Source organism: Desulfarculaceae bacterium (genome assembly GCA_020444545.1).
In the GTDB taxonomy this organism is placed as follows: Bacteria; Desulfobacterota; Desulfarculia; order Desulfarculales; family Desulfarculaceae; genus Desulfoferula.
Map to the genome: position 1 here is coordinate 624107 of JAHLKT010000004.1, position 90229 is coordinate 714335.

The 90229-nt window shown below is 66.4% G+C and carries 73 protein-coding genes and 1 riboswitch (1 of these 74 only partly in view); of the genes, 26 read left to right on the forward strand and 47 right to left on the reverse strand.

Translation table 11 applies throughout. The annotated features are described in order from the left end of the window. The 7 genes from KQH53_14695 to KQH53_14725 form a co-directional block, all read right to left on the reverse strand. Window positions 1–949 carry the 5' portion of a sigma 54-interacting transcriptional regulator gene (locus KQH53_14695; GenBank protein MCB2227925.1) on the reverse strand. It extends 599 nt beyond the left edge of the window, so 949 of the gene's 1548 nt are visible here — the first part of the coding sequence; the start codon lies at window positions 947–949; its stop codon lies beyond the left edge, outside the window. Window positions 950–1096: 147 nt separating this feature from the next. Then, a complete protein-coding gene (locus KQH53_14700) occupies window positions 1097–2020 on the reverse strand; it encodes a hypothetical protein (GenBank protein MCB2227926.1) in 924 nt (307 codons plus the stop codon). Between the two features lie 274 nt (window positions 2021–2294). After that, window positions 2295–5411: an efflux RND transporter permease subunit gene (locus KQH53_14705; GenBank protein MCB2227927.1), complete on the reverse strand. Its 3117-nt coding sequence runs from the start codon at window positions 5409–5411 to the stop codon at window positions 2295–2297. Window positions 5412–5418: 7 nt separating this feature from the next. Next, a complete protein-coding gene (locus tag KQH53_14710) occupies window positions 5419–6546 on the reverse strand; it encodes an efflux RND transporter periplasmic adaptor subunit (GenBank protein ID MCB2227928.1) in 1128 nt (375 codons plus the stop codon). Next, complete coding sequence (locus KQH53_14715) at window positions 6536–8125, reverse strand: TolC family protein (GenBank protein ID MCB2227929.1); 1590 nt, start codon at window positions 8123–8125, stop codon at window positions 6536–6538. Before KQH53_14715 ends, KQH53_14710 begins: the two co-directional genes overlap by 11 nt. Before the next feature lie 25 nt (window positions 8126–8150). After that, the gene (locus tag KQH53_14720) at window positions 8151–8729 is read right to left on the reverse strand and encodes a TetR/AcrR family transcriptional regulator (protein MCB2227930.1); all 579 of its coding nucleotides are present in this window, start codon (window positions 8727–8729) and stop codon (window positions 8151–8153) included. 197 nt (window positions 8730–8926) lie between these two features. After that, a complete protein-coding gene (locus KQH53_14725) occupies window positions 8927–9898 on the reverse strand; it encodes an MBL fold metallo-hydrolase (protein ID MCB2227931.1) in 972 nt (323 codons plus the stop codon). Window positions 9899–10090: 192 nt separating this feature from the next. On the opposite strand from KQH53_14725, the gene KQH53_14730 reads away from it, so the two are divergent. From KQH53_14730 to cydB, 7 genes are all read left to right on the forward strand, one after another. Further along, a complete protein-coding gene (locus KQH53_14730) occupies window positions 10091–10756 on the forward strand; it encodes a CPBP family intramembrane metalloprotease (protein MCB2227932.1) in 666 nt (221 codons plus the stop codon). A 197-nt stretch (window positions 10757–10953) separates the two neighbouring features. Next, window positions 10954–12021, forward strand: coding sequence for a hypothetical protein (locus KQH53_14735; protein ID MCB2227933.1), 1068 nt, complete (start codon window positions 10954–10956; stop codon window positions 12019–12021). A gap of 39 nt (window positions 12022–12060) precedes the next feature. After that, on the forward strand, window positions 12061–13011 hold the full coding sequence (locus tag KQH53_14740; GenBank protein ID MCB2227934.1) for an ABC transporter substrate-binding protein: 951 nt from the start codon (window positions 12061–12063) through the stop codon (window positions 13009–13011). A 2-nt stretch (window positions 13012–13013) separates the two neighbouring features. Continuing rightward, window positions 13014–13832 carry an ABC transporter permease gene (locus KQH53_14745; protein MCB2227935.1) on the forward strand — a complete coding sequence of 273 codons (819 nt, stop codon included), beginning with the start codon at window positions 13014–13016 and terminating at the stop codon, window positions 13830–13832. Next, on the forward strand, window positions 13829–14602 hold the full coding sequence (locus KQH53_14750) for an ABC transporter ATP-binding protein (GenBank protein MCB2227936.1): 774 nt from the start codon (window positions 13829–13831) through the stop codon (window positions 14600–14602). The genes KQH53_14745 and KQH53_14750 overlap by 4 nt, the downstream gene beginning before the upstream one ends. Before the next feature lie 155 nt (window positions 14603–14757). Next, on the forward strand, window positions 14758–16134 hold the full coding sequence (locus KQH53_14755; GenBank protein MCB2227937.1) for a cytochrome ubiquinol oxidase subunit I: 1377 nt from the start codon (window positions 14758–14760) through the stop codon (window positions 16132–16134). Then, entirely contained in the window at window positions 16131–17141 is a 1011-nt protein-coding gene (gene cydB, locus KQH53_14760; protein ID MCB2227938.1) for a cytochrome d ubiquinol oxidase subunit II, read from the forward strand. The genes KQH53_14755 and cydB overlap by 4 nt, the downstream gene beginning before the upstream one ends. A 25-nt stretch (window positions 17142–17166) precedes the next feature. Here the strand turns inward: cydB and KQH53_14765 are convergent, their stop codons facing one another. From KQH53_14765 to KQH53_14820, 12 genes are read right to left on the reverse strand one after another with little or no spacing between them, the layout of a single operon-like run. Then, on the reverse strand, window positions 17167–18597 hold the full coding sequence (locus tag KQH53_14765) for an NADH-quinone oxidoreductase subunit N (protein ID MCB2227939.1): 1431 nt from the start codon (window positions 18595–18597) through the stop codon (window positions 17167–17169). Window positions 18598–18633: 36 nt separating this feature from the next. Continuing rightward, window positions 18634–20130, reverse strand: coding sequence for an NADH-quinone oxidoreductase subunit M (locus KQH53_14770; GenBank protein ID MCB2227940.1), 1497 nt, complete (start codon window positions 20128–20130; stop codon window positions 18634–18636). A gap of 10 nt (window positions 20131–20140) precedes the next feature. Next, window positions 20141–22018: an NADH-quinone oxidoreductase subunit L gene (gene nuoL, locus KQH53_14775; protein MCB2227941.1), complete on the reverse strand. Its 1878-nt coding sequence runs from the start codon at window positions 22016–22018 to the stop codon at window positions 20141–20143. A gap of 1 nt (window position 22019) precedes the next feature. Continuing rightward, a complete protein-coding gene (gene nuoK / locus KQH53_14780) occupies window positions 22020–22325 on the reverse strand; it encodes an NADH-quinone oxidoreductase subunit NuoK (protein ID MCB2227942.1) in 306 nt (101 codons plus the stop codon). Beyond that, complete coding sequence (locus KQH53_14785) at window positions 22322–22843, reverse strand: NADH-quinone oxidoreductase subunit J (GenBank protein MCB2227943.1); 522 nt, start codon at window positions 22841–22843, stop codon at window positions 22322–22324. The genes nuoK and KQH53_14785 overlap by 4 nt, the downstream gene beginning before the upstream one ends. A 7-nt stretch (window positions 22844–22850) precedes the next feature. Further along, window positions 22851–23429, reverse strand: coding sequence for an NADH-quinone oxidoreductase subunit NuoI (gene nuoI / locus KQH53_14790; protein MCB2227944.1), 579 nt, complete (start codon window positions 23427–23429; stop codon window positions 22851–22853). Then, window positions 23426–24424: an NADH-quinone oxidoreductase subunit NuoH gene (gene nuoH, locus KQH53_14795; GenBank protein ID MCB2227945.1), complete on the reverse strand. Its 999-nt coding sequence runs from the start codon at window positions 24422–24424 to the stop codon at window positions 23426–23428. Before nuoH ends, nuoI begins: the two co-directional genes overlap by 4 nt. Further along, window positions 24421–26919, reverse strand: coding sequence for an NADH-quinone oxidoreductase subunit NuoG (gene nuoG, locus KQH53_14800; GenBank protein MCB2227946.1), 2499 nt, complete (start codon window positions 26917–26919; stop codon window positions 24421–24423). Before nuoG ends, nuoH begins: the two co-directional genes overlap by 4 nt. Before the next feature lie 4 nt (window positions 26920–26923). Beyond that, a complete protein-coding gene (locus KQH53_14805; protein ID MCB2227947.1) occupies window positions 26924–28189 on the reverse strand; it encodes an SLBB domain-containing protein in 1266 nt (421 codons plus the stop codon). A gap of 2 nt (window positions 28190–28191) precedes the next feature. After that, complete coding sequence (gene nuoE / locus KQH53_14810; GenBank protein ID MCB2227948.1) at window positions 28192–28713, reverse strand: NADH-quinone oxidoreductase subunit NuoE; 522 nt, start codon at window positions 28711–28713, stop codon at window positions 28192–28194. A gap of 8 nt (window positions 28714–28721) precedes the next feature. Then, window positions 28722–31115, reverse strand: a complete 2394-nt coding sequence (locus KQH53_14815) for an NADH-quinone oxidoreductase subunit B/C/D (GenBank protein ID MCB2227949.1) — start codon at window positions 31113–31115, stop codon at window positions 28722–28724. After that, window positions 31079–31486: an NADH-quinone oxidoreductase subunit A gene (locus KQH53_14820; GenBank protein ID MCB2227950.1), complete on the reverse strand. Its 408-nt coding sequence runs from the start codon at window positions 31484–31486 to the stop codon at window positions 31079–31081. The genes KQH53_14815 and KQH53_14820 overlap by 37 nt, the downstream gene beginning before the upstream one ends. 329 nt (window positions 31487–31815) lie before the next feature. On the opposite strand from KQH53_14820, the gene KQH53_14825 reads away from it, so the two are divergent. From KQH53_14825 to zwf, 5 genes are read left to right on the forward strand one after another with little or no spacing between them, the layout of a single operon-like run. Continuing rightward, window positions 31816–32769, forward strand: a complete 954-nt coding sequence (locus KQH53_14825; GenBank protein ID MCB2227951.1) for a UbiA family prenyltransferase — start codon at window positions 31816–31818, stop codon at window positions 32767–32769. A gap of 36 nt (window positions 32770–32805) precedes the next feature. Further along, window positions 32806–34860, forward strand: coding sequence for a transketolase (gene tkt, locus KQH53_14830; protein ID MCB2227952.1), 2055 nt, complete (start codon window positions 32806–32808; stop codon window positions 34858–34860). 12 nt (window positions 34861–34872) lie between these two features. Beyond that, window positions 34873–35490 (forward strand): HAD family phosphatase, encoded by a 618-nt coding sequence (locus KQH53_14835; protein ID MCB2227953.1) that lies wholly within the window; start codon window positions 34873–34875, stop codon window positions 35488–35490. 12 nt (window positions 35491–35502) lie between these two features. Next, window positions 35503–36915, forward strand: coding sequence for an NADP-dependent phosphogluconate dehydrogenase (gene gndA, locus KQH53_14840; GenBank protein ID MCB2227954.1), 1413 nt, complete (start codon window positions 35503–35505; stop codon window positions 36913–36915). A gap of 11 nt (window positions 36916–36926) precedes the next feature. Continuing rightward, the gene (gene zwf, locus KQH53_14845; protein ID MCB2227955.1) at window positions 36927–38480 is read left to right on the forward strand and encodes a glucose-6-phosphate dehydrogenase; all 1554 of its coding nucleotides are present in this window, start codon (window positions 36927–36929) and stop codon (window positions 38478–38480) included. Here zwf and KQH53_14850 read toward each other — a convergent pair. Genes KQH53_14850 through KQH53_14860 form a run of 3 tightly spaced genes read right to left on the reverse strand, consistent with a single transcriptional unit; the run spans window position 38477 to window position 41976 of the window. Next, a complete protein-coding gene (locus KQH53_14850; GenBank protein ID MCB2227956.1) occupies window positions 38477–39049 on the reverse strand; it encodes a methyltransferase domain-containing protein in 573 nt (190 codons plus the stop codon). The two genes, zwf and KQH53_14850, sit on opposite strands and share 4 nt — an antisense overlap. Further along, entirely contained in the window at window positions 39046–39798 is a 753-nt protein-coding gene (locus tag KQH53_14855) for a ubiquinone/menaquinone biosynthesis methyltransferase (GenBank protein MCB2227957.1), read from the reverse strand. Before KQH53_14855 ends, KQH53_14850 begins: the two co-directional genes overlap by 4 nt. A gap of 3 nt (window positions 39799–39801) precedes the next feature. Beyond that, complete coding sequence (locus KQH53_14860; GenBank protein ID MCB2227958.1) at window positions 39802–41976, reverse strand: DUF547 domain-containing protein; 2175 nt, start codon at window positions 41974–41976, stop codon at window positions 39802–39804. Between the two features lie 439 nt (window positions 41977–42415). Here KQH53_14860 and KQH53_14865 point away from each other — a divergent pair, with 439 nt between their 5' ends. After that, window positions 42416–42793 carry a hypothetical protein gene (locus KQH53_14865; protein MCB2227959.1) on the forward strand — a complete coding sequence of 126 codons (378 nt, stop codon included), beginning with the start codon at window positions 42416–42418 and terminating at the stop codon, window positions 42791–42793. Window positions 42794–42987: 194 nt separating this feature from the next. Here the strand turns inward: KQH53_14865 and KQH53_14870 are convergent, their stop codons facing one another. The 14 genes from KQH53_14870 to KQH53_14935 form a co-directional block, all read right to left on the reverse strand. Next, entirely contained in the window at window positions 42988–44253 is a 1266-nt protein-coding gene (locus tag KQH53_14870) for a Glu/Leu/Phe/Val dehydrogenase (protein ID MCB2227960.1), read from the reverse strand. A gap of 126 nt (window positions 44254–44379) precedes the next feature. Then, a complete protein-coding gene (gabT, locus tag KQH53_14875; GenBank protein MCB2227961.1) occupies window positions 44380–45684 on the reverse strand; it encodes a 4-aminobutyrate--2-oxoglutarate transaminase in 1305 nt (434 codons plus the stop codon). Window positions 45685–45952: 268 nt separating this feature from the next. After that, window positions 45953–47692, reverse strand: a complete 1740-nt coding sequence (locus KQH53_14880) for a sigma 54-interacting transcriptional regulator (GenBank protein ID MCB2227962.1) — start codon at window positions 47690–47692, stop codon at window positions 45953–45955. A gap of 93 nt (window positions 47693–47785) precedes the next feature. Beyond that, complete coding sequence (locus KQH53_14885) at window positions 47786–48709, reverse strand: MBL fold metallo-hydrolase (protein MCB2227963.1); 924 nt, start codon at window positions 48707–48709, stop codon at window positions 47786–47788. A 64-nt stretch (window positions 48710–48773) separates the two neighbouring features. After that, window positions 48774–49745, reverse strand: coding sequence for a TAXI family TRAP transporter solute-binding subunit (locus KQH53_14890; protein MCB2227964.1), 972 nt, complete (start codon window positions 49743–49745; stop codon window positions 48774–48776). 24 nt (window positions 49746–49769) lie between these two features. After that, a complete protein-coding gene (locus KQH53_14895) occupies window positions 49770–51665 on the reverse strand; it encodes a TRAP transporter fused permease subunit (protein ID MCB2227965.1) in 1896 nt (631 codons plus the stop codon). Beyond that, window positions 51662–53908, reverse strand: a complete 2247-nt coding sequence (locus KQH53_14900) for a xanthine dehydrogenase family protein molybdopterin-binding subunit (GenBank protein MCB2227966.1) — start codon at window positions 53906–53908, stop codon at window positions 51662–51664. Before KQH53_14900 ends, KQH53_14895 begins: the two co-directional genes overlap by 4 nt. Beyond that, window positions 53908–54135 (reverse strand): hypothetical protein, encoded by a 228-nt coding sequence (locus tag KQH53_14905; protein ID MCB2227967.1) that lies wholly within the window; start codon window positions 54133–54135, stop codon window positions 53908–53910. Before KQH53_14905 ends, KQH53_14900 begins: the two co-directional genes overlap by 1 nt. Before the next feature lie 3 nt (window positions 54136–54138). After that, window positions 54139–55518, reverse strand: coding sequence for a UbiD family decarboxylase (locus KQH53_14910; protein ID MCB2227968.1), 1380 nt, complete (start codon window positions 55516–55518; stop codon window positions 54139–54141). Between the two features lie 30 nt (window positions 55519–55548). Further along, window positions 55549–56244, reverse strand: coding sequence for a FadR family transcriptional regulator (locus KQH53_14915; protein MCB2227969.1), 696 nt, complete (start codon window positions 56242–56244; stop codon window positions 55549–55551). 341 nt (window positions 56245–56585) lie between these two features. Next, window positions 56586–58079: an AMP-binding protein gene (locus KQH53_14920; GenBank protein ID MCB2227970.1), complete on the reverse strand. Its 1494-nt coding sequence runs from the start codon at window positions 58077–58079 to the stop codon at window positions 56586–56588. Window positions 58080–58121: 42 nt separating this feature from the next. Next, window positions 58122–59429: a TRAP transporter large permease gene (locus tag KQH53_14925; protein ID MCB2227971.1), complete on the reverse strand. Its 1308-nt coding sequence runs from the start codon at window positions 59427–59429 to the stop codon at window positions 58122–58124. Beyond that, window positions 59426–59917, reverse strand: coding sequence for a TRAP transporter small permease (locus KQH53_14930; GenBank protein ID MCB2227972.1), 492 nt, complete (start codon window positions 59915–59917; stop codon window positions 59426–59428). Before KQH53_14930 ends, KQH53_14925 begins: the two co-directional genes overlap by 4 nt. A 33-nt stretch (window positions 59918–59950) precedes the next feature. After that, complete coding sequence (locus KQH53_14935) at window positions 59951–60961, reverse strand: TRAP transporter substrate-binding protein (protein ID MCB2227973.1); 1011 nt, start codon at window positions 60959–60961, stop codon at window positions 59951–59953. Window positions 60962–61287: 326 nt separating this feature from the next. On the opposite strand from KQH53_14935, the gene KQH53_14940 reads away from it, so the two are divergent. Continuing rightward, the gene (locus tag KQH53_14940) at window positions 61288–62022 is read left to right on the forward strand and encodes a FadR family transcriptional regulator (protein ID MCB2227974.1); all 735 of its coding nucleotides are present in this window, start codon (window positions 61288–61290) and stop codon (window positions 62020–62022) included. A gap of 79 nt (window positions 62023–62101) precedes the next feature. On the opposite strand, the gene KQH53_14945 is transcribed toward KQH53_14940, so the two are convergent. The 11 genes from KQH53_14945 to KQH53_14995 all read right to left on the reverse strand — a co-directional run bounded on the left by KQH53_14945 (window position 62102) and on the right by KQH53_14995 (window position 74718). Next, window positions 62102–63538 (reverse strand): aryl-sulfate sulfotransferase, encoded by a 1437-nt coding sequence (locus KQH53_14945; protein MCB2227975.1) that lies wholly within the window; start codon window positions 63536–63538, stop codon window positions 62102–62104. Further along, on the reverse strand, window positions 63535–64287 hold the full coding sequence (locus KQH53_14950) for a FadR family transcriptional regulator (protein MCB2227976.1): 753 nt from the start codon (window positions 64285–64287) through the stop codon (window positions 63535–63537). The genes KQH53_14945 and KQH53_14950 overlap by 4 nt, the downstream gene beginning before the upstream one ends. Before the next feature lie 107 nt (window positions 64288–64394). Further along, complete coding sequence (locus KQH53_14955) at window positions 64395–65411, reverse strand: TAXI family TRAP transporter solute-binding subunit (protein ID MCB2227977.1); 1017 nt, start codon at window positions 65409–65411, stop codon at window positions 64395–64397. Between the two features lie 17 nt (window positions 65412–65428). Further along, window positions 65429–67294, reverse strand: coding sequence for a TRAP transporter fused permease subunit (locus KQH53_14960; protein MCB2227978.1), 1866 nt, complete (start codon window positions 67292–67294; stop codon window positions 65429–65431). A 300-nt stretch (window positions 67295–67594) separates the two neighbouring features. Next, on the reverse strand, window positions 67595–68488 hold the full coding sequence (lipA, locus tag KQH53_14965; protein MCB2227979.1) for a lipoyl synthase: 894 nt from the start codon (window positions 68486–68488) through the stop codon (window positions 67595–67597). 87 nt (window positions 68489–68575) lie between these two features. Continuing rightward, complete coding sequence (gene gcvPB, locus KQH53_14970; GenBank protein MCB2227980.1) at window positions 68576–70039, reverse strand: aminomethyl-transferring glycine dehydrogenase subunit GcvPB; 1464 nt, start codon at window positions 70037–70039, stop codon at window positions 68576–68578. Next, the gene (gene gcvPA, locus KQH53_14975; GenBank protein MCB2227981.1) at window positions 70036–71355 is read right to left on the reverse strand and encodes an aminomethyl-transferring glycine dehydrogenase subunit GcvPA; all 1320 of its coding nucleotides are present in this window, start codon (window positions 71353–71355) and stop codon (window positions 70036–70038) included. The genes gcvPB and gcvPA overlap by 4 nt, the downstream gene beginning before the upstream one ends. A gap of 3 nt (window positions 71356–71358) precedes the next feature. After that, a complete protein-coding gene (gcvH, locus tag KQH53_14980; protein MCB2227982.1) occupies window positions 71359–71757 on the reverse strand; it encodes a glycine cleavage system protein GcvH in 399 nt (132 codons plus the stop codon). Next, window positions 71754–72923, reverse strand: a complete 1170-nt coding sequence (gcvT, locus tag KQH53_14985; protein MCB2227983.1) for a glycine cleavage system aminomethyltransferase GcvT — start codon at window positions 72921–72923, stop codon at window positions 71754–71756. Before gcvT ends, gcvH begins: the two co-directional genes overlap by 4 nt. Before the next feature lie 41 nt (window positions 72924–72964). Next, window positions 72965–73057, reverse strand: a riboswitch (glycine riboswitch). Between the two features lie 126 nt (window positions 73058–73183). Beyond that, entirely contained in the window at window positions 73184–73621 is a 438-nt protein-coding gene (locus tag KQH53_14990; GenBank protein ID MCB2227984.1) for an Lrp/AsnC family transcriptional regulator, read from the reverse strand. A 269-nt stretch (window positions 73622–73890) separates the two neighbouring features. Further along, window positions 73891–74718 (reverse strand): hypothetical protein, encoded by an 828-nt coding sequence (locus tag KQH53_14995; protein MCB2227985.1) that lies wholly within the window; start codon window positions 74716–74718, stop codon window positions 73891–73893. A 609-nt stretch (window positions 74719–75327) separates the two neighbouring features. Here KQH53_14995 and KQH53_15000 point away from each other — a divergent pair. From KQH53_15000 to KQH53_15055, 12 genes are all read left to right on the forward strand, one after another. After that, window positions 75328–76332 carry a haloacid dehalogenase-like hydrolase gene (locus KQH53_15000; GenBank protein ID MCB2227986.1) on the forward strand — a complete coding sequence of 335 codons (1005 nt, stop codon included), beginning with the start codon at window positions 75328–75330 and terminating at the stop codon, window positions 76330–76332. Window positions 76333–76404: 72 nt separating this feature from the next. Then, a complete protein-coding gene (locus KQH53_15005; protein MCB2227987.1) occupies window positions 76405–78732 on the forward strand; it encodes a tetratricopeptide repeat protein in 2328 nt (775 codons plus the stop codon). A gap of 306 nt (window positions 78733–79038) precedes the next feature. Next, entirely contained in the window at window positions 79039–80199 is a 1161-nt protein-coding gene (locus KQH53_15010) for a branched-chain amino acid ABC transporter substrate-binding protein (GenBank protein MCB2227988.1), read from the forward strand. A gap of 93 nt (window positions 80200–80292) precedes the next feature. Beyond that, window positions 80293–81213, forward strand: a complete 921-nt coding sequence (locus tag KQH53_15015; GenBank protein ID MCB2227989.1) for a branched-chain amino acid ABC transporter permease — start codon at window positions 80293–80295, stop codon at window positions 81211–81213. A gap of 4 nt (window positions 81214–81217) precedes the next feature. Next, window positions 81218–82378: a branched-chain amino acid ABC transporter permease gene (locus KQH53_15020; GenBank protein MCB2227990.1), complete on the forward strand. Its 1161-nt coding sequence runs from the start codon at window positions 81218–81220 to the stop codon at window positions 82376–82378. Window positions 82379–82382: 4 nt separating this feature from the next. Beyond that, complete coding sequence (locus KQH53_15025; protein ID MCB2227991.1) at window positions 82383–83165, forward strand: ABC transporter ATP-binding protein; 783 nt, start codon at window positions 82383–82385, stop codon at window positions 83163–83165. Then, on the forward strand, window positions 83165–83884 hold the full coding sequence (locus tag KQH53_15030; protein ID MCB2227992.1) for an ABC transporter ATP-binding protein: 720 nt from the start codon (window positions 83165–83167) through the stop codon (window positions 83882–83884). The genes KQH53_15025 and KQH53_15030 overlap by 1 nt, the downstream gene beginning before the upstream one ends. Window positions 83885–83904: 20 nt before the next feature. After that, complete coding sequence (locus tag KQH53_15035; protein ID MCB2227993.1) at window positions 83905–85035, forward strand: M20 family metallopeptidase; 1131 nt, start codon at window positions 83905–83907, stop codon at window positions 85033–85035. A 3-nt stretch (window positions 85036–85038) separates the two neighbouring features. After that, window positions 85039–85806, forward strand: coding sequence for an alpha/beta hydrolase (locus KQH53_15040; GenBank protein ID MCB2227994.1), 768 nt, complete (start codon window positions 85039–85041; stop codon window positions 85804–85806). Window positions 85807–86153: 347 nt separating this feature from the next. Continuing rightward, the gene (locus KQH53_15045; protein ID MCB2227995.1) at window positions 86154–87260 is read left to right on the forward strand and encodes a TRAP transporter substrate-binding protein; all 1107 of its coding nucleotides are present in this window, start codon (window positions 86154–86156) and stop codon (window positions 87258–87260) included. A gap of 202 nt (window positions 87261–87462) precedes the next feature. Next, window positions 87463–88029 carry an XRE family transcriptional regulator gene (locus tag KQH53_15050; protein MCB2227996.1) on the forward strand — a complete coding sequence of 189 codons (567 nt, stop codon included), beginning with the start codon at window positions 87463–87465 and terminating at the stop codon, window positions 88027–88029. A gap of 70 nt (window positions 88030–88099) precedes the next feature. Next, window positions 88100–90079, forward strand: coding sequence for an acetoacetate--CoA ligase (locus KQH53_15055; GenBank protein ID MCB2227997.1), 1980 nt, complete (start codon window positions 88100–88102; stop codon window positions 90077–90079). The last annotated feature ends 150 nt before the right edge of the window (window positions 90080–90229 follow it).

A 90229-nucleotide genomic window follows, 5' to 3' on the forward strand; every position in this document is an offset into this window, starting at 1 on the left:
CCTTGTCCTGCAAGAAGCGCAAGAGCTTGGCCTGGAGGCTGATGGGCATCTCCGCGATCTCGTCCAAAAAGATGGTGCCCCCGTCCGCTTCCTCGAAGCGCCCCGGCTTTTCCTCGGTGGCCCCGGTGAAGGCGCCCTTGGAGTGACCAAAAAGCTCGCTTTCCAAAAGATTCTCGGGCAGGGCCGCGCAGTTGATCTTCACGAAAGGCCCGTCCGCCCGGGCGCTCATCTCGTGGATGATGCGGGCCACCAGGGTCTTGCCCGTGCCGGACTCGCCCAACAGCAGCACCGAGGCCTTGGCCGGGGCCACCTTGGCCAGGGTGCCCTGAAGCTCGCGCATGGCCGGGCTCTTGCCCACGATGAAGAAATTGTTGTACCGGTTGCTGACCTCGTCCTTGAGTAGCTTGTTCTGGCGTCTGAGCAACTCCTCGCGGCGCTCCACCTGGCGGTTGAGCTGCACGAACTGGCCGATGAGCTGGGCCACGATGGTCAGGAAGCGGATGTCCTCCGAGGCCGAGACCTCCTCGCCGAAGAGCCGGTCCACGTTGAGCACCCCGATGGGCTCGCCCGAGAGCAGGATGGGCACGCCCACAAAAGCCATCTTGCCCTTGTCCAGGTCGCGGGACTGGGTTTTGTTGAGGAACAGGGGCTCACGGCTCACGTCGGGCACGTAAAAGGGCTGGGCGGTCTGGAAGATGCGGCCGGTCACGCCCTCGCCCTGGGCGTAGACCCCCCGGCTCATCTCCTGGGGCGAGAGGCCGTAGGAGGCGTAGATGGCCAGCTTGCCGTCACTGCCCCGCAGGGTGACCGTGGCCCGCTTCATGGCCAGGGTGTCCGAGATGATAGCCAAGACCCGCTCCAGGGTCTGGGAGAGGTTCAGCGCCTCGCCGATTACCCGGCTGATCTCGAACAGAACCCGAAGTTCCAGCTCTGTGACCTGGGTTGCCATGCAGTTACAGAATGCAAGGATGGTGCCGCCAAATGCTATGATGGCAAAAGGCCGATATTACACACTATTTTAATGCCGGTTGCCAGAAGGGTCGGATAGCCCCGCCTATAAACATACTTACGTGAAGCGTTAAAGCGCTATTCATACCTAATTGTATGCTTGATCTGTCTTAAACACCTTTCCGTAGGACAATAGGGTGATTAGTCCGCCCCCGGCGGCGGCCAGTTTGGCCGGGTCCAATTTGGGCCCCAGGCCCCGCTGGGCCAGGAACTCCCCGGCCTGGCGCAGGCTCAGGTTATTTGGCGGCTGGCCGGGCAGGAAGGGGCAGCCGCCCCGCCCGCCCAAGGTGGCGTCCAGCCAGGCGGCCCCGCCCTGGGCCGCGGCCTCCAACACCGGCTCCAGCCGCTCCGGCTGGCCGTGCAGATGTAGGCCCAGCTCCGCGCCGGGCATCTGTTCGCGCAAATACTCCAAGGTATCGCCCACGCCCTGGGGAGTGGCCCGTCCGGCGGTGTCGGCCAGGGCCAAACGCCTCACCCCCAGGGCATGGAACGGGGCCAGATGGCGGGCCAAATCCTTTGGCGTAGGGGGCTTGAGCATGGGGCCGCCAAAGGCGCATTGCAAGCCCATGCGCACCCGGAGGCCGGCGTCCAGAGCCTCGCGGGCCAATGATTCCGCCCTCTTGAGGCCATCCCTCACCCCCCGGCCCAGGTTGCGCAAGCTGTGGCGCTCCGAGAGCGAGGCCGACAAGGCCACGCCGGTGAGGCCGCAGGCCAGGGCCCGCTCCAGGCCCCGGCGGTTGAGCACCAGGGCCCAAAGCTCCACGCCCGGCCGGGGGCCGATGGCCCGGATCAGCTCGTCGGTGCCCTGCATTTGGGGCATACGGTCGGGCCGCACCAAGGAGCCCACTTGGAAGCGGCGCAGGCCTGCTTTGAGTAATTGCTCGAAAAGTTGCAACCGGGCCTGCCAGGGGGTGAGGCGCGGGTACATCTGCAAGGCCTCGCGCAGGGTCTGGTCCTCTAGCCCCATCTTTCGGCGCGGGCCCTGCCCGGGTTGTGTGTGGTGCGGGTTCATGCTTGCGCCTCCCTGGCGGTTTCGCTGCGGCCGGGCGGATGGCCCATCCTGCGGACCCGGCCCTCGCCTTGTAACAATGCAAAGGCCGGACCAGCCCGCCGCCACGCAGGATCAACAGCAAGGTTGTCTTTTAAAACAGACTGTTATGGCAAACAAGACAAGGCGAGCCGGCCGAGGGGCCAGAGGAGGCCTTTCCCTGGGGGTAGGAAAATCTTCCCAAAAGGAAAGGCGGGCCTTGCCGAAGCAGGGCCCGCCTTGTTGGGGTTGGTCGGTTTTACTTGGGCTCGATCTTGCCCTGGCTGGTGTAGCCCTCCTCGGGCGCGGCCATGAAGCGGCCCTTCACCTTGCGCAGCAGGCGCCAGTTGGCCAGCTGGTCCAGGTAAGAGTAGATCACCGGCACCACCACCAGAGTAAGCACCGTAGAGGAGATCATGCCGCCGGCGATGGCCACCGCGATGGGCTGGCGGCTCTCGCTGCCCACGCCGAAGGCCAGCACCACCGGGATCACGCCGCCGATGGTGGACACCGCAGTCATCAGGATGGGCCGGAGGCGGGTGGCCCCGGCCTCGATGAGCGCGTCATGGGCGTCCATGCCCTCAAGCCTGAGCTGCCTAGTGTAGTCGATGAGCAGGATGCCGTTCTTGGTGGCCAGGCCCACCAGGAGAATCAGGCCGATCATGGAGAACAGGTTGAAGGTGTTGCCCAGCAGATAGAGCAGGCCGAAGGCCCCGATGAAGGACAAAGGCAAGCCCATCATGATGGCGAAGGGGTGCACGAAGCTCTCGAACTGGGCGGCCAGCACCATGTAGGTCAGCAGGATGGCCAGCACGAAGGCGAAGAAGATGTAGCCCACCGTCTCCTGCATGGCCTCGGCCCGGCCCGCGAACTTGGTGGTGTAGCCCTCGGGCAGCATCTGGTCGGCCATGGCCTGCACCTCGTCCATGGCCTCGCCCATGAGCTTGCCGTCCAGGCTGCTGTAGACGGTGGCCGAGCGGCTGCGGTCCAGACGGTTGATCACGCTGGGCCCCACCCCCTGCTCCAGGGTCACGAAGCTCGACACGTCCAGCAGGCGGCCGTCGGCGGCGCGCAGCCAGATGCGCTGGATGTCCTGGGGCAGGTTGCGCTGCTCCTCTGCCAGGCGCACCCGCACGTCGTAGCTCTTGCCGCCCTCCTTGAATTCCACGGTCTTCACGCCGCCCAGGAGGGCGCCCACCGCCGTGGCCACCTCGCGCACGCTGATGCCCGCGTCGGCCGCCCGGTTGCGGTCGATCTTCACGCGCACCTCGGGCTTGCCGATCTCCAGGTCGCGGGTGATGCCCACGAAGCCCGGCGTGGCCCGGAGCTTCTGCATGAGCTCCTCGGAATACTTGTCGATGCCCTCGATGCTGGGGCCCTGGATGACGAACTGGATGTCCTCGTTGCGCGCGGCGCCACCCAGGGGCGAGATGGCCACCGCGCCGCCGCGCACGTCGGGCATTTTGCTCAGCAGGCCGCGCACTTGGTTCTGCACCTCGATCTGGCCGCGGGTGCGCTTATCCTTCTCCATGAGGTTGACGAAGGCCAAGGCCTTGTTGGATCCCTCGTATCCCGAGACCGAGAAAAAGCTCTTGACCTCGGGGATCTTGATGAGCTGGTCCTCCAGGCGCATGAGCACCGAGTCGGTTTTTTCTAGGGAGTAGGACAGAGGCATCTCCAAGCTCACCATGAAGCGGCCCTGGTCGTCCTCGGTGATGAACTCCTTGCCCAGCAGGGTGAAGACCCAGCCGCCGGCCACCAGCATGGCCATGGCCAGGGCGATCACCGAAAGCCGGTGCTTGAGGCACCAGTCCATGAGCCCGCGATAGAAACGGCTGGTGGCGTCCATGGCCCGGTTGAACAGGTTGAAGACGCCGCCGCCGCCTTCGCTCACGGTGAGGAAGCGGGCCGAGAGCATGGGCACCACGGTGAGGGCCACGAAAGTGGAGCAGGCCACGGCAAAGGCCAGGGTGATGGCGAACTCGTAGAAGAAGCGCCCCACCATGCCGCCCATGAAGGCCACGGGCAAGAACACCCCGCCCAGGGCCACGGTGGTGGCCACCACCGCGAAGGCGATCTCCGAGCTGCCCTCCAGGGCCGCCTGCATGGGCCCCTTGTGCAGGGCGGTGCGGTGCCGGAAGATGTTCTCCACCATGACGATGGCGTCGTCGATGACCAAACCCACCGCTGTGACCAGGGCCAGCATGGACATGTTGTTCATGGTGAAGTCCAGCCAATACATGCAGGCAAAGGTGGACACGATGCTGGTGGGGATGGCCACCGCGCTGATCAGGGTGGTGCGGATGTTTTGCAGGAACAGGAAGATGACCAGGGCGGCGATGATGGCGCCCAACAGCAGCTGGAAGCGCACCTCCTCGATAGAGTCCTCGATGAACACGGTGGAGTCGGTGGCGATCTGCACCAGCACGCCCTCGGGGGCGATGCGTTGCAGCTCGGGCAGGATGGCCTTCACTTTCTGGGCGATGGCCACCTGGTTGGCCCCGGACTGGGGCGAGACGCCCAGCCCCACGGTGCGCTCCCCGCCGTTCTTGGTGGTGAAGCGGGCCACGCCCACGCTTTCCTCGCGGGCGCTCTTGGCGTAGCCCAGATCCTTCAGGCGCACCGGGGCGCCCTTGTGATAGGCCACGATCATGTCGTTGAAGGCCTCGGGAGTGGCGAACTCACCCACGGTGCGGATGAGGAACTCCTTCACCTTGGAGTCGATCTTGCCGCCGGGCACCTCCACGTGCTGGGCCTTCACCGCCCGGATCACGTCGTTGACCCCCAGGCCGTAGGCGGCCAGGCGCTCCCGGTATAGCCACAGGTGCACCTCTTTCTTGCGGGCCCCTCCCACGCGCACCTCTCCCACGCCCTGGATCTTCTGCACCAGGGGCCGAAGCTGCTCGTCGGCGATCTTGGTGAGCTGTTCGATGGCCTGAGGCCCGCTGATGGATATCCAGATGATGGGCTGGGCGTTGATGTCCAGCTTGTCGATCACCGGGGCCTCGGCTTCGTCGGGCAGCTCCCGGAGCTTCACCGAGACCTTGTCGCGCACCTCCTGGGCCGCGACGTCCACGTTCTTGTCCAGGTCGAACTCCACCACGATGCGGCTGACGCCCTGCATGCTCTTGGAGGTGATGTGCTTGATGCCGCTCACCCCGCTGATGGCGTCCTCCAGCTTGTCGGTGATGTCGTTGTCCACCTCTTCTGGCCGCGCGTTCTCCCACACCGTGGTCACGGTGACCATGGGGAAGTCCACGTTGGGATAGAGCGCCACCCCCAGGCGGAAGAAGCCGATGATCCCGAAGACCACCAGCGCGGCGACCATCATGGTGGAGGCCACCGGCCTCTTGATGGAAAAGTCGGTTAAAAACATGGCCGCCCTACTTCTTGTCCGCCGGAGCCTTGGGGGCCTCCTGCTTTGTGCTGACCTCGCTGCCCGGCTTCACCTGGAACTTGCCCTCCAGGATCACCTCCTGGCCGGGCTTGATCTCCGCGCCGATCACCTCGGCCCACTGGCTGGTGATCTTGCCCAGCTTCACCGGCACCTTCTTGGCCTTGCCGTTTTCCAGCACGTAAATGTAGGTCTCGGTCTCGGTCTGGATGACCGCGGCCCAGGGCACGGTCATGGCCGCGTCCTTCACCTGGGTGATCACGTGCACCCGCGCGAACATGCCCGGGTTTAACAGGCCCTGGCTATTGTCCACCCGGGCCTTCACCCGGAAACTGCGGGTGGCCACGTCCACCACCGGGGAGATGAAGTAGATCCGGGCCTTGAAGTCGCGCCCGGGGTAGGCCGCCATCATGAGTTGGACCTCCTGGCCCACGCTGATGCCCGCCTTGTAGCGCTCGGGAATCGTGAAGCCCATCTCCAGGGGATTCAGGCTCACCACGGTCACCACCTTGTCGCCCACCTTGAGGTAGTCGCCCACCGAGATGTCCTTGGACCCGGCCACCCCGTCAAAGGGCGCGCGGATGTCGGCGTCCTCCATGAGGTCCTTGTGCCGGGTCAGGTCGGCCTGGGCCTGGCTCAGGGTGGCCTCGGTCAGCTTGATCTCGGTCTCCAGGTCGTCGTACTTGAGCTTGGAGACCAGGTTGTCCTTCACCAGGGGCTTGTTGCGCTCCAGGATGCGGTTCTGGTGGGCCATGCGGATCTTCAGCTGATGGATGCGCTGCTCAAGGTTCTGGGCCGTGGCCTTCAGCTTGGCCGTGTCCTGCTTCACCAGGATCTGGCCTTCTTTCACCGGCTTGCCCTCATGGAAGAGTATCGCGGTGATGGGCGCGGCGGTCTCGGCCCGGAGCGTCACCATCTTGGGCGACTCCAGGGTGCCCACCTGGTCCAGGGTGTAGACCACCTTGCGCACGCTGGCCTTGCCCAGGGTCACCGGAGTGGCGGTCTTGGCCTTGGCCGTGGCCTTCTTGTCCTTCTGGCCGCAGCCCGCGGCGCCCAGGGTGAGCGCCGCCACCGCCATGAGCAGCGCGCCGGTCAGCAGCAGTTTTCTAGCGGGCATCGGCCTTCTCCTTGGGCCCCATTTCGGGCACGATGTTATAGCGCGAGAGATTGTCCCCAATGGCCCGGTGCAGATCGGCCAGGCCGGAGTTGAAGTCGGCCACCGCCGCGGCCTTGCGAATGCGGGCGTTGATGACCGAGTTCTGGAAGTCCAGAATTCTGAAGGAGTCGCTGAGCCCCTCGTCCAGGCGGCGGTTCTCCTGCTTCAGGGTGGTCTCGGCCAGGCGCACGAAGCGCTCGGCCACCTGCACCCGCTCCCAGGAGCGCCTGAGGGTGACCAGGGCGTTTTTCAGCTCGGTCTCGGCGTTGGTCTCCAGGCGGCTGAGGCGGTAGATGCCGCGCTTCTTTTCCCAGGCCGCCTGTTGGTAGCGGGCCTTGGCCGCCCGGTTGCCGATGGGATAGTCCATGTCCAGGCCGATGTACCAGGAGTAGCCGTCCGCTCCGGCCATGGAGCCCCAGGAGTCGCCGTAATCGCCGGCAAAGGGGCTGTTCACCCGGGTGCCGTTGTAGGCGTACTCGCGCTCGGTGCCCGCGAGGCCATTGGCCGCGATGGAGCCCAGCGCGTCCAGGCGGGGCAGCTTCTGGTTATCGAAGTACACCAGCCGGATGTCCAGGTTCTTCAGCTCCAGGTGCTGGCGCAGCAGATCGGGCCGGCGCTTGAGGGCGATGGCCATGGCCTTGGCGAAGCTGGGATAGGCGGTGTGCACGTCGCTCAGCGGCTGGGGGATGATGGTCACCTCGTAGAGCGGATCACCGGGGCGAATCTCCAATAGATTCTTGAGGTGGTTGGAGACTGTCTCCATCTGCTGCTTGGCGTAGACGATCTGCTCGTCGCGGGAAGCCACCGCGGTCTCGGCCTCCTGCACCTCGGTGATGGGCACCACCCCGGCCTCGAACTTGCGCCGGTTGCCGTCCAGCAGTCCCCGGGCCAGGTTGCGCGACTCCACCCGGTGCTGCAAGACCTGATAGGCCAGGGCCAGGAGGTAATAGGTGTTCTCCACCTGTTGGGCCACGCCCTGGGCCCGATTGAGGTAGTCGTAACGCGACTGCATCACCCGGTTCTGGGCGATCCTGAGGTTAGCCGTGTTCACCTCGGTGCCCATGCCCTTGAGCAGGGGCTGGGTCAGGTCCAGGCGAAGGGCGGTGCGGTAGCTGGGGTTGAGCCCCACGACGGTGGAATTGCTGTCCGTGCCCAGGGTTTCCACCCCCACCCGGGAGCGCAGGCCGGTCTGGAAGCGCTTGGACACCCCCACCGTGCCGCCGGTGGTGCCCAGGTCCTCATGATCGCCGCCGGCCAGGGCCGAGGCGCTGGGCAGGTGGTCCTGGGCGTTGTACACCGAGGCGTCCAACACCGGGTCGAACTGGGCGTCCTCCACCGTCCGCTGCTCCTGGCTGACCGGGATGTTCACCTCGGTCATCTTGAGCTCCAGGTTGTGCTCGATGCCCCTCACCAGGGCGTCGCGCAGGGGCAGCCGCACCCCGGGAGGCTGGCCCTGGTCCTCGGCGGCCCGGGCGGGCGCCGTGGGCGCGGCCGCCATGGCCAGCACGGCTAAAGCGATGATGATACGCAAGATTGGCATGCCGAATCTCTCCTCGGAGGCTTGATTACGGGGTTGGAGCCAAGGCGCGGTGCACGAAATCCAGGGTTTCCGTCAACAGGTCGCCCTCGGGGGTAAGGTTAAAAATGTCGAAACGGGGGATGCTGCTGAGCAGGCCGATGAGCATGCAGGCCGTCTCCCCCAGGGGGCAGGGCCGCAGGCTGCCGTCTTTGGCGCCCCGTTCCAGGGCCTCTTTCACCAGCTTTACCAACCGGAAGTGATAGGCGCGGATGTCCTCCCGGTGCTGCGAACCCGGGTTGGTTATCCCGATGGGGAAATCCCGCACCAGGCAGGCTATCTCCGTGGAGCGCTCCATCCGCAACTTAAAGTGGACCTCCACAAAGGCCTTGATGGCCTCCCAACCGGTGTCCACCCTCTCCATGGCCTCGTAAATAGCGACCAGGTATGCCTCGAAAATATCTTCGAGGATGCCCATCAAGATGTGGTCTTTGGTCTTGAAGTAGTAGAAGATGATGCCTTCGGAGAGCTCGGCCCTTTCCGCGATCTCGTGGGTGCTGGTGACGTGGTAGCCCTTGGCGGCGAACAGCTCGGCCGCTGCCTTGAGAATGTCTGGTTTGCGCGACATGCGGGCCTCCCGTCCGGCCAAACATGGCAGGCGGGCCGCTTTGTGCCCGCCTGATCCACCGAATTTGGGTCACTCGATAAAACTGAGTGAGTACTCAATTAATATCATTGCCAGGGTTTTTGTCAAGACCCGGGCGGGGCGGGTGTCGGCATTTTTTACGGCAATTAGGAGACAACCCCGGAATCGGGGCCGCATGGTCAGGCGGCCGGGTGGTAGACCCGCCGCCCGTTCTCTTCCACCACCCGGGCCCGGCCCTGGTTTTCCAGGTAGCGCAGATGGGCCATGGCCTCGCCGGTGGCGAACCACTTCTGAGGCACCGGAAACTCCTCCCAGGAGCGGCACTTGAGGTCCCAGCTCATGCGCATGGCGGTCTGGTAAGCGTCGCGGGGCTTTTGGGCCAGGATGTCCTCCACCTCGGCCAGGCGCTGTTGGTGGTGGCCCTTCAGCTGGGCGATGCGCCCCGGGCAGTCGGTGATGATCCTCCGGTGGCCGGGCAGCACCAGGCGGGCCCCCAGGGTGGCGGTCTGGTCCAGGCTGTCCAGATACATGGCCAGAGGGTCGAAGCCGTCTTTCCAACATTGGATATTGGGGGTGATGTCGCCCAGGATATGGTCCCCGGCGATGAGGATGCGGTGCTTGGCCTCCCAGAGGCAGGTGTGGCCCAGGGTGTGGCCCGGGGTGAGCAGGCTGGTGAAGCGGTAGGGGCCCACCTCCAGGGGCTGGCCCGGCTCTATCAGGTTGAAGCGGGGCACCCAGGAGGAGCCGTGCTTGTAGCCCGGATGGTTGCGCAGGGCGTCCCCCAGCGCGTCGGCCGGGAAGCCGTTGAGCCCGCCGAAGGCGAAGATCAGCTTCCAGTCAAAGCCCGCCTCGATGATCTCGGCCTCGGGACGGTTGAAGAAAATCCGGTTTTGCGGCCCGCTGATCTCGGAGATCAGGGCGAAATGGTCCGCGTGCAGATGGGTGATGAAGAAATCGGTGCGCTCCAGGTCCACCTCCAGCTCATTGATGCCTTGGCGCATGGCCTCCAGGCACTCGGGCATGTTCAGGCCCGTGTCCACGATGAGGTTGCGCTCCTCGCCCAGGACAAAATAGCTGTTCAGATACTTCAGGGGGCTATTCGGCAGGGGGATCTGCACCCGGTACAGGGACGGCGCGACTTTCTCGATCATGTTGAGCAACCTTTGCGCGGATCAACGGCTCCCACCGGGGGCGCCTGAACAATGTACAAGGGCCCATGCCGGGCCCTCGCTATGTGACAAATTAACCTTTTACACCTTTTGGGCCCGGAAAACCTTCCCATCCTTAGGCGCTTTGATAAACTAGTTTTTATTACAAACAAGTTAAGTTTCGGTGTCCGCAAGATGACCACCAGCGCCGCGCGCAAACAACCTGCTCCCCTCCTCCTTTGGGCGGAATGCCTGGGCCTGTTCTTCGCGGCCCCGCTGGGGCTCTATTTCCTGCGCCACCAGCTGGCCCACAAGGTCATCCCCCTGGTGCTCGTCCTGGCCGCGGCCTGCGCCTGGCATCTTTGGCGCTTGCGCGACTTTGACCGCCGCTCCCTGTGGCGGGTGGAGGGCCTGGGCCGACACCTCAAGGAGATGCTAGTGGCCCTGGCCCTGCCCGCCCTGCCCATCGCCCTGGCCACCTACCTGTTCATGCAGGACCAGTTTTTGGCCATGCCCAGCGGCCAGACCGGGGCCTGGCTGCTCCTGTTGGTGCTCTATCCCCTGCTCTCGGCCTATCCCCAGGAGGTGGTGTTCCGGGGGTTCTTCTTCCAGCGCTACCGCCGCCTGTTCCCCGACCCCCGGGTCATGGTCCTGGCCAGCGGGGTCAGCTTCGGCCTGGCCCACATCTTTTACGGCAACTGGGTGGCCCCCTTGGTGGCCGGCCTGGGCGGGGTGCTCTTCGGCTACCGCTACCTGGCCTCGCGCTCCCTGGTGGCGGTGGGTGTGGAGCACGGCCTGTGGGGCAACCTGCTCTACACCATCGGCCTGGGCTGGTTTTTCCTCAGCGGCTCCATCTCCTGAGGGCCGCTTCCCGGCCCGGCCCCGCCCGCTCAAGCGCCCATGAATACTGCCAATACGGCGCAAGGGTTTCATTTTTCCCTTGGTGCGTTATTATAGTCATTCAGTAATGGTCACTGATTGGTAATCCCAATGCAAAACCCGGCCGCCCCTGTCCGGCCTTTCACCAGCCACCGCCACAGCTTTTAGGAGAGCCCCGATTGAACCCGGCCAAGCCCTTTGATCCCAAGGTAACGGAGATACTGAACAAAGCGGAAGACATGGCCGGAATAAGCCATGACGAGGCGGTGTACTTGCTGCGTTTGGAGCTTTGCTCGGCCGAATCCTACGCGCTCATGGCCGCGGCCAACCGCATGAGCCGCGTCAGCTTCGGAGGCAAGGCGGAGCGCCACTTCCACATCGGCCTCAACGTGGAGGGCTGCGTCTTCAACTGCAAGTTCTGCTCGCTCACCAAACAGGCGGGCATCTTCCAGGGCAGCGAGGAGTTCAGCCGGGAGCAGCTTTTGGCCTGGGCCAAGGAGGGCGAGGCCCAGGGGGCCGACGGCCTGAACCTCATGACCACGGGCCGCTATCCCTTTGCAAAGCTCTTGGAGCTGGGGGCCTGGCTCAGCCAAGAGGTGAGCGTGCCCCTGGTGGCCAATACCCGCGACATCAACCACCAGGAAGGCGAGGCGCTCCTGGCCCACGGCTTCCAGGGCTTCTACCACGCGGTGCGCCTGCGCGAGGGCGTGGACACCCCCTTCCCGGTGGAGAACCGCATCAACACCATCAAGGTGATCACCGACGTGGGCCTCATGTGGGCCAACTGCATCGAGCCGGTGGGGCCGGAGCACACCCCCGAGGAGATCGCCACCTTGATGATCCTGTCCCGGGAGCTGGGGGCCACCTACTCCGGGGTGATGCGCCGCATCAACTTCCCGGGCTCGCCCCTGGGCCATCACGGCATGATCAACGAGCTGGAGATGGCCCGCATGGTGGCGGTGAGCCGCCTGGTCATGGGCGACGTGGCCAAGGCCCACTGCACCCACGAGCCCAACACCGCCGCGCTCATGGCCGGGGCCAACCTGTTCTTCCCGGAGGTGGGCTCCAGCCCCCGCGACGCCGAGGCCGACACCGGCAAGGGCCGGGGCAAGGACCTGGAGGCCTGCGCCCGCATGATGCGCGAGATGGGCCTGGACCCGGCCCTGCCCTCCAACTGTTTCGGAGCGCCCCTCCCGGAGGGGGAGCCCGCCCCGCTCTGCCCCTCGTCCTTTCACGGCCTGCCCTGAGCCGCGCCGCCCGCCAACCGGCGGCCGAGAGGAGACACCATGCGCAAGTTCTTCGGCCCGGCCACGCTCTTGGCCCTGATCCTCGCCCTGCTCCTGGCCTGGGGCGGCCCGGCCACGGCCCGGGAGCCCTGGAAGGTGGGCACCTGGAAGACCGCCCAGACCATCCAACCCTTTTTCTATCAGCAGTTCCTTACCCATCAGCCGGTGAAAGTCTTCCCCTTCACCAACCCGGCGGACCAGAAGATGGCCTTGTTGGCCGGCAGCCTGGACCTATGCGGCACCACCCTGGCCCACGCCATCCACGCCGCCTCGCGGGGAGAGCCGGTTGTGGTGGTGGCCGCCCTGTGCAACAAGTGCTCGGCCTTGGTGGTTCGTAAAGACGGCCCCATCCAGAGCATCAAGGACCTGGCGGGCAAGAAGATCGGCTACGTGCCCGGCACCATGCACGAGATCCTCCTGCGCGAGGCGCTCACCAAAAACGGCCTCAACCCCAATAAGGACGTAAAGCTGGTCCGGGTGGACTTCTTCGACATGGGCCTGGCCCTGGCCCGGGGCTCCATCGACGCCTTCCTCTCGGGCGAGCCCTTCCCCACCCTGGCGGTGCTGGAGGGCTATGGCCGCATCCTGGCCTATCCCTATTACGGCCAAGGCATTGGGACCATCAACGCGGGCATGCTGGTCAAGCGCGAGACCATAGAGAAATCGCCCGCCAAGGTCGCGGCCCTGGTGAAGGCTCACGCCCAGGCCACCCAGTGGCTGCAAGCCCATACCCAAGAGTGGCTGGCAAAGGCCGCCACCTTCGGCACCCCGCTCCCGGTGCTGGAGAAAGCCGCTCCCAACATGGAGCTGGCCTGGGACATGGACGCGGAGTTCGTCCGGCGGGTGGCCACCTTGGGCGGGCGCATGAAGGCCCTGGGCATCATCAAGCGCGAGCCGGACTATAATAAGCTCATCGACCTGAGCTTCGTGGAGCGGATCAAAAGCAAGTAGGCATGAACAGCACCAGCCCAGAGACCGGCCAGGCCCGGCGCAGAACCCCGGCGGCGATGCTGCTGCCCTGGGTGCTGCCCGCCTGCGCCCTAGGCCTGTGGGCCTTGCTCAGCCTGGGGGGCTTGGTGCCGCCTTACCTCCTGCCCTCGCCGGCCCAGGTCTGGGACACCGCCCGGGAATACATCTTCGCGCCTCCGGGCAGCGCGCCCCATGCCGGGCGTTTTGTGGGCGATGCCCTGGCCAGCCTGGGGCGGGTGGGCGGCGGTTTCGCCTATGCCGTGGCCCTGGGGCTCCCCCTGGGCCTCATCTCCGGCCGCCTGCGCTTCATGCGCCTGTTTTTGGACACCTTCATCAACGGGGTGCGGGCCGTGCCGGGCATCGCCTGGCTGCCCCTGGCCCTGGTGTGGTTCGGTATCGGCTATCAGACCACCGTGTTCCTGGTGGCCCTGGCCGCCTTTTTCCCCATCTACCTGGGCGCGGCCGCCGGGGCCATGTCCATCAACCCGCTCTACCTCCAGGCCGGGGCCATGATGGGCCTGGGCCGGGGCCAGCTCATCTTCTCGGTGCTCATCCCCGCGGCCATGCCCCACGTGGTCACCGGCTTGCGTTTGGGCCTGGGCATCGCCTTTGCCTATCTGGTCCTGGGCGAGCTCACCGGAGTGCCCGACGGCCTGGGCGCGATAATCATGGACGCGCGCATGTTGGGCCGGGTGGACATCATCATCATGGGCATATTGCTCATCGCGGTGATCGGCCGCCTCTGCGACCTGGCCATGGTGGGCGGGCTCAAGCTCTTCAAGAGCGTGCGGAGGCTCTCATGAGCCGCGCCGGGGAAGCTTGCCTAACCCTGGAAGGCGTGACCAAGAGCTTCGGGCTCAACGGCACCCGGGTGCGCGCCCTGGAGGGCATCAGCTTCGCGGTGCGCCCCGGCGAAGTGCTGGGCATCCTGGGGCCCAGCGGCTGCGGCAAGACCACGCTGTTGAACATCATCGCCGGCTTCTTGCCCCAAGACGCGGGCCGGGTGCTCATGCACGGCCAGCCGGTGAGCCGCCCCGGCCCGGAGCGCGGGGTGGTGTTCCAGGAAGACGCCCTGTTCCCCTGGCTCACCGTGGCCGAGAACGTGGGCTTCGGCCTGCGCAACGGCGACGGCAAGGCGGGCCGCCGGGCCAAGGTGGCGCGCATGTTGGAGCTGGTGGGCCTGGAGGGCTTTGAGCGCTATTTGCCCCGGACCATCTCCGGGGGCATGAAGCAGCGGGTGGCCCTGGCCCGGGTGCTGGTGCTGGAGCCCGCCGCCTTGCTCATGGACGAGCCCTTCGCCGCCCTGGACGCCCAGACCCGGGCGGACATGCATGGCCTGCTCATTTCCTTGCAACAGCAGCTGAGGCAGACCGTGGTCTTCGTGACCCACGACCTGGAAGAGGCGGTGAAGCTGGCCGACCGGGTGCTGGTCATGGGCAAGTCGCCGGGCCGTTTGCGCCAAGAGTTCGCGGTGGAGCTGCCCCGTCCCCGCCGTTTGGACTCGCCCGAGTTCCTGGCGCTCAAGCGGGCCATGCTGGCCAGCCTGAGCGGCGAAACTCCCGAGCCTGCCTGAGCCGCCCCGTCACCCCTCGCGCACCCAAAAATCCGCCCCGGAAACTTGTAGCGCCCCAGGGAACTGGCTCATACTAGGAGCACAAGGCGGCGTCCGCCCCGGAGCAACCGGGGCGCTTTTCTTCCTCCGCTGCCGGGGATGGGGATCGTAGCCACATGGACCTGGTCTTTGACAGCACCTTGCTCTCGCGATTGCAATTCGCCCTGACCACCATGTTCCACATTATCTGGCCGCTTTTGTCCATCGGCCTGAGCATCTTCCTGGTGGTGCTGGAAGTGCTGTGGATGCGCAGCAAAGACCCGCTCTACTACCGCCACTACCGCTTCTGGAGCAAGCTGTTTGTGCTCAACTTCGCGGTGGGGGTGGTCTCGGGCATCCCCCTGGAGTTCCAGTTCGGGGCCAACTGGGAGCGCTTCTCCGTGGCCACCGGCGGCTTCTTCGGCTCCATCCTGGGCTTCGAGGCCACCATGGCCTTCATGCTGGAGGCGGCCTTTCTCTATCTCATGCTCTTCGGCTGGAAGCGCCTGCCCCCAAAGGCCCATTTGTTCTCCACCTGCATGGTGGCCCTGGGCGCTTCGCTCAGCGCCTTCTGGATCATGGTGGCCAACTCCTGGATGCAGACCCCGGCGGGCGGCCATTTCGCGGGCGGCAAGTTCGTCACCACCAGCTACTGGCAGGCCATCTTCAACCCGGACCTGCCCTGGGGCTTTTCCCATATGTGGGTGGCCTGCCTGGAAACCACCCTGTTCGTGGTGGGCGGGGTCAGCGCCTGGTATCTCCTGCGCGGGCGTCACCGCGAGTTCTTTTTGAAGAGCTTCAAGCTGGCGGTGCTGGCGGCGGTGTTCATCGCGCCCTTCCAGGTATGGCTGGGCGACGGCTCGGGCCGGGCGGTGGCCGAGTATCAGCCCACCAAGCTGGGGGCCATCGAGAGCCATTGGGTCACCAACCCGCCGGGAGAAGGCGCGCCTTGGCACGCCCTGGCCTGGCCCCAGCCCGAGCTGCAACGCAACGCCTGGTCCATCGACATCCCTTACGGCCTCAGCCTGCTCATCACCCGCAGCTTCACCGGCCAGGTGAAGGGGCTCAAGGACTTCCCCCGCCAGGACCAGCCGCCGGTGATCATCCCCTACTTCGCCTTCCGGGTGATGCTGGGGGCTGGCTTCGGAATGCTCTTCCTGATGCTCTGGACCCTGTGGCTTTGGCGAAAGGGCCGTCTGGCCCTCGATGAGATAGGCAACCAGAAATGGCTGCTACGCGCCTGGCTCCTGGCCATCCCGGCCGCCTACGCGGCGGTGGAGACCGGCTGGATCATCCGGGAGATGGGCCGCCAGCCCTGGGTTATCTTCGGCCATTTGCGCACCGCCGACGCCTCCAGCCTCCTGGCCACCGGGCAGGTGGCCTCCACCCTGGTCATGTATCTGCTCATCTACGGAGCGCTCCTGGGCGTGTTCCTGTTCTTCGCCTGGCGGCTGATCAAGAAAGGCCCGGACCTGGAGGCCGTACCACCCTATTACCAGGAGGCCGCGTCATGAGCCCAGCGCACGCCGACCTGGCCCTGGTGTGGTATCTGCTGCTGGCCCTGGTGCTGGCTCTCACCCTGCTCCTGGACGGCCTGGACCTGGGGGTGGGCATCCTATCCCTGTTCGTGGGGCGCGAGGAGCAGCGCGGCCAGATGATGGCCAGCGTGGCCGGGGTGTGGCACGCCAACCAGACCTGGCTGGTGGTGCTGGGCGCGCTGTTGTTCGGGGCCTTTCCCCTGGTCTACGGTCTGGCCCTGTCGGCCCTGTACCTGCCCGTGGCCCTGATGCTCCTGGGATTCATCCTGCGCGGGGTTTCCATCGAATATTACGAGCACGCCGACCGGCCGCGCCGCTGGAGCCTGGCCTTCGGCCTGGGCAGCCTGCTGGCCGCCGTGGCCCAGGGGCTGGGCCTGGGCGCGCTCCTGGCCGGGCTGCCTCTATCGGCGGGGCGCTACCTTGGCGGAGCCTGGGCCTGGCTCAGCCCCTTTGCCGTGGCCGTCTGCCTGGGCCTCTTGGGCTCCTACCTTCTCCTGGGCGCGGCCTGGCTGGTGCTCAAGACCGGCGGCGAGCTGCAAGCCAAGGCCCGCCGCGCCGCCCGGGCCGTGGCCTTTTTCCTGCTCATCGCCGCCCCGCTGCTCATCCTCTGGTCGCGGGGCCTGCATCCCTTCCTGAGCGCCCGCTGGCTGGCCTGGCCCGGCCTGCTGGTCAGCTCCCTGCCCCTGGCCCTGGCCGCGCCCTGCTTCGTGGCCCTGGTGGTCTGCCTGGCCCGCAGCTGGGACGCGGGCTGCTTCTGGTTCGCCCTGCTCCTTAACCTGCTGCTCCTGCTCTCCCTGGCGGGCAGCATCTACCCGGTGGTGGTGCCGCCCGGCCTCACCGTGTTCCAGGCGGCAGCCGGAGCCATCAACCTCAAGTTCATGCTCAGCGGAGTGGCCGTGGTGCTGCCCTTGATGCTGGCCTACAACGCCTACCAATATTGGGTTTTCCGGGGGAAGGTGGAGCCGGGCGCGGGCTACGAGTAGGCCGCCCCGCTCTCCGGGAAAAGGCTCAGCCGCCCAGGGTGGCCACCGCCGCGCGCGCCAGGCCGTGGAGCCAGCCCGGGAAGATGCCCAGCCACAACAGCCCCGCCGCGATGATGCCCAAGGCTAGCACCTCGGCGGGCCCGGCCGTTGGGGGCTCCTCCGCGCCGGGGGGCGGCTCCTGCAAGTACATGGCCGCCACCACCTTGAAGTAGTAGTAAAAGGCCGCTGCCGCGCCCAGCGCGCCCAGCAAGGCCAGCCCCAGGTAGCCGGCCTTGATGGCGGCGGTGAACAGGAACAGCTTGCCCACGAAGCCGCCGGTGGGCGGCATCCCCGCCAGGGACAGCACGCACAGCACCAGGAATCCCGCCCGCCAAGGATGGCGACGGGCCAGGCCCGCCAACTCGCCCAGGCGGCCCAGGTCGCGCCTCACCGGGGAAAGCACCCCCAGCATGCCGAACACGCCCAGGTCCATGAGCGCGTAGGCCACCAGGAAGAACAGGGCCGCGGACAGGCCGCCGGAGCGCGCCCCTACCAGGGCCATGACCAGATAGCCCATCTGGGCTGCGCTGGAATAGGCCAGCAGGCGCTTGGCCTTTTCTTCGCGCAGGGCGCTTAGGTTGGCCGCCAGCATAGTCAGGGCGGCCAGGCCCCAGAGCGCCAGCACCCAATAGGGCCACAGCCCGTTGGGCAGCAAGGCGCAAAGACGGATCAGCGCGGCCATGACCGCCGCCTTGGACCCGGCGGCCAAAAAGGCGGTTATGGGCGCGGGCGCTCCCTCGTACACATCCGGGGCCCACACGTGCAGGGGGGCCAGGGAGAGCTTGAAGGCCAGGCCGGTGAGCACCAGGCCCAGGCCCAAAAGGGTCAGGCCGCCCGGCGCCTGCCCGGCCGGGGTCAGGCTGGGGCCCATGAGCAGGCTGCCGCCCGCCGCGTAGATCAGGGCGATGCCGAACACCACCAGCGAGGAGGCCACCGCGCCCAGGATGAAATACTTGAGGCCCGCCTCCATTGACTGGTCCGCGCCCTTGCGCATGGCCAGCAGGATATACAGGCAGATGGAGAGCATCTCCAGGCCCAGGAAGAAAGCCAACCAGTGCATTGCCCCGGCGGTGAGGGCCATGCCCAACGCGGCCAGGAGCATCAGGCCGTAAAGCTCCTCGCCCGCGAAACCCCGGGCCAGGGCGTAGCGCCGCACCAGCAAGAGAGCCAGCAAACACACCAGGGCCAGGAGCCCGGTGAACAAGCGGCCGTAGAGCCCCACGTCCAGCAGGCCCTGGTACACGCCGGTGGCCGGGCCGCTTAGGGCAAAGAGCCCGGCGGCCAGCGAGGCCAGTACGGCCAGCCACCACAACAAGCCCGAGGGCCGCCCGGCCCAGAAGGCGCCCAGGCAGAAGATGAGCCCGCCGCCCAGGGCCAGGATGGCCAAAGGCGCTATGACCGGCCAGCCGTCAAGCATTTGTGTCTCGCTTGCCCGTCATGATCATGCCTATGCCTAAAACACCGCCAGGGCCACGCGGGGCCCGGGCGCCAAGAGAGCCCGCACCGGGCCCTCGATAAGCTCCAGCACCGGGCCGGGATGCAGCCCGATGTACAACACCGCCGCGGCCAGCACGCCCAGCACCAGCATCTCGCGGGAGTTCAAATCCGGCGCGGCCAGATCCTCCCGCGCGGGGCCGAAGATGGTGGCCTGCACCATCCTCAGCACGTACATCACCCCCACCGCCAGGCCGATGAACCCGGCCACCGCCGCCACGGGCGAGGCCCGGTAGGTGCCCAGGAGGACCAAGAGCTCGCCCACGAAGTTGTTCAGGCCGGGCAGGCCCAGGGAGGCCATGGCGAAGAACAGGAAAAAAGCGCTGAAGCGGGGTAGAGCCCCCCACAGCCCGCCGAAGTCGGCCAGGCGGCGGGTGCCCAGGCGCGCTTGCAGCAGCCCGGCCAGGATGAACAGGGCCGAGGTGGACAGGCCGTGGTTGATCATCTGCAACACCGCCCCGCTCACGCTCATCAGGTCCCAGGCGGCCAGGCCCAGCACCACCAGGCCCAAATGGGTGATGCTGGAGTAGGCCACCAGCCGCTTCAGGTCTTCCTGGGCCCGCGCGATCCATCCGGCATAGAAGATGCCCGCCAAGGCCAGCACCATGAGCACCGGCGCGGCCGGGACGGCAGCCCAGGGCAGCAGGGGCAAGGCCACCCGGAAGATGGCGTAGGCCCCGGTCTTTAGGAGCACGCCGGCCAACAGCACGCTGCCCGCAGTGGGGGCCTGGGTGTGGGCCTCGGGCAGCCAGGTGTGCAGGGGCACCAGGGGCACCTTCACCGCGAAGCCGATGAGCATGGCCGCCAGGATCCAGCCCTGCACTCCCGCCGCAGGTGGCGTGCCCGCCAGGGCGGCCAGGGAGAAGGTGTAGCTGCCGGTGGCCGCGCCGTGAGAGGCGTAGAGCCCCAGGATGCCCAGGAGCAGAAGCAGGCTGCCCGCCAGGGTGAACAGCACCAGCTTGAAAGAGGCGCGCACCCGGTCCTCATGCCCCCACATGCCCACTAGGAAGAACATGGGGATGAGCTGCAACTCCCAGAACAAATAGAAGAGGAACAGGTCCTGGGCCAGGAACAGCCCGTTGACCCCGCCCTGTATGACCAGCAAGAGGAAGTAGTACAAGCCGGGCCGGTCGTCGATCTGCCGCCAGGAGACCAGCACGCAAAGCACCTGCAAGAGCGCGGTCAGGAGCACCAGGAGCAGGCTCACCCCGTCCAGGCCCAGGCTGTAGGAGATGCCCAGGGCGGGTAGCCAGGGGGCGCTCTCGGTCAGAAGCCAGGGGCCTTGCGCCGCGCCGCCGGTCAGGGTGAGCAGCCCACTGGCCAGGGCCAGCTCCACCAGGGCCGTGATCAGGGCGGCGCCCCGGGCCAGCCGCAGCCGCCCGCCGCAGGCCAGCGCCAACAGGCCTCCCGCCAGGGGAAGCAGGATCAGCAGGCTGAGCAGCGGCACGCTTAACACGGCATCATCCTCACCAGGCGAACCAGGACCAGGCCAGGACCACCAGGATCAAGGCCAGGGCCAAAAGAATCATGAGCAAATACACCGACAGCCGCCCTCCGGCCCAGGCGGCCAGACCCCGCGAGAAGATGCCCAGCCCCTGCCCCAGGGTGGTGAAGCCCAGGTCCAGGCCGCCATCGTCGAACTGCTTCCACAGGAAATCGGCCGTGGCCCGGTAAGGCCGCACCAGCACGCGCTCATAGAGGCGGTCCACATAGAACGCGTGGAACAAGGCCTCCCGCCAGACGGCGGGCTTGGGCTCGGTGCCCACTCCCCGGTAGAGCCAGACCGCCAGACCGATGGCGGACAGCACCCCGGCCGCGCTGGCCAGGGCCATGCCCAACTCCAGGCCGCCCGAGGCGGGCAGCTCCATGCGCGCGCCGGGCACCGAGGCCATGAAAGAGGACAGCCAGCGCTTGCCCGGCCCGAAAGGCAGGTTCAACAGGCCGTCGCCCAGGGCCAGCACCGCCAGGGGCCACAGCACCCAGGTCAGCAGACGGGCGGGCTGCCGCACTTGGCTGGCGGTGCGCCCGTTGTCCCGCTTGCCAAAGGCGATGAAGTACAAGCGGAAGGTATAGAGCGGGGTGAGCAAGGCGGCCAAGAAGCCCGCCGCCCAGAAGAACTTGTAGGACGCGCCCGGGGCGATGAAGGCGGCCAGCAAAATGCGGTCCTTGCTGAAGTAGCCGCCAAGCAAGGGGAAGGCGCTCAGGCACAGCGCGCCGATGAAGAACAAGGCCCCCACACTCGGCAGCAAGCGCCGCAGGTTGCCCATCTTGAAGATGTCGTGCTCCTCGTCCAGGGCCTTGATCACGCAGCCCGCCGCCAAGAACAGCAGCGACTTGAAAAAGGCGTGGGAGAGCAGGTGGAACATGCCGGAGACAATGTCCGCCGCGCCCACGGCCAGGAACATGTAGCCCACCTGGCTGATGGTGGAATAGGCCAGCACCCGCTTTATGTCCCGCTGGGCCAGGGCGGCCAGGGCGGCCCACAGGGCGGTGAGAGCCCCCACGGCCGCGATGAGCTCCAGCACCGGCGGCGAGGCGGCCAGCACCGGGAACAGGCGCATGAGCAGGTAGACCCCGGCGGTGACCATGGTGGCGGCGTGGATCAGGGCCGATACCGGCGATGGGCCGGCCATGGCGTCGGGCAGCCACACGCTGAGCGGCAGCTGGGCCGACTTGCCCGCCGCCGCCCAAAAGAGCAGCAGCCCCAGCACCAAGGCCGCGCCCGGAGCCAGGGAGGCCGCCTTGGCGTTGACCCCGGTGATGGACACATCGCCTAACCACGCCAGGCACAGGGCCAGGAGCACCCCAAAGGCGATGTCGCCCAGGCGGGTGAAGAGAAAGGCCTTGCGACCGGCCGAGGCGTTGGCGCTCTTGCCGTACCAAAAGCCGATGAGGGCGTAGGAGCAGAAACCCACCCCCTCCCAGCCCAAATACATGAACACCAGGCTGTCTGACAGAGTGACCACCAGCATGGCGAAGACGAACAGGTTCAGATACACGAAGTAGCGCACCAGGCCGGCGTCGTCCTTCATGAAGCTGGTGGAGTACACGTGGATGATGCTGGCCACGAAGGTGACCATCAGGGCCATGAGCGCGGCCAGGGCGTCGTAGTGCACGTCCATGGCCGTGTTGAGCGGCCCCAGCTTGATCCAGGCGAAGAGCGCGAAGTCGTGCGCCCCGCCGCCGCGCAGGGCCAGGGCGATGACCGCCATGACCAGCGAGACCAGCACCGCCGCGCAGGCGGCCACGCTTACCCCGCGCCGCCCCAGGGCCCGCCCGGCCAGGGCATTGAGCGCGGCCCCGGCCAGGGGCGCTAGCAGCATTATGAGGATCAGCCCCTTCATGCTAATCCCCCAGCCCACGGTAGTCGTCCGGGTCCAGGCTGCCCCGCCGTGACCAGGCGTACACCGCCAGGGCCAGGCCCACCGAGACCTCGGCCGCGGCCACCGCGAAGATGAACAGCACCAGGGACTGGCCGTCCAGGTTGTGCCACCGCAGGGACCCGGCAACCAAGGCCAGCCCGGCCGCGTTGAGCATCACCTCCACGCCGATGATGATCATGAACAGATTGCGCCGGGCCACCACGCAGGCCGCGCCCAGGATGAACAGCAATGCGGCCAAGACCAGCACATGCGACAAGGGAGCGATCATGCGTCGCCCCCTTTGCGCCGCCCAAAGGCGTGGCGGCCCAGATAGAGCGCGCCCACCAGGGCCACGAACAGCAGGAAGGAGACGATCTCCACGGCCAGCCAGTACCTGGAGAACACGAACTTGCCGAAGGCCCGGGGCGACACCGAGGCCAGGGGCAGCATAGGCCGCCCGGCCGGGTCGCTTAGGATCATCGCGGCCATGGCCGCCAGCAGCACCAGGCCCAGCAACGCGGCCGGGGCCCATTGCCGCAGATAGCGCCACTTTTCCCCGCCGCTTACCGGCACGGCCAGAGTGACCACGATGAACACGAAGAGCACCATGATGGCCCCGGCGTAGATGATCACCTCCAGCGCGGCCAACAGCGGCGCGCCCAGGAGATAGACCAGCATGGCCGTGCCCACGAAGGAGATCACCAAGTGCACCACCGCGTGCATGAGGTTGCGGCTGGTCACCGCCAGCAGGGTGGCCAACAGCACCACCAGAGCCAGCAGATAGAATATGGCGCCCGGTACGGTCATAACCTTCCTAGATATGGTTGCTGAGCACGTCCACCGGCTCGTCTTCGCCGATGTGCTCGCCCTTGCCGCCCGCCACGCTCACCCCGGCGTGACGGTAGAAATCGTAGTCCGGATGCTTGCCCCCACCCTCGACGAGCAAGTCTTCCTTTTCGGCCACCAGAGTAAGCAGGTCGTAGGAGCACAGCTCGAAATCAGGCGTCAGCTGGATGGCCAGGGTGGGGCAGGCCTCCTCGCAGAGCCCGCAGAAAATACAGCGCGAGAAGTTGACCCGGAACCAAGCGGCCCAGCGCCGCCCGTCCTCGCGCTGTTCGCTCTGCATGGATATGCAGTCCACCGGGCAGGCGGCCGCGCAGAGATAGCAGGCCACGCAGCGCTCCTGGCCGTCCGGATCGCGGGTCAGCACGATGCGCGCCCGGGTGCGCTCGGGCAGGGTGCGCTTTTCTTCGGGGTACTGGAAGGTGATGGGCTTGCGGAACAAATGGCGCAGGGTCATGGCGAAGCCCTGCACCAAGCCCCAGGCCTGGCGCAGCCCGGAGGCCACCTCGCGGCGGATGTGCCCGCCGCTATTGTTTGGCGCGTCGTTCATGGCCACAGCACCATCACCCCGGCGGTGATCACGATGTTGATCAGGGCCAGGGGGGTAAGCACCTTCCAGCAAAAGCCCATGAGCTGGTCCCAGCGCAAACGGGGCAGCGTCCCCCGCGACCAGATCATGAAAAACACCAGGGCCAGGACCTTGATGAGGAACCACAGCAAGGGCGGCAGCAAGGGGCCGTGCCACCCGCCCAGGAAAAACACGGTGACCAGCGAGCCCAGCACGACCATGTTCACGTACTCGCCCAGGAAATACAGGCCGAAACGCATGCCGCTGTACTCGGTGTGGAAGCCAGCCATAAGCTCGTTCTCGGCCTCGGGCAGGTCGAAGGGAATGCGCTTGGCCTCGGCAAAGGCGGCGATCAGGAAGATTACGAACCCCACCGGCTGCACCAGCACAAAGGGCAGCCGCGCCTGGGCCTCCACGATGTCCACCAGACGCAGCGACCCGGCCAGCATCACCACCGGCACCAGGGACAGGGCCAAGGGCAGCTCGTAGGAGATCATCTGGGCCGCGGCCCGCACCGCGCCCAGGAGGCTGTACTTGGAGTTGCTGGCCCAGCCGCCCAGGGTCACGCCGTACACCCCCAGGGAGGAAAAGGCCAAGGCGTAGAGCACTCCCACGTTGAGGTCGATGACCATGGGCTCGATGCGATAGCCCAAGAGGGTGAAGCCCGGGCCGAAGGGCACCACCGCCGCGATCATGAAGGCGGTGCAGGCGGTGACCGCCGGAGCAAAGAGGTATAGGAACAGATCCACACCGCGCGGGTGCACGTCCTCCTTGGTGATCATCTTGATCACGTCGGCGATGGGTTGCAGCGAGCCGTGGAAACCCGCCCGGTTGGGCCCCAAGCGTATCTGCAAACGGCCCAGCAGCTTGCGCTCGGCCAGCACCAGATAGGCCGCGATCATCAACAGCGCCACCAGGGACACGGCCAGCTTGATGAACAGCAGGAGCAGCTCTATGACCCAGGCGGGGATGATCATGACCCGCCTCCGACCCGCAGGTTGGCCACGGGCAACACCTGGCGGCGGCCCCGGAGCATTTGCCAGGCGTGGCCCGGACCGGGCACCAGCCAGGCCATGCGCGGGTGCAGGCCCTCGGCCAGGCGCAGGGGAAGCTCCAGCTCGCCTTGCTCCAGGCGCAGGCGCACCCTTCCCGGCGCGGCCAGGCCCAGGCCTTCGGCCGTGGCCGGGTGTAAATACAGCACCGCCTCCTCGGCCACCTTGGCCAGCACCGGCGAATAGGAGGCCAGCTCCTCGCCGGGCATGAACCCCGGACTCACCAGAATCTCCAGGGCGTCCTCGCCGGGCATGGCGGCCAGGGGCTCGTCCTCGGCCTCGTGCGGCCCCAAGCTCAGGGGCAGCAAACGTTGGCCATAGGGCGGCCGCCCATGCTCGAACAAATGTGCGAAGCCGGGATGGCGCTCGGCCAGCCATTCCCATCCGCTTTGGCGGGGCAGCTTTTCGCTGTGCGTGGATAACTCCCGGGCCATTTGCTCCAGCAGCGCAGCCGAAGAAAGCAGGCCGCCGCCGGGCGCGTCCAGGGAATAGACCCGGGGCGGGTGTCCGCCGCCGGACACCTGATCCAAAGGCGTGCCCACCTCGCCGGCCGAGAGGGCCCGTTGCAAACGGCCCTCCTGGTTGACCAGGCTGGCGCCCTGGCCTTCGAAGAGGTTGGCCACCGGGAGAAAGACCCCGGCCTTGGCCTCGCAGGGATTGGGCAGGTGGTCCAGCACCACCAACAGCTCCAGACCCTCCAGGGCGCGGGCCAGGCGGGCGCGGTCCGGGAAGCTGAACAGGGGGTCGCTCTCCACGGCCAGCAGGGCCTTGACCTCGCCCGCTTCCACGGCCTCCAGAAGATTGTCTTCAGCCCCCTCGTCAGGGTTGACCAGCGCCGCGCCCATGGCGTTGGCCCCGGGCAAGACGTAGAACAACCCCGCTTCCTGGCCATGCTCGCCGAGCACCCCGGCCAGGCCCGCCGCGCGGCCGGGCAGGCCCTGGGGCACCAGGTCCGTGCCGCAGACCAGCACCGGCCGCTCACTCTTGGCCAGGGCGCGGGCCAGGCGCTTGAGCTCGCGCAGCTCCGGCTTGCTCAAGCCCGCCGCGTCGTCCGGGCCCATGAGATGCGGGTGCTCGGCCTCCAGCTTGCGCCGTTCCTTGGCCCGGAAGCTCTGCTTCACCAGCCAGGCCAAAGCGTTCTCCAACACCCCGGGAGCGAGAGGAAGGTGCTTTACCGTCAGGGGCAGCTCGCTGGGGCGGGGGTCCAGACGGCCTACCGTGGCCCCGCTCCGCCAGGCCTTGCGCAGGGCCAAGGCCAGCATGGGGGCCTCGCCCAGGGGCTCCACCCCCACGGCCAGGATGAAATCGGCCCGCTCCAGCTCGCGCAGGGACACGGCCAGCTGGGGTGTAAGGCCCTGGGCCACCGCCCGCACCCGCAGGGCCAGGTCCGGCTCCAGGAAGAAGCGGGCCCCGCTCCATCCCTGCTCCGCGCAGAGCCGCTGCAAGGCGATCATGCCCTCCAGGCCCAGGCGGGGCGAGCCCAGGGCGGCCACCGCGCTTGGGCCGTGCTCCCGGGCGATGAACCCCAGGCGCTTGGCCGCCTTGCGCAGGGCCGCGTTGGTTTCGACCTCCTGGCCGTCGATGCGCGCCGTGCGGGGCCTGCGGTGGTGGTCGGCAAAGCCGTAGCCATAGCGCCCCCGGTCGCAGATGAAGTGGCCGTTGACCTCGAGCGAAGGGCGGGCCTCCTGGCGCACCACCCGGCGGTAGCGCACGTTTAGCGTGGTGGCGCAGCCCAGGGAGCAATGGGGGCAGATGCTCTCGGCCCGCGCGAAGTCCCAGTAGCGCCCCTCATAGCGCGAGGGCTTGTCCGTGTACACGCCGGTGGGGCACAGGTCCACCACGTTGCCCGCGAAGGGGCTTTGCAAACGGCCGCTTTGCTGGCGGCCGAAATAGGTGCGCCAGCCTATCTGCATTGCTCCCAGGTCGCGCCCGCCCGCGTACTCTTGATAAAAACGGCGGCAGCGCCAGCAGTGGATGCAGCGGTTCATCTCGTGGGACACGAAGGGCCCCAGGTCCTGGTCGCGGTAGGTGCGCTTGGGCCCGTCGTAGCGCCGGATGCCGTGGCCGCTGGACACGGTCATGTCCTGCAGCAGGCACTGGCCGCCCTCGTCGCACACCGGGCAGTCGTGGGGGTGGTTGAGCATGAGCCACTCCACCACGTGCCGCCTAAAGGCCTGGGCCTCGGGGTGCACCGTGGAAACCACCATGCCGTCCCGCGCCTCGGTCATGCAGCTCATCTCCAGGCCCTTGACCGGGCCCTCCAGGAACATCACCGCGCACATGCGGCAGGCCCCCACCGAGCCCAGGGCCTCGTGATAGCAGAAGCGCGGGATATAGATGCCCAGCTGCTCCGCGGCCGCGATGACCTTGGTTCCCTTGGCCACCTCCACGGGCCGGTTGTCTATGGTCAGGCGCGGCATGGCGTCAATTGCCCTTAAAGGGACAGCAGCCCTGGGCCACGTGCTCCAAGAGCTCGTCCCGAAAGTTTTCCAGCAGTCCGATGACCGGCGCGGCCGCGCCCGGCGCGAAGCCGCAGTAGGAGTGGTCCATGGCCTTGGCCAGCTCGCCCAGGCGGTCGATGCAGCCCTCGTCCGCCTCGCCCAGCTCGATCTTGAGCAACAGATGGCGCATGTAGGGCAGGCCCTCGCGGCAAGGGGTGCACCAGCCGCAGGACTCGCGGGCAAAGAAGGTGACCAGGTTCAGGCAGGCCGAGACCAGGCAGGCCCCCTCGTCGAAGACGATGATGGCCCCGGTGCCCAGGCGATGGCCGATGGCGGCCAGGGCCTCGAAGTCCATGGCCACGTCCAGATCCTTGGGCGCCAACAGCTTGGTGCTGGCCCCTCCCGGCAAACAGGCCTTGAACGCGCCGCCCTTCATGCCCCCCGCGTGCTCGAAGATGATCTCCCGAAGCGGCGTGCCGATGGGCAGCTCGTAGCAGTCGGGCTTGGCCACCATGCCGCTGACCCCGAAGAGCTTGGTGCCCGCCCCACCTTTGCTCACGGCCAGGCCCTTGAACCAGTCGGGCCCGTTGCGCAAGATGTGGGGCAGACAGGCCAGGGTCTCCACGTTGTTCACGATGGTGGGCCGGCCCCACAGACCGCTGTCGGTCATGTGGCCTTCCTTGTCCGGCCGGGGGCGCTCGCCCTGGATGGCCCGCACCTGGGCCGAGGCCTCGCCGCAGATGTAGCGGCCCGCGCTGCGGTGCAGGGCGATGTCGAAGTCGAAGCCGCTGCCCAGGATGTTCTCGCCCAAGAGGCCCTCATCCCGCGCCCGGGAAAACTCGCGCTCAAAGAGCTCGGCCTCTGGCTCGTAGGAGGGGCGGATAAAGATGATGGCCCGCTGGGCCTGATTGGCATAGCCCGCCAGGATGGTGCCCTCGATGATCTGATGGGGATCGCAGCCCACCAGGATGCGGTCCTTGAAGGTGCCCGGCTCCATCTCATCGGTGTTGGGGATGATGTAGCGCGGGTGGGGCGCGTCGGCCCGGAGGAAGCTCCACTTGCGGCCGGTGGGGAAGCCGGCCCCACCCCGCCCCTTGAGGCCGGAGTCCAAGACCGCCTGGGTCAGCTCGTGGGGCTGCATCTCCCCGAGCACCTTGGCCAGGGCCTGGTAGCCGCCGGAGGCGCGGTATTCCTCCAGGGTGGCGGGCCGGTCGGGCCGGCGGTTTTGCAGCAGCACCTTCTCGCTCATGCCTAACGGTCCAACACCAGATGGCCGGGGGGCTGGTTTCTCAGTTCGTCCAAAACCTTGTCCAGGGACTGCGGGGTCAGGGGGCCATAGGGCTTGCCGTTGACCAGCATGGCCGGGGCGTACTCGCAGTAGCCGATGCAGGCCGAAGGCAAGACGGTGAACATGCCGTCCGGCGTGGTCTGGCCCACCTCCACCCCCAGACGGGCGCAGAGGTAGGTGACGATGCTCTCCTCCTCGGCCAAACAGGCCCAGCCCTCATGGCACATCCAGCACACCACCCCGTCGCACACGTGCAACACGAAGCGCCCCACCGGGCGGCGGTAGATGTAGTCGTAAAAGGTGGCCAGCTCCTCCAGCTCCAGCTCGCTCATGCCCAGCAAGGACGCGGCCTCGGCCAGGCCCTCGTCGGAGAGGTAGCCGTAGTGCCGCTGCACCGCGTACATCACGTCCACCGCCTTTTCGCGCGGGTGCTCGCTGGCCCTCACGTCCCGTTGCAATTCCTTTTTCAGCTTGGCTGGCAACATGGCGGTCCCTAGCGGTCGATGTCCGGCAAGATGTAGTCCCAGGAGCCCAGCACCGCCACCAGATCGGGCAGGCTCAGACCCCGGCACATGTCCGGCAGCACCTGCATGTTGGCGAAGCCGGGCGCGCGGATGCGCAAGCGATAAGCCGCGTTGCTCCCGTCGCTGATCACATGGTAGCCCTGCTCGCCCCGGGGCGTCTCCACCGCGTGGTACACCTCGCCCGCGGGAATCTTGGGGCCCCGGGTGGCGTTGACGAAATGATGGATCAGGCTCTCGATGTCCTTGAGCGTGTCCTTCTTTTCGGGCAGATGATAGCGGTAGTCCTCGCTGAGCCAGCGCCCCGGGGGCATGCCCTCCATGGCCTGTTTTACGATCTCCAGGCTCTGGCGCATCTCGGCCACGCGCACTTTGTAACGCGCAAAGCAGTCGCCGCCGGTGGCGGTGGGCACTTCGAAGTAGAAGCGATCGTAGCCCGCGTAGGGCATCTTGTGGCGCAGATCCCACTCCAGGCCGCAGGCCCGCAGGTTGGGCCCGGTGACCCCCCACTCCTTGGCCCGCTCCAGTTCCAGCACGCCCACTCCCTCGGTGCGCCGCCGGAAGATGGGGTTTTCGCGCACCATCTTTTCATACTCTTGCAGGCGCTCTTCGAAAATCTCCACGAAGTGCCGCACCGGCTCGCGCCAGCCCTCGGGCAGGTCCAGAGCCACCCCCCCCAAGCGGAACCAGGAGGGATGCAGGCGGCCGCCGGTGATCATTTCCACGATGTCCATGATCATTTCGCGCTCGCGGAACTGGTAGAAGATGGGGGTCATGGCCCCCAGGTCCTGCACAAAGGTGCCGTAATAGAGCAGGTGGTTGCTCAGGCGGTAGAGCTCGGTGAGCATTATCCGGATGAACTGGGCCCGCTCGGGCACCTCGATGCCGGCCAGGGCCTCAACCGAGCAGAGGTAGGCCAGGTTGTTGCCCGCGCCGGAGAGATAGTCCACCCGGTCGGTGTAGGGGATGAACTGGTGCCAGGACTGGCGCTCGCCCAGCTTCTCCACCCCGCGATGATGGAAACCGATGTCCAGAGCCATGTCCTCGATGGTCTCGCCGTCCAGGGCCAGGACCACCCGCAGCAGGCCGTGGGTGCTGTAGTGGTGCGGCCCCAGGTTGAGCACCATGAGCTCGCCGCCCCGGCTGTCCACCAGGGCCCCGCCGTCCAGGGGCTCGTGGCGCTGGACGTCGTTCAGGCCGTAGGGCGCGTGCTCGGTGGCCCGGCCCGCGTAGTCCTTGCGCAGGGGGTGGCCCTCCCAGTCGTGGGGCAAGAGGATGCGCCGCAGGTCAGGATGGCCGCTGAACTCGATGCCGAACAGGTCGTACACCTCGCGCTCGTACCAATCGGCCGAGGGCCACACGCCGGTGAGGCTGGGCGCAATGGGGTGCTCGCGGTCCAACGCGGCCTTCACCCGCACCCGGCTGACCGCGTCGAAGCTCAGCGCCTGGTAGCTCAGGGTGAAGCCGCCGCGCTGGTCCGGGTCGCGGCGGGCCGACTCGTCAATGGCCGTAAGGTCGTCCAGGCGCTGGTGGCGCGGCTGGCTGTGATGCTTGAGAAAATCCATCACCTCGGGCACCCGGGCCGCCTCGGCCCAGAGGGTGAGGTGGTCGTTGCTCTCCGGCTGCACCCGCACCACCTCGCCGAAGCGTTCGTGCACCTGAGCCCCCAGGCTGCGGTCTCCGTGGCTGGGCTCCACCCGCGCGGCGGGCGGGGTCCACATGTGCTCGGTGCGGCTGTCCGCGAACCAGGGCGGGGTCACCGAGGTGCCGCGCACCGGCACCGCCGAGTAGCCCGGCCCCCGGGGGTCGCGGTCCTTGTCTTGGCCCAGGCGCAGGTGGTCGCGGCGGCCGCCCTGGCTACCCCCGGCCAGGTGCAGGATGCTCTTGGTGGGGCGCTCCTTTTTGATCTTTTCCTGCAACAAGACCAGGGCTTCCATAACCGCCTCGGGGCGGGGCGGGCAGCCGGGTATGTACACATCCACCGGCAAGAGCTGGTCCAGGCCCTGCACCACGCTGTACACGTCGTACATGCCGCCGGAGTTGCAGCAGGAGCCCATGGAGATGACCCACTTGGGCTCGGGCATCTGGTTGTAGAGCCGCACCACCGCCGGAGCGATTTTCTTGAAGACAGTGCCCGAGACGATGAGCAGGTCCGCCTGGCGGGGCGAGCCCCGAAACACCTCGGCTCCGAAGCGGGCCAGATCGTAACGCGCGGTGAAGACCGTGGCCTCCTCCACGAAGCAGCAGCTCAGCCCGAAGAACAGGGGCCACAGGCTGTAGGAGCGGGCCCAGTTGATCACCGCGTCCACCGCGCCCAGGGCCGTGCCGCTCACTCCGCGTGGTTGCCGGGGGAGCGTCTTCCCCAAGTCAAACCTCCTTTGGCCCACACGTAGAACAGGCTCAGCAACAGAACGAAGATGAATAGGGTCATTTGCAGCCAGCCCAGGAAGCCCAGGCCCATGGCCGCCACCGCCCAGGTGAAGATGAATACGCCTTCGATATCGAACACCAGGAAGAACACCGCCACCAGGTAGAACACCGCCGGAAAGGCGAAGCGGGCCGATCCGGTGGGGATCAGGCCGCACTCATAAGGCATGTCCTTGTCCCGGGCGTGGCGCTTTTCCCCCAGCCACCAGGCCAGAAAAAGAAAAGAAGCCAGCAGGCCCAGCACCATCCCCGTGAAGATGAGCCAGCCCAACAGCTGCATTTGCCACGGCTGAAATACGGCGGAATCCACGCGTGCTCCTTCGGGCTCCCCCCCGGGGGGCCTATCCTAGTGTAGGCGCTTTTAGCGGGTGGATGTCAACGTTGGCCGCAATTATGGGTAAAAATCGGGTCCGGTGTTGCCATGCGCAACATTCCGGAAACTCTTCCGGCCTAACAACCGCACCCGTGGCAGTTTTTGCACACAATGACGGCCGCCTCCCTTGCATCGCGGGCAAGGGCGGTCCGTATAATAGGAACCAAGCCGAGGGTTTTGGGGCCGGATGTGGCCGGCCCGGGAGGGGCTCCACGGTTCGCCGCCCCGTTGATTCAGGACCGCGCCAAGGCCCCCGGCCGGGGAAAATGACAGCTAACGCTCTGAATATCGAAGTTTGGCGGCAGAGGCTGGGCCTGTTCCTGGCCCTGTCGCGCACCCCGCACGGCATTTTGGACCTGGCCACCCCGGCGGTGGCCGCCCTGCTTTGGCTGGGGGCCTTCCCGCCCCTGTCCACCACCCTGCTGGGCCTGATCACCGCCTTTGCGGGCTACACCTCGGTCTACGCCCTCAACGATCTGGTGGACGTGGCCAGCGACCGGGACAAGCTGGCCGCCTCGCCAACGCGCGGCGCGGAAGGCTATCTGGACGCGGTGGGGGTCCGCCATCCCGTGGCCCAGGGCCTGCTCAGCCTGCCGGCGGCGGTGGGCTGGTTCGCGCTGTGGTCATTGGTGGCCATGACGGGGGCCTATCTGCTCAACCCGGTGTGCCTGGTGTTGTTCTTGGCCGGGGCGGGGCTGGAGATTTTCTATTGCCTGCTCCTGAAGATCACCCACCTGCGCACCTACGTCAGCGGCCTGGTCAAGACGGTGGGCGGGGTGGCGGCGGTCTTCGCGGTGGACCCGGCCCCATCGCCCTGGTTTTTGCTGGCCCTATGGGCCTGGCTCTTCTGTTGGGAGATCGGGGGGCAGAACATCCCGGCCGACTGGCACGACATCACCGAGGACCGGGGCCTGGGGGCGCGCACCCTGCCGGTGGTCTACGGCGCGCGGCGGGCCAGCCTGCTGGTGCTGCTCAGCCTGGGCCTGGCCGTGGTGCTGAGCCTGGTGGTGCTGGCCCTGGCTCCCTTGCGCACGCCCTGGCCCTTCGCCCTGCTGGCCTGGGTGGCGGGGTTGTATTTGCTGATCCTGCCGGCCTGGGACCTTTGGCAAAGCCAGGCCCGCGGCGGCGCCACCCGCCTGTTCAACCGGGCCAGCTACTACCCTTTGACCATGCTGACCCTGGCTCTGTTGAGCCTGCTGGCCCGCACCCCGGCTCCCTGAACCAAAACAGCCAATCTACTTTAAAGGTCTTGTAACATGAGCGACCCACGCAACGATCCCCTCCGGCCCGCTTCTCCCCTGGACGAGCAGTGCATCAACACCATCCGCTTTTTGGCGGTGGACGCGGTGGAGAAGGCCAACTCGGGCCACCCCGGCATGCCCATGGGCAGCGCGGCCAAGACCTACACCCTGTGGGACCGCTTTTTGCGTTTCAATCCCCGCGATCCGGACTGGCCCGACCGCGACCGCTATGTGCTCTCGGCCGGGCACGGCTCCATGCTGCTCTACGCCCTGCTCCACCTCACCGGCTACGACCTGCCCTTGGAGCAGATCAAAAACTTTCGCCAGTGGGGCAGCATCACCCCCGGCCACCCGGAAAACACCCACACTCCGGGGGTGGAGGCCACCACCGGCCCCCTGGGTCAGGGGATCAGCAGCGCGGTGGGTATGGCCATCGCCGAGCAGGCCCTGGCCGCGCGCTACAACCGGCCGGGACACGAGATCGTGGACCACTTCACCTACGTGGACGCCAGCGACGGCGACCTAATGGAGGGGGTAGCCTCGGAGGCGGCTTCCCTGGCCGGGCATCTGCGTCTGGGCAAGCTCATCGTGATGTACGACGACAACCACATCTCCATAGAGGGCGACACGGCCATCTCCTTTGACGAGGACCGGGGCGCGCGCTTCGCGGCCTACGGCTGGCAGGTGATCCGCGTGGCCGACGGCAACGCCGTGGCCGCCGTGGCCGCCGCCCTGGAGCAGGCCCGGGCCGAGGGTGAGCGTCCGACCCTCATCCAGGCGCGCACCCACATCGGCTTCGGCAGCCCCCACAAGCAGGACAGCGCCGACGCCCACGGCAGCCCCCTGGGCGCGGAGGAGGTGAAGCTGACCAAGGAGAACCTGGGTTGGCCTCTGGAACCCGCCTTCTTGATCCCGGACGAGGTGGGCGAGCACATGGGACAAGCCGTGGAGCGGGGCGCGGCCTGGCAGGCGGAATGGGACCAGAAGTTCGCGGCCTATGAGAAGGAGTTCTCGGAGCTGGCCGCCGAGTTCCGCCGCACCCAGGCGGGCCGCCTGCCCGAGGGCTGGGAGCGCGATCTGCCGGGGTTCGCGCCGGGCGACGGCCCCCTGGCCACGCGCAAGGCCAGCGGCAAGGTGATCAACGCGCTCTCGCCCCATCTGCCCGAGCTCATGGGCGGCTCGGCCGACCTCTCGCCCAGCACCAACACCATCATGAGCGGCAAGGGCGATTTCGAGCCGGGCACCCCCGAGGGGCGCAACATGCACTTCGGGGTGCGCGAGCACGGCATGACCGCGGTGCTCAACGGCATGGCGCTGCACAAGGGGCTCATCCCCTACGGGGCCACCTTCATGATCTTCAGCGACTATCTGCGCCCCTCCTTGCGCGTGGCCGCTCTGAGCAAAATCAAGATCATTCTGGTGCTCACTCACGACAGCATCGGCCTGGGCGAGGACGGCCCCACCCACCAGCCGGTGGAGCAGCTTTTGGGCCTCAGGTCGGTGCCCAACCTGCTGCTCCTGCGCCCGGCCGACGCCAACGAGACCGCTGCCGCCTGGCGCGCGGCCCTGGAGCACCAGGGCGGTCCGGTGTGCCTGGTGCTCACCCGCCAGAAGCTGCCCATCCTGGACCCGGCCGCGTATCCCGGCCTGGCCGAGGGCGTAGCCAAGGGCGGCTACGTGCTCAGCGAAGCCGAGGGCGGCTCCCCGGCCCTGGCCCTGGTGGCCACGGGATCGGAGGTGTCGCTGGCCCTACAAGCCCAGGCCCAACTGGCCGGGGAAGGCTTGGCCGCGCGAGTGGTGAGCCTGCCCGCCTGGGAGCTGTTCCGCGACCAGCCCGAGGCCTACCGCCGCGAGGTGTTGCCCCAGGGCCTGCCCCTGTTGGTCATCGAGGCCGGGGTGAGCCTGGGCTGGCGGCCCTATCTGCGGCCCGATCCCCTGGTGGAGGTCATCGGGGTGGACACCTTCGGGGCCTCGGCCCCGGGGCCCGAGGTCATGGCCCACTACGGCTTCAGCCTGGACAACGTGGTCTCGCGGGCCCGCGAGCTGCTGGCCCGGGCCAAGGGCGCCTAGGGAGGAGCGGGCATGAAACCAAGCATAGACACGCTGCTGTTGGACATAGGCGGGGTGCTGCTGACCAACGGCTGGGACCGGCACAGCCGCAAGGAGGCCTGCGCCAAGTTCGGCCTGGACCCGGAGGACACCGACGAGCGCCACCACCTGACCTTCGACACCTACGAAGAGGGCAAGCTCAGCCTGGACGAGTATCTGGAGCGGGTGGTGTTTCACCAACCGCGCCCCTTCGGGCCCGCCGAGTTCAAGGAGTTCATGTTCGCCCAGTCCGAGGCCCTGCCCGACATGCTGGATTTCATCCGCCGCCTCAAACAGGCCCACGGCCTGCACGTGGTGGCGGTGAGCAACGAGGGGCGTGAGCTAACCGAGCACCGCATCGCCAAGTTCCGCCTGCACGAAGTGTTTGATTTCTTCGTGAGCTCCTGCTTCGTGCACTACCGCAAGCCGGACCAGGACATGTACCGCCTGGCCCTGGACGGGGTGCAGAGCGCGGCGCACAAAACGGTGTACATTGACGACAGGCTGATGTTCGTGCAAGTGGCCCAGAGCCTGGGGCTGCACGGCATCCATCACCAGGGTTACGCCTCCACCCGGCAACAGCTCGCCGAGCTGGGCCTGGCGGACCAATAGCGGACGGGACATATGAGTAAAGACAAGTGCGACATAGGGGTCATCGGCCTGGGCAACATGGGCCGCAACCTGGTGCTCAACCTGGCGGACAAGGGCTTCTCCGTGGCGGTGTACAACCGCACCACGGAAAAGACCGACGAGTTCATGAGCTCGGACGCGGGCGGCCGCGCCATCCAGGCGGGGCGCACCCCGGCCGAGTTCGTTGAGCTCTTGGCCAAGCCGCGCGCGGCCCTGCTCATCGTGTCCGCCGGCAAGGCGGTGGACGCGGTGATCGGCGAGCTGACCCCGCTCATGGAGCAGGACGACCTGATCATCGACGGGGGCAACTCCCACTTCATCGACACCGACCGCCGCGCCGGGGAGGTGGAGGCCAAGGGCCTGGCCTACCTGGGCATGGGCATCTCCGGCGGCGAAGAGGGCGCCCGGCGCGGGCCCAGCCTCATGCCCGGCGGGCACCAGGCGGCCTATGAGCGGGTGGCCAACATTCTGCGCAAAACGGCGGCCCAGGTGGAGGGCGATCCCTGCGTGGCCTATTTGGGCAAGGGCTCGGCCGGGCACTACGTGAAGATGGTGCACAACGGCATCGAGTACGCCTTCATGCAGCTCATTTCCGAGAGCTACGACCTGATGCACCGGGGCCTGGGCCTGGCCCCGCCCGAGCTGCACCAGGTTTACCAAGGATGGAACGAGGGCGAGCTGGGTTCTTATCTATTGGAGATCACCACCGACATCTTCACGGTCAAGGACCCGGATACGGGTAACTATTTGGTGGACATGATCCGCGACCGGGCCCGGCAAAAGGGAACCGGCAAGTGGACCACCGACGACGCCTTGGATTTGCAGGTGCCCACCCCGGCCATCGACGCGGCGGTGATCATGCGCAACCTCTCCACCCACGACCGCCTGCGCGGGGAGCTGGCCAAAAGCCTGGGCCCGGCCGGCAAGCTGGCGGCCGGGCGGGACGAGTTCGTGCCCCTGCTGGGCGAGGCGCTCTACGCCGGGCTGATCCTGGCCTTCAGCCAGGGCATGTCGCTCATGGCCGCCGCCTCGGCTCAGCGCGGCTACGGCCTCAACCTGGAGGACGTGTGCCGCATCTGGCGGGGCGGCTGCATCATCCGGGCGCGCCTCTTGGAGCGCCTGCGCCAGGCCTACTCCGCCCGCCCCGCCCTGGAGTCGCTGCTCTTGGACCCCGAGCTGGGGCCCGAGGTGATGCGGCGCGCCCAGGGCCTCCGGGCCGTGGTGAGCGCCGCGGCCCAGGCCGGGCTGCCCGCGCCGGGCTTCATGGCCTCGCTGGGCTATCTGGACGCCATGCGCTCCGGCCGCCTGCCCACCAACCTGGTGCAGGCGCAGCGCGACTTCTTCGGCGGGCACACCTTCGAGCGCATCGACCGCGAGGGGATCTTCCATCACATTTGGCAGGATTGACGAGGCAGGGCATGAGCACGCGGGAAATACCGGAACCGACCATCTTCACCATCTTCGGCGCGGCCGGCGATCTGGCCTGGCGCAAGCTTATCCCGGCCCTCTACGACCTGTTCCTGGACGGCTGGCTGCCCGACAAGTTCAGCATCCTGGGCATGGGGCATCTGCACACCCCGGTGGACAAGTACATGGCGCATCTGCGCGAGGGGGTGGATCAGAACTCGCGCCTGGGCAAGAGCAAGAAGGGCGACTGGACCAAGTTCGCGGCGCATCTGGATTTCCTGGAAGCGGACCTGGGCCAGAAAAAGGCCTACGCCGAGCTGAGCCAGCGCCTGGACCAGATCGAGGAGAAATGGGAAGCCTCGGCCCAGCGGGTGTTCTATCTTGCCATGCCGCCCTCCATGATCGGGCCCATCAGCCAGGGCCTGGCCAAGGCCAAGCTGAACCAGAACCGGGAGCGCGCCCGCATCGTGGTGGAGAAGCCCTTTGGCTCGGACCTGGCCTCGGCCCGCAAGCTCAACCAGCTCCTGGCCAAGATATTCGACGAGAACCAGATCTTCCGAATAGACCATTTCCTGGGCCGCGAGACGGTGCAGAACATTCTGGCCTTCCGCCTGGCCAACACCATGTTCGAGCCCATTTGGAACCAGCACTACATCGACCATGTGCAGATCAACGTGCCCGAGGAGCTGGGCGTGGAGCACCGGGGGCATTACTACGAAAAGGCCGGAGCCCTGCGCGACATGATCCAGAACCACCTGTTGCAGATACTCTGCCTGGTGGCCATGGAAGCGCCCATCACCTTTGACGACAACGAGGTGCGCAACAAGAAGGTGGACGTGCTGCACGCCATCCGGCGCATCCCCCACGACCAGGTGCACGAGTACGCGGTGCGCGGCCAATACGGCGGCGGCTGGCTGGAGGGCGAGCACGTTGAGGGCTACCGCCAGGAGCCCAATGTGGACCCCGAGTCGCTCACCGAGACCTACGCGGCGGTGAAGCTATACGTGGACAATTGGCGCTGGCAGGGGGTGCCCTTTTATCTGCGCACCGGCAAGCGACTGGCCAAGCGGGTCACCGAGGTCTCCATCCAGTTCCGGCCGGTGCCCCATCAGACCTTCCCGCCCCGCGCCTTGCAGGGCCGCCAGCCCAACCGGCTGATCATCGCCATCCAGCCCGAGGAGGGAATCCTGCTGCGCTTCGAGTCCAAGCAGCCCGGCCCCTCCCTGCACCTGGCGCCGGTGATGATGCAGTTTTTCTATAAGGAGGCCTTCCACGCCAAGCCGGCCGCGCCCTATGAGACCCTGCTGTTGGACATCATGCGCGGCGACGCCACCCTGTTCATGCGGGCCGACCAGGCCGAGGCCGCCTGGCAGGTGATCCAGCCCATCCTGGACGCCTGGGGCGAGCAGCGGCCCACCGACTTTCCCAATTACCAGGCCGGTTCCTGGGGGCCCGAGGAGGCCGAGGTGCTCATCGCCCGCGACGGCCGCACCTGGGCGATGCCCACCATCCTGCAATGTCAGGAAGACCTGGCCACCTGCCGGGTGCACTCGGTTGACGATTAGTCTCTCCGCGCCGCGCCCACCATGCCCCACCAAGGTTTCTCCTGGCAGGCCACAAGGCTGAGGCCTGATTGGGCCAGGCCCTGGCGCAGCTCCGCACTGCGGAAGCGGTCTTCAGTGGGGTGGCGCAGGATGTGGCGCACCAGGGGGTTCAGATAGGTGGCGGGGTAATACTCTTCTATATAGTAGATGCCGCCGGGCTTGAGCACCCGGGCCACCTCGTGGAGAGCCCTCCGCCAGTCGGGCACGTGGTGCAAGAAGCCGAAGCCGAACACCGCGTCCAGGCAGGCGCTGCGTAGCGGCAGGGCCTCGGCGTCGCCCACCAGGGCCAGGTTGCCGCGTTGCCGGGCCAGGCGGGCCATGGCCAGGTCCAGGTCCAGCAGGTATAGCCGGCCCGGCGTGAAAGCGGCCCGCAACAGCTTGGCCCCCTCCCCCCGGCCGCAGCCTATCTCCAGAACCTCCGCGCCCGGCGGCAGCGCGGCCATGGCCCTCATGCGGCCCAGCACCCGGCGCTGCAAGGCCAGGCGCAGCGGGCTGTTGACCATCCAGCGCTCGGCCAGGTTGAGCTTCACGGTTTCACCGCCTGGTGGATGCAGGCAATGCCCAGGCTGAGCCGTTGCCAGGACACCCGCGCGAAGCCGGCTTCCTCGATTATGCGGCCCAGCCCTTCCGGGCCGGGAAAGCGCCTTATGGTGCCGGTCAAGTGGGAGTAGGTGCGCCAGGAGCCGGTGAAGACCCGCCCCACCAGGGGCATCATGAGCGCCGAATATAAATCGTAGAGCCGGGCGAAGCCTTCCGGCCTGGGCCGCGAGAACTCCAGGCACACCAGGCGGCCGCCGGGCTTGAGCACCCGGGCCATCTCGCGGAAGCCTTGGGCCATGTCCCCCAGGTTGCGCACCCCGAAGCCCACCATGACCCCGTCCAGGCTCGCGTCGGCCAGGGCCAGGCGGTGGGCGTCCCCCCGCGCGAATTGCACCCCGCGCCCATGCGGGCTGCGCGCGGCCTTGGCGCGGCCCAAGGAGAGCATGGCCTGGTTGAGGTCGTAGACCACCACGCTGCCCGAGGAGCGGCGGCGCTGGGCCAAGAGGGCCAGGTCCGCGGTGCCCCCGCAGATATCGGCCAGGCGCTGGCCGGGGCGCGAATCCAGGGCGGCCACGGCCCGGATTTTCCAGGCATGGTGCAGCCCCAGGCTCATGATGCTGTTGGCCAGGTCGTAGTGCTTGGCCACCGCGTCGAAGTGGGCCTGCACCAGGGCGCGGTGCTCCCGGGGGCCGGGGTCCGCCGCAGCTGGGGGCCGTATGAATGAAACTGGGCTGGCCATGGCCTAACGGTTCAGGTGCCAGTCGTGGAAAAGATACTCCACCCGCATCTTGTCCAAGTTGGCCAACAGATAGGTCTTGCGATCGCTATCGGGCATGAGCCCGGCCACGAAGGAGAGCAGCCCCGCCTGGCCGCCGAAATCATCCACGTACCAGGAGAACACCTCGGCCATGGCCACCCGGTTCTCTTCCGGGTCCACCAGCACCTCGGAGCTCACATAGGACGTGGCCGCCTCCTTGAGCTGCTCCTCCAGGTTAGCTGCTTGGTAAAAGCTGAGCTTGGGGCAGGAGCGGGCCCCGCAGGCCAGGGTGAAGTGCACCCTGAGGTCCGGGGGTTCCAGGCAATAGCGCCGCCGCGCGTCCCAGGGCAGGAAGGGCGGCAGCAAATGATGGGGCGCGCGCCGGTTGCCCCGCAGGATGCCGTGGGCCATGTCGGTGAGGCTGTAGCGGCGGCCGCCTACCTGGTAGGCCAGGCGGTCGAAGAAGTCGGGCACCTCGCGCACCGAGTTCTTGGGCTTCAGCTCGATCACCCCGTGGATCACCAGCATGTTGAACAGGTTGATCCAAAAGGCCTTGGCCTGGTCGCCCTTGCCCAGGGAGGCGGGGTCCAGCCCGGGCAGCAGGGACACCGCTTCCAGGTAGCGCCGGAACTGCTCTGAATGGGCGATGCCCGCGTAGTCCACCGTGCCGCGAATGCCGTCGAAATAGGCTTCGGCCAGCTCGCCGATGGCCCGGTTCACCGCCTTGGCCGGGTCGTCGTTGGTCTGTCGCGGTGCCTGGCCCGTGTGGTTGAGCACCCGGGTGTGGCCCAAACGGCCGCCCAGCACGATGCCCGGCAAATGGGGTTCCGCGTCATCCTGGCGATAGTAGTCGCTGAGCACGTCGATGAACAGGGCCGCGCTCCAGGAAAACTGCTTGGAGCCCAGGCCCTGGCCCTTGCGCGAATCGTAATACTCCCTAAAGCCGAAGCGGGCGGCCAGCTCCAGGATGTCCTTGCGCATGAGCTGAGCCTCGAAGAAAAAGCCGTACTCCTCCAGGCCCTGGGCCAGCATCCAGTTGATGTTGAGCCACACCGGGCCGCGCCAGTAGTTGACCTCGCTGTAGCCCTCGGCGGTCATGTCGTAGTCCGGGATGGTGAAGCAGTTGCCCTGGCGCAGGCCGCAGAAGCTCACCGAGTCCATCTGCTGGAAAAGGCGTTCGCTCTTGTCGCGGCTGATCACCCCGGCGTAGAGCGGCATGAAGCCCATGGCCGTGGGGCTGTCCAAAAAGCGCCCGGCCCGGAGATCGTAGGACTCGAAGCGGCCGTAGTCTTGCGACCACAGCTTTTCCCGGATGCCCTTTCCGGTCTGCTGGAACCACTCCTCGATCTCGCCCTGGTCCTGGCCCAGAATGCCCGCGATCTCCTTGAGGGCCCGGTTGTCGCGGCACAGGATGCTGTTGAAGCCGATGTCCTGCACCAGAAAGGGGCACTCTTGCTGGATGGCCTTCTCGTCGTACTTGAGCCGCCGGAAGAGGTCCACCAGATAGACGTAGCGGTCGTAGTCCTGGTCCGTGGGCCGCTGCTTGGCGTCCACCCCCTTGTCCAGGTCCTTGCGCTGGAAAGGCGGCAGGGAAACCTTGCTCAGGTCGATGGCCTCCAAGGGAACGTCCCAGGCCGGGGCATTGTCCCGCCCCGACTCCCAGGGATGGCGAATGTAGACCAGGCCCTCGCGGCCGGGGTCGCGCTCCCGGTAGAAGTAGCGGTGCCCGGCCAGGAGCTTGGGGAACATCTCGGCCAAAAAGCGGCGGCTGTCCTCGCGGTCCTGGCTGAGGCGGTGCAGACGCAGGCAGGCCACGGCGTGCAGGGGCGGCATGGTGATGCCGCTGGTCTGGCGGCCGCCGGGGCACTGCCAGAAGTCCGGCTCCGGGAAGTAGCCCCCCAGGCGTTGGGGGTTGAACACGATGTGGGGCACCATGCCGTCCGGCCACTGCCCGGCGAACAAATGCCGCAACTCCTCCCGGCCCCGTTGGGGATCGTAGTTGGCGTAGCCGATGGCGATGAAGGCCGAGTCCCAGTTCCACTGGTGGGGGTACAGGCCCCTGGCCGGGCGGGTGTAGCCCTGCATCCAGTTGCCCGCCAAAACCTCCTTGGCCTGGTCCAAATGCTCCTCAAAGGGTCGTTGCGGCGAAAATAAACTCATCCCTCTCCCGGCATGTCTGGAGTGCGAACCTGGCCTTATTATGCCTGTCCCGTGCGCCTCAAAGCCAATCCAGCCCGGCGGGAAGGGACTAAGGCGCGATTTTTTGCCCTTAAATACCCTAAGCCCGGCGCGGACGGGGGGCTGGCCGCGGCTGAACCGCGTTCATTACCCGGCCCGATGTGTAACATTTATTTTGCCTCTTAAATACGCTTTCCTTAGAATTAATAAATAAAGAGTGATCCGCCATCGAGCGGCCGTGCCCGGCGGGCCGCGCGAGACGGAGTGAAATAGTCTGCCATGTTTAACGGTTTTCTTAAGTACCAGCTTTATCGAAAAGCTGGAGCAACTCAACCAGCGGTAGTAAAGGACGGATGAATCGATGAAAAAGAGCTTTTTGGTATTTGCCTTGATCGCGGTGATGGCTTTGGCGATTCCTCTTATGGCTCAGGCTGAAGCCAAGCCCGATGCCACGGTGCAGTTCAAGACCCACAACGTGGCGGTGGGCGTGGGCGTCAGCTGGGGCGACGGCACCCTGACCTACAAAGGCAAAGAGTACAAGTTCAGCATCGATGGCCTTAGCCTGGTGGACCTGGGCGTGGGCGACGTGGAGGCCAAGGGCAACGTCTACAACCTGAAGAAGGTGGAAGACTTCGCGGGCACCTACTCCTCGGTCAAGGCCGGCGCGGCCTTTGGCAAGGGCGTGGCCGCCGAGCAGCTGATCAACGATGCCGGCGTGAAGATGAACCTGACCGCCAAGCAGCAGGGCGCGCGCCTGACCCTGGCCCCCGGCGGCATGAAGATCAAGCTCAAGAAGTAGCGTCCGGGGCCCTGCGGCCCTTTTCCCAAGCCTGATCAGGCCGGGACCGCAACACCCGCGAGGGTAGTGCGGTCCCGGCTTTTTTCTCCCGCCCCGGCGGCGCGGCCACGAAAAAAGAGCGGCCGGGGCTGTCACCCCAACCGCTCTTGAATGCCGGCCGCCGCGCCCAAAAACGGCGGCCGGCATGTATCCCCCTACGGGAAGACGCCGCGCACCCGCTTGGCGTCGGCCACCCGCTCGATGGCCAGCATGTAGGCGGCGGTGCGCATGTTCACCTTGTGCTTTTGGTAGATGTCGTACACGTCGTTGAAGGCCTGAGCAATGACCCGCCGCAGCTGGCGGTTCACGTCGTCCTCGGTCCAGAACAGCTTTTGGATGTTCTGCACCCACTCGAAGTAGGAGACGGTGACCCCGCCCGCGTTGGCCAGGATGTCGGGCAGCATTATGACCCCGTTGTCAAAGAGGATGTCGTCGGCCAGGGGGCTGGTGGGGCCGTTGGCCCCTTCCACCACGAACTTGGCCTTGATGCGCCCGGCGTTGTCCTGGTTGATCTGCCCTTCGATGGCCGCGGGCACCAGGATGTCCACGCCCAGCTCCAACAGCTCGGCGTTGCTCACCGCGTCGCTGCCGGGGAAGCCCTCCAAGGCGCCGGTGCGCTGGTGGTGCTCCTTGAGGGCCGTGAGGTCCAGGCCCTTGGGGTTGTACACCCCGCCCCGGCTGTTGCTGATGGCCACCAGCTTCATGCCCGCCTCGGCGAAGAGCTCGGCCGCGTAGTAGCCCACGTTACCGAAGCCCTGCACCGCCACGCTCTTGCCGCTCAGGTCCACGCCCAGGGCCGCGGCCGCCTCCTGCAAGGCGTAGAGGCAGCCCATGGAGGTGGCCTTGAGCCGCCCCAGGGAGCCGCCGATGGACAGGGGCTTGCCGGTGACCACGCTGTTGCAGGTGAAGCCCTTGAACACGCTGTAGGTGTCCACGATCCAGGCCATGGTCTGGGGGTTGGTGTTCACGTCCGGGGCCGGGATATCCTGCTCCGGGCCGATGATGGGCGATATCTCCCAGATGTAGCGCCGGGTCATGCGCTCCAGCTCATGGGGAGACATGCTCTGGGGGTCGCAGGTCACTCCCCCCTTGGCCCCGCCAAAGGGAATGTTGACCACCGCGCACTTCCAAGTCATCCAGGCGGCCAGGGCGCGCACCTCGTCCAAGTCCACCTGGGGATGGTAGCGGATGCCGCCCTTGCCCGGCCCGCGCAGGGTGTTGTGCTGCACCCGGTAGCCGTTCAGGATCACCGTCTCGCCGTTGTCCAGGCGCAGGGGAAACTTGACCGAAAGCTCGCGGCGGGGGGCCTTGATCTTGTCCAGGATCCAGGGCTCCACCTCCAGCTTTGCCGCCGCCAGATCGAACTGGAGGTCATGCATCACCAGGGGCTTGCTCTCGTCGTACTGCTTGTTCTCGCTCATAGCACAGTCCTCTCCCTTTCAGGCCAGGCGGTCCTTTGCCCGGCCCTCGAACGAGTGCCTTGATTAGGGGAAGCAGGCTGCCCCGGAGCCGGCCCCTCGCCGGCCCCGGGACGCCTTGGGGATCGCTTAGGCCTTGGTCACCTCTTCCAGGCCCTTGGCCAAGGTGTCCATGCCCTGCTGTAGCTGCTCGTCGGTGATGACCAGGGGCATGAGGGTGCGCACGTTGTTGCCCAGGGTGCCGCAGTCCAAGACCAACAGGCCGTGGGCGTGGCAATAGGCGGTGAGCTTCTTGGCCAGCTCGGGCGCGGGCTGCTTGGTCTTGGGATCGCTCACCAGCTCCATGGCCAGCATGGGCCCCAGGCCGCGCACCTCGCCGATGATGGGGAAGCGCTCTTGCAGGGCGTCCAGGGCCTGCTTGGCCTTTTGGCCCAGGGCCTCGGCCTTGGCCAGGATGCCCTCGCTCTCGACCACCTCCAACACGGCCAGGGCCGCCGCGCAGGAAACCGGGTTGCCGCCGTAGGTGCCGCCCAGGCCGCCGGGATGCACGCTGTCCATCAGCTCGGCCTTGCCGCAGATGGCGCTCAGGGGCATGCCCCCGCCCAGGCTCTTGGCCATGGTCACGATGTCCGCCTCGACTCCGAAGTGGTTCATGGCGAACATCTTGCCGGTGCGGCCGACGCCGGTCTGCACCTCGTCGGCGATAAGCACGATGCCCTTGTCATCGCAGAGCTGCCTGAGCTGCTGCATGTATTCGATCGGCGGTACGATGAAGCCGCCCTCGCCCAGGATCGGCTCCAGGATGATCGCGGCCACCTCGTCCGGGTTCACGTGGTATTTGAAGAACTCCTCGAAATAGGCCGAGCCGCAGTGCACCCCGCAGGAGGGGTACTCCTTGCCCCAGGGACAGCGGTAGCAATAGGGATAGTGGGCCCGGTAGATGCCGGGCAGATGGGCGCCCAGCTTGTACTTGTAGGGCATCACCTTGCTGGTCAGGGCCATGGTCAAGGTGGTGCGGCCGTGGAAGGCGCCGTCGAAGCAGACCACGGCGGGCTTGCCGGTGGCGTAGCGCGCGATCTTCACCGCGTTCTCCACCGCCTCGGCCCCGGAGTTGCCGAACATGGTCTTGGTCTCGCCCGCCACAGGGGCGATGGCGTTGATCTTCTCGGCCAGGGCCACGTAGGGCTCGTACATGGAAACGTGGAAGCAGCCGTGCAGGTATTGGTCGGCCTGTTCCTTGATGGCCGCCACCACCTTGGGGTGCCGGTGGCCGATGTTGTTTACCCCGATGCCCCCGGCGAAGTCGATGTACTGGTTGCCTTCCGGGTCCCAGATCAGGGCACCCTCGGCCTTGGCCATCACGATGGGGGTTATGTTGCCCACGCCACGGGGAACCGCTTGCTGCCTTCTCTGAACGATCTTTTCACTGCTCATGACGCTAATCCCTAGCCCGGCCTCTCGCGCGGCGCGGTTGAAGGTTGACGGCTCAACGGCCGATAGGCTGGCCGTGCTTGTTGCCCTCATAATTAGCAAGCGCCGTGCCACGGGCTAAGCGATTGATTTGACTGAAATTGTTAAACACAGAGGAATCGACGGCATTGCAAATATGAACCAATGGCGGGCTGTATTGACGGGGTGTGGCAGCTTTATTTATTTATTACAGATATTTATATTGCTGGCTCAACATTGCAACGTGGTTCATTTATGTAACAACGATACCCAGGCGAGCGATCTTGCGGCTCAGGGTGGCGTGGCTCACGCCCAAATATTTGGCCGCCTGGCGCTGGCTGCCGTAAATCTTGAGCGCCCGGATGATGAGCTGGCGCTCCACGCTGTCCACCGCCCGGGCCAGGTTCAGGTCGTCCTGGCCGGCGGCCTCGGCCAGGGCCAGGTCCGGGTTCTGGACGGCGGGCGGCAGGTCGGCCAGCTCGATGCGGGCGCCCGGGGTGAGCACCGCCAGCTGTTCCACCAGGTTGGCCAACTCGCGCACGTTGCCCGGGAAGGCGTAGCGCCGGAGGCATTCCAGCACGGCGGGAGCGAAGTTTTTGAGCGGCTGATCCGGGGTTTCCAAGCGGCGCAGGAAAAAGTTGACCAAAGGCGGGATGTCCTCGGGCCGCTCGCGCAGGGGAGGCAGGGCCAGGGGCACCACGCTTAGCCGGAAGAAAAGGTCCTTGCGAAAGGAGCCCTGGGCCACCATCTCCTTGAGGTTGCGGTTGGTGGCGGCCAGGATGCGCACATCCAGCACCAGGGGAGCGGTGGAGCCCACCCGCACCACCTCTTTCTCGTCCAAAAAGCGCAGCAGTTTGGCCTGCACGTTCAGGGGCAGCTCGCCCACCTCGTCCAAAAACAGGGTGCCGCCCCGGGCCATCTCGAAGTAGCCCGGCTTGCCCGCGTCCAAGGCCCCGGTGAAAGCGCCCTTTTCGTAGCCGAACAACTCGGCTTCGATGAGCGAGGCGGGGATGGCCCCGCAGTCAACCCGCACCAGAGGCTCGCGGCGGCGGGCGGAGGCTTCGTGGATCACCTTGGCCACCAGGCCCTTGCCCACCCCGGACTCGCCGGTGATGAGCACGTTGGACTCGGTGCGGGCCACGCGCAGAGCGGTCTCCAGGGTCCGGCGCATGGGCGCGGAGCGCACCACCAGCTTGGAGTCCAGGTCCTGGCTTATCTGGGAGCGGATCAGCTCGGAGCGGAACTGCTGGGTGTGGGCCCGGCTCTCCTTGAGCAAAGCCCTGAGCTCCTCTATGGAGGTCATGTCGCGGTCGTTGACCACCACCAGGCTCAGCTCGCCCTTGTCGTCGAACACCGGGGTGCCGGTGACCAGGGCCTGGCCGCCGTCCTTGAGGTTCTGTTGCAAGGTCACCGGCTGGCCGGTGCGCAGAACCTCCAAGGTGGCCGAGAAATCGAAGAAGCCCTCCTCCACCAGCTCCCGGACGTGGCGGCCCACGATGGCCTCGGCGGGCAGACCCATGCGCCGGGCCGAAGCCGCGTTGACCTTGATCACCACGCCCTGGGCGTCGTTTATCCACAGGCCGTCGTGAGAGGATTCGATGATCATATCCAGGCGCTCGGAGAGCTCCTTGGACACGGCCAGCTCTTGGGCCAGGCGCTCGCAATCCGCGCCCGGGCGCAGCAGGCAGAATACCCCGGCCGTCTCGCCGTGCTGGGCAAAGGGCGAAAGGCCAGCGCTTATCACGCCTCCGTCGGGCGTAGTCTCTTCGTATTGGCAAGCTTCACCCGAGGAGATCACCGCGCGGGCCCGATCCCACAGCGCGGGGTCGATCTCGGCCAGATTGCGGCCCGTGGGGTCGCCCCCGGCCACGCCAATCATGTGGCGGGCGGCAAGGTTGCAGACCAGCACCACGCCGTCACGGTCCACGGCCAGCACGCCCTCGCGCGCGGCCTCCACCATCTGGCGCATCAATTTTAGTCGTGCTGGGTCCATGCTCTCCCCGGCCAAGCCTCCCCCCGCATCCAGGGGGCGCTTGAATCATACCAAAGCCGCGCGGCCGGAGTCATGGCCGGGGGCCGAGCAAGGCTAGGGCAGGCTAAGAGTCATGCCCACCGAGGTGAAGGGGCAGCGCTCGCCCAGGGCCTGGCGCAGCATCTGCTTGGCCAGGGCCCCGGTGCAGTGCATGGGCACCAAATAACGCAGCCCCTGTTCGGCCAAGCGATCCACCACCTTGCCCAAGGCCTCCTCGCCCAGGAAGTTGAGGTGGAAGCCGCCCATCAGGGTGTGCAGCGGGGTCTCGGGGAACAAGGCCCGGGCCGCGGCCAGGGTGTTGAACACGCCGGCATGGCAGCAGCCGGTGATCACCACCAGGCCCGCGCCTCGCAGGTTCACCACCAGGGCCTGGTCGTCATCAATGGCGTCGGGGGCCCACTGTTCGCCTTCGCGGCGCAGCCCCGCCTTCCACAGCACGTCGTGGCTGGACTGGTGGGGGATGCCGCCGGTGAGCCACAGGCCGGGGGCCAGCTCGCGGGGGCCCGGGGCCATCAGGGGAACGGAGCCGAGGGCGGCTTCCACCTGGCTGCTTTCCAGGTTCCAGGGTCCGGCCACTCCGCCGTCGGGCCGCCGCACCCCGCGCACCCCGAAGGCCTGGGGATGGGCCAGCAAGGGGGCGCGCAACTCGTATTGCCGGGCCAAAGACTCCAGGCCGCCGTAATGGTCGATGTGCCCGTGGCTCAGCGCCAGCCAGTCGGCCTGGGAGGGGTCGATGCCCAGAGCGCGCAGGTTGAAAGGCAACACCGCCTCGCCCCGGCCGAAGTCATACAGCACCCGGGTCACTTTGCCGTCGGTGTCTTCCACCTCCAGCCACATGGACATGCCCTGCTCGGCCAGCAGGATGGAGCCCGGCCCGGGCAGGGGATAGCCGAAGGGGCCCGAAGCGGGCAAAAAGATGTCCACCGTGTTGTCCACCACCACGGTGATTTTGAGTTTGGCGGCAATGCTGTGGTTCATGGTGTCTCCGGTGACGGGCGGGGCCGCTGGCGCGCGGCCCCGCCCGTTTGGATAAAGGCCGATGCTACTTGAGCCAGCCCTTTTCCTTGTAGTACTTGATGGCCCCCGGATGCATGGGAATGCCCACGTCCTTGGCCATGTCCTGGCGCTTGCCCAGGCGCATGGCGCGCACCATCTTGCCGTAGCGTTCGAAGTTCTGGTCGATGCTCTTGACGATGGCGTAGGCCACCTCGTCGGGCATGTCCTTGCTGCCGATCACCACCACGTTGGCGATGATGCCGGGCATCTCGCGGTCGATCCCGGCGTAGCAGCCCTTGGGCAAGGTGTAGGGCTCCAGGCCCTTGTGCTCCTTGACCAGCTTGGCGATGGCCTCCTGGGACAGGGGCAGCATCTTGATCTTGCGCTGGCTGGCCGCGTTGACGATGGGCGGGGCGGGATAGGCCATGGCGCCGTAGGCGATGGCGTCGATGTGCCCGTCGATGAACTGCTTGCCCGCCTCGGCGAAGCTCAGGAAGCGGGTGTCCATGTCCTTGAAGGTCATGCCGTAGGCGCCCAGCACGTAGCGCGACACCACCGAGATGGCGCTGCCCTTGGGGCCGGGGGTCACGCGCTTGCCCTTGAGCTGCTCGATCTTGTCGATGCCCGAGTCGGCCCGCACCACGATCTGGCTGGGCTCGGGGAAGATCACCGCCAGCTCGCGGATGTTGTTGAGCTTGCCGAACTTCTTGAAGTATCCGATGCCCTGCCAGGCCTCGGCGGCGGTGGTGGAGAAGGAGAATGCCGCGTTGATCTTGCCGGTGTTGGTGGCGATGACGTTGGCCGCCCCGCCGATGGGCATGGTGGAGCCCTTGATGGCCGGGTTGGCCTTGATGGTGTCTTCCACCATGGCCGCGCCCAAGGCCTGCCAGACGCCTCCGGCCGGGGCGGTGCCCCAGCGGATGTCGTAGGCCTGGGCCGCCGGCGCCACGGCCAGGGCGCCCATGGCCGCAAATAAGCCGGCCAGCATGATAACGGTCAAAACTTTCTTACCCAACATATAAAGCCTCCCTTGTCTGGCGGTTCAGGCCCGCAAACTCCTGCGTTGACGGACTTGCATTACTATCAAAAGGCCCAGCAATCCCAGCCCCACCAGGCTGTAGATTTTGGCGGGCATTATCAACAGGACGCCCACGCCGAACAGCAGCAGGCGCAGGTATGACGGCAAGGGGGCCAAGAGGTAGCCCACCCCGGCCGCCGCGAAACTGGCCGCCCCCAGGCAGGCGGTGAACATGTCCATGACCACCTTGCCCATGGGCCCTTCCAGGAGCAGGCTCTGGTCATAGGCGAACATGAAGGGCACCACGAAAGCCACCATGCCAATGCGGGTGGCGGTCCAGCCTGTTTTCCAGCCGTCGGACTCGGCAATGGCCGCGGCGGTGAAGGCGGCGGCGGCCACTGGCGGCGAGATCAGCGACAGGCAGGAGAAGTAGAAGGCGAACAGGTGGGCCACATGCGGAGGCAGGCCCAGGGCGACCAGGGCCGGGATCACCGTGGCCACCTGCACGATGTAGGCAGGGGTGGTGGGCATTCCCGCGCCCAAGACCAACGCGATGATCATGGCCATGAACAGGCCCAGGAACAGATGCCCCCCGGCCAGGTCCACGAAGGCGGTGCCCATACGGGTGCCCAGGCCGGTCATGTCCACGCTGCCCACGATGATGCCGGCCGCGGCGGTGGAGATGGTCACGATGAGCATCCCCCGGCAGCCCGCCTCCAGGGCGTTTAGTATGCCCGCCAGGTTGAGCCGCGTGGTGGGCCGGAACTGGCAGATGATCAGGGCCGAGACCACGCCCACCCCGCCGGCCAGGCTGGGGGAGTAGCCGCCCACCAACATATAAATAAGCAGGGCCAGGGGGATGAGCATGTGGCCGTAGTCGCGCATGGTCTGGCGCGGGGTCACGTTCACCTTGAGACCCGGCAGTTTAAGCTTGCGCGCCTCCAGGTCCACGGTGACGAACACGCTGAGGAAGTAGAGCACCGCCGGGAACAGGGCGTAGTAGATGATGGTGGAGTAGGGAATGCCCGAGAAGGCGCTCATCACAAAGGCGGCCGCGCCCATCACCGGGGGCATGAGCTGCCCGCCGCAGGAGGCCACCGCCTCCACCGCGCCGGCGAACTCGGGCTTGTAGCCCGCCTTTTTCATCATGGGGATGGTGACCACCCCGGTGGTGGCCACGTTGGCCGCGCCGCTGCCGGTGATGGTGCCCATGAGCGAGCTGGCCACCACCGCCACCTTGGCCGGGCCGCCCACCATGTTGCCGGTGAGCGAGGTGGCCAGGTTGCTGAAGAGCATGGCCCCGCCGGTGTGCAGCAGTATGGCCCCGAAGATCACGAACAGGGCGATCTCCGTGGCCGAGACCCCCAGGGGGATGCCGAAGATGCCGCCCAGGGAGAGGTAGTTGAAGTCCAGCATGTCGCTGGGGGTGATGGGCACGGTGTGGAACACGCCCCACAAATAGGGCCCCACGAAGGGATAGACCAAGAAGGCCAGCACCACGAAGAACAGGCCCTTGTTGAACATGCGCCGGGTGGCTTCCAGGACCACCACCACCGAGCCCAGGCCCAGTATGATCTCCCATACCGAGAGCTTGGTGATCAGGGGGAAGCGGTCTTCCATCACCCATTGGTAGTTGAACACCAAATAGCCGGTGGCCACGCCCGAGATGAGCGCGAAGCACCAGTCCAGCCAGGAGGGGCCGGGTCCGCCCTTTTTGCGCACCAGGCCGGGCCGCACCAAAAACAGGAGCATAAGCCCCAGGCCCAGGTGGATGGCCCGCTGGATCAGGGCGTCGAAGGCCCCGAACAAGGCGGTGTAGACCTGAAACAAGGCCAGAACCACGGCCAGCAGGGTGGCTGTCTTGGCCTGCCAGCTCTTGGTCCCCCAATATTCGCGCCAGGTTTTGCGTTCCGTGGTCACGGCTGTTTTCCCTCGCGGCGTCGGCGGTGCAGGATGTCCCAAAGGGTTTCGGCGGATACCGGGTTGCGGAAAGTATGCTCGCCCAGGGCGGCGGCCACCGCGTTGTGCACCGCCGGGGCGGTGGACAACAAGGCGGGCTCGGCCACCCCCTTGGCCCCATAGGGGCCGGTGGGCTCGGGCTCCTCCACCAGGCGCGTGAGCAGCTCGGGGGCGGGCCAGGAGTGGGGGAGCTTGTAGTCCAGGAAATGGGGATTGATGATGCGCCCCTGGTCCAGGAGCACCTCTTCGCTCACCGCGTAGCCCAGACCCATCATGGCCGCGCCCTGGATCTGGGCCTCCAGGTTAACCGGGTGGATCACCTTGCCCACGTCATGGGCGGCCACCAGGCGCAGCACCTCCACCCGGCCGGTGAGCTTTTCCACCGCCACCTGAGCGGCGTGCACCGCAAAGGCGTAGGTGGCGTAGGGCACTCCTTGGCTGGTATCCGGGTCCAGCTTGGTGGTGGGCGGGTCGAAGCGGCCTTCCACCTCCAGGGGCTGGTTCAAAAAACGCCGGGCCGCCTGGGCCAGGTCGAGGGCCTCGCCGCCGACAACCAAACGGCCTTCCTCCCAGCTTGCCGGCTCCCCGAGCGCGGCGGCCAGCTTGAGCAGGTTCTCGCGCAGCTTGATGCCGGCCTCGCGCACCGCGTTGCCCACCACGTAGGTGAGGCGGCTGGCGGTGGAAGGCCCGCTGTTGGGGCAGGTGGTGGTGTCTCCGGCCACGATCGCCACCTGGTCCGGCTCCAGGCCCAGCTCCTGGGCGGCGATCATCTTCATGGTGGTGGAGGCCCCCTGCCCGCCGTCGCCGCTGCCCACCAGAAGGGTCACCTCGCCCTGGGGGCTCAGCACCAGGCGGGCCGCGCCGGGGTTGGGCAGGCCGGTGAGGCCGATGCCGTAGTAGGTGGCCCCCAAGCCCCAGCCGGTGAGCCACTCGGGGTCGGCCTCGCGGGGATGGGAGGGCAGGCCGTCAATGGCCTCTTGGGCCTGATTCAGGCATTTGGTGATGCCCACCGAGGCGACGAGCTTCTGCCCGGCGGCGGTGCGGTCGCCCACCTGGAGAAAGTTGAGCCGGCGTATCTGGGCCGGGGTCTTGCCGCAGGCCTCGGCCAGGAGGTCCATCTGGCACTCGTGGGCAATGGCCACCTGAGGCACCCCAAAGCCGCGCATGGCCCCGCCCACCGGGTTGTTGGTGTAGGCCAGGCGGCCGTGCGATTCCACGTGGGGCACCTCGTAGGGCCCGGCCGCGTGCACCACCGCGCGGGTCACGATGGAAGGCCCGTAGGAGGCGTAGCACCCGGTGTCGGCCAGTATCTCGGTCTTCACCGCCACCAGGCGCCCTTCGGCCGTGGCCCCGGTGGTCATGGTGACTACCATGGGGTGGCGCTTGTTGCTTACCTGGAAGGACTCCTCGCGGCTGTAGACCATGCGGGCCGGGCGGCCGGTGAAATAGGCGGCCAGGGCGCTGTAGTAGCCGGGCGAGACCCCCTGCTTGTCCCCGAAGTACCCGCCGATGGTGGCGCAGATGATGCGCAGGCGCTCGGTAGGCAGCGAAAGGATATGGCTCAGGTGGGTCAGGTCCAGGTGGGCGTGCTTGGTGGGCAGCTTCACCACCAACACCTCGTCTTCCCACCAGGCCAGCCCGGCCTCGGGCTCCAGGTAGGCGTGCTCGATCATCTGGGTGCGGTAAGTGCGCTCGATGACGATGTCGCACTCGGCCAGGGCCTCTGCCCCCCGGCCCCGGCGCAGGGTGCGCTCGAAGACCAGGTTGCTCTCGCCGTTGACCAGCGGCGCGCCAGGGGCCAGGGAGTCCTCGGGGCTGAACACCCCGGGCAGGGGGTTCAGGTCGGGCGCGATCAGCCCGGCCGCGGCCTGGGCCTGCTCCGGGGTCTCGGCGGCCACCAGGGCCAGGGCGTCGCCCACCCGGCGCACCTTGTCAGTGCACAGGATCGGCTCGTCATGGACGCGCGGGCCCAGCATGATCTCGCCGGGGACGTCGGCGGCGGTCCACACCCCCACCACCCCGGGCGCGGCCTGGGCCGCCGCGATGTCGATGCCCTTCAGCTCGGCATGGGCGATCTTGGAGCGGGCCACGGCCAGGTGCAGCGCGCCATCGGGCTGGTGATCCCCGGCGTAGCGCTCCACGCCGCGCACCTTGTCCCAGGCGTCGAACTTGAGAACCGGACGGCCGATGCTGTCGCTGGCCATCAACCGTTCTCCTCTCCCGGACGGTAGATGCTCTCCTTGGTCAGGCCGCCGGGCACCCGGGCCACCGCCGCGGAGTTGGCGCTGCCGGTGACCACCTCGGGGCTGTCTTCCTTAAAGAAATAGAGCCCGCAAAAGGGGCAGTGCAGCTCCACCTTCAGCGAGTAGAGCAGCATGTCGGCGTAGAAGGACTCCTTGCAGGAAGGGCAGCGCACGTTGAATATGTCCATGGCCTATTGCTCCAGGTATTGGCTCAGGTCCAGCCCTTGGCGCACCCTCTCGGGCACCTCTCCCTTGCGGGGGAAGGGGCGGTCCAGGGGCTTGGTGGCGTCGATGATCATGCCCGCGCTCTTTATCTCGTGGCGCAGGGAGGGGTCGAGCACCTGGCCTTGCAGGTTCTTGAGGATGGTCAGGTCCTGATCGGCCTGCACCCGCGAGGACAGGGCCCACATCACCTGGTTCAGGTCCTCGGGGTCCACGTCGTCGTCCACCACGATCACGTGCTTGATGAAGTTGGAGGCGCTGATGGCGGCCATGGCCGCGCGCATGGGCTCGCCCTCGGTCTTCTTGGCCAGGCTGAGGATCAGGTTGAAAGGCCCGCCCGAGCCAACCCAGCAGGTCTTGACCACGCCGGGCACCGCCTGCTTGGCCCGCTGGTAGATGGAGGCCTCGATGGGCAGGTGGGCGTTGATGTGCTCGGTCATGCAGGGGAAAATGTCGATGAAGGTGGGGGCCGGTCGCGAGTACATGGCGCTGATCTCCACCACCCAGCTCAGGCGCTGGGGCCCGGCATAGCCGGTGAACTCGCCGAAGGGCCCTTCCACGCAGCGGCGGCCCGCCAGGATGCGGCCCTCCAACACCATCTCCGCGTCGGCCGGCACCATGAGCTGATCGCCCCAGGTGACCGAGGGGGTGATGGCCAGGGGCTGGCCCATGACCCCGCCCGCGGCCGCGAACTCGTCCGCGTCGTTGGGGGTGAGCAGCGCGCCGGTGAGGTGGAAGGCCGGGTGGTGGCCCAGCACCACCGCGATGGGCAGGTCCCTGCCCTCTTGTTCGGCCGCCGCGAAGTAGGACCACAGATGCCGGGGCGACATGTAGATGGCCAGGTGGGTGGGGTCCAGATACTGCATGCGGTTCCAGGAGACGTTGTAGCGCCCCTGGGGGTTGCGGCTGACCACGATGGGGGTGAAAAAGGGCCCGCCGTCCAGCTCGGTGTGGCGCACGATGGGCAGGCGGGTGAGGTCCATCTCCCAGGCGCGCCGGCGCACCGGGGCCTGATCCGGCGGCACCACCTCCGGCTCCAGGGTGGCGCCAGAGAGGCTCAGGATGCGCTCCAACAGGGGCATGCGCTTGCCGGTGTCCAGGCCCAGGGCCAGGCCGATCTTGCGGAAGGTGCCAAAGGTGTTGTTGAGGATGCGGCAGTCACAGGGGCGGCCCTCCAGGTCCAGGACCTTCATGAACTGCACCGCGGGCACCCGGCCCTGGCGCTCCAGGGCGTCCACCACCGCGGCGCTTTCAAAGGCGGCCGGGGCCACCTCCTTGTTCACCCGGACCAGCTCGCCGGGGGCTTGTTGCCCCAGCAGGTCGAGCCAATCTTGCAGACAAAGACCCATGGTGATTCCTACTCCCTTTGCGCGATGCGCTTATTTCCAGAAGGTGGCCATGCGGGTGATGTGGTCCCGCATCAGCTCGCGGGCCCGGCCGGGGTCTCGTTGGCGGATGGCGTCCAGCATCCCCTGGTGGTCGGCGATGCCCCTGCCCCGGTCCTTGGGCGCGAACTCGTGCACCCGGACGCTGTGGTAGATCATGGGCACCAGGCCCTTGAGGGACAGGTTGAGCACCATGTTGTTGCAGGCGTCGCCCAGGCGCAGGTGGAAGTCCATGTCCGAAAAGGTGCGCGGCTCCCCCCGCTCCAGGGAGCGGCGGTATTCCTCGATGGTCTCCTCCAAGGCGGCGATTTCCTCTTCCTGGGCCCGCTGGGCGGCCAGGTAGGCCACCTCGGTCTCTATGATCAGGCGGGCCTCGGTGAGCTCCTCGATGCTGGCCCTGGCCAGGCGCAGCATCAGCGTGAGCACCTCGCCCATGGGCTCGGTGCTGGGCTCGGCCACGAAGATGCCCCCGCCCGCGCCCCGCTTGATGGTCAAGAGCCCGGCCTGCTCCATGCCGATGATGGCCTCGCGCACCGGGACTTTGCTCACCCCGAATTCCGCGGCCAGGGCGGCCTCGGAAGGGAGCTGGTCGCCCACCTTGAGCTGGCCGGAGAAGATCATCTCGGTGACCTTCTCGCGCACCTGGTCCGAGACCCGGGCCTTGTTCAGTTTGCCTGCCGCTAAAACCATGGGCGCTCCCTTGGCTGGGGGCCGGACCGCCGCGCCGGGCGCGGACATCGGCCGGGCTAAAACCTAACATTAGCTTTTTGACCTTAGAACAACCGAACCCGTCAGTCAAGCACTTAATAAAACAGACAAAATTGTAAACCAACCGACGGGCGGAGCCTGTGAATGTCCGAATTTACTGGGTAATTAGGCGGCTACGGGAGTCAGTCACCGAGCAAGGCCCGGCCAAAAAAAGCGAGGGCTGGCCGCGTCCGGCCAGCCCTCTTGCTATGTTTTGACGGCCCCGGGGCGAAAGGGAGGAACGCTTCCGGGGCGCGCTTGTAGTCAGGTTTGCGCTTCGGGTCTCAGCTTTCGATGAGTCCCTTTCTGATCTCCCGCTTGAATATCTTGCCGGCCGCGGTCTTGGGCAGGTCGTCCTGGATGATGAACTCCTTGGGCACCTTGAAGGGGCTCAGCCTGGTCTTGAGCAGGGCGCGCATCTCCACCGGGTCCAAGGCCTCGCCCGGGGCCAGCACGCAGACCGCCACCACCCGCTCGCCGTATTCCGGGTCGGGCAGGCCGATCACCGAGCATTCGGCGATCTGGCGGAACTCGAAGAGCACCTCTTCCACCTCGCGGGGGTACACGTTCTCCCCGCCGGTGATGATCATCTCCTTGAGGCGGTCCACGATGAACAAATAGCCCTCTTCGTCCAGGTAGCCCACGTCGCCCGAGCGCAGCCAGTCACCATAAAAGGAGTCCTGGGTGTCGCGGGGGTTGTCCAGATAGCCCTGCATCACGTTGCGGCCCCGGATGCAGATCTCGCCGCTCTGGCCGGTGGGCAAGGGGCGGCCCATCTCGTCGCGGATGCTCACCTCGGTGGTGCCCACCGGCTCGCCCACCGAGCCCACCCGGTGCTTGCGGTGGTGGTTGAAGGTGACCATGGAGGCGGTCTCGGTCATGCCGTAGGCCTCGTGGATGGCCAGGTCGGTGGCTTCTTGCCAGCGAATCACGTGCTCCCGGGCCAGGGAGGCCGCCGCGCTGAAGCAATAGCGGATATTGCCGAGCTGGGCCTTGAGTTCCGGCATCTGCAACAGGCGCACGTAGACCGTGGGCACCGCGTAGAGCTTGGTGACCCCGTGCTTGGCGATGGCGGCCAGGGCCTCGTCCTGGTTGAAGCCGGGCATGAGCACCAGGCAGCCGGCCGAGAGCACGGTGGCGTTCATGATGTGCATCTGGCCGAAGACGTGGTTGAAGGGCAGGAAGCACAGCACCCGGTCGTCCTGGGTGGACTGTTCCATGCGCACCACGTTGTGGATGGCGGTGTTGATGTTCTCGTGGCTGAGCATCACCCCCTTGGGCGTGCCGGTGGTGCCCCCGGTGTAGAGCACGCAGGCCAGATCGTCGCGCTCGCGCTCCACCGCGGCCATGGGCCCGGCGGCCGCGGCCATCAGCTCGTCCGGCTCGTGGTCGCCGCCGCGTCCGATGAGCCAGCTTATGCCCGCCGAGGAGCGCAGGGTGTCCAGGGTGGGGTAATGGGCCGGGTCGGCGTAGATGGCCTTGGGCTTGGCGTGCCCGGCCAGCAGGGCCAGCTCCTTGGGCGATAGCTGGTTGGACAGGGTGACCGCCACTGCGCCCAGCTTGAGCGCGCCGAAGTAGACGTAGAGCCACTCCACCGAGTTGGGCGCGCAAAGGGCGATGCGGTCGCCGGCTTTGAGGCCCAGCCCGGCCAGGGCCGTGGCCAAGCGGCCGGCCCGCCGGTCCAGCTGGGCATAGGTTACGCTATGGTCTCCCTGGATCACAGCCGGGTTGTCCGGGAAAAACAGGGCGCTGCGTTCCAAGTTGCAGGCTAGGTTCATGCTTACCTCGCTGGGGCTTTAAGAGGGGCAACCCCCTTGATGCTACTTCATATGCGACGGGATATAGGTCGCTATCTCCGGGAACAATATGAGCAGCACGATGGCCAGGGTGCTGGCCGCGATAAAGGGCCCGATGCCCTTGAAAATGGTGTTGAGCGAAAGATCCGGCGCCACGCCCTTGATCACAAACACGTTGAGCCCCACCGGCGGGGTGATGAGCCCGATCTCCAAAACCACCACCATCAACACACCGTACCAAATGGGGTCGAAGCCCAGGGTCTGGATCACCGGGAAGAGGATGGGGGTGGTGAGGATCATGATGGCGAAGCAGTCCATCACGCATCCCAGGATCAGGTAGAGCACCAGGATGCCGCAGAGGATCACGTAGGGCGAGAACGGCAGGGCGCCCAGGAAGTCGGCCAGTTGCATGGGCAGCTGGGTGACCGCCAGAAAGCGGCTGAACAGCTCGGCCCCGATGATGATCAAAAAGATCATGGCCGTGGTCTTGCCGGTGGCCAGCAGGCACTCCAGGACGCCGCTGAAGGTGAGCTTGCCCCTGAGCAGCGCGATGATAAACGCCCCGAAGGCGCCCACGCCCGCGGCCTCGGTGGGGGTAAACACGCCGGCATAGATGCCGCCGATGACCACGGTGAACAGCACCAGCATGCCCCAGATGCCGGCCAGGGAACGCCAGCGCTCGGCCATGCTGGCCTTGGGGCGGGTGGGGCCCAGGCCGGGCCGCAGCAGGCACTGGATGTACACGGTCAGGATGAAGATGCCGGCCAGCATCAGGCCGGGCAGGATGCCGGCCATGAACAGCTTGCCGATGGATTCCTCGATGAGGATGCCGTAGATGACAAAGCCGATGCTGGGCGGGATGAGGATACCCAGGGTGCCGCCGGCGGCCACCGAGCCCGAAGCCAGGGAGGGGTCGTAGCCGTATTTGCGCATCTCGGGCATGGCCACGGTGCCCATGGTGGCGGCGGTGGCCAGGGAAGAGCCGCTGATGGCCGAAAAGCCCGCGCAGCCCAGGATGGTGGCCATGGCCAGGCCGCCCCGGGTGTGGCCGATCCAGGAATGCACCGCCTTGAATATCTCGCCGCTGATGCCCGAGACGAAGGCGAACTGCCCCATGAGCACGAACAGGGGGATGACGCTCAGCATGAAGCTGGAGCCGGAGGAATAGGGAGTCATCCCCAGGATGGGCAGGGCCGACTCCAGCCCCACCACCATGCCGTAGCCCACGAAGCCCACCAGGGCCAGGGCCAGGCCGATATGCATGCCCAGAGCCAGGAGCACGAACAACACCGCCGTGCCCAACAGCCCCAGGGTCAATGGGTCCATCATCATGCGTCACCTCCCCTCAGGGCGGCGATGAGCTGCCTGGCCAGCTCTATGCACATGGCCAGGCAGCCCAATCCCACCATCCAATAGAAAGGCGACTTGGGTATGTGCAGGATGCTGGAGTACTCGCCGATCTCGGCGGTCTCCATGGCCTGCAATCCGGTCATCCAAGTGATCATGGCCATGATGGCCAGCGATAGCGCCAGGGTGAAGACCTTGGCCCCCCGGCGCATGCCCTGGGGCAGCGTGGAGACCACCAGATCCACCTTCACATGTGCCCCCTCGCGCTCGGAGATGGGCACAAAGAAGAAGACCACCAGCACCACCATAAACTCGATGATCTCCAGCGAGCCCAGGATGGGGCTGTTGAACAGGTAGCGGAAAGCCACGTCGGCGCTGGTGAGCAGCATCATGCAGAAGAGCACCACCGCGCCGGCCAGGCTAAGCAACCCGCTCAACCCCCCTTGCTTGATGTTTTTCGAGATGATTGACATGCCTATCTCCTGGAGCCGCGCTGGAGAGGGATGCTACTTGTGGCCGAGCAGGGACTTGGCCATGTCCAGCACCGCGGTGCCGGGCAGACCCTTGGCGTTCATGTCCTTGGCCCACTTCACCCAGATCTTGCGGGAGTCCGTCTTCCACTTGGCCAGCTCGGCCGGGGGCAGGGTCAGAACCTTCACGCCCTTGGCCACGGCCTTCTTCTTGTCGATGATCTCGGCGTCGTCAAAGGCCTTGCCCGCGGCGCGGCACATGGCCAGGCCGGTGGTCTCGTTGATGGCCTTCTGCACGTCGGCGGGCAGGGAGTCGAACTTGCGCTTGTTCATGACGATGGCCATGTTGAGCGAGTACAGGGTGCAGGTGGTGGCGTAGCGCACCACGTCGTCCTGCTTGAAGGCCACTAGGCCCTCGTAGGAGATGGCGGTGCCGTCGATGACGCCGCGCTCCAGGGCGGTGTACACGCTGGGCACGGGCATGAACACGGGGGTGGCGCCCAGCATGGTGAGGCTCTGGTTAACAAAGGGGTTGGAGCAGCGGATCTTCATGCCGTTGAGGTCGGCCAGGGTCTTGACCGGCTTCTTGGTGGTGAAGATCTGGGCCGGGCCGTGCTGGAAGAGCCACAGCACCTTCACGTCCTTGAACTCTTTTTGCAGGTACTTCTCGTAGACCTTCCACAGGGCCACGCTCACCTGCTCGGAGGTGGTGAACATGAAGGGAAGCTCGAAGACCGAAGTCAGGTTGAAGCGGCCGGGGTTGTAGGAGAGGATGGGGAAGGCGATGTCCGCGATGCCCTTGGCGGCCAGGTCGTAGTGCTCAGGCGGCTTGCCCAGGCTGGAGGCGGGGAAGATGGTGACCTTCACCTTGCCGCCGGTCATCTCGGAAAGCTTCTTGGCCCAAGGTTCGATGACCTGCTTATGCTGCACATGGTTGGGAGCCATGAAAGAGGCCAGTTTGAGGTTGATGGTCCCTCCGGCCCAGGCGCTGCCGATCAACCCCAGGGTGAACAATAAGGCCAGTCCCAACATCAAAGATTTTTTCACGTCCGTCCCTCCTTAAACCGGTTTTTAGTTGCCATGACCTCGAGCCTGTCAGGGCTTCCCTTGCGCAGGGCCTGATAATCCCCGGCGACATCTTCCCGAAGGATGATGAGGGCCTTATCGCCGCCGCGGCTCGGAGCCGCAAGAGGACATAAGGATGCGTCAAAACAGGCGGAATATGTTTGTGTGGACTCAAGATGAACTTTGGTTTAATGTAGGACCAAAGATTGGTTTTACATTAAATCAAAGCCTTCTCTCGTGTCAATCGGCATATTCGCATCTTGTAAAAAAACACCGGTTGGGCTATTAATTCGATTGGATAAAGAAATATGCAAACTTTCAAACCTATTAAGCAAACCAGAATTTCCGAAGAGGTCTTGTCCCAGCTCAAGGAATCCATCCTGCGCGGCAGGTATCGGGCGGGCGACAAACTCCCCTCTGAACGGGAATTGACCGAGCAGCTTCAGGTAAGCCGGGGAGCGGTGCGCGAGGCCATCCGGGTGCTGGAGATGACCGGGTTTGTCATCATCCGCCAGGGCCCCAGCGGCGGCGCTTTTGTCACCGAAGTGACCTCGGACCGCCTGGCCAGCGGGTTTCTGGATTTCTACCTGGCCGGCACCCTGACCATCGGAGAGGTGTGCGAGGTGCGCCTGCACGTGGAGCCCCAGGTGGCCCGTCTGGCCGCCCGCCACATCACCCCCGAGGGCGCCCTGCGCCTGCGCCAGGCCCTGGAGGCGGAGCGCATCCCCTTCCGCGACTATGACGAGCGCATGCAGCGCCTCACCGAGGTGCACCACGTAATCAACGACCTGTGCGGCAACCACCTCTTCGAGGCCATCGTCAACTCCATGATCCAACTCACCCACGAGATCGTGGGCGCGGTGGACCCGGCCGACCACGACCAAGTGCACACCCTGGGCGAGCACGACAAGCTGGTGGCGGCCATATTGGCGGGAGACGAGGAAGGGGCGGCCCGGACCATGTCCGAGCACGTGATCAGCTTCACCGACCGGCTGGTGCACATGGACCAGACCTACCGGACCATGCGCCAGCCGGCCTCCTGACCGGGCCTAGCCCCGGAACCTTAGCCCCCACCCCTGCTTGGTTTCGGTTCCGCGGCCTTGCCCGGCCCTATGATTCAAATCAATCCTCGGCCAGATCCGCCGAGCTCACCACGCAGAGCACCTCGGAGCGCTGATAGGGCTTGACCCCGGCCACCTCGGTGACCTGGGCCCCGCCCCGGGCGGCCGCGCCCGGCATCCGGAAGCTGGCCACGTCCACCGGCTCCACCGGGGTCTCTTTGGGAGGCTCCACCTGGGGCACCCACTCGTAGGGCACCCGGTAAGCCCGGTAGACCAGGTTGTAGGGAGTCGACTGCCCGAAGTAGGGGCTGATGTACTCCCACACCGTCTCGTGCTCCGGGGTCACCTCGATGAAGCGGCCGCCGGTGCCCTCGGTGATGAGGGTGTTGCCGTTGGGCAGGCGCTGGGCCGAGCTGACGATGGGGCTGTAGAAGCGGTTGGCGTCGAAGGGCATGCGCAGCCCCGCCTCCACCGGCGTGTACTTCCACACGATCTCCAGGGTGGTGGGGTCGATCTCCAATACCCGCGAGTAGTCGCGCAGGGCGTTCTTGCCGCCGGTGGGCGCGCCGGGGTTGGGAGCGCCGTAGCCGGCCCAGCCGCCGTTGTCGAACACCAGGAGGTTGCCCTCGCCGGGCAGGCCCCGGGGGATCAGGTGGGCGTGGTGCTTGCCGATGATCCAGCCCAGCTTCTTTAGGGCCGGGCTGGTGTCGTAGTCCGGCCCGATGTGCCAGACCACCTTGCCCGAGGCCTTGTCGGTGATGGCGATGATGTTGGCCTCGCGGGAGGACCAGATGATGTTGTCCGGATGGAAGCGCTGGTCCCCGGCCTCGAACCACTTGTTGGGCCCCAGGGCGGACATGGAGTTCACGTGGGCCCAATCTCCCCCGCAGTTGCGCGGGTTGGGCTTGCGGTAGAGCGCGTTGCGCGCCTCCTCGCGCCAGGTGAACTCCTCGAAGTGCTCGCTGAGCACCCATTCCCAGACGATGTCGCCTTCCCAGTTGACCTCGATGAAAGAATCGTCCAACAAGACCTTGTCCGAGATCTCGGGCTCGTGCAGGTTCTTGTGGCACAGGATCAGGGTGTTGCCGCCGTCGGCGCGGGGGTCCATGCCCGGGGCGTAGTAGCCCACGGGGTTGCCCTCGCGCTGGAAGTCGTGGTGGTTGCGGGCCATCCAGCGCGGCTCCTCGCCCGGGTCCTCCACGTACTCATACTGGTCGAAACTCCAGACGACCTTGCCTTCCCAGTCCACCTGCACCACGTCCAGGAAGTCCTGCATGCCGTACTTGGTGTTGCGCTCGCCGGTGGCCCCCATGACGTAACCGCCGGGCAGAATCTTGTTGGGCAGGCCGTGCAGGCCCTTCCACAGCTTCACCTCGCCGCCGTTCATGTCTATGAGCAGGGCGCCCAGCTCCTTGGCCTGGAATATGGTGTAGCCGTTCCAGCAGCGTTCGGGATCGTAGATGGTGGTCCCGGTGGGATAGATGCTCGGATAGGTCATGCTTGCTCCTCGTTGGCTGCATCCGCGCCGCCCAGGCCGTTGCCCCCGAACTGCTTCTGCCAGTCGTCAAAGGCCGGCTTTACCATCAGCAAATGGTCGTGCATGAGCCGCTGGGCGCCCTCGGGATCGCGCTGGGTTAATTTGTCCAAGATGGCGGGGTGGGTGACGATGTCGTGGTAGAGCCGGTCCTTGTGGCGCAGGCGCAACACCATCTCCTCGGTGAAGTCCAGGTAGATGTTCACCTGCATGGCGAACAGGGGGTTGTGCGAGGCCTCGGCCACCAGGCGGTGGAAGCCGATCTGCCAGCGCACGTACTCGTCGGTCTGTTTTTTGGGCTGGATCTCGGGCTCCAAATAGGAGCCCATCTTGCGCAGGTCGTCCTCGGTGGCCCTATGCGCGGCCAGGGCGGTGACCGCCGGCTCGATGACCAGGCGCACCTCGATGAGGTGGGCCGGGCGCACCTTGCCCAGGCTGGCCACGTCGCGCATCACCGAGGTGACCGCGTCGTGGCTCATCTCCTGCACGAAGGCCCCGCCGTGGGCCCCGCGCTTGACCTCCACCAGCCCCGACCTCTTCAGGTCCCAGATCGCTTCGCGCACGATGATCCGGCTGGTGCCGAAGGACTCGGCCAGCTCCCTTTCGTTGGGCAGCCTCTGGCCGGGCTGGTATTCGCCGCTGAAGATGGACTTGCGCAACTGGCGGGACACCTGCAAGAAACGCCGGGACTTGTCTATCGGTTTGAAGCTCATTGAGCGCACCCTCTCTTGCTTGGCGTCCTGTCCTTTAAAAAAACCTTCGCCCACCGCCCAAGGGGCCGGCCACGCCGTGGCGGCCGGCCCCGGGCGTGGGTTGCTTACTACTTGGAGCCGGCGGGAACCTTGATTCCCTGCTGCTCGTAATACTTGAGAGCCCCCGGGTGCAGCTGCATGCCGCCGTTGCGCACCGCGTACTTCATGGTCAGGTGCTTGAGCCAGGGGTGGGTCTTTATGTTCTTCTTGGCCTCCTCCCAAAACAGCTTGGTGAGTTCGTAGGCCGTGGCGTCGGACATCTTGTCGTTCACGGCCACGCCCACGATGGAGCCCAGGGTGTAGATGGTGTCCTTGTTGTTCACGCCCTTGCCGTAGATGCCCGCCGGAATGATGCCCACTTCGCGGCCGATCTTGGTGGTGGCCTTGATGGCCGCGGGGTTGGCGTCGTATTCCTTCTTGGTCAGGCCCAGCAGGTGCAGCTCGGAGGTGAGGGCCAGCTGCTCGACCTGGGGGAAGGGGGCGATGCCGCCGACCACGTACACGTCGAACTGGCGGTCCTGGAAGCCCTGGAAGGCCGAGGACCAGCTACCCTTGACATTGTCGAAGTCCTTGTTGGGCTTGTAGCCGGTGGTGGCCTCCACCCATTCCCGCGCCGCGTTCCAGGCGCCGCCGCCGGGAGGGCCCAAAAAGACGCGCTTGCCCTTGATGTCCTTGAGGGTCTTGATGCCCGCGTCGGCGTAGGTGACGACGTGGTACTGGCCGTAGGGGAACCAGAACAGCAGGCGCAGGTTCTGGGCCAGCTTGGGAGCGGCGCTCAGCTTCTTGTACATGGCCTTCTGCTTCTTCATGAAGAAGTAGATGACCGGGTTGGTCATGCACAGGTCGATCTTGCCCTTGGCCAGGTCGATCATGTGCTTGGTGGCCGCGCCGGTGGCGTCCACCTTGATTTGCAGCTTGTCCTGGGCCTGGTTGATCATGGTGGCCATGGTGGTCATGGTCAGATAGGCCGAGGAGCCCGGCGAGATGGTGGCCATCTTGAGCGTCTGGGACGCCTGGGCCGGGATGGCCAGGGTCAGCAGCAGCGCCCCGGCCAGGATCAGCCGTTTGAATGGTTTCTTACCCATGTTGCCCTCCTTACAGTTTAGTTAGCCGAGGAATATTGCGGCCCGCGCCGGGACCGCAGATTCAATATCAGGCATACGGCCAATATGGCCCCTCCGGCCAGGCCGGATGGCACGCCCGGAACGATAAGCAAAACCGCCGACAGCAGGCGCGCCGCCCGCTGCCAGATGGGCAGCTTGTTCCATTCCCAGCCCCCCAGCCCGGTGGCGATGCCCCAGGTGGCGACGAAGAACACGAACAAGGCCCAGAGCAGGCCGAACAGGTTGAAGTCGTCCAACACCAACAAGAGATCCGGGTGGAAGACGAACAGGTAGGGGATGATGAAGCCGGCGATGGCCAGGCGGGTGGCCTGGAAGCCGGTTTCCATGGGGTTGGCCTCGGCGATGGGGGCCGCGGCGAAAGCGGCCAGGGCCACCGGCGGAGTGACCACGCTGAGCACCCCGAAGTACACCACGAACAGGTGGGCCGCCATGAGCGAGAGCCCCAGCTTGTGCAGCACCGGCCCCAGCACGATGGCGATCATCAGGTAAGCCGCGCCGGTGGGCACGCCCATGCCCATGACCAGGCAGGAGAGCATGACGAACACCAGGGCCAGCCACAGGTTGCTGGAGGCCACCGACAAGACCGACTCGGCGAACATGAGACCGATGCCGGTCATGTTGATCACCCCGATGACGAAGCCGATGGCGCTGACGATGACGATGAGCACCGCGCAGGTCTTGCCCGAGGCCACCAGGGCCTTCCACCACTGGTCAGGCTTGCGGAACTTGGGGAACAGGAGCAGGCTGAGCACGAAGGCGGCGATCAGGGCGTAGAACCCGGCGTTCTGGGCGGTGCGCCCGGTGATCAACACCGCGATGATTACCCCCAAGGGCACCACCAGGGCCAGGCTCTTGAGCAGGTCGTCCTTGGTAAGGGCGACGCGCTGCTCCTTGGGCAGGGCCTCCACCCCCAGCCGCTTGGCCTCGATGAACACCACGATGAACAGCGAGCTGTAGTACATGATCGAGGGGATCAGGGCGGCCACGATGATCTTGAGGTAGGGAATGCCCGTGATATCGGCCATGAGGAATGCCACCACCCCCATCACCGGGGGCATGATCTGACCGCCGGTTGAGGCGGCTGCCTCCACCGCGCCGGCGAAGGCGGGCCGGAACCCGATCTTCTTAATGATGGGAATGGTGAACACCCCGGTGGAAACCACGTTGGCCACGGCGGTGCCCGACAGGGAGCCGAACAGGGCCGAGGCGGCCACGGCGGCGTGGGCCGGTCCGCCGGCGAAGCGGCCGGTGGCGGCCATGGCTATGCGCAAGAGCACCGCCCCCGCGCCGGATTGCTGCAACACCGCGCCGAAGACGATGAACACCAGCACCGTGCGGCTGACCACCTCCACCGGCCGGCCGAAGACCCCGTCGGTGGAGAACCACAGGTTCTCCATGGCGTGCTTCCAGCCCACCCCGGACCCGCCCACCGCCGGGGGCAGCAGCAGATAGGCTCCCGCCAGCACCACCACCGCCACCATGGGGACGCCGAAGAAGCGGTAGCTCAGGTAGCTGATCAGGATGATGGCCACCCAGGCGAAGGAGTTGCGCCACAGGCTGATGTCGATGATGTTGATCTCCTGCTCGAACATCACCAGGCCCCACTCCCAGAAGATGTAGAGCAAGACCAGGGCCATGATGCCGTGCAGGGTCAGGACGGCGGGGTTGGGGTCCTTGCCGCCGGCGGATTGCTTTAGGCGGAACAGGCAGATGAGCAGGGCCAGCAGCACGGTGAGCCCCGAGACCACCACCATATCGAACACGCCGATGGCGGCCACCACCACCGCGAACAGGGCCATCCCGGCGCAGAGCAGGTCGCCGGTGATTGCGATGCTACGCTTCACGGCTGGCCTCCGCCGGGCGCGGGCGGCTTTGGAAGGCCCGGAGCGTGGTTGAACCAAGGTTTGGTGAGCGATCCGAACAGGGGGCAGGGGGACGGGTCAAAGATGTGGGAAACCTTCCCATGCGCCGCGCGATCATGCTTGCCTCCGGCTACCCAAGGTGATGAGCTATGGGTAATGGGTTACCAATTAAAAAGGGTAGTTGTCAATGGGAAAATGCGGCCTTTGAGCCGCCGCGCAGGCGCCTGGATTAATTGATGGTTTTTTGCCCGCCCCGGCCGGAGCCCGTGCGTCTTTGCCGGATCAGGGCCTTGCGGCCAGACATTGCTGGTACATGGCCTGGGCCTGGTAGGAGCTGCGCACCAGGGGAGCGCTGGCCACGGCACCGAAACCCATGGCCAGGGCCCGCTCGCGGTAGTGGTCGAACTCCTCGGGGGGCACGTAGCGGGCCACGGGATAGTGCCGGGCCGAGGGGGCCAGGTATTGCCCCAGGGTGAGTATTTGGCAGCCCACGGAGCGCAGGTCTTGCAAGGCGGCCAGCACCTCGTCCTCGCTCTCGCCCAGGCCCAGCATGAGGCCGGACTTGGTGACGTGGCCCGCCTGGCTGGCCCGGCTCAACAGCTCCAAGGAGCGTCCGTAGTCGGCCTGGGGCCGCACCGCCTCGTAGAGCCGGGGCACGGTCTCCAGGTTGTGGTTGAGCACCTGGGGAGCGGCGGCCAGCACCGTGGCCAGGGCCTCGGGGTCTCCCCCCAGGTCGGAGATCAAGACCTCCACCCCCACCCCGGGCAGGTACTGGCCCAGGGCGGCGATGGTGGCGGCCACGTGGGCCGCGCCGCCGTCGGGCAGGTCGTCGCGGGTGACCATGGTCAGCACGCAGAACTCCAGGCCCAGGCGGGCGCAGGCCTCAGCCACCCGGCCGGGCTCGCCGGGGTCCGGGGGCGCGGCCGGGGTCTTGTCCACCGCGCAGAAGCGGCAGGCGCGGGTGCAGCTGGGCCCCAGGAGCAGGAAGGTGGCCGTGCCCCGGCCAAAGCATTCCTGGCGGTTGGGGCACTGGGCCTCGCGGCACACCGTGTTGAGGCCCAGGTCGCTCACCGCCCGGTTGGTGCTGCCGCACTGCCCCGTGGAAGACAGGCTGCGCCGCAGCCAGGAGGGCTTGCGCAGAGGGGCGGCGTCGCGGTTCATGCTGATCCCTTTCATCGGGCGTCTAGAACCCGGGCGGCGCGGCGGCCGCCCGGACAAAGCTCAACTATGATCCCGGCGTCCGGGTTTGCCAAGCCTGGCGCCTCAGGCTTCCGGCTCCTTGAGCACCGGATGGCGCGCCGCCTCCACCTCGTCCAGGCGCCCCACCGGGGTGCTCAGGGGAGCGGCGTGCAGGGCCTCGGGGTCCTCCGCGGCCAGGTCGGCGATGCGGTTCATGGCCTGAACCAAGGCGTCCAGGTTCTCCTTGGCCTCGGTCTCGGTGGGCTCGATCATCAGCGCCTCCTTGACCGTGAGGGGGAAGTAGATCGTGGGCGGATGGAAGCCCGCGTCGATCAGGGCCTTGGCCACGTCCACGGCGCTCACCCCGTGCTCGGCCGCCTTGTCCGCCGCGCTGAACACCACCTCGTGCATGCAGGTCTTGTCAAAGGCCACCTGCCACTTGGCGTCCAGTTGGGCCCGCAGGTAGTTGGCCGCCAGCACCGCATCCTCGCTCACTTCCTTGAGCCCCTCGCCGCCCAGGGCCAGGATGTAGGCGAAGGCCTTGAGGCACACCCCGAAGTTGCCGTAGAAGGGCGCCACGTAGCCGATGGACTTGGGGTGGTCGTAGTTGAGAAACAGGGTGCCGTCGGCGCGCATCTCCACCCGGGAGATGGGCAGATACTCGGCCAAATGCTCCACCACGCCCACCGGCCCGGCCCCGGGGCCGCCGCCGCCGTGGGGGGTGCCGAAGGTCTTGTGCAGGTTCAGGTGCACGATGTCGAAGCCCATCTCGCCGGGCTTGGCCATGCCCATGATGGCGTTGAGGTTGGCCCCGTCGTAGTACATCAGCGCGTCGGCCCGGTGGGCCGCCTCGGCGATCTCGGCGATGTGGGGGTTGAACAGGCCCACGGTGTTGGGGTTGGTCATCATCACCCCGGCCACCTGGTCGCTCAGCTTTTCCTTGAAGGCGGTGGGGTCCATGACCCCTCCCTTGGAGGGCACGGTGACCACCTCGTAGCCCGCGATGGCCGCGGAGGCGGGATTGGTGCCGTGGGCCGAGTCAGGCACCAGCACCACCGAGCGCTGGTTGCCCTTGTCGTTGTGATAGGCGGCCATGATCATGATGCCGGTAAGCTCGCCGTGGGCCCCGGCCAGGGGCTGCATGGTGAAGGCGTGCATCCCGGTGATGCGGTTGAGTAGCTGCTCCAGCTCGTGGATGACCCGCAGGGAGCCCTGGGCCAACAGGCCGCCGCGCCTAAGCTGGGGCAACAGGGGGTGCAGCCCGGCGAAGCCCGGCAAACGGCTAACCACCTCGGTGAACTTGGGGTTGTATTTCATGGTGCAGGAGCCCAGGGGATAGGTGCCCACGTCCACCCCGAAGTTCATGCGGCTGAGCTGGGTGTAGTGCCTGACCAGGTCGATCTCAGCCACCTCGGGCAGCTCGGCGGGTTGGGCGCGCCTGAGCTCGGGGGGCAGCTCGGTCAGGCGGCAGAAGCGCTCGTCCACCCGGGAGCAAGGCAGGGAGGCCCCGCGCCGTCCGGGGCGGCTTTTTTCGAAGATGGTCTTCACAACACCGCCTCCAGTCCCTCGGCCAGATAGCCGATCTCCTCCTTGGAGCGCTTCTCGGTCACCGCCACCAGGAGGTTGTTGGCCTGGTCCGGGTAGTAGCGGCCCAGGGGGAAGCCCGCCGCGATGCCCTTGTCGATCATGCGGCTGACCACCATGCGGGCGTCCAGGGGCAGGCGCACCCGGAACTCGTTGAACCAGGGGCCCTCGTCCAGAAGCTGCACCCCGTCGATGGCCGTGAGGCGCTCGCGGGCATAGGCCGCCTGGGTCATGTTCAGCTCGGCCAGCTCCACCAGGCCCTGTTTGCCCATGAGCCCCAGGAAGAGCACCGCGGCCAGGGCGCAGAGCGCCTCGTTGGAGCAGATGTTGCTCGTGGCCTTTTCACGGCGGATGTGCTGCTCGCGGGTTTGCAAGGTGAGGCAATAGCCCACCCGGCCCTGGGCGTCGTGGGTGCGGCCCACGATGCGGCCGGGCATGGTGCGCAGCAGCTTGTTGGTCACGGCCATGAAGCCTAGATAGGGCCCGCCGAAGCTCAGCGGCAGGCCCAGGGGCTGTCCCTCGCCCACCGCGATGTCCGCGCCCATCTCGGCCGGGGTCTTGGCCACGGCCAGGGCGATGGGATTGCAGCCCAGGATGCCCAGACCGCCGGCCTCGCGCACCATGGCGAAGTGCTGGCCATAGTCCCGGAGCACTCCGAAGAAATCGGGGTTTTGCAGGATGAGCCCGGCGGTGTCCTGGTCCAAGAGCCGCTCCAGCTCGGCCGGGTCGGAGACATCCGCCTCCACCAGCTCCAGGTGCAGGTTCACGGTGTAGCTTTTGAGCATGATGCGGTAGATGGGGCTCACGTTGTTGGCCACCAGGAGCTTCTTGCGCCGGGTCTTGCGCACCGCCATCATGGCCGCCTCGTAGAGCGCGGTGCCCCCGTCATAGAGCGAGGCGTTGGCCGCGTCCAGGCCGGTGAGCCGGCAGATGGCGGTCTGGTACTCGAAGATGCTTTGCAGGGTGCCTTGGGACATCTCGGCCTGGTAGGGCGTATAGGCGGTGTAGAACTCGCCCCGGCTGATCAGGGCGTCCACCGCGGCCGGGATGTGGTGGTCGTAGAAGCCGCCGCCCAAAAAACACACCAGGCCGGAGGCGTTGAGCCCGGCCAGCTTGGCCAGGTACTGGCTCACCTCGGGCTCGCTGAGGCCCTGGGGCAGGTCCCACTGGCGGCAGCGCAGGTCTTCGGGGAGGCCCGCGAAAAGCTCGCCCACCGAGCCCAGGCCCAGGGCGGCCAGCATGTCCGCGCGGTCCTCGGGGGTGTGGGGGGTGAAGCGCATGTCTTACTCTCCGGTGCCCAGGAGCGCCGTGTAGGCCGCCGCGTCCATGAGCTTGGCCAGGCCCGCCTGGTCGAAGCCTTCCAGCTTGACCAGCCAACCCTCGCCGTAGCAGTCCTGGTTGATGAGCTGGGGCGCGTCCTCCAGGGCGCTGTTCACCTCGGCCACCGTGCCGGCCAGGGGCGCGTACACGTCGGCCGCGGTCTTCACCGACTCCACCACGCACATCTCGCCCATCTGCTCCAGCTCGGCCCCCATCTCGGGAAGCTCCACGTAGGTAATGTCGCCGAGCTGATCCTGGGCGTAATGGGTCAGCCCCACCACGGCCAGGCCGCCCTCGATCCGAACCCACTCATGCTCGCTGGTGTAGTGCAATCCCTCGGGAACCTGCATCGCGGCGCTCACATCTCACCTCCCTCGAACTCAATCGGTTGCAGATAACGGCCGCTGGGGCGGGCAAAGGCTTTAACCACCCTGCCCGGCAGCACCCGCTTGCGGTAAACGATCTCCACCTGGTCGCCGGGCTCCAGGCCGCTGGGCAGCCGGGCCAGGCCCAGAGGCCTTACATAGCTATCCTCGCCGGGCGCTTCATCCGCGAAGCGCCAGGCGGGCACCGTGGTGGCGCTGGTCAGAGCGCCGATCTCCTCGCCGTCCTTAAGCACCGGCGAGCCCTCGCGCATCATGCCCTTGCTCAGAGCGGCCACCAAATACACCCGCTGGGGCAGGCCCTCGGCCTGGGCGGCCAGGGCCTGTTTGCCCATGAAATCTTCCCGCTCCGGCCCCAGGTCCACCCCCAGACGGGCGGTGGGCATCTCCATGATGGGGCGCTCCCGGCCGTACTCGTGGCCGTAGAGGGGCAGGGCCGCCTCCAGGCGCAGGGTGTCGCGCGCGCCCAGGCCCACCGGCACCACGCCGCGCGCGGCCCCGGCCTGGGCCAGGGCCTGCCAGACCTCGGCGGCTTGCTCCCAGGGCGGGAAAAGCTCGAAGCTCACCGGCTCGCCGGTGTAGCCGGTGCGCGAAACGTAGAGATCCACCCCGCCCAGGCGGTTGAAGCCGCCGTGGTTACGGCCCTGGGGCGGCAGGGGGTCGTCCAGCAGCCCGCCCAGCAGGTCCTCGCTGTCAGGCCCCTGCACGGCCAGCATGGCCAGGCGCGGGCTGATGTCCGCCAGCTCGGCGCCGTGCTGGTTGCGCTCGCTCAGCCAGGCCCAGGCGGCCTCGCGGTTGGCCGCGTTGACCACCAGCAGATAGCGCTCCGGCCCCTGGCAATAGAGGTAGGCGTCGTCGATGGGGCGGCCGTCGGGGTCGGAGATGAGGGTGTATTGGGCCCGGCCCGGGGCCAGCTTGCTTGCCCGGTTGGTGAGCAGGTCTTCCAGGAAAGGCAGCGCGCCCGGCCCGGAGACAGCGAAGCGGCCCATGTGGCTGATATCGAACAGGCCGCCGTGCTTGCGGGTGGCCAGGTGCTCGGCGATCACGCCGTCGGCGTAGGACACCGGTAGCTGCCAGCCGGCGAACTCCACCAGCTTGCCGCCGTGCGCGGCGTGCCAATCATATAAAGGCGTTTTTGAACTCAAGGCGGAAGTTCCTTTCCGCCACCCGGGGGGCGGCTGGATGCCGGGAACCTCCTGTCGTGGGGCCTGAGAGATTCGCCCCTTGGGGGGCTTGCTCCTTCGGCGGCCGTGAGCCGGCTCTCTCCAGGAGTTTCGCTGTTTCAACGGTCCTTTTGCCTGAGAGTTTCGGCCCGCGCGGAGCCTTGCACCTTCGGCGGCCGCCCTGCCCCACGCATCGGAACCGGCGGCGCTCTCCCGTTGAAAAAACTATTCCTTACTTCTAATCAAAGCACATATGGCACGTGCCAGTTCAAGTTTTTATAGACCACGAAGGTCTCGGTGGAGAGCACCTGGTCCACCTTGGCCACCTCCTGGGCATAGAACTCGGTGAGCCCGAACTTGTCGGTGAGGAGCACCGTGGCCAAGAGGTCGAAACGCCCGGTGACCACCGCCACCGAGACCACGCCCTTGAGCTCCTGGAACCTCTCGGCCCCGTCCACCAGCTTGGGGGTGCCCAGCTTGACCCCGATGATCACCAGCATGTGGCCGTCGATCTTCTCGGGGTTCACCACCCCCTTGACCGCCAGCACGCCCTGCCCGGTGAGCTTGGCCAGCCGGGCGCGCACCGTGTTGACGGTGATGCCCAGGGCCTTGGCGACGACCCCCAGGGATTTGCGGCCATCCCTGAGGTGCCTGACGATCTCCAGGTTTATCTGGTCCATCTGCACGCGCTCGCCTCGCTAACCGGGCCTGGCCTTGCCGGGCCTGCTCACTTCCCTTCCGAGTTTGGCGGGAATTGCCATATTTGTCAATTTATTTTTTAATTAGTGCGTATTTTAGTAGTTAATATAGTTTTTATTGCCAAATAGCGACTTTTGCCGCTAGCCGCAAAGAAGAAGGGCCAGCCGTTGCCGGTTGGCCCTCTTGCCATCGCTTGAGGCCTGCGCCCGCGCCCCGGGCCGCGAGATGCGTCCCTTGGGTCCGCGCGAGCCTATTTCTCTATTTCAGCCTTCACCAAATGCGGCCGGGCCGCGGTGCGGTACTTGAACAGGGCGGTGGGCGGCATTGCCTCCTGGTCCTTGAGGCGCTCGTCCTCTGCCGCGGCGGGGTCGAACCCGGCCAGGAAGTAGGCGTGGGTCTTTTGGCCGGTAACCTGGGACACCCAGGCCGCCGCCGCGGCCACCTCCTCGGGAGTGAGCAGGCTTATCGCGCCATCCGCGCGCACCACCGGCCCCACCACGGTGCGGAGCATGAAATCACTAAAGCCGGGCAGCAAGGCCAGGGTCTTTTCCACCTCCTCCGGGGGTATCTCCGCGGCGGCGTAGAGCTCGGGCGGCCCCAGGAGGTTCATCACCACCTTGCTGGCCAGGCCCTCTTTTTGGCAGGCCTCCAAGATCGCCGGGTTGGCGCCGTTGGTGCTCAGCTGTATCTTGATCCCCCCGGCGCTCAGGTGGCGCAGCACGTCCAGGAAGTCCCCGGCCATCTCCGGGCTGCCGCCCGAAACCTCCAGCCCGTCGATCCAGCCGTGCAGCAGCCCGGTGCGCTTCACAAAGCCTTGCAGCCCGTTGCCGGAGCGGGCCCAGGCCATGATCTCGCCCACGCCCTGCACCACCCGCTCGCCGGTCCACAGGATGGGAAACTCCAGGCCCTCGGCCCCGCGATGAATCTCGGGGCGGTGCTGGCGGTAGAACTGGGTGAAGGCGTCGCGTCCCTCGCCCTTGATGTCCAGCTCGACCACGCCCATGCCCTGCTCGGCCAGATAGCTCTTGGCCACCTTGCAGCGCAGGCACCCAGGCGAAGTGTAGATGTCCAAATCCATGGTTGTGCTCCTTGTCAATCCTGGTCCTGGCCGGAGACCACGCAAAGGGCCGAGGAGGGCTGGAAGGGGACCATGCCCTCCACCTCCACCTCGGGCGCGCCGCCGGCCGGAGACGCCCCGGGCGCCCGGAAGGTCTTGATGTCCATGCGCGCGTTGGGCGTCTCTTGGGGCTGCTCCAGTTGGGGTGTCCACTCATAAGGCACCCGATAAGCCCGGTATATCATGTTTTGGAGAAAGTTCTAGCCCCAGTGAGGCAGGGTTGTGTTTTACGAGACTCGGGCCAATAACCACGGCTTGCCCTTCGATCCTTGCAAGTCCTGCGTGGTTCCCCGGCCCGCGCATTTTTGGGGCGGCACTTGAAAGGCCGTGAAACCCCGCAATCCCGACTACAAATACGTTGTTTGCTTGCCATGGGACAGGCATGGCAGAATTTTAATATAAGCCGCTTAATATTCAGAGGGGTTGCCATGAGAACCGCATCGATCAGGTGATGGAGAGCCTGAAGACCACGGCGGGCGGCCGCTAGGCGCGAAGCCATCCATGCACCTCCAGGCCGCTCCCGGTCCCTTGCCGGGGGCGGCCCTTCCTTGGACCTGACGGAGACGGATCATGAAGCGAACCAAAAGCCTGGCCTTGGCCCTGATGCTGACGGCCATCCTCGCCCTCCCGGCCACGGCCGCCCTGGCCGCCGCCGACCCCCTGCCCTCCTGGCGCGACGGCGCGGCCAAACAGGCCATAACCGCCTTCGTGGGCAAGGTGATTGACAAGGGCGGGCCGGGCTACGTGCCCCCCGCCGAGCGCGTGGCGGTGTTCGACAACGACGGCACCCTCTGGGCCGAGCAGCCCATGTACGTGCAGTTCTTTTTTGCCCTGGACCGGCTAAAAGAATTGGCGCCTCAGCACCCGGAGTGGAAAAAGAGCCCGGCGGTGCGGGCGGCCCTGGCCGGGGACATGGCCAAGCTGGCCAAGCTGGGCAACAAGGGCATCTTGGAGATCGTGGGGCTGACCCACGCCGGGCTCACCGGCGAGCAGATGCAGGCCCTGGCCAAGACCTGGCTGGGCACGGCGCGCAACCCCAAGACCAAGATGCTCTTCGCGCGGATGATCTATCAGCCCATGGTGGAGCTCCTGGCCTATCTCCGGACCCATGGGTTCAAGACCTTCATCGTCTCCGGCGGGGGGGTGGACTTCATCCGGGCCTTTTCCCCGCACGCCTACGGGGTGCCGCCCTACCAGGTGATCGGCTCCAGCCTCAAGGGCAAGTTCGCGCTCAAAAGCGGCAAGGCCGAAGTGGTGCGCCTGCCCCAGGTGAACAGCATCGACGACGGGCCGGGCAAGCCGGTGAACATCGCCTTGCAGGTCGGCCTCCGGCCCATCATGGCGGTGGGCAACTCCGACGGCGATCTGGCCATGCTGCAATGGACCGCCGCCGGGCCGGGCCCGCGCCTGATGATGCTGGTGCACCACGACGACGCGGCCCGGGAGTTCGCCTATGACCGCAAGTCCGCCGTGGGGCGTCTGGACAAGGCCCTGGACCAGGCCCGCAAGGACGGCTGGACCGTGGTCAGCATGAAAAACGATTTCGCCACGGTGTTCCCGTTGGACCAGAAATGATCACGGCGCACCGGGCCACGGGGTTAGACTAAGCAAATGAAGACACATCCCCCCAAGAGAAGCTGGCGTCGGATGGCGCTCCCGGCCCTGTTGTTGTTCGCCCTGGCCGCGCCGGTATGGGCGGCGCAGCAGGCGGCCATCCAGACCCAGGGCGCCTACACCGGCTCCCAGAGCTGCCGCGAGTGCCACGAGAGGTTCTATCAGCTATGGGCCCCCTCCCACCACGGCACGGCCATGCAGGCCTACAGCGACGCCTTTGCCGCCGCCAAGCTGACCCCCCAAGCCGAGCCCATCAAGATCAGAGGCGAAAGCTATCAAGCCCAGATCGGCAAAGGCCAGGGCTGGGTGGTGGAAAAGACCGCCAAGGGCGACAAGCGCCTGCCCATCAAGCAGGCCTTGGGCGGCAAGAACATCTATTACTTCCTCACGCCCATGGAAAAAGGCCGCTTGCAGACCCTGCCCGTGGCCTATGACCTAAACAAGAAGGCCTGGTTCGACACCGCCAAAAGCGGCATCCGTCACGCGGGCGACCAGGCGGTGGACTGGCGCGATCCGGTCTACACCTTCAACACCTCCTGCCACGGCTGCCACGTGAGCCAGTATTCCCTTAACTACGACCTGAAGACCGGGGACTACCGCACCACCTGGAAGGAGCCGGGCATCAACTGCGAGACCTGCCATGGCCCGGGCGAGGCGCATGTCAAGGTGTGCCAGGCCGCGCCCAAGGGCACGGTGCCGAAGGACCTCCGGATCACCCGGGGCGGGCGCAGCTTCAACCACCAGCAGAACAACGCCACCTGCTCCACCTGCCACGCCAAGGCCATCCCGCTCACCCAGAGCTTCATGCCGGGCGACGATTTTTGGGACCACTACGACCTGGCCCTGTTGGAGCACAGCGACTATTACCCGGACGGCCGGGATTTGGGGGAGAACTACACCTACACCTCCTGGCTGATGAGCCCCTGCGCCGGCTCCGGCAAGCTGGACTGCCTGCACTGCCACACCTCCAGCGGCCGCTTCCGCCAGAAGAAAGACCCCAACCAGGCCTGCCTGCCCTGCCACGCCGAGCGGGTGAAAAACGCGCCCGCCCACACCCGGCACAAGGCGGACAGCACGGGCAACCAGTGCATCGCCTGCCACATGCCCATGACCAGCTTCGCGGGCATGCACCGCAGCGACCACTCCATGCTGCCGCCCACCCCGGCGGCCACCCTCAAGTACAAGTCACCCAACGCCTGCAACCAATGCCACAAGGACAAGGACGCGGCCTGGGCCGACAAGCTGGTGCGCTCCTGGCACAAGGACGATTATCAGGCGCCGGTGCTATACCGGGCCGGGCTGATCCAGGCGGCCCGCCAGCGGGACTGGTCCCGCCTGCCGGATATGCTGGCCTATTTGGATAGCAAGGGCCGCGACGAGGTTTTCGCCGCCTCGCTGATCCGCCTGCTGCGGGCCTGCCCCCTGGAGGCCAAGTGGGCCGCCGTCATCAAGGCCGCCCAGGACCCCTCGCCCCTGGTGCGCTCCTCGGCCCTGGCCTCGCTGGGCGACTGGCCCACGCCCCAGTCGGCCCAGGCGCTTTTCGCCGCCCTGAAGGACCCGCGCCGCCTGGTGCGGGTGCGCGCGGCCCTGGCCCTGGCCGGCTACCCGGCCCGGGGGCTGGACCCGCAAAGGGCCGCCGCGCTCCAGGATGCCACACAGGAGATGCTGCGCTCCCTGATGGCCCGGCCCGACACCTGGCACGCCCACTACAACGTGGGCAACTATTACCTGGAGCGGGGTATGCCCCGGGAGGCGGTCCATTCCTACCAAACGGCTCTGAAGCTGGAGCCCCGGGCGGTGATGCCCCGGGTGAACCTGGCCATGGCCTACGCCCGCGCCGGAGACACGAAGCGGGCCGCCGGTCAGCTGCAAAAGGCCCTGGAGCAGGAGCCGGACAACGCGGCGGTGAATTTCAACCTAGGGCTGCTCAAGGCCGAACAGGGCGACAAAAAGGCGGCGGAGAAATACCTGCGGGCCGCGCTCAAGGCAGACCCCCAGATGGCCCGGGCCGCCTACAACCTGGGCTTGCTGCTGCACCAGCGCGCCCCCAAGGAGTCCATGCGCCTACTGTTCAAGGCCTTTGAGGCCAGCCCGGACCCGGTCTACGCCTACACCCTGGCCTTTTTCATGAACCAAGCCGGCGACCGGGCCGGAGCCGCCAAGATGCTGGCCCTGACCGTAAAAAACTGGCCCTGGTACGCGGACTCATACCTGCTGTTGGCCGACATCCACCTGGCCGCCAACCAGAAAGCCGAGGCGCTCGGCGTGCTGCGGCAAGGCGTGTCCCAGAACGGCCTAGCCCCCAGGGACCGCCTGCGCCTGAGCCGCAAGCTCAGCGCAGTGCAAAAAGAGACCAAATAGTCCAAACGGACCTGACCAGCGCCTTCGGCCGCCCGCTCCGTGGCCGAAGGCCCTGCCGATGATGCCCACCGGGCCGGCGCGAAATCCGGTTGGCGGGGGGGGTTGGTCTCGCATTGCGAGTAGAGGGCTTAGTCTTCTTGACAACAAACTTGACTGGGCTTAGTCTGGGCGAACGCTTTTTTCGTAAGTGTTTACAAAAAGGTAACTATGGGGGGCTTACTGTCCGTCCGCGGGCAGGGAAGGCCCCTTTTAACTGCAAGTAACGGCATGTCCCATTTTGAACCGGCTTTTTAGGAGGAAAACGCTATGAAGCTAAGCAAGATTCTGTGCCTGGCCCTGGTGCTGCTCATGGTGCTGGCGGCAGCCCCGGCCCTGGCCAAAAAAACCGTGAAGGTCGCCTTTATCGGGCCCCTGACCGGCGGCGTCTCCGCCATCGGCGTGGGCGGGCGCAACTCGGCCGACCTGGCGGTGCGCCTGCGCAACGCCGACCCCAAGGCCAAGTACCACTACGAGCTGGTGTCCCTGGACGACGAGTGCAAGCCCAACTCGGGCGTGCAGGTGGCCACCAAGGCCGCGGCCGACAAGAAGATCATCGCCGCCGCCACCCACTACTGCTCGGTGGTGGCCCTGGCCGCGGTGGACGTGTATCACCGCTTCGGCCTGCCGGTGATCGTGTGGGGCGCGGTGCATCCGGGCATCACCTACGGCAATAAGTACAAGGAAGTCCACCGCATCAACGGCACCATGATCAACCAGAATGAGGTGGCGGCCAAGTTCATCACCGGGCTGGGCTACAAGACCTGGGTGCTCTTGTATGACACCACCGACTACGGCAAGGGAATGCACGAGTACTTCGCCAAGTATCTCAAGAAGAACGGCGGCAAGATCCTGGGCAGCTTCGGGGTCAACGCCGATCAGCAGGACTTCACCGCCGAGCTGACCCAGGCCAAGAAGCTCAACCCGGACGTGATCTGGTTCGGCGGCCTGACTCCCCTGGGCGTGCGCATCCGCCTGCAGATGGAGAAGCTGGGCATCAAATCCCAGTTCCAGTCCTGCTCGGGCATCATCTCCGACGCCTTCATCACCGGCGCGGGCAACCTGGCCGAGGGCACCATCGCCTTCCGCGAGGGCGAGCCCGTGGAAAACCTGCCTGGCGGCAAGTGGTTCCTGAAGGAGTATGAGAAGGCCGGTTACAAGGAAGCCCCGGACGCCTTTGGTCCCTTCGCCTTCGCGGCCATGAACCTGATCCTGGACGGCATCGAGGCCGCCGGCCCCAAGCGCAAGGCTGTGGTCAAGTGGCTGGACAACGTCAAGGACTACAAGACCATCGTGGGCTCGGTCACCTTTGACGAGCATGGCCAGAACATCTCGCCGGCCATCACCAAGTATGTGGTGCAGGACGGCAAGTGGGTGCCCTGGAAGAATTCCGAGTACGCCAGCGGAAAGCGCAAGCTCAAGAGGCGCTAGCCGTTATAATTAGCCCTCGCGGGGCGGCGCCGAAACGGCGCCGCCCCGCGAACCATGACACCCGGATTTTTTCGACCGCGAGATTGGTTTCCGATGGATATAGGACTTATAGGCCAGCACATCGCCAACGGGCTGATGATGGGCCTGATCTACGCCCTGGTGGCCGTGGGCTTCACCCTGTTCTTCGGCGTGCTGGACGTAATCAAGTTCTCGCACGGCGATGTGCTCACCTGGGGAGTGTTCTCCGCCTTCAGCATGTATCTGCTCCTGTCCTGGATGGGCTTCGAGCACCCGGTGCTCATCCTGGTGATCGTGGCCATCGTGTCCATGGCCTTCATCGCCGTGTTGGGCGGGGTCATCGCCAAGGTGCTCATCATCCCCCTGAAAGGCGCCCCGCCGCTCAACGTGCTTTTGATCACCTTGATGCTGGGCACCGTGCTGCGTGAGTCCATCCGCCTTTTCTATCCCGACGGAGCCAACCCCAAGCACTTTCCGGCCCTGCTGCCCGACTGGAGCCACTCCTGGGGCAACTTCACCCTGCGTTTCGACAACACGGTGATGCTCATCTCCGGCCTGCTGATGATCGTGCTGGTGCAGCTCATCATCAAGCGCACCAAGTTGGGCATGGCCATCCGCGCGGTCTCCCAGGACGAGGAAACCGCCCGGCTCATGGGCATCAACTTCAACCTGGTGGTCTACATCACCTTTGCCCTGGGCTCGGCCCTGGCCGCCTTCGCGGGGGTGACCTACGGCCTTTACTACAACGAGTTGAGCTTCAACATGGGCCTTTTGCTGGGGGCCATCGGCTTCAGCGCGGCGGCGGTGGGAGGCTTCGGCAACATCTACGGGGCCATCGTGGGAGGCTTCCTCTTCGCCATGCTCCAAACCATAGGCGCGGCCGCCCTGCCCTTTGCCAGCGCCTACAAAGACGTTTTCGCCTTCGGGGTGGTCATCGTGATCATGGCCATCAAGCCCACCGGGCTCCTGGGCGAGAAAGAAACGGAGAGGGTGTGAGGCAATGACCAGCCGCAGCCGAGCTTCCGTATCTTTCCTGCCCGCCCTGGTGGCCGTCCTCCTGGGCGCGGTGTACCTGGTGTTCTTTTTGGCCGGCGAGTCCCAGCTCGAGATATTCGGGCTCTTGCTGGGGGCCGGGCTGGCCCTGTTCCTGCTGCGCCGGGCGCGCGTGCTGGAGCGGGTGGGCCGTAGCGCCAAGGACCACAGCATGGCCTTTGCCACCGCGGTGGTGGCGGCCACCGTGGCCATCAGCCTCTATTTCTATGACGACAACTTCGTGCTGTTCTTGGTGGCCACGGTGCTGGTCTACATCCTGACCTGCCTGGGGCTCAACATCCAGTTCGGCTTCGTTGGGGTGGTCAACTTCGCGGGGGCCAGCTTCTTCGGGGTGGGCTGCTACACCGCGGCCATCCTGACCAAGCACACCGCCACGCCGCACCTTCTGATCTTGTTCCTGGGTGGCCTGGCCGCCGCGGCCCTGGGTTTCATCGTGCTGGTGCCGGTCTTGAAAACCCGGGGGCACTACGCCGCCCTGGTCACCATCGCCTTTGCCCTGCTGTTCAAGACCTTTCTGGAGGTCAACGACACCCTGGGCGGGCCCCAGGGCCTTAAGTGCGACGGGCTCAAGCTCTTCGGCTGGGACGTGAACCAGGACCTGGTCATCGGCTCCTTCGAGGGCTCGTTCTACTTGGGCTATATCGCGGTGGCCCTGGCGCTGTGCGTCCTGGGCTTCATCCTGGCCCGGCGGCTGGAGGACTCCTGGATCGGGCTGAACATGGACGCGGTGCGCCTGGACGAGACGGTGAGCGCCTGCTTCGGCCAGTCCATCCCCCGGGGCAAGATCACCGCCTTCACCCTGGGCAACTTCTACTGCGGAGTGGCCGGGGCCCTCTACGCCATGATGCTGGGCTACATCGCGCCCACCAACTTCACCTTCGGCGACTCGCTCATCCTGTTGTCCATCGTCATCTTGGGCGGGCTGGGCTCGCTGTGGGGGGCGGTGGCCGCCACCAGCATCATCATCCTCATGCCCGAAAAGTTCCAGGTGTTGCAGGAATACCGCTTCCTGCTCTTCGCGGCCCTGGTGATCGCCATTCTGTTGTTCAGGCCCCAGGGGCTTCTGCCCCGCCCCCTGCGCGGCTTCCTCACGCTTAGGTCGAGGTAGCGCCATGACTCAGACGCAACCACTATTGACCATCAAGAGCCTGAGCAAGAACTTCGGTGGAGTGCGCGCCCTGGACGAGTTGAGCCTGGAGGTGCCCCGCAACCGGATCATGGGCCTTATCGGGCCCAACGGCTCGGGCAAAACCACCTTCTTCAACGTGGTCACCGGCATCTATCCCGCCTCGGCGGGCCAGGTGTTCCTGGAGGGCAAGGACATAACCAACCTCTCGCCCCAGCAGGTGTACCGCCGGGGCGTGGCCCGCACCTTCCAGCGCTCGCGCCTGTTGTTGCCCCTGTCCATCCTGGACAACATCACCCTGGGCGACCACGCCCGGGTGAACAACGGGCTGCTGTTCAACCTGTTCCGGCGGGGCGCCCTGACCAAGGAGTTCCAGAACAGCCTGGACAAGGCCCGCGAGCTGATCACCATCTTCGACCCCGACCTGGCCCACAACATCTTCGAGCCGGTGGAGGCCCTGCCCATGATCTCCCGGCGGCGCATCGAGATCTGCCGGGCCCTGATCTGCCGTCCCAAGCTGCTCTTGCTTGACGAGCCCTCGGCGGGCATGACCCACGACGAGACCTTCCGGCTCATCGACGACATCCTGGAGATCAAGGGCAAGATCGAGGATCTGACCATCATCATCATCGAGCACGAGATGTCGGTGATGGAGCGCATAACCGACTACTGCGCGGTGCTCAACTTCGGAGAGAAGATCTGCGAGGGCACCTACCAAGAGGTCGCCTCGGACCCGCAGGTCCAGGAAGCCTATCTGGGGGTGGACTAATGGCCCAGACTCAACCAGCCCTGAGCATCGAAGGCATCTACACCGCTTATGACCGGGCCGACGTTCTGGAGGACCTGAGCCTCCAGGTGGCCCCCGGCTCCATCACCTGCCTGCTGGGTTCCAACGGCTCGGGCAAGACCACCCTGATCCGCTCCATCCTGGGGCTCACCCCCTGCCGGGCCGGGCGCATCCACTTCCAGGGCCGGGAGATCACCCGCCTGGCCACCCACAAGATCGTGCGCCTGGGCGTGGCCAGCATCCCCGAGGGCCGCAAGGTCTTCCCCGGCATGACCGTGGAGGAGAACCTGAGGCTGGGCGGCTACCAGGAGGACGACAAGGCGGTGATGGCCGAGCGCCTGGAGAAGGTCTACGGCATCTTCCCGCGCCTGGCCGAGCGCGCCGGCCAGCTGGCCGGCACCATGTCCGGCGGCGAGCAGGCCATGGTCTCCATCGGCCGCGGCCTCATGGGCGCGCCCCAGCTGATGATCATCGACGAGCCCTCCCTGGGCCTGAGCCCCCTGCTGGTCAAGGAGAACTTCCGCATCATCCACCAGATCAACCAGCAGGGCATCACCGTGTTTTTGGTGGAGCAAAACGTGCGCCAGACCCTGGCCATCGCCCACTACGGCTACGTGCTCTCCGGCGGGCGCGTGGTGGCCGAGGGAACCGCCCAATACCTGCGCGAAAACAGCGAGGTGCAAGAAGCCTATTTCGGCTGATCCTCGCCCGGAGCGAAGCCATGAGCCCCATGCCCGATCCCGTGAAGATCGCCAGCGAACTGGTCTGTCTGGACACCGTGAACCCTCCCGGCGGGGAGGAAGCCGCCGCCCGCTATCTGGGCGGGCTGCTGGCCGGGCGCGGCCTCAAGCTGGACTATTACCAGCTCGCGCCGGAGCGGGCCGGGCTGGTGGCCACCATCCCCGGCCGGGGCGGCAAAGCGCCCCTGGTCTTCACCGGCCATCTGGACACCGTGCCCCTGGGCAACGCGCCCTGGAGCTTCTCGGCCCACTGCGGGGAGATCAAGGACGGCCTTTTGCTGGGGCGCGGCGCGGCGGACATGAAGAGCGGGGTGGCCGCCCTGGCCGCTGCGGCCATCGCCCTGGCCGATGAGCCCGCCGGTCCGGCGGACCTGGTGTTTGTCTTCACCGCCGCCGAGGAGACCGGCTGCCAGGGCGCCCTGCAGATGGGCGACAGCGGCAACCTGCCCGCCCAGGCCGGGGCCCTGTTGGTGGCCGAGCCCACGGACAACGTGCCCTTCCTGGGGCACAAGGGGGCCCTGTGGCTGGAGGCCTCGGCCAAGGGCAAGTCGGCCCACGGCTCCATGCCCGACATGGGCGACAACGCCATCTACAAGGCGGCGCGGGCCGCGGCGGGGCTGGAGAGCTTCTTCGCCGAGGCCACGGCCCACCCCCAACTGGGCAAGCCCACCCTCAACGTGGGCACCTTCTCGGGGGGCAGCAAGATCAACATGGTGCCCGACCAGGCGGTGTTCCAGATCGACATCCGCACCGTGCCCGGCCTGGAGCACGATGAGCTGGCCCGGCGCATCGCTGCCCAGGTGGGGCCCGAGATCGCCCTGACCCGGCTCATCGACCTGCCCGGCTTCCTCACCCCGCCCGACGAGCCCTGGACCGCCGGAGTGCTGAAGCTCTTGGCGCGGGAGCAGGGGCAAGAGCCCGTGCCGGGATACGTCAATTACTTCACCGACGCCTCGGTGCTGCGCCCGGCCCTGGGCGACCCGCCCACCGTGATCCTGGGACCGGGCCTGCCCGGCCAGGCCCACCAGACCGACGAGTTCTGCGCGGTGGCCAAGATCCAGGAGGCGGCGGAGCTCTACCTGGCCCTGGCCCGCGACTGGCAGGGGGCTTAGGTCATGTGGCCCCAGGCCTGGCAAAGCGCCGAAGTGGGCCTGAGCTTCCCCAGGCGGGAGTTCGACCCCGCCCTGCCCACCTTGCTCTGCGTGCACGGCTCCGGCGGCCGGGGCGCGGAGTTTTTGCCCATGCTGGAGCTGCTGGGCGGCGCGGCCAACGCGGCGGCCATCGACCTGCCCGGCCACGGCGAGACCCCCGGCCCGGGGCGCAGCGAGGTCGCTGATTACGTGGCCTGGCTGGCCGCCTTCCTGGAGGCCGGTCCCATAAAGCCGGTGCTCCTGGGCAACTCCCTGGGCGGGGCCATCGCCCTGGGCATGGCCCTGTCCCGGCCCGAGCTACTCAGCGGCATCGTGTCCTGGGGCAGCGGGGCGCGCCTCAGGGTGCTGCCCAAGATTATCGATGGCCTGGCTCACGACTTCGAGCCCACGGTGGAGTATCTGGCCCAGATGGCCTTTGCCGACGCCACCGACCCGGCCCTCAAGGAGCAGGGCCGCCGAGAGATGGCCCTCACCGCGCCCGAGGTGCTGCACGGCGACTACTCGGCCTGCGACCGCTTCGACGTGATGGCCCGCCTGGGCGAGATCGCCCTGCCCTGCCTGGTGGTCTGCGGCGACGGCGACAAGCTCACTCCGCTCAAGTACAGCCAGTACCTGGCCGCGAACATCGCCGGGGCCAAACTGGCGGTGATCCCCGGCGCGGGGCATCTGATCCACGCCGAGCAGCCCGAGGCCGGAGCGCGAGCCCTGGCCGATTTCGTGGCCGCCACCTAGCCGGCCGCCCCTTCGGCGCGCCTGCCAGCGCCGGGCCCAACATTTCTCATCAGGCAAAATAATTTTTTGGCCGCCGCGCGCGGAGCCCCACCGGACCGCCACAGCGTAAAACTATTTAACTCTATGTATATACTTGTCTTTAGGCATTTTTATGCCTGCCAGTATCAAATTTTAAGGGGGTTGACCCTCGGGATTCAACAATGCTAATTATCCTCTCAGGCAAATAAATAATCGCGGGAATGATCCCACAAAACACCCGTCCAACCTCCGCGATCGCCCCAACTTTGTTTATGAATACCGCGAATATTGTTCTCGAACCGGAGTAGTCATTCCAAAGGGAGGTTGTGATGAAAAGAAGGGATTTCCTTAAAAAGGCGGGCGCCGGAGCCGCCGTGGCCGCCGCGGCCACCACGGTCAACGCGCCCTTCGTGCAGGCGCGCCCCAAGGTGCGCTGGAAGATGGTGACCACCTGGCCGCCAAACCTGCCCTACTTGCAAGACGCGGCCGAGTACATGGCCAAGCTGGTGGAGCAGATGAGCGGCGGCGAATTCAAGATCAAGGTCTATGCCGCCGGCGAGCTGGTGCCCGCCCTGCAAACCTTCGAGGCGGTGCGCCAGGGCTCCACGGTGCAGGCCGGTTCCAGCGTGGCCTATTACCAGGCCGGCAAGGCCCCGGCGGCTCAGTGGTTCGCGGCGGTCCCCTTCGGCCTCAACTGCCTGGGCATGTCCGCCTGGTTCTACTCGGGCGGCGGCCTCAAGCTGTGGGAAGAGACCTACGCCCCCTTCGGCGTGCTGCCCCGGCCCGGCGGCAGCACCGGCGTGCAGATGGGCGGCTGGTTCAACAAGAAGATCAACACCATCGAGGACTTCAAGGGCCTGAAGATGCGCATGCCCGGCCTGGGCGGCAAGGTGCTGGCCAAGGCCGGCGCCACCATCACCCTGGTGCCCGGCGGCGAGATCTTCACCAACATGGAGCGCGGGGTCATCGACGCCACCGAGTGGGTGGGCCCCCTGCACGACAAGATCATGGGCTTCTACAAAGTGGCCAAGTACTACTACTACCCCGGCTGGCATGAGCCGGGAGCATTCGTGGAGTACATCTTCAACCAGAAGGCCGTGGACAAGCTCTCCTCCGAGCACAAGGCCATCCTGGACGCGGCCTGCGCCCAGGCCGGCGCCTGGACCACCCAGGGCTTCAACGCGGCCAACGGCCAGGCCCTGCGCGACCTGATCTTCAAGCACAAGGTCAACCTGGTGCGCTTCCCGGACCCGGTGCTGGCCCAGCTCAAGGTCTACTCCAAGGAGGCCCTGGCCGAAATCGCGGCCAAGGACCCCCAGGCCAAGAAGGTCAACGACAGCTACCAGAAGTTCTCGGCCATCGTGGGCACCTGGGGCGAGATCTCCGAAAAGCCCTATTACAACGCGATCGCCGACAAGTACCCCCTGGTCGGCTGATGCCGCGCCACGGAGGGTTTAGGCCATAAGCAAGGGACGGGACGCCGCCGAAAACATGGGCGGCTCCCGTCCCTCCCCGGACCAGATGTAACGGCCCCCAAACATATTGCACTAATGATATTTTAAGATGAAATGCGATGACCGCCGGGGGCTGTGGGGGCTCCGTGTGTTGGCACCGATTCTTTAAGGGCGGGGTGTTGTTTTGCTGGAAAAAACCATAGCCAAAAATATTCGCGCGCTGCGCAAGGCCCGCAAGATGACCCTCCAGGACGTGGAGGACCGCACCGGTTTGTCCAAGGGCTACTTGTCCAAGGTGGAGCGGGGGCTCAAGTTCCCGCCCTTTTCCACCATGGGCCAGATCGCGGGCGCCCTGGGGGTGGAAGTCAACTTCCTGCTAAAGGACAACCTGCCCGGCACCCCGGACATCCGCATCGCGCTGACCCCGGCGGGCCAGGGCAGCAAGGGCCAGACCCTGGCCGAGGAGCGCGGCTACAGCTACGAGACCCTGGCCGCGGGCAAGCCGGGCAAGAACATGGTCCCTTACATCATCGAGGTGGCCGCCCAGGAGGAGCAGATTTTCACCCACGAGGGCGAGGAGTTCCTCTACGTGCTCGAGGGCGAGATGGAGTTCTCCTACGACGGCAAGACCTACATCATGAAGCAGGGGGACAGCGTGTATTTTGAATCGGCCGTACCGCACAGCGGGCGCAGCATCGCCAAAGGCAAGACCCGCCTCTTGGCGGTGATGTACAACTACAAGCGTCTGTGAGCCCCGGCGCGGCCTCTTTCCGACCATACGACCTTAAACCGTCTCCGCGGTGTTTAATCGGGAGTTCAACATGGCAACTGAAAGCGTAAAAGACGGCGACATACTCTGGAGTCCTTCGGAGGCGGCGAAACAACGCGCCAACCTGACCAGCTTCATGGAGTGGCTCAAGCGGGAGAAGGGCCTGTCCTTCGAGGGCTACCCCGACCTGTGGGAGTGGTCCACCACCGAGGTGGAGGCCTTCTGGGAGTCGATTTGGCAGTACTTCGACGTGCAAAGCTCCCAGCCCTATGGCGAGGTGCTCAGCCAGCGCGAGATGCCCGGGGCCCGCTGGTTCCAGGGCAGCCGCCTCAACTACACCCAGCAGGTGTTCACGGACATGGAGCCGGACAAGACCGCCTTCATGTTCAAGTGCGAGGACGGCCCCTTGCAGCCGGTGACCTGGCAGGAACTATACGACCAGGTGGCCTCGGTGGCTGCTTCGTTGCGTGAGATGGGCGTGGAAAGCGGCGACCGGGTGGTGGCCTTCATGCCCAACATCCCGCACACCCTCATCGGCTTCTTGGCCTGCGCCAGCATCGGCGCGGTGTGGTCCAGCTGCTCGCCGGACTTCGCCAGCCGCAGCGTGGTGGACCGCTTCAGCCAGATCGAGCCCAAGGTGCTCTTCGCGGTGGACGCCTACATCTACGGCGGCAAGATCTTCGACACCACCGCCGCGGTGGCCGAGATGGCCGCGGCCATGCCCACCCTCAAGCAGGTGGTGATGGTCTCCTACCTGGAGGGCGAGCGCCAGGGCGCGGTGGCCGGGGCCATGCCCTGGGACGACCTGCTGGGGCGCGGCGAACCGCTAGTCTACGAGCAGGTGCCTTTCAACCACCCCATCTGGGTGGTCTACTCCTCGGGCACCACCGGCAAGCCCAAGGGCCTGGTGCACAGCCAGGGCGGCGTGCTGGTGGAGTTCTTGAAGTTCCACTCCTTCCATCTGAACCTGCATCCGGGCGACATCTTTTTCTGGTTCAGCACCACCGGCTGGGTGATGTGGAACATCGTGCAGGGCGGCCTGCTGGTCAAGGCGGTGCCCATCCTCTACGACGGCAACCCCGCCTACCCAGACATGCACACCCTGTGGAAGATGGCCGAAGAGGCGCGGCTCAACTTTTTCGGCACCAGCGCCGCCTTCATCGGCGCCTGCATGCAGCAGGGCCTCAAGCCGGCCAGCCAGTACGATTTGAGCAGCCTCCAGGCCATGGGCTCCACCGGCTCCCCGCTCTCGCCCGAGGGCTTCAAGTGGGTCTACGACGAGGTGGCCGGCGACGTGGTCCTGGGCTCCACCAGCGGGGGCACCGATATTTCCTCGGGCTTCCTGGGGGCCTGCCCCCTGCTGCCGGTGCGGGCGGGGCAGTTGCAGTGCCGCTGTTTGGGGGTGAAAGCCGAGGCCTGGGACGAAGAAGGCAAGGCGGTGATCGACCAGGTGGGCGAGCTGGTGATCAGTGAGCCCATGCCCTCCATGCCCCTGTACCTGTGGAACGACCCGGACGGCACGCGCTATCTGGACAGCTACTTCGCGGTCTATCCCGGCGCCTGGTGCCACGGCGACTGGGTGCGCATGACCCCCGAGGGCGGCTGCGTGATCCTGGGCCGCTCCGACTCCACCCTTAACCGCCAGGGGGTGCGCATGGGCTCGGCCGACTTCTACAACGTGCTGGAGGACCTGCCCGAGCTGGCCGACAGCCTCATCGTGGGCTACACCGATTCCAAGGGGCAGTATCACATGCCCCTGTTCGTGGTAATGGCCGAAGGCTACGCCCTGGACCAGGAGCTGACCAAGCGCATCAACTCCACCCTGCGCTCCTCCCTCTCGCCGCGCCACGTGCCCGACGGCGTGTTCGCCATCGCCGAGGTGCCGCGCACCATCAACCAGAAAAAGCTGGAGGTGCCGGTGATCAAGATTCTCTCCGGCGTGCCGGTGGAACAGGCGGTGAACGTGGACTCCATGAGCAACCCCGAGTCCATCGCCTTTTTCACCAAGTTCGCGGCCGAGCCGCCCTGGTAGCCTGCTCGGACGGCCGGTCCGCCGAACCGGCGGGCCGGCCGTCCTGTTTTTGAGCTTCGCGGGTTGAGCGTGGTCTGGAATTTCGCGGCAGGGCCGGGAGTAGCGCATGAACGCACTTAGAAGCATCGCCAACTTCATAGACATGATCAA

Bases quoted from the DNA above. Each gene is read 5' to 3' on its own strand.
- KQH53_15025 (MCB2227991.1), top strand. From the start codon at position 82,383: ATGACTCAGACGCAACCACTATTGACCATCAAGAGCCTGAGCAAGAAC.
- KQH53_14860 (MCB2227958.1), bottom strand. From the start codon at position 41,976: ATGAGTTTATTTTCGCCGCAACGACCCTTTGAGGAGCATTTGGACCAG.
- nuoI (MCB2227944.1), bottom strand. From the start codon at position 23,429: ATGAACGACGCGCCAAACAATAGCGGCGGGCACATCCGCCGCGAGGTG.
- KQH53_14940 (MCB2227974.1), top strand. From the start codon at position 61,288: ATGCAAACTTTCAAACCTATTAAGCAAACCAGAATTTCCGAAGAGGTC.
- KQH53_15015 (MCB2227989.1), top strand. From the start codon at position 80,293: ATGGATATAGGACTTATAGGCCAGCACATCGCCAACGGGCTGATGATG.
- KQH53_14805 (MCB2227947.1), bottom strand. From the start codon at position 28,189: ATGAGCGAGAAGGTGCTGCTGCAAAACCGCCGGCCCGACCGGCCCGCC.
- KQH53_14880 (MCB2227962.1), bottom strand. From the start codon at position 47,692: ATGGACCCAGCACGACTAAAATTGATGCGCCAGATGGTGGAGGCCGCG.
- nuoG (MCB2227946.1), bottom strand. From the start codon at position 26,919: ATGCCGCGCCTGACCATAGACAACCGGCCCGTGGAGGTGGCCAAGGGA.
- KQH53_14750 (MCB2227936.1), top strand. From the start codon at position 13,829: ATGAGCCGCGCCGGGGAAGCTTGCCTAACCCTGGAAGGCGTGACCAAG.
- KQH53_15035 (MCB2227993.1), top strand. From the start codon at position 83,905: ATGAGCCCCATGCCCGATCCCGTGAAGATCGCCAGCGAACTGGTCTGT.
- KQH53_15055 (MCB2227997.1), top strand. From the start codon at position 88,100: ATGGCAACTGAAAGCGTAAAAGACGGCGACATACTCTGGAGTCCTTCG.
- KQH53_14725 (MCB2227931.1), bottom strand. From the start codon at position 9,898: ATGATCGAGAAAGTCGCGCCGTCCCTGTACCGGGTGCAGATCCCCCTG.
- KQH53_14745 (MCB2227935.1), top strand. From the start codon at position 13,014: ATGAACAGCACCAGCCCAGAGACCGGCCAGGCCCGGCGCAGAACCCCG.
- KQH53_14950 (MCB2227976.1), bottom strand. From the start codon at position 64,287: ATGAGCTTCAAACCGATAGACAAGTCCCGGCGTTTCTTGCAGGTGTCC.
- KQH53_14785 (MCB2227943.1), bottom strand. From the start codon at position 22,843: ATGACCGTACCGGGCGCCATATTCTATCTGCTGGCTCTGGTGGTGCTG.
- gabT (MCB2227961.1), bottom strand. From the start codon at position 45,684: ATGAGCAGTGAAAAGATCGTTCAGAGAAGGCAGCAAGCGGTTCCCCGT.
- gcvPA (MCB2227981.1), bottom strand. From the start codon at position 71,355: ATGCGCTTCACCCCCCACACCCCCGAGGACCGCGCGGACATGCTGGCC.
- KQH53_15005 (MCB2227987.1), top strand. From the start codon at position 76,405: ATGGCGCTCCCGGCCCTGTTGTTGTTCGCCCTGGCCGCGCCGGTATGG.
- KQH53_15030 (MCB2227992.1), top strand. From the start codon at position 83,165: ATGGCCCAGACTCAACCAGCCCTGAGCATCGAAGGCATCTACACCGCT.
- zwf (MCB2227955.1), top strand. From the start codon at position 36,927: ATGAGCACGCGGGAAATACCGGAACCGACCATCTTCACCATCTTCGGC.
- KQH53_14925 (MCB2227971.1), bottom strand. From the start codon at position 59,429: ATGATGATGGACCCATTGACCCTGGGGCTGTTGGGCACGGCGGTGTTG.
- KQH53_14755 (MCB2227937.1), top strand. From the start codon at position 14,758: ATGGACCTGGTCTTTGACAGCACCTTGCTCTCGCGATTGCAATTCGCC.
- KQH53_14995 (MCB2227985.1), bottom strand. From the start codon at position 74,718: ATGGATTTGGACATCTACACTTCGCCTGGGTGCCTGCGCTGCAAGGTG.
- KQH53_14890 (MCB2227964.1), bottom strand. From the start codon at position 49,745: ATGTTGGGTAAGAAAGTTTTGACCGTTATCATGCTGGCCGGCTTATTT.
- KQH53_14740 (MCB2227934.1), top strand. From the start codon at position 12,061: ATGCGCAAGTTCTTCGGCCCGGCCACGCTCTTGGCCCTGATCCTCGCC.
- KQH53_14825 (MCB2227951.1), top strand. From the start codon at position 31,816: ATGACAGCTAACGCTCTGAATATCGAAGTTTGGCGGCAGAGGCTGGGC.
- KQH53_14905 (MCB2227967.1), bottom strand. From the start codon at position 54,135: ATGGACATATTCAACGTGCGCTGCCCTTCCTGCAAGGAGTCCTTCTAC.
- KQH53_14910 (MCB2227968.1), bottom strand. From the start codon at position 55,518: ATGGGTCTTTGTCTGCAAGATTGGCTCGACCTGCTGGGGCAACAAGCC.
- KQH53_14945 (MCB2227975.1), bottom strand. From the start codon at position 63,538: ATGACCTATCCGAGCATCTATCCCACCGGGACCACCATCTACGATCCC.
- KQH53_14915 (MCB2227969.1), bottom strand. From the start codon at position 56,244: ATGGTTTTAGCGGCAGGCAAACTGAACAAGGCCCGGGTCTCGGACCAG.
- KQH53_15010 (MCB2227988.1), top strand. From the start codon at position 79,039: ATGAAGCTAAGCAAGATTCTGTGCCTGGCCCTGGTGCTGCTCATGGTG.
- KQH53_14705 (MCB2227927.1), bottom strand. From the start codon at position 5,411: ATGTTTTTAACCGACTTTTCCATCAAGAGGCCGGTGGCCTCCACCATG.
- KQH53_14900 (MCB2227966.1), bottom strand. From the start codon at position 53,908: ATGGCCAGCGACAGCATCGGCCGTCCGGTTCTCAAGTTCGACGCCTGG.
- nuoK (MCB2227942.1), bottom strand. From the start codon at position 22,325: ATGATCGCTCCCTTGTCGCATGTGCTGGTCTTGGCCGCATTGCTGTTC.
- KQH53_14855 (MCB2227957.1), bottom strand. From the start codon at position 39,798: ATGGCCAGCCCAGTTTCATTCATACGGCCCCCAGCTGCGGCGGACCCC.
- KQH53_15040 (MCB2227994.1), top strand. From the start codon at position 85,039: ATGTGGCCCCAGGCCTGGCAAAGCGCCGAAGTGGGCCTGAGCTTCCCC.
- KQH53_14700 (MCB2227926.1), bottom strand. From the start codon at position 2,020: ATGAACCCGCACCACACACAACCCGGGCAGGGCCCGCGCCGAAAGATG.
- KQH53_14930 (MCB2227972.1), bottom strand. From the start codon at position 59,917: ATGTCAATCATCTCGAAAAACATCAAGCAAGGGGGGTTGAGCGGGTTG.
- KQH53_14955 (MCB2227977.1), bottom strand. From the start codon at position 65,411: ATGGGTAAGAAACCATTCAAACGGCTGATCCTGGCCGGGGCGCTGCTG.
- KQH53_14865 (MCB2227959.1), top strand. From the start codon at position 42,416: ATGGCTCAGGCTGAAGCCAAGCCCGATGCCACGGTGCAGTTCAAGACC.
- nuoE (MCB2227948.1), bottom strand. From the start codon at position 28,713: ATGTTGCCAGCCAAGCTGAAAAAGGAATTGCAACGGGACGTGAGGGCC.
- KQH53_14885 (MCB2227963.1), bottom strand. From the start codon at position 48,709: ATGAACCACAGCATTGCCGCCAAACTCAAAATCACCGTGGTGGTGGAC.
- KQH53_14715 (MCB2227929.1), bottom strand. From the start codon at position 8,125: ATGCCAATCTTGCGTATCATCATCGCTTTAGCCGTGCTGGCCATGGCG.
- KQH53_14835 (MCB2227953.1), top strand. From the start codon at position 34,873: ATGAAACCAAGCATAGACACGCTGCTGTTGGACATAGGCGGGGTGCTG.
- nuoH (MCB2227945.1), bottom strand. From the start codon at position 24,424: ATGATCATCCCCGCCTGGGTCATAGAGCTGCTCCTGCTGTTCATCAAG.
- KQH53_15020 (MCB2227990.1), top strand. From the start codon at position 81,218: ATGACCAGCCGCAGCCGAGCTTCCGTATCTTTCCTGCCCGCCCTGGTG.
- lipA (MCB2227979.1), bottom strand. From the start codon at position 68,488: ATGAAAGGGATCAGCATGAACCGCGACGCCGCCCCTCTGCGCAAGCCC.
- KQH53_14765 (MCB2227939.1), bottom strand. From the start codon at position 18,597: ATGCTTGACGGCTGGCCGGTCATAGCGCCTTTGGCCATCCTGGCCCTG.
- gndA (MCB2227954.1), top strand. From the start codon at position 35,503: ATGAGTAAAGACAAGTGCGACATAGGGGTCATCGGCCTGGGCAACATG.
- KQH53_14990 (MCB2227984.1), bottom strand. From the start codon at position 73,621: ATGGACCAGATAAACCTGGAGATCGTCAGGCACCTCAGGGATGGCCGC.
- KQH53_14870 (MCB2227960.1), bottom strand. From the start codon at position 44,253: ATGAGCGAGAACAAGCAGTACGACGAGAGCAAGCCCCTGGTGATGCAT.
- nuoL (MCB2227941.1), bottom strand. From the start codon at position 22,018: ATGAAGGGGCTGATCCTCATAATGCTGCTAGCGCCCCTGGCCGGGGCC.
- cydB (MCB2227938.1), top strand. From the start codon at position 16,131: ATGAGCCCAGCGCACGCCGACCTGGCCCTGGTGTGGTATCTGCTGCTG.
- KQH53_14710 (MCB2227928.1), bottom strand. From the start codon at position 6,546: ATGCCCGCTAGAAAACTGCTGCTGACCGGCGCGCTGCTCATGGCGGTG.
- tkt (MCB2227952.1), top strand. From the start codon at position 32,806: ATGAGCGACCCACGCAACGATCCCCTCCGGCCCGCTTCTCCCCTGGAC.
- KQH53_15045 (MCB2227995.1), top strand. From the start codon at position 86,154: ATGAAAAGAAGGGATTTCCTTAAAAAGGCGGGCGCCGGAGCCGCCGTG.
- KQH53_14920 (MCB2227970.1), bottom strand. From the start codon at position 58,079: ATGAACCTAGCCTGCAACTTGGAACGCAGCGCCCTGTTTTTCCCGGAC.
- KQH53_14730 (MCB2227932.1), top strand. From the start codon at position 10,091: ATGACCACCAGCGCCGCGCGCAAACAACCTGCTCCCCTCCTCCTTTGG.
- KQH53_15000 (MCB2227986.1), top strand. From the start codon at position 75,328: ATGAAGCGAACCAAAAGCCTGGCCTTGGCCCTGATGCTGACGGCCATC.
- KQH53_14720 (MCB2227930.1), bottom strand. From the start codon at position 8,729: ATGTCGCGCAAACCAGACATTCTCAAGGCAGCGGCCGAGCTGTTCGCC.